Below are 115,343 nucleotides of genomic sequence, written 5' to 3'. Positions count from 1 at the left end.
AACTGATGCACTGACCAATCCGAATAAAGCAATTTCAGCTAAAGCACTATCGATAGACGGATTACAAAAAAGTTTTGTTCCAATATTTACTGATAGTTTTAATAGGCTTTGGTTAAGAAGCGACAAAAATGTGGCAATCGTATCTGAATTTTCGCAAGAAGTGGTCGGTAGAATAACTCATCAAAAAGGCTTGAATTCTCAGGTTTACTCTGTCTATGAAACTAATGAAGCTTTCTGGCTAACCACGCGCTCAGACGGTGTTCTTATGGTTGACAAGAGCTCGTTTGAAATAATAAAACGGCAAAAAAGAGATGACCGGAATGGATTTATTATTTCATCGATAGGACTCGGCCGCGGTATTTGGTACGCAGATGCTGCTGGTGTGCATCAAATCGCTTTACCTTCTTTGAACCAAGACTCATTAATTCCATACTCAGAGCTCAATTATAATAGCCTAGGTGAGTCATCAGTATTCGCTGCTTCAGATAACTCCATCTACTTCGGTGGCAACCGAGGGTATAATAAAATTTCTAAAGCTTTTGCTAGTAAAGACAGTTCCGACGGTAAAACAACGATACCGCAACTTCAAAACTTAAGGGTATTCGGCGCTACACAATCAATCGAAGATCTCACAAAAGCTTCGTCAGGTCAGCCGCAGAATTTTGTTCTAAGTCAAGATGTAAGCCTTAGCGAAACCGTTCTACTCTCACACGATGAAACAAGGTTTAGCCTCTCTTTTGCATTAATCAATCCGGTATACCCTTCACAGGTGAAATACCGTTACAAATTAACAGGCTTAGATTCTGGTTGGATTTATGTTGAAAATGGACGCGTTGCACAGTTCAATAATATTGGCTTCGGTAATTATACTTTTGAAGTACAAGCTAAAGAGCCTGGCAAAAATTGGTCTGAGAGCAGAACGCTAAATATAGAGATAGAACGACCGCCTTGGCTTCATGCAGTTGCGTTAGTCTTTTATGCGTTAATAACGATAGTGATAATTACTTTCCTGGTGCGCCAGCTTCAAATTCGAAAAGCTAATCAGCTGGCGATAAAAGAATCAGAAGAAAGACTAAAGCTTACTTTGTGGAGTTCAGGAGACGAACTATGGGATTGGGACGTGTACCGCGGGCAAGTTTACCGTGCTAACACATGGGGTACGCTGGACTTCCCTCAAGATGATATTCGTACTACCGGTGCCTACGATGCAAACATACACCCCAATGATCTAAACAGGGTAAAAGAAGCTCTTACATCGCACCTTGAAGGAAATACTGAGTATTATGAGTTAGCCTACAGGGCAAAAACTTTCAAAAATCAGTGGATTTGGATCCTAGACAGAGGAAAAGTGGTAGAGCGAGACCATAATGACCAGCCAATTCGCATGACTGGCACACTCAAAAATATTCACCACCTTAAAGAAGCCGAAGAGCAGCTAAACCTATTTAAACGCTCTATCGAAAACATCTCGGAAGGTGTCTTCATATCTAACACTAAGTTTAAATTTATTAGCGTTAACAATGCGTATTGCGGATATACCGGTGAAACCCGCGATCAAGCGCTTGCCAGTTATATGCACTTTCATCTTTACCCCGATGCATTTACGGAAGAAATTAAGAAAACCTTAAGAACAAAGGGCAACTGGAGCGGTGAAGTCGAAAGCGTACGTATGAACGGTGACCGCTTTGAGATAGAGCTCAATATTGATGCTGTACATGATGAGGACGGTAAAATAAGTCATTTTGTGGGCGTTTTCAGCGATATTACTTCACGTAAAAACACAGAAAAGGAACTATTGAAGCTTGCCAATACCGACCCATTAACAGAATTACCTAACAGATCGTTTTTCCAAGCAAGTCATCAGAATTTGGTAAGAAAAGGTGAACAGCATGCCCTGCTGTGCCTTGATATGGATAACTTTAAGAAAATTAATGACTCTCTTGGCCACCAAACTGGCGATATATTGATCAAGCAAATTGCTAAACGCCTGCAGAGAATTACAGGGAAGAACGCCACCTGTTATCGTCTAGGCGGCGATGAATTTAGTATATTAATGGAGAACAATGCTGATATTCATACAGTCACGCATTGTGCACAAAACGTATTAGATACCCTGTCGCGCCCGTTCATAATAAACAAGCAGGAGTTTGTTCTGGGCGCAAGTATTGGCATAGCCTTTTTCCCTGACGACGGTTTGTCGCCGCAAGAAATGTTGAAAAATGCAGATACTGCCATGTACTTTGCGAAAAATAACGGTGGTAATAGCTATCAATTTTTCAGCGGCGAGATGAATCAAAACGCCGTTCGTCAATTGCAAATTGAAAACTTGATAAGACAGGGCATTAAAGATGACTTATTTACGGTTTACTACCAGCCCAAAGTGGATATTACTTCAGGTAAACTAGTAAGTATGGAGGCTTTAGTACGCTTCGAACATCCACAAAAAGGAATTGTGAGCCCAGGACAATTTATTCCTCTTGCAGAGCAAACTGGTCAAATTATCGAAATTGGTGAACAGGTACTAAGAAAAGCCTGCGCCGATACTAAACGATGGGTTAGCCAAGGCCTGTTTACTGGCCGCGTAGCGGTAAACATTTCTGCTAAGCAGTTCGAGTTACCAGATCTTGATGAACGCATTAATCGGATATTGAGCGACGTAGGGTTATCGCCACTGCATTTAGAATGCGAAATTACCGAAGGCACCCTTATGGAAAGCCCCGAAAATGGCTTGCAAATGATGATGCGCTTAAGAGAGCGCGGTATTCACTTGGCATTGGATGACTTTGGCACAGGTTACTCTTCTCTTGCTTACCTTAAGCGTTTTCCTCTTAATACGCTTAAAATTGATAAAGCCTTCATCGATGACATTGCGAAAAGCAATGTAGACAGACATATGGCAGCAGCAATTATCAACATTGCGCACAATTTAGGTCTTAAAGTGGTAGCAGAGGGGGTAGAGGAAGAGGCACAACTGAATATTCTGCGTCGCTATGATTGTGAAATGCTGCAAGGTTTTCTTTATAGCAAACCATTAAACGCAGAACGTTTTGAAAAACTTCTCACTGAAAATCAACAGCTAAACTCCATTCTTGGAAACACCAGTATTCAGTAAATAATTAAGGTTACAACTTTCTTTAGCTACTTTCATAACCATTAAATTTATCTTTCTCTTCTCGGGTAGGCGATTGCCTGCCCCCTTCTATTTTATACCCGGCATCACTTCGCCCATTAGGCAAAAGTTTATTAGACTTTTGGTTAAAAAAACCGTCAAAAAACCATCAAAATCGAGACAAACCACTGATTTATATTCATTTTTTAAAGTTGGCATAACTTTAGCTATAAATGAAAGTGTCGACAATAAAAAATAACATCGACTTTGTTTGTTCATTTAAAAAAATAAAATCAGAGGAAAAAGACATGTTAAAAGAGTACGCAGTTGCACTAGTACTATCTACCGCCACTCCAGTTGCTGCCGACAAGCAAGAAGGCGCTAAACAAGCCCCAGAGTCGCAGAAAGAAGTAGCAACACAAACAAATTACATTCCAAAGCCTCGCACTGGTATGGGCGGCCGTGGTGTGGGTTGGTAAGTAACACTAAAAGAATTTCAAAAAAGAGAGCCTAGCTCTCTTTTTTTATGTCTGTCTTTTACACAACCCTCAAGTATCTAAGCAGACCACTGTTAATCAACGTGGCTACTGACGCAAAGCTGCAATAGATGGCACTTGCTTTCCGATATTGAGTTTGCAATTAGGGGACTGCCGTTGCAGGGGGACAGGGCGTTCAGGCCGCGATGAAGAGATTATTAAACCCTACAGCATTGCGCCAATGCATATGGCGCGAAATTGAGAACATGGGAAGTATTATAGGTCCGAAGATTAACCCAGCTGCTGCCCACCGTTTTGCATTCATTCCCCACTTAAACGCCTCAACATAAAAATAAACACTAAATATTACGCTTAAGAATATAAGTGACAACAAAACACGTCTCCAAGAAACTAAAATTCAGAATACAACATAGGCTGTTTTAATAATTGCTTGTTTGAAAAGCACGACGTCAACATTTTGACTAGCACAAAAACAAGCGTGGCGATTCTACTAAAAACTGACTAATAAACCAGCTAAAACGCACAAATTTGATTGAAAATCGACGAATTCTCAACATTCAACATTTTGATAACGCGGGGGCAACACGTAGTTTAAGTTTAGTAAGCTCCGGTGATGAGTAATGGCGCCCTACCCTGTCTTAGTAAACACATAACGTCAAAAAATGATGTAAAGGTTATAAGTGAGTTTTGCTAAGAAAGGCTTGTTTAAATTCCGTTATATGAAAGTTTTGAACTTGCGGACAGTTACCATGTGCTTTTTATTTGTTTAATTTAGAAAAGCCCGTCAGGAGCAATGTTGGTTGGGGCGGTTTGATTATTTAGGTGCATAGGTTCACTGCAAGTAGCCGCACATTTTCAGGTTTTTTAAAAAAAATGACTTAGGATTTTACGATGCAACTCACTAAAGACCTCCATAAACTGCAACGCTTTGGACGTGTGCTTCTGGCAGTTAATATTTTTTACTGCTGGGGAATGGTATTTTATGCTGCGATAAGTCGTGGTGATTATATATTTACATCAAAATATTTTTTTGCAGCGGCGCTACTGAGTATTCTTTACAACAACCTTTATAACGGCCTTTATAAAAGCCTCGATAAGAACTTTGTGAAGAGTAAGGCTTGACTTAGCCAATAAAAAACCGGGCGAAAGCCCGGTTCTCAAATTAGCTTATGCGAGTATTAGTAGAAAGACTCTCCGCTTTCAGCCATTTTTTCCAATACGTCAGCAGGCTCAAATTTATCGCCTACGGCCGTAGAGTAATGATGTAGTCGTGAAACCACATGTTTAATGCCAAGGGTATCCATGTAGCGGAAAGGCCCGCCTAAGAAAGGTGGGAATCCAATACCGAAAATAGCGCCAATGTCGCCATCACGGGCATTGCGAATAACACCTTCGTCGAGGCATCGGGCAGCTTCGTTAAGCATCATAAGAACACAGCGCTCAGCCACTTCTTTTTCGCTCAACTTACTTGATGGTGAAAGGCTAAGTAACTCATAAATGCTTTCATCCACTTCTTTACCAGGCTTTTTACCTTCGTAGTCGTAGAACCCTTTCTTGTTCTTTTTACCCTTACGGCCGTCTGCTAACACCTTATCAAACGCTGAAGGCGCGGTGAAACGTTCACCAAAAGCTTCCACTAAAAAGGGAATGATTTTAGTGCCAACATCAATGCCCACTTCGTCAAGCAGCTTCACTGGCCCCACCGGAAAACCAAATTTCACGAGTGATTTGTCGATATGCTCAATGGGCTCGCCATCTAATATTAGGTTGGCCGCTTCATTCATGTAAGGCGCTAATATACGATTCACGTAAAATCCCGCACCGTCTTTTACAACAACAGGGGTTTTTCCTTGCTTTTTAGCAAACTCGACCGTAGAAGAAATTACTTCGTCCGACGTTGTTTCATGTGCAATAACTTCAGCAAGCGGCATTTTGTCTACCGGAGAGAAGTAATGTAAACCGATGACATTTTCAGGTCGCTTGGCCTTGGCTGCTATCTGGGTAATAGGAATAGACGAAGTATTAGAAGCAAAGATAGTTGTCTCTTTACAGTTTTCTTCTATATCGGCAACCATCTTTTGCTTGAGATCGAGGTCTTCAAACACGGCCTCAACCACAATGTCGATGTCTTTATAACCACTGTAATCTAGTGTGCCAGTAAGCAACGAAAGCTGCTTTTGCATCTCACTATTGCGAATAAAGCGTTTCTTCACCTTTTTATTCAAGATATCGTAGCTATATTTCATCGCATTCGCGATTCCTTCAGCTCGAACATCTTTAATACGCACTGGCACACCGGCTTTTGTCGACGTAACGAAAGCAATACCGCCCCCCATCAAGCCGCCGCCAAGCACTCCCGCTTTGTTCACTTTTGCAGGTGTAACGCCCTCTACCCCATTTTCTTTTTTCATTTCTGTAGTAGCAAAGAAGATTTGGCGAAGTTGGAAAGACTCTGGGGTCATAACTAGCTTACCAAAAGCCTCAGCTTCTGCTTTTAACCCTGCTTTCATACCTTCAGTCATACCCGTTTCAATGACATCGATAATGAAGCCTGGTGCAGGGTAATTACCTTTGGTTTTGGAAAACGTTGCCTCACGCGCCTTCTTGAACATTATGTTGCGACCTGGACCTGTGGTCTCCAACATTTTGTTCATAAGCCCTTTTTGCGGCGCTTCACGCTCTGGCTTACGCTTTAAAGCAAATTGTTCCGCTACATCGAGCAACACACTTTCAGGCACTACATCATCAACGATGCCATATTTCTTCGCCTGTTTAGCTCTTGCAGGCGAACCTGTTAGCATCATCTTCATGGCTTGTTGAATGCCAATTAAACGAGGAAGTCGTTGAGTACCGCCGCTTCCAGGTAATAACCCCAATTGGACCTCTGGTAAGCCAACTTGAGTTTTTGAAGAATCAGTACAAACACGATAGTGACACGCCAAGGCAAGTTCTAATCCACCGCCTAAAGCAGGACCGTGAATTGCCGCCACAAACGTAGCTTTCATATTCTCGATTCTATCAAAAACCGCTTGCCCACCTGCTGCTATTTTTGTTGCGTCTTCAGCTGTTTTACAGGCAGCGAGCATTGAAATATCTGCACCGGCTACAAAAGAATTACTTTTACCACTGATGACAACAACACCTTTAATACTGTTGTCCTGTTCGATATCGTCGAGCATAGCGCTTATTTCATCACCAAATTCGGCTTTAAGCGTGTTCATGCTCTCACCGGGAACATCCATGCTTAGAATAGCAACACCGTTGTCCTGTTTAGTTAATGAAAAGGCGCCTGTGGTTGGCGTTGCTTCATTTTTTACTTCTGTGCTTTCGCTCATATTTTCCTGGCTCATATTATTCTGTCTCCACAATCATTGCTGCACCTAAACCACCGGCTGCACATGCGGTTAGCAGGCCGCTACCGCCACCACGACGATTTAACTCGTTAAGCATTTGCGTAATCATACGAGTTCCCGTTGCTGCGAATGGATGTCCGTAGGCAATAGAGCTTCCCATCACATTAAATTTGTCCATATCTATCTCGCCAGTCGCTTTGCTTCGTCCTAGCTTCTCTTTGGCAAATTTATCGCTTGCAAACATTTTAACGTTGGCAAGGGTTTGCGCCGCAAATGCCTCGTGCATTTCAATTAAGGTTAAGTCGTTCAATGTCATACCGGCGCGATCTAACGCTAAAGGCGTAGCATAGGATGGACCCATTAACATGTCTTCCCATACATCAATTGCCGAGAAAGCATAACTTTTTATGTAACCTAAAGGCGTGTAGCCAAGCTCTTTGGCACGGCTTTCTGTCATCATGACAACAGCAGATGCGCCGTCGGTAAGCGGAGTGGCATTTGCGGCAGTAACAGAGCCATATTTTTTATCAAAGACAGGACGTAACTTAGCGTAACTTTCTAGCTTGGAGTCAAAGCGCACATTGTTATCGCGCTCTAGAGCCCCCTTGTAAGGTTCAGCGTAGGCTGTCATGACCTCATTTGAAAGTTTACCCTCTTCCCAACTTTTCGCTGCATAGCTGTGCGAACGATGGGCAAGTTTATCTTGTTCTTGGCGAGAGATTTGATGCGACTTCGCCATTTGCTCTGCAGTCTGCCCCATTGACAGGCCTGTTGAATATTCTGCAACAGCAGGCGGCACAGGCGCCAAATCTTTAAGGCCCAAGCGTTTGAAAATATTAAACTTCTGGCCAAGTGTTTTGGTTTTTTGCAAATCTACTAGCGCTCTTGCCAAGTTTTTAGACACACCAATCGGTGACACAGAGGTAGAATCAGCTCCACCAGCAATACCTACTTGTACGTGTCCAGCCATCATACTTTCAGCAATGTTAACCGTTGATTGGAAACTGGTTGCACAAGCTCTTGACACACTGTATGCATCAGTATGGACGTTCATTCCAGTACCTAAGACAATTTCACGAGCAATATTCGGTGCTTCTGGCATTTGAACCACTTGGCCATAAACCACTTGATCGACCCATTCTTTTTGAATGCCATGACGAACAAGAAGCTCGTTAACTACCATCTTTCCTAAATCAACAGCAGGTACGCCGTGAAAATATGTCGCCATTTTAGCAAACGGAGTACGCAACCCCGCGACAATGGCGATGCGATCACCCTCTCGGGTAGTAACTGATTGTTTTGTAGACATAATGCACCTAAATTAATGACCCTGTGCAAGTGTTATCTACACCCTCCACAAGTGGTCTGACCTGTAATAACATTGATTTTTACAAACTCTGAACAAAATAGCAAATAATGAGACCAGAATAAGGTTTATACGCCAAACAACATCGCCAAACGTTGAGAGAAAGCGGCAGCTCACTGTTTGCTCTGTGCACTTTTACTCATATTTTCGTTCAACTCGGATACTTGAAGAAACGGAAAATGAACCTTATATGAGAAACATAGTCTGTTTTGTGTCATTGTGGATGGCAATTTGGAACATATTCCGTTTTTTGTGTAACTCGCATCTTCATTCAATGATGATTGAAAAGGTAGTTTCATCTTCGACATGACACCAACACATCCTAACAACTAGAATTTACGTGGAATCATTGCATTATGGCAGCAGAGCAATTCAAACAATTACATGCTTATCTAGACCAACAAATTATTGGTCAACATGCATTGACGAAAAGCATTTTAATCGCGCTACTTGCCGATGGACATTTATTGGTTGAGGGACCGCCGGGGCTTGCTAAAACTCGGGCAATCAACGCGCTCGCTAATGGAGTTGATGGAGATTTCCACCGTGTTCAGTTTACTCCAGACTTACTGCCTGCCGACTTAACGGGAACTGATATTTACCGCCCTGAGACGGGAGAGTTTGTCTTTCAGAAAGGTCCGCTTTTTCACAATTTAGTACTTGCTGATGAGATAAACCGAGCACCTGCTAAAGTACAATCAGCATTGCTAGAGGCCATGGCAGAGCGACAGATAACCGTGGGTAGTAAAACTTATCCCCTTCCTCCGTTATTTCTCGTTATGGCTACGCAGAACCCTTTAGAACAAGAGGGCACGTATCCCTTACCTGAAGCGCAGCTCGATCGATTCTTAATGCATGTAGACATCGACTACCCAGATGCCGACACCGAGCTTGATATATTGAGACTAACTCGAGGTGAAGCACTGGAGCAGCCTCCGGTGACGCCCCCCACGCTTAGCCAAAATGATATATTTCTTTCTCGTAAAGAAGCGCTCTCTTTATACATGGCACCCGAATTAGAAAACTATTTAGTTCAATTAATTATGGCAACCCGAAAACCTGCGCTTTTTGACAGCGAGCTTGCTCAATGGATAGCAATGGGAACAAGCCCTAGGGCGACCATTGGTCTTGACAGATGTGCTCGTGCTCACGCTTGGCTAAGTGGTCGAGATTTTGTAGGACCAGATGATATTCAGGCGGTTGCGCATAATGTACTCAGACACCGTATCATACTCTCCTATCAAGCTGAGGCTGAAGGTGTAACTGTGAATGATGTATTGGATAAGATTGTTGCTACTGTCGCTGTACCATAATATATGACAGATATTCACTCACAACTTGAAAAGTTGAAAAGCAATGGCGTAGTGCTCACTACGGCGGAGTTATTGCGCTATCAGCAGTTGTCCAAGTTAGTCAATTTGACGCCTAAAAGAACGCCTCAAGCTCGCTTAGCGGGTAGTTACCTTACTAAGCACAAAGGTAGAGGAATGGAATTCGACGAGGCCCGTCATTATCAGGCTGGCGATGATATTCGAGCTATTGATTGGCGCGTTACTGCAAGAACGGGTAAAACCCATACCAAAATATATCGAGAAGAAAGAGAGCGCCCAGTATTTATATTCTGTGACTATCTACCCTCTATGAGTTTCGGTACTCAGCTGCTTACAAAAGCGGTGCAGGCTGCTCATATCTCCTCTTTAATAAGTTGGTCAGCTGCTGCCCGGGGTGACAAAGTAGGAGCATTGGTTTTCAACCAAAATGAACATAAAGAAGTTAAACCGCTTAGCAGGAAAAAAGCGGTGCTGCACGTTTGCCACGAACTGGTAGCGTTAAACAAAAATGCCACAGAAGAAGAACCCAATAGTGCTCGAGATCAACAGTCATTCGCAGATGCCTGTGCTAGAGCACGCAGATTGGCGAAACCCGGGAGCTTGGTTTATCTGGTCTCTGACTTTCAAAATTTAAGTACTGCGGCAGAGCAGCATCTTAGCCACCTTACACGCCACTGTGAAGTGAGATCGATTATTGTAGATGATCCCTTTGAGCACTCCCTACCAGAGACGGGGTCATTGCAGAGCGTTAGTGTTTCAGATGGAGAAGTGAAACAGCGTTGGGTACTTGGTGATAGTAAGGAGACGCAGAGTTATCGTCGGTGGCGTGAGGAACAAAATTCGGTAATAAGCCAAACGCTGAAAAAAATGAATATTTTGCGCTATCACGTATCAAGTGCTTTCCCGCTAGACGAGCAGCTTCAAAGTATGCAAAGAGAGCGAGTATAATGTTGTCATCTTCACAGGCTAATTCGACACAGGATAATTCGACATTAACTGGTACGTCGGCTCAAGAGTTGCCACCGCAGCCAGTACCTAGCATTGAGCCGCCAGCACTTCCTGAACTATCGTCGGTGACGGGTTCGCAGCCGAACGCGATTTCCCAGCAGCCCGCTGCAATTCAACAGGACCCGCTTGCGCAACTAAGAGATATACACACGCCAACCGATGTACACCTGTGGCCGTTAGACTGGGGGTGGTGGGCGTTACTTTTTATTATTACGGGCGTGTTGGTGACGCTATTCGTTGTTATAAAACGACATATCGCTTTTAACCAAGCACGTAAAATAGCTTTAAAAAACGTAGACTTAGTTTCAAACCAGGCGCCCGATTGGGCTATGCAGCTAAACGCACTGCTTAAACGAGCTGCGCTTACATACTTTGAGCATGAGGCCGTAGCCGGTTTGCACGGAACTCAGTGGCATGCATTTTTGTTGGCAAACTGTCCGCGAAAGCAGCAAGAAATTGAGGAGGGCCTGAGTATTCTAAACGCCAATCTCTACTCCAATAAGGAAAACTCTGGCGATTTCACGACCTGCCAAAAAGCGGTAAAGATATGGATTAAACACGCTGCGTTTAACAAAGATAAACAGGCAAAAACGTTTATAGAGGCATCGGAATAATGCTTGATTTTAATTGGTGGTGGGCATTTTTAGCGCTGCCTTTGCCATTGGTAGTGAGATTTCTATTTCCCAAATCTCCCGAGGCTGCAAGCGCCGCGTTACGCGTTCCAAAACTTCGTCCGCAACAGCACAGTGATGAAATTATCGCGAATAAAAGTAAAACAGCATTAGTTGCTGCCACTATTATTTGGCTGGCATTAGTCACCGCTGCCGCACAGCCACAGTGGTTGGGCGAACCGGTTAGCATTCCTAACGAAGGTCGAGAAATGATGCTTGCAGTTGATCTTTCAGGCAGTATGAAAATTGATGATATGCAGCTCAATGGCCGTCAAGTTAACCGCCTCACTATGACGAAGTCGGTAGTTTATGACTTTATTCAACGGCGAGTAGGCGACAGGCTGGGGCTGATATTATTTGCCGACACCGCCTATGTGCAAGCCCCATTAACGTACGACCGTGAAACTGTTTCGACATTGCTTAGTGAGGCAGTAATTGGTCTTGTTGGTGAACAAACCGCCATTGGTGATGCCATTGGGTTGGCGGTAAAACGATTCGACGCTAGAGATGAATCCAACAACGTATTAATTCTTCTTACCGACGGCCAAAACACTGCAGGCAATATTACGCCTGAGCAAGCTAAAGAGTTGGCCATAAGTAAAAATGTTAAAATTTATACTATCGGTGTTGGCGCCGACAAAATGCTCATCCAAAGTTTCTTTGGCAGTAGACAAATAAATCCATCGCAAGAGCTAGATGAAACCATGCTTTCAGATATTGCGAGCTCTACTGGGGGGCAATATTTTCGTGCACGCAATGCTGAAGAGCTCAACGCCATCTACCAGCAGCTGGATGATTTAGAGCCCATACAAGGCGAGACTCGCAAAATGCGTCCGCTTACGGCCTTATTCTATTACCCCCTAGCATTTGCCTTGATAGGTTCAATGCTTTGGATTGTCATTGTTTTCATCAGCACAACTCTTAAACGTATGACTAACAAATCTGTGGAGTCAGCGCATGAATCCTCTCACATGAAACGGGCAGGGAGACGAGCGTGATAAACGGCGATTTGACAACTAATTTTTTCAATAATTTTCACTTTATTCGGCCTGACTGGTTCTTTGCAGCCATCCCCTTACTTGTGCTGTTTATATGGTTGAAAAGACGCTCTACCAAGCATTCAGGATGGCAATCTGTCATACCTCCTCACCTGTATAGCCATATGGTGGTAGGGAAAATAAAGAAAGCTAAGCGACCTCCAATGTGGTTGCTGCCTTTTGTTTGGATATTAACTGTTGTTGCCCTTGCGGGCCCTACCTGGGAGCGGTTACCTCAGCCTGTATACCAGCTTAAAATGGGTCACGTTGTGGTAATTGATATGTCTATGTCAATGCGAGCAACGGACATGACACCAGACCGATTAACACGAGCGAAATATAAAGCAATTGACTTAATAAATACCATTTCTGAGGGTGAGATGGGTTTAGTTGCCTATTCTGGTGATGCGTTTGTCATAAGCCCACTTACAGAAGATGCCGGTAACATAACTACCCTACTTCCCAGCTTATCGCCTGAAATAATGCCTGTACCTGGAAGCGATCCGCTACTAGGTATACAAGCAGCAAACGACCTTTTAACCAACGCAGGCTTCAAAAACGGCGTTATATATTGGATTACCGACGGCATCGAGTTCGGCCAGCAGAAAGAACTTCAAGAATATGTGAGTTCCATGCCATTTACGCTAAATGCGCTTACTGTTGGGACATCTGAGGGAGCACCGATACGACAGTTAAACGGCGAATTACTCAAAGACACATCTGGAAGTATTGTTATACCCAAGCTAAACGAAGGTGCGGTAAGAAGCGTAACTAGAGCAAACGGCGGGCAGAGTAAAAACTTCACATCTAATGACGATGACATCGACGCTTTAACATCGATTTCCTTGCTCGATAGAGATGGAAATAGCGGTAATGACGATGATGAAAATAGCGAAAGTGGCGCGCAAGGTGACCAGTGGAGAGAGGTTGGCCCCTACATCGCTATTCTACTGTTGCCTTTTGCAGCCTATGCTTTTCGTAGAGGCCTGATTTTTGTCATTATTTTTTCTCTGTACGTTTCTATGCCGATAACAGCCCCGAAAGCTCATGCACAGGCAAACAGCAAATTGCAACAGGAGCAACAAACAATAACAGAATTACCGAGCAACGACTCAACGATACCCTGGTGGCAATCACCTTTTCTCAATTCTGATCAAGAGGGGTTGAGCGATTATAAGCAGGAAAAATTTACAAGTGCTGCAGATAAATTTGAGAGCAATAGTTGGAAAGCCTCAGCTTTGTATAAGGCGGGACGTTACGAAGAAGCACTAACCGAGTATGAAAAAGTATCAGGCGCGGACAGCCTGTATAACCAAGGCAATGCCCTTGCAAAACTTGGTAAGTTAGAGGCCTCAATTAAAAAGTACGAAGAAGCGCTACAACAAGAGCCTAAGCATGATGATGCAATGGCGAATAAAGCCTTGGTAGAAGAGCTTTTGAATCAACAGCAAAACCAAAACAACCAGCAGTCGCAACAAAATCAGTCTGGTGATGAGTCCAACCAAAGCGAAAATCAGCAACAAGATAATCAGTCTCAAAGTTCTGACGGTCAGCAGAACCAAGAAAATAGTAACGAATCACAAAACGGTGACGAGCAAGACAGTGAGTCACAAAATTCTGAACAACAGAGCTCTGAACAACAAAACAGTGATAATCAAAGTGAGGGGCGGCAGAACGATCAGCCTCAATCACCAGAGCAAGGAGAGCAGTCATCTCAGCCACCCCAAAGCGATCAGCAAAATGATCAGAGCGAGAAAGGTGATACCGAACAGGCTGAAGGCTCAAATAGTCGAGAAAACGAGTCTGAGCAGTCAGAAGAGGCCCGTGCTATGCAGGCGCAGCAAGAGGAATTGACTGACGCAGAAAAAGAAGAAATGCAGCGTATGGAAAACCTTATGCGAAGAGTGCCCGATGACCCAGCATTTTTGTTGAAAAGAAAAATGCAGCTAGAAGCCCAAAAACGCAAAAGAGAACGCATGCCATCAAACCGGAGAGATTGGTAGATGAAAGTTTTATCTAAATCTACATTGTTAACGATATTGTTTACCGCCTTATCTATTCTGCCTGCTCACGCTGATATCAACTCAGTAGAAGCAACGATAGACAAAAATCCTGTCATGCTTGATGAAGCCATTAGACTGACAGTTACTGCTGATGGAAGTGCTGACAGAGATGCCTTTGATAGCTCACCATTACTAAAAGACTTTGTGGTAGGACGCACTTCGGTAAGCAGTCAAACTTCTATAGTTAACTTCGATGCAAAGCGCTCCACAACATGGACAACGACACTTTTCCCAAGAAAAGAAGGCACATTTACTATTCCGTCTTTACGGGTTGAAAACAAAAGTACTTATCCCATTGAGGTTACCGTTATTCCCGTTCAGGAACAAAGCAACGTAGCCAGAGATTACTTTGTCACGACGGATATTGATTTAACAGAGGCGTTCCTAAATCAACAGCTTCTTTACACAGTTAAGCTGCATCTCTCGAGCAATATCGAACGCGGCAGTTTGCAAGCCCCCGAAATGGAAAACGCCGAAATTCGACAATTAGGAGATGACAAACAATATACCGATATTATAAACGGGAGAAGATATCAGATTATTGAGAGGCAGTTTGCTGTGGTACCTCAAGCGTCTGGAGAATTCACGCTGCGCGGCCCAGTATTTACCGGTGAAGTCATGGCGTCGAACACCAATCAGCGCTTCGGTTTTTTCAACCGCACTCAACAAATCAATCGCGTAGGACCTGATATTGTTGTCAATATTAAACCTATTCCACGTGACATCGATTACCCTTGGCTACCTTCAGAAATGGTAAGGCTTGACGAAGAGTGGCCACAAGGCGATAGTTTCGTAGTCGGCGAGCCAATTACCCGCATTGTCACTCTGACAGCCCTGGGAGTAGTTGAAGAACAATTGCCGGAAATTCCCGAATTTTATCCGCCAACGTTTAAACTGTATCCAGACCAATCAAACACCACTACGGTAGAAAAAAACCAGAGTTTGATCGCCCAGCGACAAACCTCTCTGGCCATTATTCCTACCGAGCCAGGAAAAATGGTTTTACCTGAAATTACTATTCCTTGGTTTAACACGCTGACTGAAAAAACCGAATATGCCACCATTCCATCTCAATCTATAACCGTCGTTGCCGCCTCTGGTGAAGGTAAAAACGCCGCCTCAACGAGCGAAAATCAAAGTTCCGCGAGCTCAACAGCACCAAGTTCTTCACTCGAGGCAGACTCTACACAAGAACCTACGCAAGGCAGACCGGAAAACTCAACTCAGCAAACACCTGCTAAATCGCAACAAGATACTTCCGACACGCCGTGGTCTAATAACACAGTTTGGTTGGTCATTTCCGTTTTGGCATTAGGTTGGCTAGTTACCTTTGTGGTGCTAATGCTCTATATTAGAAGATATCGCACAATCGATTACAAAAACGCTGGGAACAGTCAAAACACTCGACTGACGAATAAAAATTCAGACAGCGGAGAGAATCAGGCGTACAAAGTATTGATGCAAACGGTGAAGTCTAAAAACGTTTCACAAGTAGATACTGCCCTACAGCTTTGGTTGCGCTCTTTAAATGGCAACACAAAAGTGCGCCCTATGCAGGATGACCTTCCTGAGACTCACGCTATAAAAGAGCCTTTGGATAAATTACATAAGTCGCGGTTTTCAAAGACGAGTGAGGCAACAGACTCTGCAAGCGTCGACACTATTATGGCAGAGCTTGCTAGCGCCATAGATGTCGCCCGAAGTTCATACCTTAAACGTCAGAAAGGTAAAGAAGCCGAGCTATCTAATTTATACCCTACGTAGCAGAGTGAAACGCACTGCGGTTAGCTCTACCTATGAAGAACTAAAAATAATAAAAGTTGCGGCATAAACATATGTGCAGCGAACCAAAACTGGGAGATAACATGAAAAAATCACTATTTTCACTTACACCGATTGCCATTGCACTATTATCAATAACAGCGTGCTCTCCGGCTAATGAAACATCACAAACACAACCTACTGCGGTTAAAAGTGAAAAAGACTCGGCGCAAACAGAATCCCAACGCCTTGCAGCGTTTTTTGAGCGTTCATTTGAAGAAGATTTGAAACGTTCACCCCTATTTCAAAGTTACCTAGGAAAAAAATGGGATTACGACAAGTGGGATGATATTAGCGAAGCTGAGGTAGATGAACAAATAGCTATTGCTAAAGAAAGACTTAGCACGCTGGAGTCCTTTGACACTCAAAAGCTTAACGAGCAAGAAAACCTCAGCCTTCGTCTTTACAAACTTGGCATTGAAAGAGACTTAGCCAACGATGAATTTCGCCACCATCGTTATATAGTGCACCAGTTCAGAGCTGCTCATACACAAGTACCTAGGGTCTGTTGATCTTTGCTGTACATATTTCACTCAGCAGTACATGGGTAGCCACATCATTGAAAATGCCAGTGATACCATGCTGGCATAATTCCTTGCTAATTTTTCATACCTCGTTGATATTGAACGATAATGCTTTATTCGAGCAAAGGCGTTTTCAACAAGGTGACGATATTTATAGAGACACCAATCAACGCTGTCTTTATCTATATCCTGACCATAGTTTCGTTTGGGTATGACTGAAGCACCACCTTTAGCTTCAATATATTTCCTCAAAGTATCACTATCGTACCCTTTGTCGCCGACGAAAATGTTAACTTCTCTTAAGTGATCAACTAGACTTTGAGCGCGAGCGATATCATTTCTCTGGCCTTCTGACAGTTCAAAATATATGGGGAGCCCGCCACTATCCACGGCTAGATGAATTTTTGTTGAGTTACCACCTCGGCTCTTTCCAATGCATTCATTATCAGTAGTAGCAGCTCCGGTACTATGCTGATGAGCTTTAATAATTGAACCGTCAGCAAAGACCCAATCGTAATCAGCTAGTTTAGCTAACTCATTGAATAACATATTCAATAAACCTTTCTTTGACCATAAATTGAATCGGCGATAAACGGCGCTCCATCTGCCAAATTCTGCCGGTAAATCACGCCAAGGAATACCGGTTCTCAGCCGGAATAATATCCCTTCAAACGTCATTCTATGTTCTGGTTTGTTGTAAATGCGGCCAGTGCTCTTCATTACTTGAAGTAGCTTTTGCCACCGCTTATCAGTTAGCATTAGTCTTGGCATTGTAGTGAGTTGTTCTTTTACTTTTGGCGAAGCAAATTATAACTCTTTACCATGCTGTTCAAAAACTAATCACGAAAGATCAACACGCCTTAGCTTCCTTATCAATATTCACAGCGTAAAAAGCAAGGAAGATGCGGCAGCTTATGTAAGTCGACTTAACAATGTGAGTACCTACTTCGACCAGGTCATCGACCAGATGAAGCTAAGAGAAAAAGCCGGCGTATTCCCACCTAAATGGGCTTACGACCAAATGATCGATGCATCTCGAAACGTGATCAAGGGTATTCCATTTGACACATCCGAAACAGCTTCGACACTTTGGGAAGATTTCCAAGGCAAAGTGAGCGCTCTATCATTAACTGATGAAGAAAAGGCGGGACTCCTCGAAGATGCCAAAAAGGCGTTAACTAGCTCGGTTGAGCCCGCCTATAAGCGCTTGATAAAAGAATTAGCACACCAAAAAACACTGTCTCCAGAGGGCGATGGGGTTTGGCGACTGCCCGATGGAGAACAGTGGTATCAAAACCGTTTAAATTGGTTTACTACTACCGAGCTAACTGCTTCAGAGGTTCACCAAATTGGCTTGAATAATGTTGAGCGGATCCACAACGCTATGCGCGACATTATGGAAGAAGTTGAATTTGAGGGCACACTTCAAGAATTCTTTGTTTTTATGCGTGAAGATGATCAGTTCTATCTTCCGTCAACGCCCCAAGGAAGACAGCAATATCTTGATGATGCCAAACAAGCAATCGACGATATGAGAGAAGAAATCCCTGATTATTTCGGCATTCTTCCTGAAGCCCCCATGATTGTAAAACGGGTGGAGGCATTTAGAGAGCAATCTGCGGGGAAAGCCTTTTATCAAAGCCCGGCACAAGATGGAAGCAGACCCGGCATTTATTACGCTAACCTATATGACATGAAGGCGATGCCAACGTACCAACTAGAAGCCTTGGCGTACCACGAGGGTATTCCAGGCCACCATATGCAGCGAACTATCGCTCAAGAACTCGATGGTATTCCACAGTTTCAGAAGTTCTTAAGCTTTACTGCGTATACAGAAGGCTGGGGGTTATATACCGAAGAACTTGCTAAAGACATGGGCTTTTACAAAGACCCCTACTCTGATTTTGGTAGATTAGCCATGGAGCTATGGCGTGCGTGTAGACTCGTTGTCGACACCGGTATTCATGCTAAAAAATGGTCTAGAGAAGAGGCGGTACAATACTTAGTTGAAAATACGCCAAACCCTGAGTACGACGCACAAAAAGCCATTGAACGATATATTGCTATGCCCGGGCAAGCTACTGCTTACATGATTGGAAAACTCAAAATAATGGAGTTACGTGAGAAAGCAATGAATGAGCTCGGGGACAATTTCGACTGGAAAGGCTTTCATGATGAAATTTTAAAAAATGGTCCAGTTCCGCTTTCTATATTAGAAGAGAACGTAGACGCTTGGGTTAAAAACCGAAGCGCCATGTGATGCTTTACTGTTAAAGTGATAATGTTAGAGAGCGCCTAGGCAGTTTCGCCGCGGCGCTTTTTTTTGCGGCGCAACACTTGGGTAATCTTTCAAAACACAAAATGGAAAATATTTTATGTTTGCTCGAAATAAAATCGATAACACACAGGTCTTATCGAGTATGAAAGCAAAGCATCAAAGATATGAAGCCCTAGTGAAGGCATTTCACGCCGATATTTTCCGTTACGCTTACTGGCTAGTGAAAGACAGAAGTGTAGCTGAAGATATTGTTCAAGAAACATTCCTTAGGGCGTGGCGTTCCCTCGACGCTCTCAATGACGAGAAAGCAGCAAAAGCTTGGTTGATCACGATTTTGCGCCGTGAAAATGCTCGACGATTTGAGCGCAAACAGTTGGATGTTATTGATATCGATGATGTGTTTATCCACGACGAGACTCAGCAAGCAGATGGCGATATCAACCAACGAGAACTCCACCGGCTACTCGGGGGGTTAAGTATTGAATATCGAGAACCTCTTATTTTGCAGCTATTGTTCGGTTTTAGCGGTGAAGAAATTGCCGCACAGCTAAATCTCAATAAAAACACGGTTATGACACGTTTATTTCGAGCCCGAAATCAGCTGAAAGAGGCCGTCGAAAAACAAGATGAAAACAGAGGTCGAATAAATGGATGATTTAGAGTTTAGACGCAGAATTTATGCGGATCCAGAAACGACTGACAGCGACCTTATTGCCGCAGCAAATGCCGATGAAAAAAAGCGTAGCTTTTGGCATGAGCAAAAACAAATGGACAAAAAGCTTAAGCAGGCGTTAAAAGTTGAAGTACCTGATGATTTAGCGAGCAAGCTTATTTGGCAGCAGTCTGCTGATGAATTCAATCGCTATAAGAAAAGAAGCCGTCGGTATATGGCTGTCGCAGCTTCAGTGGCTTTTACTATTGGTATAAGTATCACTATGTGGAACCAGGACTCGGTCGACCTTTCAGGGCAAGCGCTCGCCCATATGCAGTATGCAGAGGTAGAAGAAGCACACTCTCTTTTGCCTGTTGACCTGAATATGGTAAATGCAAAATTAGCAAGCTTCGGCGCCAGTTTTAGCGACATGATTGAGGGTATTGAGGTAGCTAACTACTGTCACTTAAATACGGTGAGAAGCCTGCATTTGATTATTGATACCCCGCAGGGAAAAATGTCGGTATTCGTTGTACCTAAAGACGAGCATATGGAGCTTCCTAGTTATTTTGAAGACAATCGCTTTCATGGAGAAAGCATAAAAATGAGGCAGGCAAACGTGATTGTTGTCGGCGATAAGCGTGCTGATCTTACAGAGATGAAAGAGGCGGTGGCAAAAAGAATGCAGTTTACCGCCTGATTAAGCTGAATATCTAAAGCTGAATTGATGTAAGTGCTTCCCCCAATTTTTTCGCCGATTACAGACTTTACAATATTACTGATAATTTAACATGCAAACCGCCCTCACACCTTATATACTCTGTGCTCGTTTGCGTCTCATGACCTACTAATGATTTTCTAAAAATAGCCATTGTAGGGTATTGCGGCGATTGAAAAGCATCACGATAAAAAAGATAGAGTAAGCAGGTCGCAAAGTGAGTATCAGTAGTGTAAGTATATTAGTAAAAGCCTCTTTGCTTTTACTAATATATATCCCCTCTTTAGTTTTTGCCTCATCGCTTCAAAATGGCGATGCGGAAAAAATTAACCGCTACGCTAATCTCACTCATGCCGTGCTTTATGAATGGAACTATCCTTCTGAGCTCTCAAACGAAGACATTCTCCAACAACTCAAACAAAGCAAAATCCAATCTGATGAATCGGATATAAGCGTTGTTTTTCGGCATGTGATAGCCCTATCTAACGCTCAACACGTTGATGCGCCAAAAGTCCCCGTTGTTATAAAAGAAGTTCTCTTAGATAGACATTGGCAAGCTTTAAAGAGAGCCGATATTAAAACTTACGCTTTTTTGAAGGCGTACCATATCTATATTAAAGGTTTCAATGATTTTAAAGGCTCAGTGAAGCGTCTTAGCTCTACTGTTCCTGCACTTTACAGCTTAAAGAACGACCTTCTACGCTCAGGTAACAAAGTAGCAATCATAACGGTTAGTATGTGGATTGCGTCGGAGTTGATTGATACAGCACCTATACAAGCGATAAATGAAATAGAGTTTGCGTTGCCTCATTTACCCAGTGAACCATCAGGTAACAAACTCGTAATGGAAATTAACCTGGTTGATGCGCACAATGATTTAGCGGATTTATACCTAAACTTGAATGTACCGAGCAAATCAGCCGAGCATGCCAAAAAGTTCATAACTTTGAAAAGACAGTATCACTCTTTAGAAACAACGGACTTTTTATTTGCAATTAGTACTCTAAACCGACTTGGCAAGTTCGACGAAGCTCTAGAATTAATTGAAGAAGCGAGAGATAGCGCCCCCGTTGACGACCACTTTGAAAGTGTGTTTTTAGATATGTTTGAAATGAGTATTTATGGCTCTCGACTAAGAGAGGGAGACAAGGCAAAACTGACTGAACTTAGCACTCGAGTCTTGAACTCTTCGGTTTTGTTTCCAAACGAGTCTGCTGACATAAAGCCTACTGCCAACGCAATATATAACGCAGTGAATGGAAACGATGAGGAATTTAATTATTCGATTCTTCAGCTTGAGGAAGCATTTGAAAAGAAATACTCTTCCACGCCTCTAAAAAATAAAGCCGTGTTGAATAGGTACCTCATACTGAAACATATTTATAACATTCGAGGTGATATCGAAAATGCATTTTCATACCAAGAAAAGTATCAGCTGGCTTTGTTGAATTCTCATGGGGAGAAATTCCAATCTGCTAGCGGCATCAAGCTAGATTTGCTTTCAAAAGATATTGAACTTGCTGAATATCGCCAAAAAGAATTGCTCTCATTACAGCAAGAAAAAGTGGGATTAACAGGAGACAAAGCGAACTTACGCACTGCAGTATTTGCACTTATCGCAGTTATCTGCCTTATGATCACTTCATGGTTATGGCTAGCCAAAAAACAAAGTGACAAGCAAGCCAATACCGACTCTCTTACAGGCGCTCTTACCAGACGAGCAATGCTACGACAATTAAAAGCACTGCTTAAAAGACACCCATCTTCCTGTCTTGCATTGCTCGACATAGATCACTTTAAACGCATCAATGACAAATATGGTCATGCTGTAGGTGATGAAGTATTAAGTACATTTAGCGATATTATTCGCCAAAGAATTCGAAAGAGTGACTTAGTGTGCCGGTATGGCGGCGAAGAATTTCTTATTTACTTTGAACATTCCACAGAACAAGAAGTGACAGCAATTCTTGACGAGTTAAACAACTCCTTCTCAAGTAAAACAAATTGGTCTACTACCAATAAAGCACTCACCGTGTCATTTTCTAGTGGCGTTGTTGCACTAAACGGAACAACAAACTCTGAATCTGTTATTAAATTGTGCGACGACCTGTTATACAAAGCAAAAAATCGCGGGCGCTCAAGAGTTGAATCGACAACATTGGCGCACAGTTATTAACCCCTAATACTACCTATTACCCTCTATTAATATCCTTATAAACACCCGAATTCGCTGGCTTCAAAAACTTTTTCCCCTCGAGCCCCTCGAACACAGGGGTTATGCTGGTGCTAGCGAAAGTCTTATGCTAGTAAACCCACAGTTGGATAAATATTATCAAAATTAGCATAATCTTTTAAAAACCGTTCAAAAACCAACCAGTGAGCACATACTTACATGGAGACTCCAAATTATTGGTGATAGCATGGAATAAAAATTAAAGGGAACATATATGGCTACTGGCACGATTATTTCGTTGGGTTTGTATTTTGTTGTAATGTTGGGGATAGGTCTTTTTGCTTACCGGCAAACAGACACCAACGTTGAAGGTTATATGTTAGGTGGCCGCCAGTTAGGCCCGGCCGTTACCGCTTTATCCGCAGGCGCGTCTGATATGAGTGGTTGGATGTTAATGGGTCTTCCGGGAGCAATGTACGTCTCGGGCTTATCTGCAGGCTGGATTGCCGTAGGTTTAACGCTAGGCGCACTAGCCAATTATTTACTTGTCGCCCCACGACTGCGTATCTATACAGAAGTTGCCAGCAACTCCATCACCATCCCGGATTATTTCGAAAATCGTTTTGCAGATAACTCACGCATTCTTCGAGTTATCGCTTCTGTCGTTATTGTCGTTTTCTTCACTCTTTATACATCGTCTGGTGTAGTTGCCGGCGGCAAATTATTTGAAACCTCGTTCGGGTTGAGTTACGAAACTGGCTTGTATGTCACTGCAGGCGTTGTTGTTGCCTATACATTGGTCGGCGGGTTCATGGCAGTTAGCATGACCGACTTTGTACAAGGCTGTATCATGTTTGTTTCGCTAATCATGGTACCAGCGGTGGTTATCAGTGAATTGGGCGGTATTAGCGCATCTATCGATGCACTTGATAACATAAACCCTGCTTTGTTCGACGCATTCATGGATGCATCTTCGAATGAAGCCATAACCTTTATTGGTATAGTGTCGCTGATGTCCTGGGGACTGGGTTATTTTGGTCAGCCACACATTATTGTGCGCTTTATGGCGATACGCTCGGTGCAGGATATTCCGAAAGCCCGTAACATTGGTATGAGTTGGATGATCGTATCTATTATTGGTGCACTAATGACTGGCTTATTTGGGCTAGCCTACGTCACCGGAAATGGTAATTCCATCGACCCCGAAACCGTTTTCATCTACCTTTCACAAATTTTATTCCACCCTCTTATTGGTGGCTTCTTATTAGCCGCAATTTTAGCGGCGATTATGAGTACAATTTCATCGCAACTGTTAGTAACGTCTAGTTCACTTACCAGTGATTTTTATCAAGCATTTTTACGTAAAGACGCCTCTGACAAAGAGTTAGTTATTGCCGGTCGACTAAGCGTAATTGCAGTTGCGCTAGTCTCAATATTTTTAGCGTACGACAGAGACAGCACCATATTGACCCTAGTCAGCAATGCTTGGGCAGGGTTCGGCGCCGCATTCGGTCCATTGGTTCTATTTAGCTTATTTAAGCGTGAAATGACTCGAAGAGCAGCTTTAGGCGGAATGGTTGTAGGTGCGGTAACTGTATTACTGTGGATATATCTACCGGTAACTATCAACGGCCAAGCGCTCGGAGACTGGATGTATGAAATAGTACCTGGGTTTATTCTTTCCAGCCTAGCTATTATTATCCTCAGTAAAACAGGCAAGCCGCGCGAGGGTGTCACTGAAACCTTCGATGCATTTCAAAAGCAATTTAACGCGCGTTAATAAGAAATTCATTGTTTTGTAAAGCCTCAAATTGTTTCGCAATTTGAGGCTTTTTACGTTCTAGTCGCCAAAACAAGCGCTTATATCTAAATTATATAGGTTTTTATTTTTTGAGAATAAGAAAGCTATTTTAAATAGCAAAATGGCATACTACTTTTGAAAATAAATATGTTATCTTTCTATGCAGAAAAACAACCCGCATATAACTTTTTTTTATATAACATAAATCGGACTTCAAAATGACTGCAAGTATCCCGTCTATCACGCATTTGAAACAACTCGAAGCCGAGAGTATCCAAATTTTCCGAGAAGTTGCTGCTGAGTTTGACAACCCAGTAATGCTTTACTCGGTAGGAAAAGACTCTTCGGTTCTTCTTCATCTAGCACGTAAAGCGTTTGCACCAGGTAAAATTCCTTTCCCTCTACTTCACGTAGACACCACGTGGAAATTTGGCGAAATGATAAAATTCCGCGATGAGCAGGCGAAAAAGCACGGCTTTGATCTGCTTGTTCACATCAATGAAGAAGGTGTTGAGGCTGGCGTTGGTCCATTTAGCCACGGCTCAGCAAAACACACTGATATCATGAAAACCCAGTCTCTTAAACAAGCACTGAATAAGTATCAATTTGATGCTGCATTCGGTGGCGCCCGTCGTGATGAAGAAAAATCTCGCGCCAAAGAGCGCGTTTATTCATTCCGTGACAGCAACCATCGCTGGGATCCAAAGAATCAACGCCCAGAGTTGTGGAACATTTATAATTCACAGGTAAACAAAGGCGAAAGTATTCGTGTATTTCCAATGTCTAACTGGACTGAGCTAGATATCTGGCAATATATCTACCTTGAAAACATCGATATTCCACAGCTGTATCTGTCAAAGCCTCGCCCAGTAGTAGAGCGTGACGGCGTTTTGATAATGGTAGATGATGACCGCATGCCGTTAGAAGAAGGCGAAGTGCCAGAAATGCGCTCTGTTCGCTTCCGTACTCTAGGTTGCTATCCATTGACCGGTGCTGTTGAGTCAACAGCGGCAACACTTCCCGAAGTTATTCAAGAGATGTTGCTTACCAAGACGTCTGAGCGTCAAGGCCGCGTTATCGACCATGACAGCGCAGGCTCTATGGAGAAGAAGAAAATGGAAGGGTACTTCTAATGGCCACAGACAACGTTGTTTGGCACAAACACGAAGTCAACAAGACCACCCGCTCTGAGAAGTTAGGTCAAACACCTCGCGTGTTTTGGCTTACCGGGTTAAGTGGTTCTGGTAAATCTACGTTAGCCAACTTGCTTGAGAAAAAACTTCACGAGCAAAATAAACATACGTACCTGTTAGATGGCGACAACGTACGTCACGGTTTATGTGGCGACTTAGGATTTAGCGACAAAGATCGGGTTGAAAACATTCGCCGCATTAGCGAAGTCGCCAAACTTTTTGTTGACTCTGGAACCTTGGTACTGACTGCGTTTATCTCTCCTTTTAAAGCTGACCGCGATTATTGCCGCAGCTTAATGGAAGAAGGCGAGTTTGTGGAAGTGTTTGTTGATACACCACTTGAGGTGTGTGAAAAGCGCGACCCCAAAGGCTTGTACAAAAAGGCCCGCAGTGGCGAAATCAAGGACTTTACAGGTATCGATTCAGCCTATGAAGCACCTGAATCACCGGAAGTACACTTAACCTATCAGGATGAACCGGCAGAGCAGACCGCTGAGCGTTTATATGCTTTGCTACAAGAAAAGGGATTGGTGTAATGACACAGCCTTTAAATAATCTCGCACAAAAAGTGCTAACTATTGCCAAAGAAGCTGGCGATAAAATTATGGCGATTTACGAAAAAGATTTCGCTATTTATGAGAAGCAAGATACCAGCCCACTAACCGAAGCTGACCTTGCCGCCCATAACGTTATTGTAAAGGCCCTTGAAGCGGAATCTGACCTGCCTATTCTTTCTGAAGAGTCAGCTGATATTTCGTGGGATGAACGTAAAACATGGTCGTCATACTGGCTGGTTGATCCGCTAGACGGCACCAAAGAGTTTATTAAGAAAAACGGTGAATTTACGGTAAACATTGCACTTATCGAAAACGGTAAACCGACAATGGGTATTGTTTACGCTCCAGCGTTAAACAAAAGCTATGTGGGTACTGTTGGTGAAGGTGCTTGGACCGAAATCGACGGTGTGTTCACGCCTATCACGGCGAAGAAACACAGCGGTAACGACGTGTGGAAAATAGTTGGAAGTCGTTCTCATCAAAGCCCTGAAATTCAGAATTTACTAGCACAACTTGAAGGTGAAACTGAACTGGTAGCTATGGGAAGTTCTTTAAAACTCTGTTTAGTGGCGGAAGGTGAAGCCCACCTTTACCCTCGTTTGGGCCCAACATCTGAATGGGATACAGGCGCTGCACATGCAGTTGCACTGGCTGCTGGGGCAAGTGTAACTGTTCTAGACCCAGAAAATCCACTAGATGACAACGCCGACGCTCTTACCTATAACCAAAAAGAGTCTGTATTAAACCCCTTTTTCCTTGTGAGCGCATAACATGAACAACGAAAACGAATTATTAAGACAGGACGTTCTGTCTTACCTTGAGCAACACGAAAAGAAAGACATGCTACGTTTCCTTACCTGCGGTAGCGTAGACGATGGTAAGAGTACCCTTATTGGTCGCTTACTTCACGATTCAAAAATGATTTACGAAGACCAGCTTGCCGCTATTACAAAAGACAGCAAAAAAGTAGGTACTACGGGAGAGAAAGTTGACCTTGCCCTTCTTGTAGACGGTCTTCAGTCTGAGCGTGAACAAGGTATTACCATTGATGTAGCTTACCGCTACTTCTCTACCGACAAGCGTAAATTTATTATCGCTGATACTCCAGGGCATGAGCAGTACACCCGCAATATGGTAACAGGCGCATCTACTTGCGACCTTGCTATTATTCTTGTTGATGCCCGTGGCGGCGTTAAGGTGCAAACTAAGCGTCATTCATTCCTAGTTTCACTTCTAGGTATTAAGCATGTTATTGTTGCGATCAACAAAATGGACTTAATGGACTATTCGCAAGATGTTTACGAGCAGATTCAAGCTGACTATCTTAAGTTTGCTGAGCAACTTGATATTCCTGATATTCAATTTGTTCCACTGTCTGCGCTCGAAGGCGATAATGTTGTAAGTATTAGCGAAAACACACCCTGGTTTAACGGCACGCCATTAATGGAAATGCTGGAGAACATCGAGATTGGCGAAGACGACAACCATCACGACTTCAGATTTCCAGTACAGTATGTTAACCGTCCTAACTTAGATTTCCGCGGATTCGCAGGCACAGTGGTTTCTGGTCAAGTAGCGCCAGGAGACGAAATTACTGCACTTCCTTCTGGCAAAACATCAAAAGTTAAGCAAGTAGTGACTTTTGAAGGTGACCAAGAGCGCGCTTATGTACCTCAGGCGGTAACGCTTACTCTAGAAGATGAAATCGATATTTCTCGTGGCGACATGATTGTAAAGTCAGATAATTTGCCTTTGCTTTCTACGCAGTTCAAAACTCATCTTGTGTGGATGTCTGAAGAGCCATTGATGCCAAACAAGCAATACTTGTTTAAGTTTGCAACGAAATCAACACCTGGTGTTGTCGCTCATATCGATAATCAAATAGACGTTAACACATTGGAAAAAGCCGATGCTATGCACCTAAATCTCAATGAGATTGGAGTGGTTGATGTGAAATTCACTCAGCCTATTGCATGCGACCCTTATAAACGCAATCGTCCAACGGGTTCATTTATCGTTATCGATCGCCTTACCAACGGTACGGTAGGTGCGGGTATGGTAATTGATGCCATTTCTGGTGATGCACAGCATGCTTCTGCAAACTTTTCTGAGTTTGAATTAGAATTCAACGAGCTTGTGCGTAAGCACTTCCCTCATTGGAACGCTGTGGATATTTCTAAGCTATAAGCAGGACTGGACATATATGGATGTTACCCAGTTCATCGTACTGGCAATTTTTGCCAGTACGATTTTTGCGCTGATTTTTACCAATCAGCGCCCTGCCACTGTATTTTCTGGTGCAGTGTTGGGTTTACTGGTTACGCAGCAATTATCGCTAGATGACATTCTACTAAACTTGACGAACAAGGGCTTAATCACCCTTGTTTTGTTGCTTTTAGTCAGTAGTGCCATTGATAAAACTGCTCTTATCAAACGCCTTGGCAGAAAGTTAGTGACTGCTGACTTTACACGTTCATACTGGCGATTGTTCTCGCTGACATTTATCTCATCAGCGCTTCTCAACAACACTGCTATTGTGGCAAGCCTCATAGGCCCCATTAAGCAAAACCAACATCATCCAGCGTCAAGATTACTTATCCCCTTGTCCTATGCCGCTATTTTAGGTGGTACGGTGACATTAATTGGAACGTCTACAAACCTTATAGTCGATAGTTTTTTGCAAGAGCATGGACATCCTGGCTTCAACTTCTTTGACTTTACCCTATACGGTACTGTTGCTGGGTTGAGCTGCGGTTTATTGATGTTTCTGTTACTGCCACTACTACCGAATATCGGCAATAAGGACAGTAGCTACTTTGCCTATATGGTAGAAGCTGAGGTTGAAGCCGGCTCAGAGCTTATTGGCAAAACTGTTGAACAAAATCATTTGAGAAACCTTCCCGAGCTTTTCTTAGTAGAGATTGTCAGAGATAAGAATTTGATATCCCCTGTTGGCCCTGAGGTTGTTATTCTAGAAAGCGATAAGCTGATGTTTTCGGGTAACGTACAAAAGCTAGACAATTTAAGCCATATAAAAGGCTTAAGTATGTTTGCCGAAACCGATGGCGTTTTGCGGGAAAGCCTAACCGAGGTAGTGGTATCAAATCGTGCACAAATAATTGGGCAAACAATAAAGCAGTTGGGTTTTAGGGCGTTGTTTGATGCCGCTGTTGTTGCCATACGCAGAGACGGGGAACAACTCTCAGGTAAACTTGGGGAAATAAAATTAAAGTCTGGTGATTTTTTGCTTCTCGCAACAGGCCCTGACTTTGCGACTAGACAAAACCTGAGCAAGAACTTCTTCGTACTTTCAGAGCAAAAAATCGCTCGCCCGCTCACCAACAAGCAAGAATGGATCACGTTAGGTGGCTTTTTAACTACCGTTGCACTTGCTGCATCTGACATTATTAATTTAGCCATCGGTTTGCTATTTTTGGCTGCTGTTTTGGTCATCATGAAAGTAACGTCTAATGGTGAAATGAAACGAAACCTTCCCCTCAATTTAATTGTGGTGATTGTGGGCGCGTTGAGTTTAGCTACTGCACTTGAAACTTCAGGGGTAATCGCTGTTACAACTCAAGCGTTAATGCCCATACTGTCTGGCACTGACTGGTTTATTGCATTAATAGCTATATACCTGATTACACTGTTGCTTACTGAATTTGTGACTAATAATGCCGCTGCTGCCTTGATGTTTCCTTTTGCGTATGGCTTAGTGGAGATTATTGGTGCTCCGCTCATGCCCTTTGCTTTAGCCGTTGCCTTTGCTGCAAGTGCTAGCTTTATATCACCTTTTGGGTATCAAACTAATTTACTGGTATACAATGCCGCGAACTACCGGTTTTCCCATTTCATAAAAATAGGTCTACCTATATCGATTGTGTACAGCGCCATTGTGCTTTGCCTTCTTAATGCGACTTATTTTTAGCCCGTGGACGTCAGCTTCGAACATCAGGCTAGGTAAATGAGACAAAGAACGGTGATTAAGTTTTAAGTGAATAAGGAAGCAGTTGCTTCCTTATTTATTCTTATACTCTATATGGTATTAAACTTACCGTGTAAATTTGCTCAACAATTACTTACAAATTAGTATGTTGAAAAATTTGCATTGCGCTGTACTTTGGCGAGCCAACTCCGTACTCTACTAAAAAAAGCCGCTCTTATTCGAATGGCCAAATAACCAAATAAAAACAAAACTATTTTCATGGAGAAAGAAATGCACTCGGTTTCAAACCCATTCCAGGCTTGCAACGATATATTTTTTAAACCTAATGGCGTGTTCAAGGCAGTTGGAGAAAGGAACAACTGGAGTTGGATGCCATTTTTTATGGTGATGGGCATCACATTAGTACTGCAGTACCTGTACGTTAATTTTGTTGATATTGAATGGTTTGCGAATTTGAATATTGCTGCACAGGGCGATATGAGCCCAGCTGAAGAAGATCAAATGCGCGCCTTTTTCACCCGAAGCAGCTTAATGTGGTCTCAGCTTATTGGTGCGTTCTTTGTTCTCATTATCATTAACGCAATCTATGCCGTTTATCTAAACCTAGCCACCCGGGCAGATGACAGTCATGTTTTCGGTTTCACAGACTGGTACGGCTTCTCATGGTGGGTGTCTATGCCGTACGTGATAACAGGTTTATTAGGTCTTGCCATACTGCTCTTTGCCAACGACCATCAGATATCGCCAGCTGCATTAGCACCAACGTCGTTGAGCTATATTCTCAGTGTCCCCATGGATTCTGAGTGGTTTGCATTTTGTCAGGCAATTCGATTAGAGCTGTTTTGGGGTATCTACCTTGCTATGGTCGGTATATCGCAATGGACATCATTTTCTAAGCAAAAAGCTGCAATAATCGCGACGGCGCCTTACCTTATTATTTATTCAATTTGGCTTGTTGCTTTACTCGCATTCTAATTGATATCGCACGTTTTTACTGCTTTGGAACCTTTTTATATTGGCTTCCAAAGCGGTAACTGAGTCGGCATTTTCGCTCCCTCTCTAACCGGCCTAAAATACTCCTTGTTATTATAAAAATCGAGCGTCTGATCGTGGTGCCATCCCGGCACTCCTAATAAGGGAACGGGTTTTAGAATAGGAGCCTGCTGAAAATTATCTAACTGCACTATTCGCTCCACTAAAGCATTATCTATCACACTCCTTTGTTGCCAAGGATCTAATTTGCTAAAACCACTAGGAACAGCGACGGCAAGCCATTTGCCCGTTAAACCAATAAATGGGCTAAGCATCATTTCTAAATTCGCATGTCCGAAGATAAACGGTGTTACGCATTTTCCCCATTTATCTCGCTGCTGAATAAATACTTCATGCCATTCATGCATCGCGAGGCTAGCAAGAAACTGGTTTAGCTCTGCTTTGCTTACGTTTTCTGTTTTACTAAAACTGTCTCCAGCTTCAATAGCTAAGACAACACCGCATTCGTCGAAATGGGTTATTCGACTTCGTCTCGCCGTGCGAGGGTTCGCCCCGAAGTTTGCGATATCCTTAATATGGAGTGCATTAAGCAGTGATTTTGCTTTCGGAAACTGAACCCAAATGAGCGCATTAAATAAATCGTGCCAGTTGTCTTCTCGTGTGGGAACCACATTGTCTTCGCCAATAATGGTTTCATAGTATCGACTTTCAGTAGCTGGAAATGTGCTTTGTCCCTTGAACGTTGGGCCTTGCCATTTTGGTTGAAAACGTTGCACTACCCTGTTGAGCTGCTGCGCACTGGGAAAAGCATTTTCATTTAGCAAGTTTACTTCTGACAAAAGGGCGGTAACACAAGGAGAGGCAGAATCATGAAGATGGCTTTTATCGAAAGGAATATGTGCTGATTGCATAACACCTATTGGTTCAGATTATGGAATTCTCTATACTGATGACTACGGCGTGTCGTTTTTTACCATGTGTTTCTGATATTTTTGCAAAAATCGACACTCCCTATTGTAGAGCAAACAAAAACAATTAATAGAGATTAATAATGAAAAAAATGTTCTTGCCCTTGCTTGTTCCTGCGCTTTTTAGCGTAAGTGCATGTACACCATCTAACGATACAGAACCTCCACAAAACCAAGTGAAAAGCGCCTTGCCAGCAGAGGCGTCAACAAATTTTGATGACGTGTATAACAGCATTTCAGACACAGATATTAGAGAGCCGTTGAAGATCCTTTCATCAGACGAATTTGAGGGTCGTTTACCAACCACTGAGGGTGAAAGGAAGACAATTGATTATCTGGTAAGCCAATTTAAAGAAGCCGGTTTAGAGCCGGGAAATGGCGATAGCTACCTGCAAAAAGTAGCGTTGATGGAAATTACTGCTGACCCCGACATGACAATGTCAATTGGAGACAATAGCTTCACCTATAAAGAAGACATGGTGGCATCATCCAAACGCGAGCAAGCGTCAGTGAGTCTAGAAGACTCCGAGCTTGTATTCGTAGGCTATGGTGTCAATGCGCCTGAATATGATTGGAACGACTACGAAGGGTTAGATGTTACAGGGAAAACCGTGGTGATACTCATCAACGATCCTGGCTTTGAAAACCCTAAAAGCGGTAAATTTCAGGGTACAACAATGACTTATTATGGTCGTTGGAGCTATAAATATGAAGAGGCCAGTCGCCAGGGTGCTGCAGCCGCTATTATTGTGCACGAATCAGCTCCGGCTTCTTACGGTTGGTCGGTAGTGGCAAACAGTTGGAGTGGTCCTCAATACGGTCTTGTAACACCCGACAAAGGCGCGAGCAGAGTTGCAGTTGAAGGCTGGCTGACATTAGATGCAGCTAAAAAAGTGTTCAGTGATGCCGGATTAGATTTTACTAGCGAGAAGGCCAAGGCGATGAAAGGCCCCTATCACAAAGCCATGGATATCAAAGCCTCAGTTACCGTTAACAACACGTTCAAAAAGTCTGAGAGTAATAATGTTATTGCAACTTTACCCGGGTCTGCATTTGCAGATGATCACATCATCTATACAGCTCACTGGGATCATCTTGGTAAAGATGCTAGCAAAGAAGGCGATCAAATTTATAACGGTGCTCATGATAATGCTACCGGCACTGCCGCAATGATAGCGATGGCAAAGGCCTACTCTTCTCTAAGCCCTAGACCAAAACGCTCAGTATCATTTTTGGTCGTGACGGCAGAAGAGCAAGGTCTGTTAGGCAGCAAGTACTATGCGGCTAACCCGGTCATTCCACTTGAGAGAACCGTCGCCAATATTAATATGGATGCCATGAATGTATTGGGTAAAACTAAAAACGTTGCCGTGGTTGGAATGGGAAAATCTGAGCTTGAAACCTATCTTAAAAAGGCTGCAGATAAGCAAGGAAGAGTGCTAACACAAGAGGATAAACCAGAGGCAGGCTACTACTATCGCTCTGATCACTTCAGTTTTGCGAAGCAAGGCGTACCAGCGCTTTATGCTGAAGGAGGCGACGAGCCTGCCGATGAGGAAACAGCTAAATATCGCAAGCGCATGAATGTTATCGTTACAGGCTGCTATCACCAAGTATGTGATGAGTATAGAGACAGCTGGGACTTAAGCGGCATAGTGCAAGATACACAGATGTTATTCGACGTTGGTGTGAATGTAGCGAATGCGCCTATGTGGCCTAAATGGAACGAAGGCAGTGAGTTTCAGCGCCAGTATTAAAAACAAAGCTAAACCGAAAGCTTAAAGATAAGAAAAGCGTGAAGCCCCGTCCCAGCGGGGCTTCTTAATTTACTCTGCACGTTTTTTTGCACTGCATTCGCAATGTGCATCGCTGTACCAACTTCACTATCGATAAAAAATTCAATAGAAACTTGTTAATCGCAACTTGTTAATCGTAAACAGTGCAGAGGTTAGAACGCTAGTTTCTGGGAGCTAAAAGGAAAGGTCGCAGCTAGCTAAGGTATATCACTGACGATTTTTCAGGCAATTTAGAATACTTTTGCATTTTTGTCGTTAACAGGCTTCAAAAGAACTAATAAATTCCATTTTATCATCACAATGTACTTGCAATTTCCTGTCAGACTGGCACATTCAAGACACGCGAACCATACAAATCAAAAATAATAATCTTTCGCTGCTTATAGACAAGCGCCCGACAGAAATAACCCATTTTTTTCAATAAGTGAACAGAGAGAACTCGTTTTATGTGTGGTATTTTCGGTATCCTTGATATCAAAACCGATGTGTCTGAACTCAGAACCCAAGCCCTCGATTTATCTAAACTTTTGCGCCACCGTGGCCCTGACTGGTCGGGTATCTGGAATAATGACAATACCATTCTTTGTCATGAACGATTGGCTATTGTCGATGTAGATACAGGCGCTCAACCGCTTATCAGTCAGAACGACAAGCACATCCTTGCTGTTAACGGTGAAATATATAATCACAAGCAGTTAGCTGCTGATTTGGATGAGCCTTATCCATTTAAAACTCGCTCTGACTGCGAAGTTATACTTCCCCTATATCAACAAAAAGGCGTGGAGTTTATTGACGAACTAGAAGGAATGTTTGCTTTTATTCTTTATGACGAAGAAAAAGATGCATACCTAATCGCACGTGATCACATTGGTATTATCCCCCTTTACACAGGTTACGACGAGCACGGCAACTTCTATGTTTCTTCTGAAATGAAGGCGCTAGCCAGTGTGTGTAAAACCATAAGTGAATTTCCTCCAGGCCACTACATGTGGAGTAAGGAAGGCAAACTAACTAAATATTACAAGCGCGACTGGATGGACTATGAGAATGTAAAAGACAACAGCTCTGACCTAGAAGAGCTTCGAGTTGCATTTGAAAAGGCCGTGAAATCTCACATGATGTCAGACGTTCCTTACGCAGTACTTCTGTCAGGTGGTCTAGATTCCTCATTGGTGTCTGCAGTCGCAGCACAATATGTTGCCAAGCGTGTAGAAGATGAAGACAAAACAGACGCATGGTGGCCTAGACTCCACAGCTTCGCTGTCGGTTTAGAAGGTGCGCCTGACTTGAAAGCCGCCAAGAAAGTGGCTGATATGATTGGCACTGTGCACCACGAAATACATTTCACCATTCAAGAAGGTTTAGACGCGATCCGTGACGTTATTTTCCATCTTGAAACTTATGACACGACAACCATTCGTGCCGCCACACCTATGTATCTAATGACCCGAAAAATTAAGGCTATGGGTATTAAAATGGTGTTGTCGGGTGAAGGAGCTGACGAAATTTTTGGCGGCTACCTATATTTCCACAAAGCGCCAAATGCTAAAGAATTCCACGAAGAAACTGTTCGTAAGCTAGACCGTCTTCATATGTTCGACTGCGCCCGCGCTAACAAAGCGACTTCCGCCTGGGGTGTAGAAGCCCGCGTGCCTTTCCTTGATAAAAACTTCATTGATGTGGCCATGCGCTTGAACCCACAAGACAAGATGTGTCTTGATGGGAAAATGGAAAAATGGATCCTTCGTAAATCGTTCGATAACGGTGACACGCTTCCCGCAGAGGTTTTGTGGCGTCAAAAAGAGCAGTTTGGTGATGGCGTAGGCTATTCTTGGATAGACTCTATTAGAGATTTTGTAGACAACGAAGTGACTGATCAACAGCTTGCCACTGCCGAGTTCCGCTTCCCGCACAATACCCCTGATACGAAAGAAGGTTACTACTACCGCACTATTTTTGAGGGCTACTTCCCACAAGAAAGCGCGGCACGCTGTGTTCCAGGAGGAAAATCTATCGCGTGTAGTACCGTAGAAGCTCTTGAGTGGGATGAAAGCTTTAAGAACAATGCAGACCCGTCGGGTCGCTCAATGAAAGGGGTTCACTCGGGTGAATCTTAATATCAGCAGAGTAATTTGTTAACTAAAAAACGCGACGTAAAGTCGCGTTTTTTATTGCATAGACGTATACCACAGAGACTCATCATCTAATGGCGTATCATCGGGTAGCAAAGGGTTTTCAATCGTAAATATCGTTCTTTCGCTCATATTAATTTTATCGAGAACAGGCAAATAGGTAGACTGAAAAAGTTTATCAAACGACCCATCAGCTTTCGCTCTGCGAAGCCCCGACTCGATTAGATTTGCCAATGTTTTATTATTGTTGCTGACAAAATAATACATGGCAGTGGGATAATATAAGGCATAAGACGGTTCTAGGGATATGTTTGACCCTTTACCAAGCTTTTCAAGCTCAGGTGTGATCTCAATAACCGAGCGGGGAAAGAAATCGCCTCTCCCCTGCTTTAGAAAATCGTAGGCTTCATCGAACTCAGGCACAGTAAACACATTAAAGCCGTTGGCCTGTAAAATTTTGGTATCCGGCCAGTCTTCCCCTTGCACTGGAACAAAGCCACGCATATCTTCAATAGAACTAATGTTTTTGAACTTCGCCCGCTTTTTATCGTTTACTGCAAAAACTCGTAGACCGATTAGTCCTTTGGCAATAGGTATTCGGATAGCATTGAGATCTTTCTCCCTCTGGATATCCGTCATACTCCACACAACGTTTACCTGTCTATTTTCACGCAGCTGGCGCATTGCTTTACCAGATAGCAAAATTCTGTCTGAGGGACGTAGTTCATAGTTAACGCCTGTTTTGTCGAGCGCTAGTTTAAGCAGTGCTATGGGATATTGCGTGCGCTCGTCAGTATCGTCTATTGGACGCGGGTAAGTGATTGTCCACAACGCCCCTTGAACCGAAAAACAGCCAAGCAACAACACAAGAGCAAGTGCTCTACACATCCCTAACATTCCTTTATTTGTCATTAGGTTATTATTCAATACCTATATACTTATGTGTTTGTAAAGATAGCCGCCAGTTTCTCGCAATACAAGTCTTCACGGCTAATTCCGTTGCTCTTGGTTGCTGACTTATTGGCTGGAGACATACCTGCTTTCCTTCCAGTGACGACACATTAGCTAAAAGCGCGTCGAGTTCATCAATATGCTTTTGCATAGCAATGGGATGCTTTATTTCATTTGCGCGCTCTAGCGCACTGGTCAGTACTTCAAAACCGCCTCGCATATTTATCTTCGGAGATACCGTGACATATGTTCTTTCATCACAAAAAATTTCAAACGTGCCGCTTGTTTCAATTTGCGTTGTAAAGCCGTTATCGTGCAGTAATGTAGTCAGTCCCCGCAGGTCATACATACATGGTTCACCGCCGGTAATGACAACGTGCTTGGCTAGATACCGCTCTTTTTCAAATAAGGTGAGAAGCTCTTTATCATCGCTAAGAAAATATGTTTCTGACTCCTCTGCTTGCTCGATGATCTCTTTTGAGGAAACAATTAAGTCTTCCTTTATTTCCCATGTGTGTTTTGTGTCGCACCACGGACACCCCACTGGGCACCCTTGTAAACGAACAAAAATTGAGGGAATTCCTGTATGCGCTCCCTCACCTTGTATGGTTTCAAACATTTCATTGATGTTTAACGTGCTTAATACAGACAAATTGACGTCCTTTACCGATTGTATCTTGGGATTTTACCAAGGATCACATAAAATTCTGACATTATTTCTTAATTCGTCAAAAACTATGTCAGAAAACGTTGTTGTTATTTATTCAGGAGGTATGGATTCCTTCACTGTATTGCATAAAGCGCTTAGGGAAGGGAAAAAGGTGCACGCGCTTAGTTTCAATTATGGTCAACGCCATAAGAAAGAACTTGATTACGCGGCTGAGGTCTGTGAGTCGCTTAATGTGCCACATAAAGTGGTTGATATAAGTGCTATCAATTCTTTAGTGGGTGGTTCTGCGTTAACCTCTGATATTGAGGTTCCAGAAGGTCATTATGAAGAACCCAGTATGAAACAAACGGTTGTACCTAATCGCAATATGATTCTACTGTCACTTGCGGTTGGCTATGCAGTTAGTTTAGAGGCAAACAAAGTCTACTACGGTGCTCACGCTGGTGATCACGCTATTTATCCAGATTGTAGACCCGAATTTGTGCACCGTATGAACGACGTGTGCGGGATAGCAAATTACACCCCCGTTGAAATTGTCACTCCTTACATCGATGACAGCAAAACAGCAATTCTCACCGACGGCCTCAACATGGGGCTAGATTATGGCAAAACGTGGACATGCTATAACGGAAGAGAGAAAGCATGCGGAAAATGCGGGGCCTGTGAAGAGCGTTTAGAGGCATTTAAGGACAATAACGCCACTGACCCCTTAGAATACGAGTAGTTCTTTTTAAGAGTCTAACTTGTGACTAAAGCCCTTTCACAAGGGCTATGTCCACAAAGCGCTTTTAACGGAAAAATGCGTGAGCGCTCGAGGTCACTTCCTCATTGCAATACGCTGAAACGCCACTGAGCCGATATGCACAATGACAACGGATATGAAAGCACACACGCCTAACGCCCCGCCAATTCCATTTAAAAACGGTAGAATAACCGCACTGATTGCGCCAAACACACAAGACGCTATCAAAATTCCGGTATGATTGAGTCGATGAGACGATGTCATGCCCACAAAGCTTCCGCCAAAGAACATAGTGGCATAAACATTAGCCTTATCTGTACCAGCGAGCATCAAAACCAGTAGATAACATACTAATGTACCGGCACTGCTTGCTCTAACACTGTTCATCCAAGGTTGAGAACTAGCTTTGTATGTGACTATGCCTCCTAATAGCGCAAAGAAAAACAATACCATCAGAACATCATCGCTTTAGTTAAGATAACGCTAGCCACGGAAACGAAGGCAATTGCACCAAGCTTTCCGCCAATGCCAATTAATACATCCCTCAAGGCCGTATAAAGCGCGGCACCGATGATACTCATCAACATTAAATCGTAAACAGAGGAAACAATATCGTAGGAGCACATTCCCGCAAAGGCTCCGGCATAGATTGCCGACTGTATGTGGTGTTTGAAACGTAAATGAGAGGGAAAAAAGCTACCTAAAAGACCTATTGAGGCTGAGCTCACAACAACAGGCACGTGTAGTGAGCTGTGCAGAAAAAAGCAGCCGTAAATTCCAAAAAAGAATGAAAGTAACTTGGCTAAATAAAAAATACCGGTTTCTTTCAACGCTCTGCCTTCGCCACACAAAACCCATTTCTGCGCTGTAATTTTAGGTAAGTTTGCTATTATTTTTGGCTCTCAGCGATGAAATAGCTAAGTTCTTTTATGCAGTGGCGTAACACTGGGTTTAACCGAGTATTTTTGCCATTCATTACAAACAATTCGTGGGTGAACTTAAATAGGCTTCCGTTCGCGATAGGAACTAATCCTAACGCTGCTCCCTGCTCTTTTGCTATATAGTCGGGTAACAGACCTACATACTCTCCTGTCATAATAGCTGACATAGCAGCATCAAAGGAGTCGGAGAAGGTTTGAATAGCAAGACGTGACTCGTCTTCAATATAGTTAGCAGAAGACAAACCCGATATACCTATTGCGGGATAATCCTCAATGTTTACATCATCAGGAAGCTCGGTATCTCGGTATTTTGCCAATGCATGAGTAGGTGAGCAGTATAAACGCCCTTCAACATCTAGCCCAACAGGGTGAAAGGTTACCGATTCGGGTTTGACCATGTCATAGGTTGATACAACAAGGTGACATTCACCAGATAGTGCTACGTGCTCTACTTCATTATATAAACGCGTTTGAATATTTACGTGAATATCATCAAACTTTTTCATGGTGCTTTTAACGGCTTTACTTACCGCTAGATGCATTGAAAGCGGCAAGCCGGCCATGAGTACAAGCGTAATGTGCCCAGAATAATCGTCATGAAGCGACTTCAGGTTGAAAACGAAATTATCGAATGCGTTGAAAATACGCTTGGTTTCTTGAAAAACAACCTCGCCTTCCTTGGTCATCTGAAAACCGCCTCGGCCCCTATGACAAAGAACGAGATCTAAGCGCTCTTCCAACTTTTTGATTGCCGCGCTTATGTTGGGTCGCTGCATACGCAACACGGGTTCAGCCGCCGTAAATCCATTACAACTTGCCACTGCGTAAAACACACGCAATAGCTTAATATCCGATTCTTGGAGACGATTTAGCATAGTAGCACCTGTTTTAGGTATAGTTATTGATACTCTTCCACTAACTATATGAAACTAGACAGGCTATTACAACGACAATTTGCGACATTTAATCGCAATTATGGTGTTTTTTCTTTGTCATTTTAATCTCGTGGGTTATTCAGCTTTATACTGAATAACTGTTTTATAAGAGCGTGTTGGTCGTTGCTTTACAATTTTTGAGCAAAGATCATCACGCCCCTGTTGGTTAAAAATTTACGATAAAGCGACAACTTGCTTTCTCAAGGCTTCTACATCATCTCTCAGTGATGCTGCTTTTTCGAATTCGAGCTCTCTCGCATATTCAAACATTTGCTTTTCGAGTTCAGCAATTTGATCCATAAGATCAGTGGCACTGGCCGTCTTCTGCTGTTTTTTCTTCTCTTCTACCTTACGGAGTCTTACTTTACCAGACGCAGGGTGCGCGCTTTCACCTAAGTCCATAATATCGGTGATTGCCTTATTCAAACGCATTGGAGTGATATTATTCGCTTTATTGTGCGCCATTTGTTTTTCACGGCGTCTATCGGTCTCGTCGATAGCTTTTCGCATAGACTTAGTGATGGTGTCGCCATATAAAATAGCTTTGCCGTTTAAGTGACGTGCAGCACGACCGATAGTTTGTATGAGAGAACGCTCAGCTCGTAAAAAGCCCTCTTTATCGGCATCTAATATGGCGACAAGAGAAACTTCAGGCATGTCTAAACCTTCTCGTAATAGGTTTATGCCTACCAACACATCAAATTTCCCTAGGCGTAAATCACGAATTATTTCGATGCGCTCTACCGTATCTATATCTGAATGAAGATAGCGAACTTTGACGCCGTGTTCGTTCAAATATTCACTCAAATCTTCCGCCATGCGCTTGGTAAGCGTGGTTATTAGCACCCGCTCATCTAACGCCACACGCTTGTGAATTTCAGAGAGTACATCGTCCACTTGAGTAGCTACGGGGCGCACCTCAATTATAGGGTCTAATAAACCAGTGGGTCTCACTACTTGTTCAATAATATCGCCTTCGGTTTTTTTCAACTCATAATCGCCGGGCGTTGCAGAAACATAGATTGTTTGAGGGCAAATCTTCTCGAACTCTTCAAACTTCAGAGGTCGATTATCTAGGGCCGATGGCAACCTAAAACCAAACTCAACCAATGTCTCTTTACGGGAGCGGTCGCCGCGATACATAGCACCCACTTGAGATACGGTTACATGAGATTCGTCGATAAACATCAGGCCATCAGCTGGAAAGTAATCTAACAAGGTTGGCGGTGGCTCGCCTGAAGCGCGACCAGAAAGGTAACGCGAGTAATTTTCGATACCAGAGCAATAGCCAAGCTCCATCATCATTTCTATGTCGAATTGCGTTCGCTGTGAAATTCGCTGCTCTTCAATCAGCTTATTTGCTTCTTGCAGCTGCTTTTTACGGTCTCCCAATTCATCCTTTATGTGCTCAATTGCGTTAAGAATTTTTTCTCTCGGCGTTACATAGTGAGTTTTAGGAAACACGGTAGCCCGCACTACTGACTTATCAACGGCACCAGTAAGTGGGTCAAACAAGCTTATTTTATCAATTTCATCATCGAAAAGCTCAACTCGCACAGCTTGCTTTTCCGAATCGGCGGGAAAGATATCTATGACATCGCCGCGAACGCGAAAAGTGCCTCGCTCAAAGGCCAGATCGTTGCGCTTGTACTGCAATTCAGCAAGTCTTCTTAATATATCGCGCTGGTCCATAGTGTCGCCCTGGCGAAGGTGCAACAGCATTTTCATATATGACTCTGGGTCGCCTAAGCCATAAATAGCAGACACACTGGCAATAATAATGACGTCTCTTCGCTCCATCAGCGCTTTGGTCGCAGACAGTCGCATTTGCTCTATATGGTCGTTAATAGAGGCATCTTTCTCAATAAACGTATCTGTAGTTGGCACATAGGCTTCAGGCTGATAATAATCATAGTAAGATACAAAATACTCTACGGCATTATTCGGAAAGAACTCTTTCATTTCCCCATAAAGCTGCGCCGCTAACGTTTTGTTATGAGCTAGGATTAAAGTGGGACGCTGCACTTCTTTTATCACGTTAGCCATAGTAAATGTTTTACCCGAACCGGTAACACCTAACAGTGTTTGTGCGGCTAAACCACTTTCCAAACCGTCCACTAAGGATTCAATTGCCGCGGGTTGATCGCCATCGGGTTTATATTTCGAATGAAGTTCGAAACCTCTACTCATTTCAATACCTTTATTTTGAGCTAACAGAGCTGTGGTCGCACTGCGCTATTGCTTTTTTAAACACGACAAGAGAAACACCCGCCATGGCCACGTTTGCAATAACGTTACCAATAAATAGTCCTTGCAGGCCGTATAAGTAACTGCCCGCAATACTAATGGGTACGAAGAAAACGAATAAGCGGATGATACTAAGAATTAGCGCGGCCATAGGACGATGCATAGCGTTCAACGATGAATTCGTTAACACTATGATCCCCTGCATGCCATAGCCTAGTGGCACAATCATAAGGAACAGTTGAATTAACGCACTCACTTTAGCTTCATTTGCAAATGCCTGTGCAATCCAATCAGACAGCCCCCACATGGCGAGAAACACTACGAATTGCCATACTAAAACAAATTTAAGCGCGAGCGAATAAGCATGCTTAACACGCTCTATTTGTGATGCACCAAAGTTTTGACTTATAAATGGAGGGAGAGTCATTGATAGTGCTAACACCACTATATTAGCAATTGATTCCATTCGATTCCCTACCCCCCAGGCAGCTACAGCCTCAGCTCCGTAGGCGGCAACTATGGCGGTCATCACTCCCCCGGCAATCGGTGTAAGCATGTTCGCCCCCGCGGCGGGCAATCCTATTTTTAGAATATCTCTGCTACTGGTGCGCAATTCAGCAAATGAGAGCAACCTTGGAAGCATTAACTTACGACGTACGGCCAAGATGTAAATAATCCAACCGGCGCCTACTAACCAAGCAATAAAGGTGGCAAGTGCAGCGCCTTTAATTCCCATTGCAGGGATAGGCCCAAAACCAAAAATGCATAACGGGTCAAGCAACGCATTTAAACCGCCGACAGACGCCATAACGATACTGGGAGTTTTCGTATCGCCACATGCTCTTAATACGCTGTTGCCTACCATAGGGAGAGCGAGAAAAACACTCGATATATACCACAAGCCCATATAGTCAGAGATATAAGGCATTAGACGTGCAGAGGCATTGAGCATGGAAAAAACGGGGGTTATTGAGAAGAAACCTATAGTGGCCAACACGCCTACTAGCATTGCAGATAGAGTCAATGAGCCAGTGGCATACAGCTTAGACTTCTCTAGCTCTTTACTTCCCTGCAAGCGTCCAATCGTTGCTGATGTGCCAATTCCAAGACCTATGGTTAAGCTAATGACGGTAAACGTCACAGGAAAAGTAAAACTAATTGCTGCTAAGGGATCGGTGCCAAGGAGGCTTACAAAAAAAGTATCAATTAAGCCAAAGCTCATCATCATGACCATGCCCAAAATCATCGGAATAGTCATACGCTTTAATGTTGGGCCTATGTCGCCTTCCAATAAGTTGGACACTTTACGATCTCGCTGGTCTTTAATCACTTACTCTCCTGTGCGTTTTTTTATTTCTTGTCTTGGCGTCAGACAACGTATGTAGATATCTATACGCCTATATGTAAAATAAGTGCGATACTAACAGCGCTATTATTGCGATTTAAAAACAAAACCTCGATTTAAAATCAAAACACGTTTACTTACTATTTATAAAAAAGGTTTATAGCAAAAAGCTTTTTGCCGCGCGTCTATTGCGCTGCACACTTATTCCCGTGCACCTATTCCCCTCCACTGTGCAGCCCAACGGCGGTAGTTTAAAAGAGTGCTGGTTGTTATGCCACGGCTAAGCGATGAAATAGATATTTAGTGCGCCTTTAAACCTGATTTTGTTTTTGATGAAAATATTCTTTAGAGCAGCTTTTAATGCGAATAGGTTGAAATAAGATTTTGCCTTGGTAGTTTAATGTTTGTTATCAGAAGATAGAGAAATAAAGTCTCTTTCCAACTTTCAACCTCGTTACTACTCACTCGATTCGCCCATTGGAGTGCGGTATAAGCGGCAAATTTAGAAAATCAGTTCCCATTAGCAAAGCGTTAATGATGTTATAAACATGTAACAATTATTGAAAAAACATAAATTTAGCTGTTTGGCTTTTAGACATTCGTTGAATTAACACACAAGCTAAAATTTATCCATGGGATCAAGGTCGATCTGCTTAATAGATCTGCAAATTGACTTTAATTAATTGATTTTTATCAAAAAACAAAAAATAACCCACTCGACATATACTGATCAAAAGCATTATGATCGTTCTGTAAATAAGCATAAAATCAACCTATCAACATAGTTATCCACAGAATTAGTGGATAACTAACGGCAGGCCATAGTTGGCGGGATTTGTTGAACAAAAAGTCTCATAAAAGGTAAGTAATGACTAACCTTTTAATCCTTAGGTTCAGGTTACAGATTTATGAACGCCTGTACATAATACCAGTATGAAAGCTTTTTTTTATTCTTTTTTGTTATAGCATTCGCGCAATAACCGATATGCGAATTTAGACATTCCACAGTCTCTTTCAGCACTAGGAAAATAATATTTAATCGGCAGGATACGGCCCTATGCTCAGTAATTAAGCACAAATTTTACCGTACTGACGACAAATTAAGCACAAAAGGCAAGAAAAGCTATTTTTTGTGCAGTCAGAACAAATATTTTAGATATATTGTTGACAGCAACAATGTACCTCTTTAATATTCGCCTCCGTTGAAGCACAGGTCCCCCTTAGCTCAGTTGGTTAGAGCGACGGACTGTTAATCCGCAGGTCCCCCGTTCGAGTCGGGGAGGGGGAGCCAAGCTTTCAACAACAAATTAAGTGTCAATTCCCCCTTAGCTCAGTTGGTTAGAGCGACGGACTGTTAATCCGCAGGTCCCCCGTTCGAGTCGGGGAGGGGGAGCCACTTAATTGGCTAAAGCTCCACTAGCTTAGGTTACCACTCTAAAATTCCGTTTTTATTTACCCTTTTAGATACAACAATACATTAAATTACCCTAATTCAATCAAGTTGTTAAACCTGCCTTAAAAAGGGATAATAGCGCTACATCGCTTTCTTTTTTATTCGTGGGCAATGACCCTAGCAATTGTTGAAGGAATTGTTTTCCCATGTTGGTTTTTTCATGACTGAATTTCTACTGCTTTTGATTGGCACAGTATTGGTAAACAACTTCGTTTTGGTGAAGTTTTTAGGGCTATGTCCATTTATGGGAGTTTCGAGCAAGCTCGAAACTGCGATGGGTATGTCTATGGCTACTACCTTTGTACTCACGCTAGCATCGGCATCGAGTTATCTCGTGGAAACTTATCTTCTTGCCCCTCTCGGGTTGAGTTATCTGAGAACTTTAGCCTTTATTCTAGTTATTGCAGTGGTAGTGCAGTTTACTGAAATGGTTGTCCATAAAACCAGTCCTACACTCTACAGGCTTCTGGGGATCTTTCTTCCTCTTATTACAACAAACTGCGCTGTGCTTGGTGTTGCCTTGTTAAATTTAACTGAGCAACACAACTTTATGCAAAGCCTTATATATGGTTTCGGCGCTGCGCTCGGCTTCTCATTGGTACTTATATTGTTTGCAGCTATGCGTGAACGACTCGCCGCAGCGGATGTTCCGGTTGCGTTTAAAGGGGCCTCAATCGCAATGATAACCGCTGGGTTAATGTCGCTGGCATTTATGGGTTTCAGTGGGTTGGTGAAAGTATAATGTCTATTTCTTTCGCAGTTATCACAATTGGCATATTGGCCGTTATTTTTGGTTTAATTTTAGGCTACGCGAGTATTCGCTTCCACGTAGAAGGCGACCCTCTTGTTGATCAAATTGATGAAATTTTGCCGCAAACACAGTGCGGTCAGTGTGGTTATCCGGGTTGTAAGCCTTATGCAGAGGCTATTGCTAATGGGGATGATATTAACAAGTGTCCTCCTGGCGGTGAATCCACGATTAAAAAGTTAGCCGACCTGATGGGGGTAGAAGCAAAACCCCTTGATGCTGCACACGGTGAAGAAGACTCAAAAAAAGTCGCGTTTATTCGCGAGGACGAATGCATTGGATGCACAAAGTGTATTCAAGCATGTCCGGTGGACGCAATTTTAGGTGCGGCAAAGCACATGCATACGGTTATTACTGATGAGTGTACTGGTTGCGATCTTTGTGTTGCCCCCTGCCCTGTAGACTGCATCGACATGGTTCCACTGGTGCAAACCACATCCACGTGGAACTGGGACTTTTCTGCCTCACCGAAAGGTGACATTCCTATAAAAATGGTGTCTTAATTGTGTTGTCTCCTAGCTTCGATTCCATTATAGAAAACCTTAACGACGGTAAACTCTACTCCTTCCCAGGTGGCGTGCATCCTGACGATAGAAAATCTCTGTCTAATAACACGTCGATACAAACCCCGTCACTTCCCGAACACCTCATCATTCCTATGCGTCAACATATTGGATCAGATGGTGCGTGCTGCGTAGAGGTAGGTGATAGGGTTTACAAAGGCCAAATATTGTCGCAGAGCGCCACGCCCTTCGCCGTGCCAGTTCACGCTCCAACCTCTGGCGAAATTATCGCAATTGCGCCGCATGTAGTTGCGCACCCAAGCGGCTTAACCGAAATGTGTATTACGCTTAAGCCTGATGGTAATGATACGTGGTGCGACTTGGAGCCCCTACCCAATTATCTTGACGAGAATAAAAACGAGATCATTAAGCATATCTGTCAAGCGGGTATCTCGGGAATGGGGGGCGCTGGCTTCCCTACCCATATTAAGACTTCCACGTCGAAGCCAATCGAATTCTTAGTACTTAATGGCATTGAATGCGAGCCATACATCACGTCAGACGACAGACTGATGCGAGAGCATGCGTGGCAAATTAGTCAGGGCTTAGATATTTTGGCCCACCTTATTAACCCTCAGGCGATAATTATTGCCATTGAAGATAATAAGCCTGAGGCTCTCCAAGCTCTGAACATTGCTTGCCAAGATAAAGAATCTTACCGCGTAGTGAGTGTAGAAACTAAGTACCCGGCAGGCGGCGAAAAACAACTTATACAGGTATTAACCGGCAGAGAAGTTCCTCGCGACGGCTTACCCATAGATATTGGCATTGTAATGTTCAATGTGGGCACGTGCTACGCCGTAGCCGATGCGATTTTGCAAGGCAAACCTTTGATAGAGCGCATTGTTACCGTAACAGGAGAAGCCGTTCAGAAGCCGGGGAATTTCAGAGCGCTCATTGGTACTCCTGTCGCGCATCTTCTTGAACAGGCTGAATACAACCCTAAAAAGCAAAAAGTACCTAAGGTAGTTATGGGCGGCCCTATGATGGGCTTCACCCTATCAGACGCAACAATTCCTATTGTTAAAACCACAAACTGCCTGCTAGTTCCCAGCAAAAAAGAATTGGTAGACGAAGGGGCTGAGCGCCCCTGCATTCGCTGTAGCGCTTGCGCAGATGCTTGCCCTGCCTCGCTGCTGCCTCAGCAAATGTTTTGGCATGCTAAAGCGAAAGAATATGACAAAACAGAAGACTACGACTTATTTGACTGTATAGAGTGCGGCGCATGTGCATACGTATGCCCAAGTGAGATCCCCTTGGTTCACTACTACCGGCAGGCAAAAGCAGATATTCGACTGCAGCGAGACGAAAGAAATAAGGCAGAAAAAGCCAAGCAGCGCTTTGAAGCACGAAACGAAAGGCTTGAGCGAGAGAAGCGTGAAAGAGAGGAAAAGCATCGCAAGGCGAAAGAAGCAAGGCTCGCAGCAAGCAAAGCCAAGCCTTCTGGCGCAGAAGAAGCTGCTTCACCGGTAAACGAAACAAAAGATAAAGTTGCCGCAGCACTTGCTAGGGCCAAGGCTAAAAAAGCCGCTCTTCAAGCAAACTCATCAACAGGGGATGTTTCCTCTAAACCAATTTCCGAGACGAACTCGCAAGTCGCTGACGAAGATAATAAAACTCAAACTGCAGCCAACGACAAAAAGGCGCAAGTCGCAGCAGCAATAGCGAGAGCAAAAGCGAAAAAAGAAGCTCAAGCTAGCTCAGCGAAAAACCCAGATGCACCACTCGCTGAAACGCACAACGCTGATTCCACATCGGCCGATGCTAAAAAGGCTAAAGTAGCTGCGGCTATAGCTCGTGCGAAGGCAAAAAAAGCGGCGCAAGAAACAAAAGATAATGCCCCGTCACACGCCCCGTCAAACGAGGCTCACCAAGTTGAAAGCACTCAATCTACCTCAGACAACGCAAAAGACAGTTCAAAGGAAAGCGGAAATGAGAGCAGAAATGAGAGCGGAGTATCTCCCAAGGAGCCTAACGCTTCCGAAGCCAGCGGTGGAGCAACTTCAGCAGCTGAAGCAAAAAAAGCGCGTATTGCTGCGGCAGTAGCAAAGGCTAAAGCCAAAAAAGCGAGTGCTCAAGGCAGTACGTCGGCCAGCAATGCCGCAAATAGCAATTCTGCAAACAGCTATGCTCACACAGACGATGCGATGACTAGCGATACAAGTAATGATACTTCTGTATCTACCGGTAACACGACGCCAGATGACAAAAAGGCGCGCATAGCGGCGGCAGTGGCAAAAGCGAAGGCTAAAAAAGCGGCGGCTGATAAAGAGAAAGAGTCGAAATGAAACTAAGTTTATCAAGCTCACCACATCAAAGAGTCAGACGTGACACTGGGCAAGTCATGCGTATTGTTATTTATGCAATGATTCCTGGCATGCTAGCTCAGACATTCTTCTTTGGCTGGGGAATGCTAATTCAAGCGATAATTGCGGTGTTTAGCGCTGTTCTTTTTGAAGGTGTTATCTTATATCTAAGAAAGCGACCTATAGAAAGAACACTTACCGATTATAGTGCAGCACTCACCGGACTTTTAATCGCTATAAGTATCCCCCCCACTCTACCTTGGTGGATGACGGTTATTGGCGTGTTTTTTGCCATTGGGGTAGCAAAACAAGTTTACGGCGGTCTAGGTTTCAATATTTTCAACCCTGCTATGATTGCCTACGTGGTTTTACTTATTTCGTTTCCAGCCGCGATGAGCCTCTGGCTTCCTGCTACAACGCAAGCGGGGATTACACCCAGCTTTTTAGACTCTGTATCACTTATTTTTACCGGTTTCACCACCAGCGGCTACGACGTTACTCAGTTGAGAACTATCGCCGACGGCGTGACAATGGCAACGCCGTTGGATACGTTAAAAACCGATCTGACTCAAGGGCTAACCTACTCAGAATCATTATCAAAGGCGACATTTAACGGAAGCTTCTTTGATGCTGCCGGCGCAGGATGGGGATGGGTTAGCCTAGCCTACTTACTTGGCGGTCTTGCACTTGTAAAAACTCGTGTCATTAGTTGGCATATTCCCGGCAGCATGATTGTGAGTGTATTTATCTGCGCAGCCGTTTTGCATTTAGCTAATGGCGATGTTTACGCGTCACCACTCTTTCACTTATTAAATGGCGCTGTTATCGTTGGCGCTTTCTTTATCGCAACAGATCCAGTATCAGCCTCAACTACACCTAGAGGCCGCATTATCTTTGGTGCCGCAATTGGGTTTTGGATTGTAATTATTCGTGTCTTTGGTGGATACCCAGACGCGGTCGCCTTTGCCGTGATTATCATGAATATGGCGGTACCCTTAATCGACTATTACACTCGCCCCCGAGTCTATGGCAAGAATGTGACCAGTAAACGAGGTGCAAAGTAATGTTGAAAGATAGCTTAGTTAAAAATGGCGCTATGCTAGGTGCATTTGCCATTGTTACCACAGCACTTATTGCCGTTACTTTTTTTGGTACCAAGGACACCATCGAAGAACAAAAGAAGCGCAAGTTACTCAGTGTTCTAAACGAAGTAGTTCCTAACAACCTACACACCAATGCGCTGTATGCTGACTGTACTGTCACTGAGTCAAAATCATTAGGACCTGGTCAGCATGCGATTTATAGAGCGCGTTTAGATAATTCACCAAGTGCGCTAGTCGTTCAGGCAACAGCGCCCGATGGATATAGCGGCAACATTGATATGGTGATTGGCGTTAACACCCAATTAGAGGTGCTAGGCGTTCGCGTAGTGGAGCATAAAGAGACACCAGGACTTGGTGATAAAGTAGAGCTTGCGATAAGTGATTGGATAACTTCCTTTGCTGGCAAAGATTTCTCAAGTGATAACCTGGCGCCATGGCAAGTTAAGAAAGACGGTGGTGAGTTTGACCAGTTTACTGGCGCAACAATTACCCCTAGAGCAGTAGTGAGTGCAGTGAAAAACGCTCTTTTGTACGTTGAAACCAATCAGCAGGTATTATTTGATGCGGCAAATGCCTGCGACACAACAGACACGGCAGATGTTCAGGCAGTGAAAAGTCAAGCTGCTGATCACCAAACATCTGAGGAGCAAATATAATGACCGATTTTCGCGACCTATCGCTTCAAGGGCTATGGAAGAACAACCCTGCTCTAGTGCAGCTTCTCGGACTCTGTCCGCTGCTAGCGGTAACCTCAACCTTCATTAATGGCTTAGGCCTTGGCCTCGCCACAATGCTTGTGCTCATTGGCAGTAATGTAACCGTATCTTTAGTGCGTAACATTGTGCGCAATGAAATCCGTATACCTGTGTTCGTTATGATCATTGCCTCGTTTGTGACTATTGTGCAGCTTCTTATGAACGCCTACACCTACGAGCTATATTTAGCACTGGGGATTTTTATTCCTTTAATTGTGACTAACTGCGCCATCATTGGCCGAGCGGAGGCTTTTGCCTCGAAAAATAAGCCGCTGGCGTCAGCGTATGACGGTGCCATGATGGGGCTTGGTTTTACAGCTGTTCTGGTTATTCTCGGCGGTTTGAGAGAGGTGTTAGGTGCAGGCACTCTACTCGCTGGAGCCGATAGACTCTTTGGCGATGCTGCTAAAAACTGGACAGTTGTTCTATTTGAGACCGATAGCCCGTTTTTACTCGCCATTCTTCCTCCTGGCGCTTTTCTCGCAATGGGCTTGTTAATAGCATTAAAAAATATGATAGATGCGAAGCTGGCAGCAAGAGAAACAGCACCAAAAGAGAAAGCAGAAAGGGCTAGAGTAACGGCAGAGGCGTAAAAAGTAGTTTATGTATGCTTAACTCTCATTGCTTAAACCAAAATAAATAAGAACAAATAAGGTATACATTACATGGGTAGTGCAGTGAAAACGTTAACAAAAAAAGAGAAAGTTCAGGCTATTATGGATATTCTCGATGAACTTTACCCAGAAGTTCCAGTGCCTCTAGATCACAAAGATCCTTACACCCTCTTAGTGGCTGTTTTACTTTCAGCACAATGTACCGACGAGCGCGTTAACCAGATAACACCTAAACTCTTTGCCATAGCCGATAATCCCTACGATATGGTTTCAATGAGTATTGAGGAAATTCAAAATATCATAAGGCCATGTGGTCTCTCACCAATGAAATCAAAAGGTATCTGGCATCTATCAGATATGATTATAAAGCAGCATAACGGTGAGGTACCTAAAGACTTTGCCGCGCTTGAAGCCATGCCAGCAGTAGGCCACAAAACCGCCTCAGTAGTAATGTCTCAAGCGTTTGGTGTACCCGCATTTCCCGTAGATACCCACATTCATCGTTTGATGTATCGATGGGGTCTGTCTAATGGTAAAAGCGTCGAGCAAACCGAGAGAGATGCGAAACGCTTATTCCCCAGAGAAAAGTGGAACGACCTTCACCTGCAGATTATATTTTATGGTCGCGAATATTGCCCTGCACGAGGCTTTTCACTCGATAGATGTATTATTACGAGAGAGTTTGGGCGAAAGAGCTTTATTAACGAAGTATTGAAAGAAAAAGAGAAAAAAGACAAAAAACTTGCGCAAACGTCAAAACGTAAAGGTTAGTTTAAAAATAGACTCTAGCCACTGTCTTGCTGGTACTGTAGCGTTACTCTATCTTTAGCATTGCCCTTTCTTCATAGTTGCCAAAGCTCACGCCTAAATATTCAATCTATCTCCTTAAATACTACACTGACAGCACACCGTATCGACATTCTAGTTTCAACAGCTATGATTGGACAAAACCATCGGTCCGCATAAATAACAAAAAGTATAAAATAACTACATAAAATCTTGATAAGCACTTTATAAGAATTTGGAGATGTCATGCTACAACTAAAAGCCGCCACATTCGGTGTATTAATGGGCGTGTTAAGCGCTTCATTATCAGCCGCCCCCTCCCCTATTACAGATACGCAGAAAGACACTGCTGAACAATTAATTGAAACCGCGTTAAATAGCAAATTAGGCTACGATATTGTTACCTCTTTAACCACAGAAGTTGGCCCGCGGTTAGGAGGCTCTGAAGCCGAAAAGCGCGCTCGAGACTGGGGCGCAGACTTAGGCAAAGAGTTGGGGTTCGACAAGGTTACGATAGAAGAATTTAGTATGCCTTTTTGGGACAGAGGGCATCTACACATTGCATTAACCTCTCCTTATCAGCAAGAACTATACGGAACTGCGCTGGGCGGAGCTGCGCCAAGTAAAAGCGAAGTAAACGCAGATGTGGTTTACTTTCGTGATATTCATGCGTTAACTGAAGTAAAAGACGGCGAACTGCAGGGTAAAATTGCCTTTGTAGACGGAGATGCTATGGTCAAAAGCCAGACGGGAGCAGGCTATGGACAGGCTAATCAACGCCGCCGCATTGGTTGGCAGCACGCTCAGCGTGGAGGTGCTAGCGCCCTTGTAGTGCGCTCAGTAGGCTCTGACTCCCATCGTTTTCCTCATACAGGTATGATGAGTAAGAACGGTGATAAATGGGCAGAAATACCGGTAATAGCTATTTCTAACCCCGATGCAGACCATTTACGTCGTTTGTATCGCACAGATAAGCCTCTTGCATTGTCACTTCACAGTGAGTCGAAATGGAAGGGTGAAGTAAACAGCGGCAATGTTGTAATGGATATCGTGGGTAGTGAAAAACCAGAAGAAATTGTGCTAATTGGCGGCCACTTAGATAGCTGGGATCTGGGAACTGGCGCGGTAGATGATGGTGCTGGTATTGCTATTACCACAGCAGCTGCGGCACTTATCGCTAAACTTCCAACTAGGCCAAAACGCACTATTCGCGTTGTTATGTTCGGAGCCGAAGAAGTTGGTTTACTAGGTGCGTTTGCCTATGCGAAACAGCATGAAGCTAATTTGGCTAATCATGTTATAGCCACTGAATCCGATTTTGGCGCACAAACTATTTGGCAGCTCGTCTCAAACGTCAACCCAGAGGCTACAATATTGGTCGATGAGATTGCTAAAATACTGTCACCACTTGGCATCATTAGAGGTGCAGCAGATGTTGTTGGCGGCGGACCAGATATTATTCCGCTTGCAGCAAAGGGCGTCCCTACTATTAGGCTTAATCAAAATGGTCGAGATTACTTCGATTTACATCACACTCCCGATGATACTCTGGATAAGATAAATCCTGATGAGCTTGCGCAAAATATCGCAGCTTATGCGGCCAGTATATATTTACTTGCCGACACAGAGGTTGATTTGAAGAGCACGAAATAACACAAATACCAGTGAACAAGGATGTTATACAAGTCCGCATAGATACTTACCCATTCAGCGAGACTTAAAATGTTCGTAATTGCGGCGTGTTACCGCAGGCATAGTGGTTCTAAATCAAGGTGACACAACAAAGAGTACGGACATTTTAAACTCGCCCTTCGGGGAAGTCTGGCAATAACCTATGCGGATTGGTATCAGCTGCTTGATGGTAAAAAGTGTGGTTTGAAAATCAAATATTGAAGAGGTTTTGGCTAAATCAAACTTAAGAGAAGTTTAAAAGCCATTCAAGATAAGCTCTGGTTTCTTTTTTCGAGGTAAACTCAACATGACGTTTGCCATTCACTTCTGTGTAAGCAATGCTGTTTTTGTGTACTGATATATTTGAAATGGGAGTTTGTATAGGAGAGTTTTTAAATGTTTGTGCTTGCAAATTATTTACTTCTTTTATCATTATTATATTTTTGTTTTTAGTATTCCTCTTGTAGTCAGCAATTTATAGTAAGAAATAGAAATTCAAAAAACTTATTAATTAGGCTCTCAAAAGAGAGCCTAATTGCTTCGTAAACTTAACTAGAGCTAAGCTTATCGAACAACAACGTTAGCTGCTTGTGGGCCTTTTTGACCTTGTTCTACTTCGAAGCTTACCGCTTGGCCTTCAGAAAGAGTTTTGAAACCGTCAGAAGCGATTGAACGGAAGTGTACGAATACATCTTTACCGCCGCCGTCTTGAGTTAGGAAACCAAAACCTTTTTCTTCGTTAAACCATTTTACTGTGCCATTTACTGAATTAGACATAATATATACCTTTTAAAAATTGATGTTTGTGTGGTGAAATCACCGATAAGCGATAGACATAAACGAGCTAGTAAAGCAGATGTATATCTATATAAAACTTCAATTGAAGGAATAAAAGAGTGGTACAGCGCAGTATTAGGTAAAGCGTAAAACATATCTAAAGCCCGCGTAAGATACATGCTATGGCAGAGTATGTCTAACCTTTTCCCCATTATTTCGTATATATATTACTAAAGCAATGATAACTCCTCCTTAACCTCATGTTTACTATCACTTTATTGAATATTTTTATTTTGCTGCTTCGCGTCGCTTCCTTTTAGAGAAATAAGGGCGATCCTCACCAAACATACCAACTCAGTATTGCTTAACAGTTACTCACGGTAATTTAAGAACAGCGTAACCCGCTGCAATTCTCAAACATATCTTTAAGAGTTATTCTTTACCGTCATGCGTTTAATTACACTAATTACGCTTGGTCCCATTGCACTTATTTTGTTTATCTGGGTTGCTTAAATTTTTAGATAGCGAATATCTAGTGCACACAAACTATTATGAGAGAATCACTATGAGAATGCTGCATACAATGCTGCGCGTGGAAAACCTCGATGCATCGTTACACTTTTACACTGAGCTCATGGGCATGCGCTTATTGCGCAAGTCTGAAAACAAAAAGTATGAATACACACTGGCTTTTGTTGGTTACGGCGATGAAGAAAATTCTACTGTGCTGGAGCTGACTTATAACTGGGGAGACAATACCTATGATAAAGGTAATGCCTATGGCCATATTGCTATTGGCGTGGAAGATATCTATGGTTTTTGTAAAAATCTTGAAGCTCACGGTGCTGAAGTATATCGTCAGCCGGGGCCTGTAAAAGGCGGTAGCACCGTCATTGCTTTCGTACGCGACCCTGATGGCTATGCCATTGAACTCATTGAAGGCCGATAGCTTGATATCACAGGCGTGTTTAACCGATTCATCCACCGTGTCCGAGCAACCTTAAACACCTCCACACAGGCATAACATAAGTTTGGATAGAAGCGCTTGGATAGCAATATCGTAACAAAGCGCCTTTAAGATGTGTTCGGAGCCGACTCATTTGGAATATAAGTATGAAAGTTAGCGTTGCCACCAGATACCTTTTTACCGCGCCGCGTTTTATTGCAACCCTTGTTACAGCATGCCTCCTTACGGCGTACCTGCCCTCCTTTGCAATAGCGACTTCCCACGAAGATTCTGCGGCTTCCTCTTCCAGTATGGCTGGTAAGCCTTTTGCCATTATTGCTCATCGGGGTGCGTCAGGCTACTTACCTGAGCATACGCTTGAGGCAGCCACTCTTGCATTTTCATTGAACGCTGACTTTATAGAGCAGGACGTAGTTATCACTAAAGATGATATTCCCGTTGTACTTCATGATATTCACTTAGAAACTGTGACCAATGTAGAGGAAGTATTCGCTGATAGAGCTCGGAAAGATGGAAGGTATTACGCCCGTGACTTTACACTTGCAGAGCTACGCACACTTAGCATTCACGAGCGTGAGGATAAAAAGCAAAACCCCGTTTTTGCAAAGCGCTTTTCCGCATCTGCACCACACTTTTCTATTGCCACTTTATATGAACACTTAGAGTTAATAGGCGAGCTCAATCGGCAGTTCGGTAAATCTGTAGGCGTTTACCCAGAAGTGAAGTCTCCATCGTTCCACTTAGCCGAAGGGGTAGATGCCAGTAAGATTGCTATAGAAGCGCTTCAAACGTACAAACTCGATGGCGCTAGCAATAATAGCTATTTGCAGTGTTTCGACTTTAATGAAATCAAGCGCATACGCAACGAGTTAGGCTACAAAGGCAAGGTTGTTATGCTAATTGGAGAGAACAGTTGGCGCGAGAGTAAGACAGACTACAACTGGATCCGCAGCGCAGAGGGTATGGCTAAGGTAGCTGAGTATGCTGATGGTATAGGTCCTTGGCTCAATCAACTTTTCGACGCACAAACTTATGATGACAAACCTTTAGGTAAGCAGTCTTCGCAAAAAAATCAGAGCACAATCAAAGCTGCAGGGTGGATTTCAGAGGCGCATAAATACGGGTTAACGATACACCCCTACACCTACCGCCAAGATGCACTTCCGCTAGGCCTATCTGGCGAACAGCTACTAAATGCCTTAAAAACGCAAGTAAAGGCAGATGGAATATTTACCGACCATATTCCACCTGTTGCAAAGTGGCGCGCTGATTATCTCAATTCGAACGCTTTGCATTCCGCCCGGTTATGACTTAGATAGACGCACCACAACTCGCCTGTTTTGCGCCCTAGACTCGCGGGTGTCATTCGGAGCAATATGACGCTTTTCTCCATGTCCTGTTAGTTGAATACGATCGTTAGGGACACCCAATGTCGTCAAATAGTCTTTAACTTCGTTCGCTCTTTGAATAGAGAGCTGCTCGTTGGTCCAGCGCCCTCCATAGCTATCGGTGTAACCGTCTAACAACACAAGCTCAAGCTCAGCATCTTCTTTGAGGTATTCACCTATCATTGTTAATCGTTTCTGCGAATACTTTGTGAGTTCTGTACTGTTATTTTTGTATGACAGCACGGTATAAGCAATATCGTCGAAAGTGTAAGGCAGTAAGTTAGCAACACAATTTACAAATTCTCTGTAAACGCTGGTAAAGTTGCTAGCGTTTAACGCAACGCTCACTTTATCGTATTTGTTGTACCAATCTTGATAGTAGATAGTGGGCCAGAATCCTTTTTCTAACTCTGACAGCATTGTCCAGGCCGCGTCTTGTGGGAGGTCACCATTGTACTGCTTGCGTATCGTCATATCAGCTATTGGCTTGGGCGCTACGCCGGGCATCCATTTAGGTGGCACTGAGTATACCGCCGCAACGTCAAATCGATTGGGCAGCAGGTGCATATCAAGTTCGAACTCCATATTGAGTTGCTTCGAGGCCACGCTAGTAAACATGGCATCACCATATCCGGGAAGATCATGGTTGAGCCTGCACTGTAACCTAGAATCCTTCTCAACTTGCCAATTTGAAGTCTCAACGGTAGCGGAATACTGACGCATTGCAGCGTGAGACACCGTTGCAGACGCTGCCATACCAACGAGCATTGCAAATAAAATAGCAGGTTTTATTTTCCACCCGATTTTACATGTAAAAGACATACTGACGCCCAGAAAATGAAAATTTTTAACTTATACGCCCACACTTACTCTTCATTTAGGCACAGAGTAGGTTATAAAAAACCCTGTTCCCAGATTATTCGAATGTGTGTAGTAGAGTCGCGCTTAGTGTTATTATCGCCTGAATTGTAGAAAAGTTTAGTCTTGATTGCCAAATGTCCTTGGCTTACTTCCCTGGTTGCCTCTTTTGTTTTAACGTTCTATTTTTGCGTTCTACCTTTACGTTCTATGTTTGCCCTAGCGCTTGCCTGCCCTGCTCGAACAACTTCACACCGTAAAACAGCTTCTATACAATTCATGCTAGCACTTGCCTTACATACTTGCGATAATCTTTGCAGAAACAACACGTGCCCTATAGTTAAGCCGGTCACATCCAAATTCACCCGTTCTTATAAGAGAGTCTATGTCTTCAACTGCTAAGTCTTCTACAGCCCCGTCTTCAACTGCGATACCTAGCTTATCTGAACGATTTAGAGGGTACTTTCCTGTTGTTATAGATGTTGAAACAGCGGGATTTATTGCAGGCACTGATGCACTATTAGAACTTGCTGCCGTGACGGTGAAAATGGACGAAAATGGTCTGTTACACCCAGACCAAACTTTTCACTATCATATTGAACCCTTTGAAGGCGCAAATCTTGAACCTGCCGCATTAGAGTTTAATGGTATTGATCCTCATTGCGCTCTAAGAGGCGCAATAGAAGAAAGTGAAGCCATGAAGGAGCTGTGTAAAGGCGTGCGCAAGGCGCAAAAAAATGCAGACTGCCAACGCTCTGTGATCGTAGCTCACAATGCCGCCTTCGATCAGGGTTTTGTCAATGCTGCCATTCAACGCTGCAATATCAAACGCACCCCATTCCACCCTTTTGTGTCTTTTGATACTACCAGCCTGGCTGGTTTAGCACTTGGCCAAACGGTATTGGTTAAGGCCTGCCGCGCTGCAGGTATTGAGTTTGACCAAAATGAAGCCCACAGTGCACTGTATGACGCACAAAAAACCACAGAGCTATTCTGCTACATGGTAAACCGCTATAAAGCCCTTGGCGGCTGGCCCCTTGAAAAGGAGTGTTAACTAACACTCGCCCCTCCGAAATTAAAAATTTAGCGTCTATAGACGCTAAACATAAGCCTTTTTTGACCACTAAACAATTTGGGTAATTTTTAATGAAAATAATTCTCATCACGACTTGCCAAACTCATGAATAACAATTATTATCATTTACAGATTCATTTGGAGTGCCCAATAATGTTTGTATGTATGTGCTACGGAGTAACCGACAAAAGTATTCGCGCCGCTGTTGAAACGAACGGTGTTGGAAATATGCGTGAGTTGCGTGAGCATTTAGAACTGGGCTCTCAATGTGGCAAATGTATTGGTATGGCTCAGCAAATAATTGACCAAACAATCATCGATGAGTCCCTGTTTAAAAACGTGGGTTAAAACGTTATTTTCTGTACGCCTTCATATTTCCTATCAAAAGCGTTTAACGTTTACTCAAACGAATACTCTAAACCCGCATAATAGAAGTTGCCGTTGATACCACCTGGCGTGGTCGGCGGATAGAGTGCTCCAACTTCCTCTTTAAAAACATTCGTGTCTGGTAGTGTATTAAAAAGATTCTGTACGCCTAAGGTTAACCGAGTTTCCTTTGAAAACTGCCACGCAAACTGCGCATCCATGGTAAATCTAGCTCCTCCATAAATATCTAGCCCTGCAGACGCATCTAGGTGATCTTCATAAAAAGAACCAAAATAATTCAGTCGCCAAGTAAACTCAAAAGACTGCAGACGTTGTTCTAATGTAATACTCCCCCTGTGTGCCGGCAAATTATCCTCCAGCATGCGGATGCGTGCCTCGGTTAGGTTTGGCGCTAATTGTAATCTTCCATCAATAACCGCGGGGTAAAGTGTAACTCGCTCTACCTGCGTGTCTGTCCAGTTATACGCAAAAAGTAAATTGTTTTGCCACTCATCAAACATAAACTGATAGTTAACAACAACATCAATACCTTGTGTTTTTGTGTCAAAATCGTTGGTGAAATATTTCGCTGCATTATATTTTGCAGCGTCGGGGCGACCGTTTTGAATAAGCGTATTGATATCGCTTTCAGTAAGTGGAATAGCTGAAGTAGTGCTAATTCTATCTCTTAATCTAATATTAAAATAATCGATGGTAGCAAAGAACTGGTCGCTAGCTTGCAACACCGCCCCCACACTAAAATTTACCGACTCTTCCGGCTGCAAAGGCGTTGCACCTAATTGCATAGATATCATATCAGTGGGAGGTAACGTAGCTTGGTCTTCAAGCCCGTTTTCGCCATAAGCAGTAGTTACGTTGATAACATTACTCTGCCCCACTGTCGGCGCTTTGAAGCCCGTATTAACAGAACCTCGAATAGCAAACAGATCGCTTAACTTGTAGCGGGTACTGAGCTTTCCGTCGAAAGTCGTTCCAAAATCACTAAAATGTTCTACCCGCGAAGCCAATCCGAATTGCAATGACTCGGTAACAAACAGCTCTATGTCGCCATACATTGCCCAGTTGTTACGACTCCAGTGTCCCGCAGATTGAGGCTGATAGCCTGGAAAACCGTTTGAGCCAATCGCAAACCCTTCGTTTAAACCAAGTGGTGGCTCTAAGGCAAAAGGTCCGGCTATGTATGAGTTTATATCACCGGCCTTTTGAAAGTATGTCTCTTTGCGCCATTCAAGACCTACACCAATGCTGATAGGATCTTCAAAAACCGATTGAATCAGCTTAGTAAAATCTAAATTTAATGTACGCTCAACTTGAGATACGCCTCCGGGATCAAAGGCCGTGGGCGATTCCGGACCTAACGACGGGTTTACCGTGCCACTGATATTATAGTCAATGTTGCTGTAACCAACCGTTGCGCTTGCATCAAACGCCCAGTCGTAAGGTAATTCTTTTTTCAAGCCCAGGGTAACGGAGCCATCTTCAATCACACCGCCGAAGCTTGGCGTAAAGCCGCCCGGATAAAGTTCGTTAAACGCAAAACAATTAGCGCCCACAGGGGTACTGTTATCCGCTATTTTCAGATAGTTCGGATCTTCAAGCACATTAGCGTCGTTCAATATTATCAACGGACAGGATATACCACTATCTACACCGTCTAAATCGGCAACGATTAAGCGCCGAGCCCCGGTTTCGGAGTCGGTTCTGCTAAACACACCTTCTCGGGTTTGCGGGTTGCGGTAATAAAAACCTCCAGATAATTCTCTTTTAGCCGCAGTAAGAAAACTATAAAGCTGGGTAGACGGTGAAAATTTGAAACCTGTATTAATTGCAAATTTAAGGTCTTTATCCACATCTAAAGCCCCCCATACTTGTGCGGGGTTGTCGATGAATGCATTGCCTTGTTGAGTTAGGGCAATAGCGTCATCGCGCTGAACAGAGCGAGATGTGCCACCTTGCTGTCTATACTCCCCAGTAACATTAATAAAACCGTTGTCGCCAAATGCAAAACCTCGATTTCCCTGAAGTTGGAAAAGTTCACCATCTCCCTCGCCGTATGCGCCAGTTTTCAGAGCAATACTCCCGCCCGCTTTCGCATCTTTGAGCACAAAGTTAATTACGCCAGCAATTGCGTCAGAGCCGTATTGCGCAGAGGCACCATCGCGCAATACTTCAACCTGCTTTAAAGCGTAGGCCGGGATAACAGAAATATCTGGGCCTTGAGCACCATCACTCAGACCACCGCCAAGAAAGGTAATAACCGCAGAGCGGTGGCGGCGTTTACCGTTGAGCAGTAACAACGTGTGATCAGATGACATTCCCCGTAGGTTAGCAGGCCGAACCAAGCTGCTTGCATCGTTTATAGGCTGGTCGTTCACATTAAGAGACGGAACCATAACGCTGAGCATAGACAATACATCTGCGTTGCCCTGAGAACTTAAGGATTTTGCGCCAATGATATCTAAAGGAACAGGAGAATCTGTTGCACTGCGGGGAGTATTTCGCGTTCCCACAATAGCAATGCGTTCTAGTGCGTTGCCGTTGTCGGCTTGCTCTTCTTGCTTATTCTGCGAAGCTTTCTTGGTGGTTAATGACGCTCGTGAGCGTATACTCAACACACCTAGCTCATCAGTAATAACAGCAAGTTCGGTGCCTTCTAGTAATTGCTGAAGAGCTTCGCTAAGCGTAAAGGTTCCAACTAATGAATTGGTTTTAACGCGCTTTGCTAAATCGAAAGGAAAAAGCAATGTTGTGTTAGCCTGCTTCGCCAATTCTGTGAGTGCTTCATCTGCCGATTGAGACTTAACCGAAAATGTATAAGAAGGTGGAGAAGCGATGGGAGGCGCCGGGGCCCCTTTTTCAGTTATTGTATTTTGCAGTGCATAGCTGTTGTTTGAGCATATCGCACTGAGTATAGAAATAACTACGACAAGAAAAAAAGCACTTCGCTTTGCATTCCCGTGCTGCGTATCTACAGCAGATTCACGCCAACATAAAATTTGACGTTTAATAAAGTGCGAGATGTTAGCAAAATGCATGTACTGCAAGATAATTTTTCGATGTGCTATTTGTCGTTATTATATTGTCACATTCAATAGCCTGATGCCACTAAGGGCAGTGACATCCGGCTAACTTTTTAATCAATCATCAAGATGCTACCGATAATTGAATGCTCGTTTCTGTTACTTTCTCATAATTGATATTAAAACTACTTTTAAGCGCCGCTAGCAAACCGTCAATATCACCAACTTTAAAGTAACCCGCCACTCGACGTTTGCGCAAGCGCTCATCAGCAATACTGAAACGAACCGACGTATATCGCCCAATCTCTGCTAGTACTGCTTCAAGAGGCTCGCCCTTAAACACAATCATGCCCTGCTGCCATGCAAGATCATCTTCAATATCGTTCTGCGTCATATTCTCACGCGCTTCTACTTTTCCTTGAACCGTCGCCTTTTCGCCAGCGAACATAAGAAGCCCTTCTTCCGCTACAGACTTCTTACCAAAAAGTGATTCTGCAGAAGACGCATCTTTAAATCTATCTTTCACTAACACCTTGCCATCGGTAACAACCAACTCAAAGGCGTTATCATCGATGTACTGCATATTAAACGCCGTCCCTACCGCAGTGACGGTGTTTTTCCCCGCGGTGACTGAAAACGGACGAGACTTATCATGAGCCACCTCAAAATGCGCCTCGCCTCTAAGTAAAACGATACTGCGAGCTGTTGGGGAAAAATCTACAGTAACAATAGAGTTAGTGTTCAGGTGAAGAATAGAACCATCGGCAAGAGTAATATTTTTTTGCTCTCCCACGCCGGTTTCAACCTTCTCACTTGTGCTCGCAAACTCAGCACTATTGTCTAACCATCCGCGCTGCACGACAGTACCTATGGCTAGCGCCATTACCAAAAATGCTGCTGCAATTCCCCAAGTTTTCGAATAATGACGAGAAGAATGAGAAGGCTGACGTTTGTTTTTACCCGCGTCATTTTTACGCATGGTTGCTTCTGGAAACAAACCACTTAACTCATTCAGTACTGACATGTCGTCCCACAAGCTAGCAGCATCAATGAGAGACTGTCGGTGGGCGCTGCTCTCACCCAGCCAGTAATCAAGCTCTGCGAGTTCATTGTCTTTCAAACCGCGATCTAGGCGACTAACCCACAGGCATGCCTGCTCTTGGATATCTTCTTTACTGGAAAATTGACGAATATTGTTCATATTAACTACGGCTTATGTCCTGAGTCGCACTCACGGGTGCTTGGGGCGATGTCGTGTTTTTAGATAAGTCGGCCAAATACCGAGAACACATTAAAAGACCTTTGGCGACATGCTTTTCTACGGTGCTTTCGCTCAGCCCCACAAGCTCTGCAATCTCTTTTTGTCGCATGCCATATACTTTTTTGAGCAAAAATACGCGTTTTACATCAGCTGACAGTGTGTCTGTCGCTCGGCAAAAATGAATAAAACGTTCTTTGCTCTCTACGTTTTTTTCTAAACTATGCCCAACAAGTTCGTAAGGCAAAAGATCCATGTCGTCTAAATGCTGTTTATTTTTATTCTCAGCTTTTGCAACATGGTTCAGCGCTAAATTACGCGCTGTTTTGAGCATGTATGTCCGCTCGTACTGTATTTCTTGTTTTAATTCTGCTTCATAGCTTTTTATAAAAGCTTCTTGCACGATATCTTCAATGTCGTCGGCGCCAACAATAGAACCTACTGCGCGCATTAACTTAGCGCGGTATTTTAAAAAGGTTTCAGCTACTGTCGACTTTCTCTTCATAATATTAAAAGTGGTGTGTTTCGATTTGCTTACATAGGCATTAATAATGCCTGTTTCTTTATCACTTTTCACGTAAATGATGCTCGAAATGACAAATAAAAGGGGAGCGAAAGCTCCCCTCCACTTCGAAACATTTGTGAAAGTTGTGTTCGCTAGTGTTAGCGATTAAAAAGAATAAACACCTCTTAGATAATAGAAGCCACCGTTGATACCGATGGGTGAGGTCGTTGGATACAACGAACCTGCAATACCGGCATACTGTGTATTCTCATCTGGGTATTCATCAAAGGCGTTTTTCGCGCCTACAGTTACAGTAAACTCTTCAGTGAAGTTGTAAGCCACTTCTAAGTCCACAGTAAATTCTGAGCCTACTTTATCGATTGGAAGCGCAGAATCTAAGTGGTCTTCAAAGATGCTACCGTAATAGTTTAAGCGTGCAAGGAAGCGCCAATCACCATTCGTATGGTTCGCCGTTGCACTGTAGCGCACTGCTGGAAGGTTATCTTCTAACATGCGAATACGCTCAGCTGAAATGTTGTCCGATGCACGGTCAACCTCTGTCGATGTCCAGTTGTAAGCAAGTGAGAACTTAGTCTCGCCGCCCATCATCTCCATCGAGTAGTTGGCGACTACATCAAGACCTTCAGTGGTTGTATCGAAGTCATTGGTAAAGAAGCTGATCTCTTGGAAGCTAGATGCATCGTTAATGCCTTGCGCAAGAAGTGCTGCAATATCGTCTTCAGTCAAGGCAATACCAGACGCAGTACTGATACGGTCAGTCAGCTCAATATTGTAGTAGTCCGCAGTAATGAATAGACCATTTTCGAAGTCTGCTACTATACCAAACGTGATACTTTCTGATTCTTCAGGTGTTAGCTGCTCACCACCTTTAAGCTGAGATACTGGATCAGTTGGCGGTAGCGTTGCGCGGTCGATTAGCTGACCACCCGTACCGAATGCCGTTGTAACGTTACGCACATTACTTTGACCAAGCGTAGGTGCCTTAAAGCCAGTTGAGAATGCACCACGGAACGCGATGTTCTCAAGCGCTTGCCAACGGAATGCAATTTTACCTTTAGTCGTATCGCCGAAGTCAGAGAAATCTTCGTAACGTAGCGCACCGGCTAACATGAAGTTTTCAGTGATATAGGCTTCTGCGTCAACGTAAAGTGCAATATTGTTGCGGGACACACGACCTTGGCTATTGGCCGCCAAGCCAGGGAAACCATTTGAGCCAATGCCAAAGCCTTGTGTCGCCAACGGACCTATTTCATAAGAGGCAGTATCACCTGCAACGCTCTCATAACTCTCATTGCGATATTGGAAACCTGTCGCAACGAATAGCGGCTCATACAAACCAACATCGAAAGGCTTGGTAAAGTCGATATCAAGAGTTTGTTCAGATTGTGTATAACGGCCTGGGCTAAACGACGTTGGTGTGTCTGGGCCTAGAGACGGGTTGATTGTGTTGCTGATCGCAAAATCAACTTCGTTTTGGCCAAGGTTTAAACTAACGTCATAAGTGATGTCGTTATCCAACTCACCTTTGGTACCGAACACAAGAGACATGTCCGTTACCGTACCGCCGAAGCGAGGTGTAAAACCACCTGGAAGAATCTCGTTAAACGCGAAGCAATCTGGGTTATTTAGCACCTGATTGATGTAGGTAGGGTTTTCTAGAACGTTATCGCCTACAACGATATCGGTAGGACAGTTACCTGACATATCGCCGGTCAAATCGCCTACAAGCAACAATTGCTCGCCGTCCGCATTTGTACCACCGTCGTTTACACCACCACGATTGTGTGGATTACGGAAATAGAAACCGCCTTCAACCTCACGTTCAGCGAAGTTACCAAACATGTAAGCTTCTGAAGTAGCAGACAACTCGATGCCAGCGTTAGCAAAAAGCTTTACGTCGTGCTTAATTTCAGGCGAGCCCCAAATTTGTGCAGGATTTGCAACAAAGGTATTTCCTGCAGCGACAAGAGCGGCAGCGTCATCGCGCTGAATGCTGCGTGATGTATCGTCAGCAGTGCGATATTCTGCTGAAAGATTAATGAATCCATTGTCAGACAGTGGAAGACCAACATTTCCTGAGAGCTGGATCATGTCACCATCGCCTTCATAGAAAGAGCCGTAACGTGCTTCAAACGTTCCGCCTTCTGAGGCGTCGTTGAGTACGAAGTTGATAACACCAGCAATGGCATCTGAACCGTATTGCGCAGCGGCGCCGTCACGAAGTACTTCTACTTGCTTCAATGCTGATGCTGGTATAACCGAAATATCTGGACCTTGTGCACCGTCTGATAGACCGCCGCCAAGGAACGTGATAACTGCAGAGCGATGACGACGCTTTCCGTTTACTAGCACAAGCGTGTGGTCTGACGCCATACCGCGAAGGTTAGCTGGACGTACAAGTGTTGATGCATCGTTAATAGGCTGGTCGTTCACGTTGAATGAAGGTACAACTGTTTGCATCATGGATACCATATCGGTGGCACCTTGTTGCTTAAAGTCTTCACTGGAAATAATGTCAATCGGAACTGCTGAATCGCCAATTGAGCGCGGAGCAGCACGTGAACCTACTACTGCAATTTGCTCATAATCTTCTGCTTTTGTTTCATCGCTTTCTTCTTGCGCAAAAACAGGCGCAGTTGCGATAACGGAAAACGCAGCAGATGCAGTAAGAATGCTGCGTACGTTTTTAGTTAGTAAAGACAAGTGTGTATTCATGGTGTTTTCCCGAAGTGCTTTTAGTAGCGTTGACGCTTTATGCGTTCTAAACCAATTCAAAAATGATTGTATTTTTACCTTCAACACTGACGATTAATTCGTCAGCACGGCACGATTTATAGAGCGTAACGCACTAAAAAACAAACCATTTTCGACAAAATAAAAATATATTTTTACACCGTAGAGGATTTTGTTTTCTGACTTGTCTATATAGTTTTAGCGGGGGTAAAGGTGGGAGATTTCTTGCCGTTCCTAACAAAAAAAGCCGACTGAAAGCCGGCTTCTTAATATAGTAAACTGATTTACAGTTTTACTCTTCAGTTTTATGTTTTTCAGCAGTTTCTTTGATAAGTGGCTGTAGCTCGTTTTGCTGGAACATTTCTATAATAATGTCACAACCACCCACAAGTTCACCGTCAACCCACAGTTGCGGGAACGTAGGCCAATTGGCATATTTTGGCAACTCTGCACGAATGTCTGGGTTCTGAAGGATATCAACATAAGCAAATGCCTCACCGCACGACATTAGCGCTTGCGATGCTTGTGAAGAAAAACCACAGCTTGGTAGTTTTGGTGAGCCCTTCATATATAGAAGAATTGGATTTTCTTCTATTTGTTGCTTTATTCGTTCAATCGTCGATTGGCTTTCAGTGTTATCCATTAGATCCTCTCAGCGGAATAGTTAATATTCAAGAAGTGGGAATGCTCATCATATTTATCAAGGGGAGGATAACATAATTTATTTTCTCGTTATCCTTCTTAATGTTTACTTCAAGCAATTAGCGCTTTGACCCGCACTAGCGAAATGAAGTACTGCCAATAGAGGCGTTTTCTACGTTGTAAAGTGATCTGTTCACTCAGTCATGCGCTATCTAAAAGTATTAATTAACATTAACGTTTTTACCATGGCAAAAAATTAATAATTTTGTCATTGAGTTATAAGACTTTATCCCCACTTCTACGTTATGCTTTACAACGTAATGTTATTAGTGAGCTAAATTAGCACGTTGCCTCCTTTCCACAGGCGTTAGGGGGTGAATAACGTTATAAATACAAACTAATCATGGAGACCGACATGGCTTTTGAATTACCAGCATTACCATACGAACAAAATGCACTTGAACCGCATATTTCTGCCGAAACTCTTGAGTACCACTACGGTAAGCACCACGCGACCTATGTAACAAAGCTTAATGGCCTTGTTGAAGGTACGGACATGGAAAGCAAAAGCCTTGAAGAGATCATTAAGGCGTCTGAAGGCGGTGTGTTCAACAACGCGGCACAAGTGTGGAACCACACTTTTTACTGGAACTGCTTAAGCCCAAATGGTGGCGGTGAGCCGACAGGCGCAGTAGCAGATGCAATTAATGCGAAGTGGGGGTCATTTGCAGACTTCCAAGCAGCATTTAACGACAAGGCAGTAAACAACTTTGGTTCAAGCTGGACATGGCTAGTTAAAACAGCAGACGGCAGCTTAGACATTGTTAACACCAGCAATGCGGAAACGCCAATCTCTGGTGATTCATTAACACCTATCCTGACTGTTGACCTTTGGGAACATGCTTATTACATCGATTACCGCAATGCACGTCCTAAATACCTAGAAAACTTCTGGGCACTAGTTAACTGGGAATTTGCAAACAGCAACCTAGCGTAAGCAATGTAAAAATAAAAAAAGATTGTTGTAGTCGTCTACGACGAATTACGAAGTCTTAAGAATTGAAGCCTCGCACCTGCGGGGCTTTTTTGTTTGCCCAGCGAAGCTGGCAAACCCGTCAGGTTGAAAGAAACCTGAATCACCCTGACTGAGGGGAAGATAATCCGAATGGCAAGGGCGCTGTTGGCCAACGATAGGGTCTCCGGGGGCCGGCCCGAAGCAAGCCATAGGAAGTTAGAGGTACACAACGAAAGTGAACCTGATTCGGCAAGGCAGGTGGGTAAGCGTGCAAAATAGCGCGAAGCCCGATACTCAGTCAGACCTGTTTTGTGTTTGAGGGTGGAATTTCTAACAGGGAGCCATAACGTGGTTACCAGAACAGTAACTGGGGAAGCCTGGCATTGGATCCAATCAAATGGTTGGACGTATCGTTCAAGGAGTGATCCAAGAATGTTGCGAGTGTGAGGTGGCAGATGAACCCGTAGTAGTGAGTAAGGCTAGGCCGATGAAAGCCAGTAATGGTGTGGAGGGTAAAACCAAGCCGACTATCAGCATTGTGTTTGATAGGATCTATTTTAGCCAAAAGCTTAAATGGATTGCGAAGGGGGGAAGCAGACTTTAAGACTCTGATGAGTTGTGAGTTTTTTTATCATTGATACACAAGCCGCCTGATCAGCGGGACAAGTCGAATCGGTGCGCTAGGAATAGTGATGTCTGGTGAGACAGGCCGTATATGGGAAGTAATTGTAGTCAAATTTGGTAGATTGCCTCAGTGCTAGAACGCCAAACCCTGCAATGAAAGTTACCACAATGTTAGAAAATGAACGATGTCCATAGGGCGCACGATACTAGATTGCAAATTAGCATTGTGTCACTTAGCAAGTGATATGAAGTATGCAGGAGCCGTATACGAGGCCCGTACGTACGGTTCTGTGAGAGGGATGAGGCGCAAGCCTCACCCTACTCGATATTGGGCCGTGTTTAACGTTACACCATATACGGTATTACTAAAAAGTTAAGTTACAAAACCTCACGTTTTCCCGAATACCTACTACCATGAAAGTAAGGGGTTTAGATTTCTGAGGGGTATTTATGGGTATCTTTGAACATTATCAAAGCCGCTTTGAAGAGCGTAAGCAGGAAGAGTTTACCATTGGTGAATTTCTTGAAATTTGTAAGCAAGAGCCACTTGCCTATGCCAACGCGGCAGAACGATTACTTACGGCTATCGGCGAGCCCGAAAAAGTTGATACGGCTAACGACCCAGCACTTAGCCGCATTTTCTCCAACCGCATTATTTCTCGTTACCCAGCTTTCTCTGAGTTTTATGGCATGGAAGACGCTATCGAGCAAATCGTGTCTTATCTAAAGCACGCTGCTCAAGGACTTGAAGAGCGCAAACAAATCTTATATCTGTTGGGCCCAGTGGGAGGCGGAAAATCATCACTTGCGGAACGTCTTAAAGAGCTCATGCAAAACGTTCCCATATACAGGCTTAAAGGTTCCCCAGTAAACGATCACCCGCTGTGTTTGTTTGATGAAAAAGAAGACGGCGAAATTTTAAACCGTGAATACGGTATTCCAAAGCGATATCTCAAAACGATTATGTCTCCTTGGGCCAGAAAGCGCCTGCATGAGTTTAATGGCGATATTACTCAATTTAAAGTGGTACGGGTTTATCCGTCTATTCTCGACCAAACAGGTATCGCTAAAACCGAGCCCGGAGATGAAAATAATCAAGACATATCCGCTCTAGTGGGGAAAGTAGATATACGTCGTTTAGAGCAATATGCGCAGAACGATCCCGATGCTTATAGCTATTCTGGGTCTTTATGCAAAGCCAATCAGGGGCTGATGGAATTTGTTGAGATGTTTAAAGCACCTATTAAGGTACTGCATCCTTTACTTACCGCAACACAAGAAGGTAATTACAACCCTACTGAAGGTTTTTCGGCTTTACCCTTTGACGGTCTCATTTTGGCTCACTCTAATGAGTCTGAGTGGCAGTCGTTCCGCAACAACAAAAATAACGAAGCCTTTTTAGACCGGGTATATATTGTGAAAGTGCCCTACTGCTTGAGGGTAAGTGAAGAAATTAAAATTTATCGAAAATTAATTGATACTAGCGAATTACATGGAGCACCCTGTGCTCCAGATACCTTAGAATGTTTGGCACAATTTATTGTGTTATCTCGCTTAAAAGAACCAGAAAACTCCAGCTTATTTTCTAAAATGCGCGTTTACGACGGCGAAAGCCTAAAAGATACAGATCCCAAAGCTAAATCTTACCAAGAGTACCGAGATTATGCTGGCGTAGATGAGGGTATGGAAGGGCTCTCCACCCGCTTTGCTTTTAAGATCTTATCACGGGTATTTAATTTCGATAGCCAAGAGGTTGCTGCCAATCCAGTACACCTGTTTTACGTGCTAGAAAAGCAAATAGAACGCGAGCAATTTAATCAAGAACTTGCCGATAGATACCTCGAATTCATTAAAGGTTATCTCACACCGAGATACGTAGAATTTATTGGAAAGGAAATACAAACTGCTTATTTAGAAAGTTATTCAGAATACGGCCAAAACTTATTTGACCGCTATGTGACTTATGCTGACTTTTGGATCCAAGACCAAGAATATCGCGATCCTGAAACCGGACAACTGTTCGACCGCGCCGCACTGAATGCTGAGCTTGAGAAAACTGAAAAACCGGCGGGAATAAGTAATCCCAAAGACTTTCGTAATGAAATCGTTAACTTTGTTCTTCGTGCCAGAGCGAATAACAGCGGAAATAATCCTTCTTGGACAAGCTATGAAAAGTTGCGCACTGTTATTGAAAAGAAAATGTTCTCAAATACAGAAGATCTGCTGCCCGTTATTTCATTCAACACCAAGGGCTCTGCAGAGGAACAGAAAAAACACGATGACTTTGTTAATCGCATGACCGAGAAAGGCTATACACAGAAGCAGGTTCGATTACTTTGCGAATGGTATCTGAGGGTGAGAAAAGCGTCGTAACGACACACTCTTTTTGCGCGATTAAACTCCGTGGTATGAGAAACCTGCACACATGCCACATTATGTAAGTAGGTGTCTATGGCACATTTTATTGACCGAAGGCTCAACAGCAAAGGCAAAAGCACTATAAATCGACAGCGCTTTATAAAACGCTATAAGCAGCAAATAAAGCGAGCGGTTTCAGACGCCGTCGGCAAGCGCTCGGTAACCGATGTTGAATCCGGTGAACAAATTAGCATTCCCAAAAGAGATATCTCTGAACCTATTTTTCATACGGGGAAAGGCGGCAAACGACACATCGTTCATCCTGGCAACGATCAGTTTACTGCGGGCGACAAAATTGAGCGTCCTTTGGGTGGTGAGGGTCAAGGAAGCGGAGCCGGCGAAGCCAGTAATGAAGGTGAAGGCCAAGACGAATTTGTATTTTCAATTTCAAAAGACGAGTACTTAAACATATTGTTTGAAGATCTTGAATTGCCAAATCTTCAAAAAAATCAATTCGCTCAAGTTACTCAATACGAAACCTACCGCGCTGGCTATCAAACCGATGGCATGCCCACCAACTTAGATATTGTTCGCTCTTTAAAAGGTTCCGTTGCTCGGCGAATAGCGTTAACAGCAGCTGATAAGCGAAAGCTGGGAGAGCTAGAGGAAGAGCTTAAACGCCTACGTGAGGACAAACACGAAAACACCTTACATATTCTGGCAATTGAAAAAGATATTGCCGCTTTAAAAGCAAAAATAGCCAAAGTTCCTTTTATTGATACCTTTGATTTACGCTTTAAAAATTACGATACCCGCCCGCTCCCCAGCAGTAAAGCAGTGATGTTCTGCCTTATGGATGTATCAGGTTCAATGGATCAAGAAACCAAAGAAACCGCCAAGCGATTTTATATCTTGTTGTACCTGTTTCTCAGTCGTACCTACGAAAATGTTGAAGTGGTCTATATTCGACATCACACGCAGGCTAAAGAAGTCGACGAACAAGAGTTTTTTTACTCTCAGGAAACCGGTGGAACCATAGTTTCTAGCGCTTTAAAACTAATGAAAGACATTATCAACGAACGATATAGTGACGGTGCGTGGAATATTTATGGGGCGCAAGCCTCAGATGGCGATAACTGGGCGGACGATTCGCCGAAATGCGGAGAATTACTCACCAATCACTTGCTGCCAGCCTGTCGTTATTACACTTACATTGAAATAACGCAGAGGCCTCATCAAAGCTTGTGGAAAATATTTGACGCGGTGAGTACTGCTCACAGCAACTTTATCTGCAAACATATTGAGTCTCAAGCAGATATTTATCCTGCCTTTAGAGAATTATTCAAACGCGCAGATGCCTCTGCACGCTAAGGAGTCTATCATGTCAATTCAGGCAGCTTCATCGCCTCATAAGCTCGACGACGGGCCAGACTGGAACTTTGACCTACTGCTACGATATGAACAGGAGATAGATAGGATCGCCAGAGGCTTTAAATTAGATACCTACCCCAACCAAATTGAAGTAATAACCGCCGAACAAATGATGGATGCTTATGCCAGTATAGGCATGCCGCTGAACTATACCCACTGGTCGTTTGGCAAAAAATTTATTCAAACAGAGCAGCAGTATAAACGTGGTCAGATGGGGCTTGCCTACGAAATAGTCATAAACTCAAGCCCCTGCATTGCTTATTTGATGGAAGAAAATACCGTCACTATGCAGGCGTTGGTTATGGCTCATGCTTGCTATGGCCATAATTCTTTTTTTAAAGGCAATTACCTTTTCAAAACATGGACAGATGCCAGTTCTATTATCGATTATTTGGTTTTCGCCAAAAACTACATTGCCAACTGCGAGCAAAAATACGGCATAAACGAAGTTGAGAATATTCTAGACTCGTGCCACGCGCTAATGAACTTTGGCGTAGACAGGTATAAGCGACCTCAGAAGATATCATTACAGGAAGAAAAGACTCGTCAACAGGAACGCGAAGCGTATCTGCAGTCTCAAGTCAATGAACTGTGGAGAACGCTGCCAGAGGGGGCTCAAAAAAAACAGACTCAACCTGCCCGCTTTCCCGAAGAACCGCAGGAGAACTTGCTCTACTTTATTGAAAAAAACGCCCCTTTACTTGAGCCGTGGCAGCGAGAAATTGTGAGGATAGTGCGTAAAGTGTCACAGTATTTTTATCCCCAAAAACAAACCCAAGTTATGAACGAGGGATGGGCGTGTTTTTGGCACTATCACATACTCAATCAAATGTATGACGAAAAACTAGTGAGCGATAGTTTTATGATAGAGTTTTTACATAGCCATTCTAGCGTGGTTATGCAACCTGAATATAACAGCCCTTATTATTCCGGTATAAACCCTTACGCGCTCGGCTTTTCTATGTTTATGGATATAAAGCGTGTTTGTCAGTCGCCCACCGAAGAGGACTATTATTACCTTCCCAGTATTGCGGGCACAGATTGGTTAGAGACTGTGCATTTTGCTATGCAAAATTTTAAGGACGAAAGCTTTATCAGTCAATTTTTGTCACCCCAAATAATCAGAGACTTTAAATTATTTGCGTTAGAGGATGACACGTCAAAATCGTTTATTAGTGTAAGCGCAATTCATGACGAAAAGGGCTATCACACCATAAAAGAAGCCCTATCAGCTCAGTATAATTTAAGTAATCTAGAGCCTAATATTCAGGTCTACAACGTTGATATATGCGGCGATAGGTCGCTGACGCTGAGATACATCCCTCAAAATGATATCCCACTTGCCAACTCAAGACAGGAAGTCATGAGACATTTGCATCGTTTGTGGAAATTCGACGTCCGTTTAGAGCAAGAGCATCCAGATGGTAAAACCGAAGTTATAGCGCAATGTCCCCACCCAGAATCGCCTTAGTTTGGCCGCGGGGTTCTGGAAGCCTCGCCATCCATTACCTTTTTTGAGCACAAAAACAGTGATAGAGCACCTACACCAGCAAATACAGCTGCAGTTATAAAAGCTTCATATGCATTGGCCCCCTGAGACCACTGCTGTCCCGCGAGATAATTACCCGAAGCGCCGCCTAAGCCAAACGCAATACTGATATACACAGCTTGCCCGCGGCTATGAAACGCGGCAGGTAAATATTGATGAATAAAGTGTACCGACACCGCATGAGTTAAACCAAAGCTTAAAGCGTGAATAATTTGGCTTATTACAATAACGGATATGAATTCAGCAAAGTCTGCTAGCAAGTACCAGCGAAGTGCAGTCAGCACGATACTGGCAAATAATAAATTCCACACGCCAAAACGACTGATGAGGTGTCGTGCAACAAGAAAAATGCCCACCTCGGCCAATACGCCAAGCGCAATGAATACCCCAGTTTGTTGACCCGAGTATCCAAGGTCTCGCATATACAGTGCAAAAAAGCCATAAAACGCGCCAAAGCTAATTTGGAGGCAGGCTGATGCAAAGATAAAAACAGCAAACGGCTTTTGTTTTACGAAGGTCCATATACTGCCTGTTGAACTCTCTGTTTTAGCTTTTTTAGCAGGTGCAGTGATGAACAAGGTGCTGATAAATAGCAGGGACAGCACGGCAACACTGACATAAACTGGCGTTTCAGTTGAGAAAATATCTAGCGCCTTACCAGCACTAACAGTTAAACAAATAAAACCGACACTGCCCCATAACCTTATCTGTCCGTAAGTTGTGGAACTTGTAGACACCGCGTTCATGGTGATCACCTCCAGCTGGGGTAACACCGCGGTCCAAAACATCATCATAAGCCCGAACGCTAAAGTAAGCCCCCAGAAACTGGAAAAGTAAAATACCGAACTAAACGTAAGCACAGTCAAAAAGCACCCAAGTCTCATTACACCAATCGCATTTCCTGTTTTATCGGCAACACCAGCCCAAAGCCCTGGACCTAGAATGCGAGCAAGAGTAATCACCGCAAATAGCTCTCCGATATCTTGCGATGAAAAGCCTCTTCCGTCTAAGAAAATCCCCAGATAAGGGACAAGAACGCCAAGTTGACCAAAATAAAGCCAGTAAGTAAGGGCAAGAATAATGAGCGACTTTTTGCTAGTGCCAGAAGATTGAGGGCTAAGTGTCAACGAACGTCTCCATGAGCTATTGCTTTTTTTGTAGTAACTCTTTAGATAAAAACTCTTTAGTAAAAGCGCTTTGAATATCACTTTCTGTGAAATAAATCGCTTTCAACAGACATTTTCCTCAATGAAATTGCGTAAGCGCGTAAAGAGATTGAGTAAAAAGAACGAGTCAAAGTGTGTACATAAAACAGCGCCACTAACATATTGTTAGTGGCGCTAATTATAACGAGAAACTGAGTCGCTTATCGCGAGCCTGCAATGGGAGCAGTAGTTGATACCACGCCCATGTTCTGAGCTCTATGACGCAGTAGGTGGTCCATTAAAACAAGTGCCATCATTGCCTCAGCAATAGGTACTGCACGAATTCCCACGCAGGGGTCGTGTCGACCTTTAGTCACAATATCAATTTCTTCGTTTTGCTTGTTAATCGTTGTACCCGGCACAGATATACTGGATGTTGGTTTTAACGCCATGTGAACTTCAACGTCTTGACCAGTGGAAATACCCCCAAGTACGCCACCCGCGTGATTAGAGGCAAACCCTTCAGGCGTTAACGTATCACGATGTTCACTGCCTTTTTGATTAACGACTTCAAACCCATCGCCAATCTCCACGCCTTTTACTGCATTAATTCCCATCATGGCATGGGCAATTTCCGCATCTAACCTGTCGAAAACAGGCTCACCAAGCCCAACAGGTACATTTTTAGCAACAACAGATACCTTTGCACCTATGCTGTCGCCAGACTTTTTTAAGTCGCGCATATATTCATCAAGAGCGTCTAACTTACTCGCGTCTGGGCAGAAAAAAGGATTGGTATTGGTAATGGCGTGGTCGACATTTTCAACCGCTATAGGGCCTAGCTGAGATAAATAACCCAGTACTTCTATTCCATGCTCCTCTTTAAGGTACTTTTTGGCAATCCCCCCCGCCGCTACGCGTATTGCTGTCTCGCGGGCAGAAGAGCGACCACCACCGCGATAATCACGACTGCCGTACTTTTGATCGTAGGTATAGTCGGCATGACCGGGACGAAAGCGATCGGCAATATTACCGTAGTCTTGGCTGCGTTGATCTTTATTTTTAATCAACAGACCTATGCTGGTACCTGTTGTCTTACCTTCAAACACACCAGAAAGAATTTGTACTTCGTCATCTTCTCTGCGTGCTGTGGTGTAGCGAGAGGTTCCCGGCTTTCTTCTGTCCAAATCTATTTGCAAATCTTCTTCAGTAATTTCCAGTCCTGGAGGGCAACCGTCAACCACACCACCAATAGCAATACCGTGGCTTTCTCCAAAAGTGGTTACCGTGAAAAGTTTTCCGAAGCTATTACCTGACATAATTAACTATTAATCCTTACTACTAAAATATTGAACCAGCGTGTCTTTATTCACGGCAAAAATACCTTGCCCGCCATTTTCAAACTCAATCCAAATGACTTCTAAACCAGGAAACCTGTTGTTCATATGCACTTCGCTATTACCCACCTCGATGAACAGCCAGCCGCCATCGTTAAGATAGCTCGTTGCTTGGCGCAGCATTGTATCGACTAAATCGAGTCCATCTTCGCCAGCAGCCAGTGCCAATTCAGGTTCGTGATGATACTCATCCGGTAAGTCAGCCATATCCTGTGCATCCACATAGGGCGGATTTGAAATGATGAGGTCGTACTTTTGCCCTTCAAGGTTTGTGAATAGATCTGACTGAATAGGATAAACACGGTGACTTAAGCCATGTTCTTGTATATTGATGTCGGCGACTTCTAATGCATCAGTACTAATATCGACTGCATCTACCTGTGTTTCAGGATAAGCGTGTGCCAAAGCAATAGCGATACAAGCTCCGCCAGTACACATATCAAGAATAGACGCTAGCTCGTTTTCCACAAAAGGAGAAAACTGGTTTTGAATAAGCTCAGCAAAAGGAGAACGAGGAATTAATACGCGCTCATCAACGTAAAAAGGCATACCGCAAAACCATGCTTCGTTGGTAATGTAGGGCAAAGGCATACGTGTTTGAACACGCTTCAGTACCAACTCAGCTATTTTCTCGCGCTCGCTTTTAGTTAAACGAGAGGACAATATACTTTCGCCCACAGTAGCTAAAATGGGATGCGGAAGGTGCAGAGCCTGAAGAACAAGGCTTACGGCCTCATCCCACGCATTATCAGTACCGTGACCGAAATAGAGCTCAGCGTCATTAAAACGGCTTGTCGCCCATCGAGTCATATCTAGCAAAGTGTGCAGATCGTCAATGGCTTCTTCTAGGTAAAACTTATCGGTCATAGCGTTTGGGTACATCAATATTTTGAAAGCTGGTATCATACCCAAACTTAATGCTAATTCACATAATTAACTGCGTGCGCAGAAGCCCTGTAATGCGGGTAAGATTCGAGATGAGAGTATTTAAAAAAGAATTAAAGGCGTTCAAAAAGCAGCAAAATGTAAACAAACCTGCCGAAGACGAGGAAACTTTTTCCTTTGCTGATGCTATGCAGGGCGTTAAGCCTTTGTCACAAGACAAAGTAGAGCCTGACAGGCAAGTAGAGCTGTTTAATAAGAAACAGCAGTCGTCGATTAAAAATATCAAGCACAGCAAACAGCTTGCCGCGTCGTTTAATTTCTCAGATATGTATCAAGCGAGTCTGCCTCAAGAAGGCCCGATGCGTTATTGTCGCAGCGATGTTCCCACGCACGTTTTAAAGCAATTAAGACGGGGAGACTTTTCACCCGAGATTCACCTTGATCTTCATGGCCTAACCCGTGAGATGGCGAAGGAAGAAATTGCCGCTCTTATTTATGCTGCGAGAAAAGATCTCATCGATTGCGCCTGCATTATGCATGGGTTTGGTCAAGGCGTGCTGAAAGCCGCGCTTCCCCACTACTTGGTCCAACACCCCCACGTTAAAGCGTTTCATCAAGCACCGCTGGAATACGGTGGCAAAGCCGCGCTTTTAGTGTTACTCGAAGTGCCTTCAATAAGTGACAAACAGTAATTACGCTTTTCAACGCCAATGCTGATATATCAATACTATTCCTGCGGCTTGATGTCTTAATTAGCCCTGCATAGCGCTGCTGATGCATCTAACGCATCTGCAAGAGGTGCTTTTCGCGCTTACTTGCCCGCCGCACTGTTGTGCATGAACAAATAGGTGTAATACACCATCATGGCTACAATAATACCTATGCCTAAAAGTGAGCCCCAAACTACCGGATCTTTAATCATTGTCCACAACATAATTGTTCTCTCCAAAGTGGTGAATAAATCTGCTATGGATAAAGTGTATGGGAGTGCGGCCCTCGTCGTTATGATCTAGATCAAAGGCCATATTTCGCAGGCCTACTTCACAGGGTTGGTTTGATCTATATCAAAAATACCAACACGCGGAGGAGAGATTAGAAATTATTTCAACAATCGGTATTGCAAATCATTATCATTTGCAATAGATTACATATGCCTGTTCGACGTTGGGTAAAAAACGGTCTTGGCTTGGCGTCGCTGAGGGATAGACTCTCGTCTATCCCTCGTTTTTTTGCTTAACTGAATAACTTCATCAACCAACCTTTTTGAAGCTCTTCTTCGCAGGTTTTTAGTTGGGTCGCGTAACGTAGTGAGCGAGCTTTAACTTTTGACGCAACTTTTTTAAGCCAGGGTTTTCTGTCATAGCTGCGGCGTTTATATCCTCCCCACCCTTCGTGATAATTCAGATATTGGGCGTATGCGTCCCATTTTGATACGCCATTTACTTTTTGTGATTTATAAATAAACCAGCCCATAAAGTCGATAGCGTCCTCAAAGTCGTCTCTGTCGGCACCGCCGTTGTCTGTTTCTCTGATGTAATCTTGCCAGGTAGGGGTTTTTGCTTGTGAGTACCCATACGCACTGCTCACTCTTCCCCATGGCACTAAACCAAAAAACACATAGTCTCTTGGCGGCAATGCATCATGTCTAAATGAGCTTTCTTGATACATCATGGCCATGGGCACGTGAATAGGAACTCCCCATTTATCTCTCGCATCGGCAGCAGCATCATACCAGTCCTCTTTCTCGAAGAAGATTTCACACAAGTTACTGCTATTTTTCGGAGGCGTTGTGGCACACCCCGCGATCAATAGTGGAAAAAGAACGATGAGAGTTGATAAAAAAACAACCCATTTTTTGAACTTTTGGTTCATAGCGTGTCTTAATTAATGTTCTAGTAAAATGTGTGTTTCCCTGGAACCTTTTAATGCCTGACCTATGTCAGGCATTTTTTTTTGCCGGGGGCTCTGCAAAATAGTCTTTTATAAAAGTATCAAAGTCTTTTGTGTCGGCGGCTTCAATCTCTCTTTGCGCTTCGTACGAGCGCTCTCCCTGTTCAACAAAATCTTCACTTTGCGTGTAAGTATAATCGAAGGTCTTCATCTCCTTGTTATACTTAGCCGCCAATTCAAGCCCAAATATACTGTTATCTTTATTTTCAGATAAAAGAGTTTGCAGTATTTTTGCCGATGGCGTTAACTCAGGGTTTTGCGTTTTTGCGTATTCCTGCGCTACTGCCTCGCTGTATTGCTTCGTATCATTTGCTTCATCAAGTATGTTCGCAGCCTGCTCAAAATACGTAAATAGCTTTTTGCTCCACTCAGGCAAGGTCACATCTACACCGTTGTTAGACAACATCAGTTCCGGTTTGCGGCCTTCAAGCACCACACGATCCATATTTTCTTTTGCCTCGTTTAACTGCTGCTCGTCAAACTCTTCACTTGGAATAAGTAAACAAGCCAGTAAAAATACATCAAGAAAATTAAACTGTGTGTCACTGATACCTACAGAAGAAAACGGGTTGACGTCGAGTGCTCTTACCTCGATATAACTAATTCCCCGTCTCACTAGCGCGTCAGTGGGTTTTTCCATCGACTCTGTGGGCTGCTTGGGTCGAATTGGAGAATACAGCTCATTCTCAATTTGAATAATATTGTGGCTCAGCTGTTGGTAATTGCCGCCTTCTCCAGAAGCGAAACGCTCAAATCGAGTGGAAGGTGTACTCATGGCATCGCGTAGAAGACGAACATAATTGTCTAGCTCGTTATAACAAATCTTAAGCGACGACTGCTCAGCACTGGTATAGCCTAAATCGCTCATACGCAACGATGTTGCATATGGCATGTAAAGGGTCCCTTTTCCTACTTTCTTAAACGGCAAGCTGTACTCTTTACCTTTTAAAAATGAGCTACACAGTGCCGGAGATGCACCGTATAAGTAGGGAATCAACCAGCATAGACGACGGTAATTGCGTATAAGCCCAAAGTAGTCCGCAGAAGTTTGCTCTTGCGAATGGGTTGTGCCATTTTGCTTTGCCCACAGCGCCCAAAAACTATCTGGAAATGAAAAGTTAAAATGCACGCCGGCAATAGCCTGCATCATACTACCATAGCGATTTTTTAGCCCTATTCGGTAAACTCGCTTCATTTTGCCCACGTTCGACTCGCCGAAATAAGCAATGGGAATTTCCGTCTCGTCATCAATAAAACAGGGCATACTGAGCGGCCAAATTTGCTCGTCGTTTATGTTGTCAGCAACAAAGCGATGAATATCTTTTAGTTGCGCAACGGTTTTTGCTGAGCTTGCCTCGGGCGGAGTAATAAACTCCAACAGTGACTCGGAAAAGTCTGTGGTAATCGACTCATGGGACAGAGCCGAACCTAACGGCTTTGGATGTGGGGTTTGGGCTAATGTGCCATTTGGATTGATTCGAAGCGCTTCTCGTTCTACACCGCGTTTTATTTCTCTTAGTGAGGCTAAAAATTCGGGCGATTTAAGCGCCTTCACGCGCGCGTCGAAACAGGTAGTATCTGCAGTCAAAATGGTTTTCCGTGATGTCAATATTGCTCCCGTAAATGGGGAGCAATAGTGTAATTTCAAGATACGTTAACGCTTCAGTTTAACGCTGTTCGCTTATTATCATCTACCGTTAATTCAAAGACCGGCAGTTTTAATGAGTTCAGCTGCGGCAATATTTCTTCCTTATCGCCCACTACAATAATTTGCATTTTATCAGCATTCAAATATTGTTTTGCCAACTTGTCTATCGTGTCTTTATCAATGTTATTGATAATCGCAAGCTGCTCTTTGCGATATCCTTTCTCTAACTCGTAGCTTAGCAACTGCCTTAAGAAGCGAGCTTTACTCGCTGGAGTCTCAAATGCTAGCGCGTCACTAAGAGTAAACGCGCTGCGCATGAATTCAATTTCCGATTCGGTAATACCGCTTTCTCTGTACGCCTGTATTTCAGAAAAAATTGCCTCAATGCCTTCTGCGGTATTTTCAGCGGTGAGGTCGGAACTCGCTTCAAACCAACCTAACGTTTTGCCGCCGACAAAACCACTGCTTGCGCCGTAAGTAATACCTTTCTCTTCCCGTAAGTTGAGATTAATCCGACTATTAAAAGCACCGCCTATAGGAAAGTTCATTAACCTTGTTTTAAAATAATCTCCAGTGGCATCAAAAGGCAAGCCTCTATCGACTATAAATACAACTGATTGAACGGCTCCTGGGCTATCTACTAAATAAAGGTTTCTTTTATCGTAAGAAGGAAACGCATTGTAATCGGTAAACTCATAATCCTGCCCTTTCCACTGGGCTATAAAACCTAATGCGTCCACAATTTTATCTTCAGATAGATTTCCTACCACTACCATACTTGCCCTCGCGGGCGAGTAATAACGTTTATAAAATGCTTTCACGTCACTTAACGTAATATTTTCCACCGTCGCCATCGTTCCCTCATCGGGTAAACTCACGCGGTTTTCTTCTCCGAACAAAATTAAGTCTCGGGCTCTACGCGCAAGGCTAGATGGCGTTTTTGCCTGCTGTTGAAGCCCTTGCAGCACGCGCTCTTTCATTCTGACGAAGTCTTCTTCACGAAACGCAGGTTTAAATAACTTTTCCTCTAACAACAATAATGTAGGCGTAAGATTTTTAGTCAGCGTAGAAACGTAAATTTGTGTAGAGCGACCGGATGCACTAATGCGAATGGAGCTTCCCAATTTTGCCAATTCGTTGGCTAAATCTTCATTGGAATAATTCTCTGTCGATTCATTCATTAGCAATGCAGTAAGATACGCCGTCCCTGCTTTGCCTTTAGGGTCTAGTAACATACCGCCATCTATTCCTAAAGTAAGGGTAACAGTAGGTGTTTCATTGCTGGTAACACCAAGCACTTTTATGCCATTGCTTAACTCACGCTCCCAATAATCTGGCACTTTTACAATAGGCGCTGGCCCTGCATCTGGCATAACGCTTCTATCAAAGTTGTCATTCGCAACACGCTTACTTACACCATTCTCAATATCTGAAACTTGTGAAGGCATATTTTCAGTCATTGAGGCCTGTGCGTCAGATTGAGGTAGCGTACGAACCGGACGTTCAAAGTTTGGTTCTGCGGCAGCGAGCTGTGGGCTACCCTCCGGAACCACACTTAAAATTACGCTGTTCGCGTTTTTGATGTAGGTATTGTAAACACGCATAATATCGCTAGCAGTCACCCCGTTATAGCGCGCGATATCTTCCGCGATGAGATCAGGTGTATTATGAAAGGTTTCATTAGCGGCGAGTGCCGACACTTTTCCAGACACACTTTGAAGGCCAAACACAGTGGTTGACTCCAACTGTCCCTTGGTACGTGCAAGATCGTCCACAGTTACACCGCGGTTTTCAAATTCTTTTAGCGTATCATTAAGCGCCTGCTGAAGCGTACCTAAAGAAGTTACCTTTGATGGATTGGCAAGTGCGAGAAGCTGAAATTCGCAGGCCAACTCACGACATGGGTGTGATACTGCCGCTTGAACCGCAATCCCCTGCTTCACTAAATTTTTATAAAACAACGACGTTTTACCACCGCCAAGAATATTTGCCAGCACGTCTAATGGCGCCTCGTCGGGATGGCGAACATACACTGTTGGGAAAGTAATCTGAAGCAATGGCAAATGCACATTGTCTTCTAGAGTAAGATACCGAGTTTCATTAAGGGTTACAGGTTGAGGCTGAGGATCTGACACTTCAGGGCCTTTGGGAATACTCCCAAAATATTGTTTGATCAGCGCTTTGGTTTGCTCGATGTCGATATCGCCACCAATGGTAAGCACTGCGTTATTCGGCCCATACCACCGTTTAAAGAAGGCTTTGAGATCTTCAACGTCCACGCGGTCTAAATCTTCAACATAACCAATAGTTGACCAAGAATAAGGGTGCCCCTCAGGATAGAGAGCTTCACCATTTAATTCGTTGCGCAATCCATAAGGCTGATTATCAACTCGTTGAGAACGTTCGTTTTTTACCGTTTCCCGCTGATTCTCAAATTTTTCTTGGTCAACGGCCTCGAGTAAATAACCCATACGATCAGACTCTAACCACAAAACCTTTTCTAATTGATTAGCAGGTACTGTTTCAAAATAGTTGGTTCTATCTGTATTTGTCGTCCCGTTTAAATTACCACCGACTTCTGTAATTACCTTAAAGTGCTGTTCATCAGCAACGTGCTGAGAGCCCTGAAACATCATATGCTCAAAGAAATGCGCAAAGCCGGATTTTCCAATCTCTTCTCTCGCGGATCCAACGTGATAGGTAACATCAACATGAACCAATGGATCTGAATGATCTTCGTGAAGAATAACGGTTAACCCGTTATCTAAGTTATATTTTTCATAAGGTATCGATATTGAGGCAGAGTTCGTTTCTTGGCTCTGTTCTACCTGAGCACGCTGACAAGCGCTAATAGATAAAACGGTAAGCACCATACCAATGGTGCGAAAGGAGAATTTTCCCGGCATGTTTATTCCTTTTTATAACAACTTCTTGCAAGCCGGTTGGGTAGCGGCATTTTCTTATTGTTCATCAACACGAGGACGATGCAGTGTTAGCGCTTGAGATTACCAGAATTTTGAGCGCTTTACTTGTTCAGACTTTGCTATGGTTCTATTAATTTGTGTATTCTTGAAATACACTACTCACCATATTTTGCACTATCATCTCTATTAACGCAGAGCAGTGCCATGTTGTTTCGCTCAATGGTAGTAAAGCAATGACCAACGACGTTACTCAAACGTCGCCTAAACGTGTTGTAAAAGGATACTTGCATGGATAAGTCAACGACATTAGTCGATATTGAATTTGGACTGTCGCAGTTAAGCGGAAACAAAAAGCTCTTATTCACTTTGCTCGGAAAATTCACCGATGAATATCGAACGTTGGATACAGATTTACAGGGGCTTTTAGAAAGTCAGCAATATGATGATGCCTATTCGTTAATTCATACTCTAAAGGGCGTGACTGGAAACCTAGGCCTGTTTGCTTTGCACAACGCAAGCAAGCCAGTGGAAAGCGCCATTAGAAACGACAAAGAACTTCCCAATGACTATTCAAGTTTTGTGGTTTTACTGAACGAAACGGTTAGCAACATTGATACGCTTACCGCTGAATCTACTTCTGATAACAGCGCCAATGCGAAAGCAAGCAACGCTCCGGTAAATAGCGCCGCTGCAGAACGCGCAAGAAAACAGTTAATCTCTGCACTTAAAGCCAGTGAATTCATTTCGCAATCTACGTTAGAAGAGTGGTTGTCGGCTATGGGTATTGAAAACGAAAAGCGCGAAGCAATTATTGATGCCGTTGACGAACTAGATTACGAAGAAGCGCTGTCAGAACTCGACGCGAAATAGTGCAATCTATCCCTATCCTCTATCGTGACAAGGGTGTTGTTATTGTCAACAAGCCTGTCGGCCTAGCTATGCATGATGAAGCAGCTATGCACGATGAAACAGCCAGAAATAAAGCGCCTGATAGCGTTTTATCTAATAGCCAAGGTATTGTAACGCGATTAAAAGAGCAGCTTAATGTGCCGCATCTACACTTGTGTCATCGCTTAGATACTGGGACTTCAGGCTGTTTATGTTTAGCTGAAAACGAATCAGTGGCCGCTGAGATAGGCAGGTTATTTGAAACTCGCCAAGTTAGTAAGTACTACCTTGCGCTCAGTGATAAGAAACCAAAGAAAAAACAAGGCGCTATTATCGGCGATATGAAAAACCGTCGCGGCGGGCAGCACATTTTGTTGAAGACTACGGTAAACCCAGCGCTTACTCAGTTTTTCAGCTATTCTGCCAAGCCTGGAGTGAGAGGGTTTATATTAAAGCCACACTCCGGCAAAACTCACCAAATCAGAGTAGCGCTAAAAAGCATAGGCGCGCCCATTTTAGGAGACGTTCTTTATGGCGGCAGCAATGCCGACAGGCTGTATTTACATGCTTTTAAATTAACGCTCCCACTAAAAAGCGGCGTGATATCCGCCACAGCACCTCTTTTAGAGGGGGATATATTTAACGAAGCACAGGTTAAAGACTGGATATCGTCGATCGCTACGCCTGAAGTCCTCTTATGGCCGGCCTTACCTTCTCGATTTCAACAAGAATGCGATGAGCGCGGCATGAACATTCAAGGCGGTTAACCAAGATGGCACAACTGCATATTGTAGGCTGTGGTGCCATAGGCAGCTTGTTGGCCGCAGGTGCCGAAAAGCATAACGTGAATTACAGCCGTTACCCTCGCTCTGCAGTCTCTGCAGGTATTCCTGGTAGTGCGGTATGGTTGGACGGAAAAACTTTTTCGCTAAATGGTTCTATCCTCCCTCCTCAGTCATTAAGTGCCAATGATGTGTTAATTATTCCTCTTAAGGTGTATCAGCTAGAAGAGGCGTTAACGCAATGGCTGCCATTTTTAAACCAAAAACCCGTTGTCGTATTACTTCACAACGGTATGGGTGGGCAAGAAATCGCTCAATCGCTACTTGGTGATAACTACCCGCTGCTTCTTGCTACAACCAGTCATGGAGCACTAAAAAAGCGCACTAGTCGTAATGTATCCCAAGTGATCTTTACCGGCAGTGGTTCTATAACAATCGGCAGTAGTCAGCCTGAAAGCATTGATATCGTTACGGGCTTAGATAACCTTGAAAATAGCAAAAACAAACTAATAGCAGCCTGTGACTTGCTAACTCGTGTTTTGCCTCCCGTGACGATTTCAAATGACATTTTGTATGCGCTGTGGAGCAAGTTAGCGGTAAATGCAGTCATCAACCCTTTAACCGCACTTAACGACGTGCCGAATCGCGATATTTGCGATGAATGCTACAGTGAACTTCGACATCAAATATGTCAGGAATTTGTGGATGTAGCAGCGTCGTGCGGGCAGCGTTTTGATCTCCGGGCTATAAAAAACACTGTGCTTGAAGTGGCAACCGCCACGGGGAATAATTTCTCGAGTATGCACCAAGATATTAAGTACAAACGCCAAACAGAAATAGACGCAATTAATGGTTATATTGTGACTATGGCAAATAAAAAAGGCATTAGTGCAAGCACCAATGCCCTTCTTGTTCAACGCGTAAAAGCCCTGAGTGCCAATACTCGTTTAATTACGTCTCAGCGTTAAACGTTATATCGAACAAGCGCGGCTAGATTAACCACCCGCGCTGCATTCAATGCATTTTATTCAGCTTCTTTTGTTGCCTCAGGCTTCATATGAGGGAACAAAATTACGTCTTTAATGGTTGAGCTATCGGTAAACAGCATAGCTAGACGGTCGATACCAATACCTTCACCTGCCGTAGGCGGTAGGCCATACTCAAGCGCACGAATATAGTCATCGTCAAAGTGCATGGCTTCATCATCGCCTGCATCTTTTTCTTCAACCTGCTTCGCAAAACGCTCAGCTTGGTCTTCTGGATCGTTAAGCTCGCTAAAGCCGTTCGCTAATTCACGTCCGCCTACGAAGAACTCGAAACGGTCAGTAATGAACGGGTTGTTGTCGTTACGACGTGCAAGCGGCGATACTTCCCACGGATATTCAGTAATAAACGTAGGCTGTTCAAGCTTCTCTTCAGCTGTTGCTTCAAAGATTTCACACAGGTATTTACCCGCGCCCCAAATACCGTCAACCTCAGGCTCTTTGATGTGAAGCTGCTTCGCCATGGCTTTTAGCGAATCTAGATTTGCCTCTGGATCGCGAATGGCCGCTTCATCGGCTTCAGGCCAGTATTTTAGAATGGCATCGCCCATGCTCAAGCGTTCAAACGGCTTACCAAAATCATACTCTACTTCAGACGTGACATTACCCTCAGCGTCTTTCGTAGTATTCTTGATTATGCTGGTGCCAAGAATATCTTCTGCCAATGTGCGCAGCATATCTTCGGTAAGGTTCATCAGGTCATTGTAGTCTGCATACGCCTGGTAGAACTCAAGCATGGTAAACTCTGGGTTATGACGAGTTGAAAGGCCTTCGTTACGGAAGTTACGGTTAATTTCGAACACGCGCTCAAACCCACCAACGACCAAGCGCTTCAAATAAAGCTCTGGGGCAATACGCAAGTACATATCAATGTCTAGCGCGTTGTGGTGAGTAACAAATGGCTTCGCAGTAGCACCACCTGGAATAACCTGTAGCATTGGCGTTTCTACCTCTAGGTAGTCACGCTTGGTCAGATAATTGCGAATACCGTTTACAATTTTACTGCGGATCATGAAGGTTTTACGGGTTTGCTCGCTGGTGATCAAATCTACATAGCGCTGGCGATATTTAGTTTCCTGATCGCTCAAGCCGTGGAACTTTTCTGGCAGCGGACGAAGCGCTTTGGTAAGCAGTTCGTATTGCTCCATATTCACGTAAAGGTCGCCTTTACCTGATTTGTGCAAATCACCTGCTACGCCAATAATGTCACCAATATCCAACGCACCGTATTTAGCTTTAAGGGCTTTTTGCGTGTCTTTGTCAGCGTAGGCCTGAATGCGCCCAGTCATGTCTTGAAGCAACATAAATGGACCGCGCTTTGCCATTATACGGCCAGCAATACTTACCTTGTTACCCTGCTCTTGCAGAGTTTCTTTATCGAATTCACCGAACTTAGCCTGCAACTCATCAGCGTAATTTTCGCGACGAAAGCTGTTTGGAAAGCCGTTGGCACGGCACTGTTCGCGAATAGCGCTTAACTTTGAACGGCGCTCAGCAATTAATTTATTATCGTCAGTTTGTTGGTCAGTCATAACCTTTCACTTCGTTGTTCGGTCTACAGCCCTGATTTCAGGCTAGCTTCAATGAATTTATCCAGACCGCCGTCTAGCACGGCCTGAGTGTTGCGTGTTTCAACGCCGGTACGCAAATCTTTTATGCGAGAATCGTCTAAAACGTAAGAGCGTATTTGACTCCCCCACCCAATGTCAGACTTACTGTCTTCCATTGCCTGTTTTTCAACATTTTGTTTCTGCAGTTCAAACTCATACAGTTTAGCTTTCAACTGCTTCATAGCCTGATCTTTGTTTTTGTGCTGCGAGCGGTCGTTCTGACATTGCACCACAATACCCGTTGGCTCGTGGGTAATACGCACCGCTGAATCTGTTCTATTAACGTGCTGTCCACCTGCGCCAGAAGCACGGTAAGTATCAATACGCAAATCCGAAGGATTGATATCGATATCGATATCATCATCGACTTCAGGATAAACAAAGGCTGAAGAAAACGATGTGTGTCTTCTGTTGCCCGAATCGAATGGCGATTTACGTACAAGGCGATGAACGCCTGTTTCTGTGCGCAGCCAGCCAAAGGCATACTCGCCTTGTATCCGTAATGTCGCACTTTTTATACCTGCTACTTCGCCGTCTGACACTTCGATGAGCTCGGTTTTGAAACCATGAGCTTCACCCCAACGAAGATACATACGTAGCAGCATATTGGCCCAATCTTGTGCTTCCGTACCGCCAGATCCTGATTGAATGTCAATGTAACAATCATTCTCATCGTTAGGACCAGAAAACATGCGCCGAAACTCTAATTTTTCTAGCGCTTCTAGCAAACTATTGAGTTCGCTCTGCGCCTCTTCAAAAGTTTCCTCGTCTTCGGCTTCAACGGCCAGTTCAACAAGACCTTCCACATCGTCGGTGCCCTGATCTAAATTGTGAATAGTTTCCACAATTTGCTCTAGTGCTACCTTCTCTTTCCCCAGCGCTTGAGCCTTATCTGGCTCATTCCACACGTCTGGGTTTTCAAGTTCTCTACTTACTTCTTCTAAACGCTCCGACTTTGCATCAAAGTCAAAGATACCCCCTAAGCGCGTCGGTGCGCTCGCGGATGTCTTTTATCGCATTAGTAACCGGGTTAACTTCAAACATAGTCCGCTTATCAATTAAAAATTAAGACCGCGGATATTACCGAATTTAGCGCAATTTTGATAGAGCCCCTCTTAAATAAGCGGCAAATAAGACAGAAATTACACTGCATATTTACATCTGTTCACACCGATTAATTTTGACTATTTAATAAACACCCTATTGCTTTTTATTTATTTAAGCTTACACTTGTGCGCCGAATGAGCGTACAAGTGTACGCAAAACTAAAATACAAAGACTATAAATAAAGAGCGCAAAAGCAATAGTGAAAACATTAATAAACAAAGCCACATCAATTTTCTTCCACCATTCAACGTGGGCGGGATATTGGGAAACCGTGGTTCAAGCTATCAAGCCATCGTGGCGAGATGGCTATTATCGAGCTCGGGTAAAATCGGTATCGCCTCTTGATGAGACAACATTGCAGCTTACCCTTGCTCCACAAAAAAAATGGCCAAGTCATTGTGCAGGACAACATATTTCAATAACGCTTGAAATAAACGGGAAACTGGTAAGCCGCGTGTTTACCATTGCAAGTGGTCAAAGCAGCAGAAATACGTCTGGCGATATCCGACTTGTTATTCGCACGAAAAAAGACGGCGCCTTAACACCTTATTTAGGCTCTCTGTCATGTAATGACTGGGTCAATATTTCTGCGCCTATGGGTAACTTCCTTTTCCCGAATGAAAGTAGGCCCAGCGACAATCGATCTGCACTCGCCAACACTCACAATGCTGCGCATTCACAAGAACCCCAAAAACGCGCCTCATCTATTTTGATGATAGCTGGCGGTTCTGGCATTACGCCCTTCATAGCTATGCTCGACGATATGGCGTTAATGACCCACACCAAACCTACTGTGCATTTGTTGTATTTCGCCAAGGAAAATGAACACCTACTTACAGACGAGCTGGAAGTTTATCAGCGTAAAAATGGAAACTTTAGCTACCAGCTTCTTAGTCGACAGCAAGATGGAGATGTAGAAAATCATTTAGCTGAACACGCTCATTCTCACTGGATGGTATGTGGCCCTCAGTCACTTTACGAGGACGTTGCCCGCATGCAGTTAATCACCAAGACGCCATTGGATAGCGAACATTTCGCCGCTTTTCCCACAGTCTCTCTAAATGACGTTTCGCAGAAGAGTGACGAAGCTACCTCTTTCTCACTCACCCACAACGGTAATACGCTATCAGTAAACAATCAGCAAACCTTGCTTGAGCAATTGTTAGAAGCGAATCAGCCCGTGACCTATGGCTGCGGAATGGGAATTTGTCATCAATGTCAATGTGTGAAAAAGCGCGGGGTAGTTCGCGATACTCGTACTGGGGCACTGTCTGATAGTGCAGAACAATTAATTCAGCTTTGTGTGTCACAAGCAGTCACAGATTTGGAGCTTCAAGCATGATAACAACAAGTAATAAAATTGCCATTAACGATACGTTCATTTCACAAGAAAAGGCATCTGCAAGTACCAGCGACGTTGCTCCGACTAAACACATCTCAACACCCAATTATGAAAAATTAGCAGAACAACTGGACGGGGTTAAAATTGAGATAAAAAGCAAACTTGGTGAGGAAGATGCAGTCTATATTCGACGCGTTATTTTAGCCCAGCGAGCGTGTGAATGGACGGGTAGAATCTTCCTCTTTTTAGGGTTTCTTCAGCCTCTTCTATGGGTTTTTGGTGTGCTGAGTTTAGCGACTGCTAAAATTTTGGACAATATGGAAATTGGCCACAATGTTATGCACGGTCAATACGACTGGATGAACGATAAGCATATCAACTCAAAAGCATACGAATGGGATATTGCCTGTGATGGCTCAAGTTGGAATAGAGTTCATAATTACGAACACCACACCTACACAAATATCATAGGCAAAGACAGAGACTTTGGTTACGGCTTACTGCGTTTATCGAATGACTTTCGCTGGCGGATAAAAAACCTGTGGCAGTTTGTTACCTACATTCTGTTAAGTGTGCTGTTTCAATGGGGCGTGTCGTACCATGAAATGGCAGCAGAGCGGGTATTTTTTGGTAAAAAGAAAGATAATCGTAAAAACCAAATATCACATTCAGAACTAAAGCGTCGCTTTTTTAGTAAAGGAGCCCGCCAATTAGTTAAAGATTATGTATTATTTCCTGCATTGGCTGGCCCATTCTTTTTGTATGTTTTCACCGGTAACTTAGCGGCTAATTTACTGAGGAACTTATGGACGTCTACCATTATCTTCTGCGGGCATTTCACCGGTGATGTGCAAACTTTTAATGCCGAAGACTGTGTTGATGAAACCCAAGGACAATGGTATTACCGACAAGCACTGGGGTCTTCAAACATAAAAGGCGGCACACTCTTTCATGTGCTGACCGGCCACTTGAGCTTTCAGATAGAGCATCATCTGTTTCCAGATATTCCCGCACGCCGCTACAAAGAAATGGCCCCCCGGGTGCAAGCCATTTTCAAAGAACACGGCATGCACTACAACACGGGCGGATTTTTCAGTCAGTATGCAAGCGTGCTTAAACGTATCTTGCGCTACTCGTTTCCGTAGCCCAGCTTATTTTCTCAGCGCTGGCTAATTTCGTAGCGCTGCTTAGTTTCGTAGCGCTGCTTTGAACCCTAACCAGCCTGCCATTGCGCTAGCGCTGGTTAGGAATGTGCCCCACGCCCAATCTATAAGCATAATAAACAAAGTAAACCCGTCGATAATGCTATATGCGGTAAGATTATAAGCACCGTAACTCGCAAGACCCAGTAAGGCACCATCAATTCCCGCATATAACAGCGACTTGTCACGGTTTGCTACTACTGCTAGCACAAACACAACAAAGCCATACATTACATAAAATACCAACCACGGCCACGTTATAAACTGTGATCGCAACAGTGGCGCCATTTCAGTTTGATACCAGCTGTCAGCGATAATACCTAACCAGAGAAAATCGAGAACGCCAAAGCATATAAAGATAGCTAACAGCGATACGACAATGTTTTTTGCGTAGTGTAAAATATTACTTAGCATTAGTGATGTTTCTTCTTAATTGAGAAAGGCCTGCGCGAAATTATTATTGCGGTGCTATTCAATCCGTGCATAAGGGAGGCTCAACAATACCTTTTGACACATAAGAGTGACAGCCGAACAAATCAGTTGACTGTAAACAAACGCCTTCCGCGCGAGCTCCATAATGTGATTCTTTATTTTTAGCCACGCAAGCAACCTCGCATTGAGTACTATCTGTACACGCTTTCCCCGCATCGTTTGCAGGAAGAACACAAGACTCATGCTGTTGCATTCCCAGCTTTTTCCACTCACCACCTTCCTCTTCGCATACCTTTTTATGTGGAATAGCGTACGCTCTTTGAACCAGAGGTAAGGTTGTATCGACAACATGCTCTATTTTTTCTATGTCTTTTACCAATAACGCAGGCGGTGGTTTCGATCCACAAGCGGATAGCATTGCAAGTAGCAAGCATGGAAGGGCAGCAATTTGGCAGGTCTCGCGAAAATTACGAATGCTTGAAGACGGCAACTTGGTCTCGTCCTTGTTGTTTTGCTTTATAGAGAGCTTGGTCTGCATGACTAAGAAGCCGATCATAATCGTTGGCAGAGGAGATGCCTGCGACTCCTATACTCACAGTAATCGAAAGGTTATCAGCAATACGATCAAAATCGTGTTCTCTGATATATTTTCGAATACTATCTAGTTCCTCAAATCCATTTTCTGTGGATTTTTGAGGTAACAGTACAGTAAACTCTTCACCGCCCCACCTAGCACATAACGCGTTATTGGGGATCAAGTCTGAAATCAAAGACGCTACTTCCTTAATTACACAATCGCCTATGATGTGAGAATAGCAGTCATTTACCTGTTTAAAGAAATCGATATCGATAATTGCCAAACAGAGGGGTTGATTGTTTGTTTTTGCTGAGCTGAACAAACTCAGCGCGCGCTTATCAAAAGCCCTCCGGTTTGCAACACCTGTCAATTCGTCATGAGTTGCCTGGTACTCGAATTGTTTTGTCTGCAATTCTAGCGACTCAGTTTGTTCAGATACTCGCCTTCTTAATATTGCTTCAGTTCTTTTTAAATGATGAAAACGCAGTCTAAATGCTGACCATATTAAACCAAGTGCAGCCAGTATTATTATGATTTTAAACGTATAAGTTTGAGTAAACCTTGGTTCTATGCGCAAAATAACAGGAGAATCTACCTCCTGCCAATCACCATTAGGATAGCGGGCACGAACTTTAAAAGTGTAGTCTTTTGGCGCTAAATTTGTGTACTCAGCTATCCTTAGTTGTCCACGTTCCGACCAGCTGTCATTATAGCCCTCCAATATCGTCTTATATTCTATCTTATCAGGCATAGCGTATCCTAAACCTGCATATTTAAAAGTTATACGCTCTGTATTAGGCGAGACAGTTATCAACGTTCTCTCTTTTAGGGAAGAGGTAACGTGTCCATCTAGCTGAACTTCTTCAATAATTACTGGAATGGAAAAGCGATTAATGCGTGATAGCCTTTTTGACTTTATATTTGCAAGTCCGTTTGCTGACGCGAGCCACACATTGTCGCTTTTACTTACAATAGCAGAGGGTTGTGAACCTCCATTTATTTGTCTACTTCTAAGGCCATCTTCCTCTTTGAAATGCTCTAACTGCAGCTTATTTTCTGGTCGATTAATGGTCTTTAAGAGTGCCTCGCGAGAGGTTAGAAACACACCCTGATTTGATGTTATCCAAGCGTTTCCCCCCTTTTCAAATACGATGGCAAAAACTTTATCTACTGGCAAACCTTGCGACCTGCCAACGAATGTTACCTCTTCAGTAGAAAAATTGAAAAATGCCACTCCCCGGTCTGTTGCCATCCACATTCCATCCACATCGGAGTAAAAACTGAATGCATATTGCGCATCGGATTTCTCTGGAAAAGTAAGATTGTACACGACACCATTGTCGATATAAGCCACTCCCATTCCGGTAGCTACCCATACTCGACCAAATCTATCCTCGGATAGACCCATCGTAAAGTGAGCGGGTAAACCATTCTTTTCATCATAACGGTAAAGAGTTCCGTCAAGTGACTGACGTACCAACCCATGCGCAGTACCAAACCAGTGAGTGCCGTCTTTAGCCTTTAAAATAGCGCGTATTTCGTTACTCGGTAGGCCATCTGAACGATCTAAATACGGAACTAACTCTCCCTCTTTGTAAAGCAGAATACCGTCCGTGTAGGTGCCAACGAGTACAGATTCACTGTCGCGATTGGCTAGACTCAGTATGGAGATTGGGCGATCTAGAGGTGACGTAACTGGTTGGAATTTTTCATTTGTTAAAATATCGAGCCCGCTACTGCTACCGACGAAAAGTTTGTCATTCTCAGTTTCTAACACCGCACGAATATAATTACCACTTAACCCCTGGTCTTGTGTGAAGGTGGTAAAAGGAGCCCGACGTAGACTGAAAAGGCCTCCGTTTGTTCCAACCCAGATGGTACCTTCTCTATCCTCAAGTAACGAAAAAATGCGGTTATTTGGCAGGCCGGCCTCTGTAGTCAGCTTTTCAAGTCCCAGTTGGCTTAATCGATAAACGCCATGATTAATGGTTCCGACCCATATATTGTTTTGAGAATCGCGCAAAATGCTACTGATAGATTCATTAGCCAAGCCGTTGTGTAGAACCGAAAATTTATTATCGCTGTGCCGCCATACGCCTCGCTCTGTGCCAACCAAGACGTTGCCATTTTGGTCAAGTGCTAGAGTAAAGGTAGGCCCCGTAAGCTCTTCGTGCTTTGGCGAGGCCAACTCGACGTTCCCTTCGTTATAGACGTAGAGGCCAACATTTGTAGCAAGCCATATTCGCTTATCCCTATCTTCAATAATGCGATATGCACTAGTGTGAGTTAAGTATCTAGCTTTACTACCATCGATAAGTCTCACCTCAAAACCAGCATCCTCTAGAGCCAGCCATACTGTGTTGTCACTACTTTTAAAGGCATGGTTGATCATGGAGCTTGCTGATTTTTGTGCATACCAGCGACGGTCCTCTAATACAGAAAGCCCTCCTCGGCTTCCGGCAACCAGCATCTCTTTAGTTTTAGGGTGGGTGAAAAGACTACGAATACCAGAGTCGGGCAGACCGGTTGGTTTCCCACGTGTGAATATGTCAAATTTTGCTCCGTTGTATCTCGCCAATCCTTCCCATGTTCCAGCCCAAATGTAGCCGTCTGAACTTTGAGCTAGCGCATTGATACTATTATGGGGTAATCCATTTTGAGTGTTCCACGTTTGCGGGAAATATCGAGAAAGAGGAACAACATCGGAGGCCCTCGCCACGCTATTGATCAGTGAGGAGGAAAGAATCGTGATAAGCAAAAACAGTGAGAAAGATAAAAACTTCAATGGATTCTCGTTTAACAACGCCAATGTGATCTAGACATGTCTAAAATAACCTATCGATGAAACACTGACCAGCGTAATCTCATCAATTATTATTGCTTGGCCTATCGCAACAGCATGGATACCCACACAATACGGTGATCTGAACTCGCATTTCTGTTCTCTATTAGTCGATAAAGCTCACTGCTTTTTGTGGGCCAGAACACGCCACCACTCTCAACATCAAGCCCTTTGGACGGCAATACATAGTCTACCCTAGCCCCCCAACTTGCTGTAAAGCGGTCGCTGTATTCACTATCGAACGATTCAGCACCTCCCTGGCTTTTAGGCACAAACTCACTAGATACAAGCGGGTGATTAAGTAATTGTTCAATGACACCTACTCGATATTTATCTCCCACGTCAGCTGCATTAAAATCGCCCACTAGCACAAAATTAGCATCTGCTTCTAAGCTTACTTTTTCATTATTATCATCATAAATATATGCTCCCTCATTTGGAGAGAGATAATCTGCCATTAATCGAATTTCATCATGATTGCGTTTGCCATTTCGGTCTTCTGCACCGTCGAATGCTGGAGGTGTTGGATGCATTGCCAAAATGTGAATAGTTTTGCCCTTAACCAACACAGGAACATCCCAATGAGATTTAGAGCTCAAGCGCAACGCGGCCCATTCTTTCTCGTTGTACCACGGTTTAGCTTTGGACGTACCTTCTGAACCATCTGGTATCAGGGTTTCTTGCGGGTGCGGCATATGCTGCCATTTAAAACGCTGGAAAGTGTGTATATTCTCTACGTCGATCGGATACTTTGACAAAATTGCCATGCCATAATGCCCTGGATACATTCCAAAGCCTTGCGCGTCGGCGCCGATCTTTTCGGCCTTGCCGTTGTTATCAAGGTCAAAAGGCGTGGCTATGCCTGTATTTACCGGCGCTATGTAGCTATATGGATAATCTACCGCAGGTTGTCCACTTTGGGAGATATTTAGATAATTATCGATGAAGGCATCAACGCCCTTGGCTTTATCTTCGATATAGTCGAACTCGTTCAACAGCAATATATCTGGATTCACTCGTTGAATTATTTCAGCAATATTTTTAACTTGGGGGTGCTCGCCTGAGCTCAAAATATGCTCTAGAACCTCTGTTCCAGACATAGGCTTTTGCGGTAATGTGGTCAGTTCAGTGACTGTCTTTTTTTCATGGGCTGTCTTTTGTTCATTAGAAAGCCATGCTGCGTAGTTACCAGACTCCATACTGACATTGAAAGTGGCTACTTTTAATGTGTGCTGTGATAAACACAGCGGCGACACTAATGCTAGTTGTGTAAATAACAGCAGTGTTGCATATGCCTGAATCCGTCTCACCAATCACTCCTTTACAGAAAATGCGAAATACAATCTTCAGCTCAAATAACAATACCACGCTTTTTTTATCGCTCCTAAATAATAGCCAAAACACCAAAAGCATAAGATTGCATTAAAATAATAAAAAATAGATTTATAACGCAAAGATAAAACCAAAAGTAGATAAATACGCACTAAAACACTCATAAACCAGTGCTAATATCTCTTCCATCGTTAAATCATAAAGATATCGTTATGTCGAATTGGGTTACTCAAGCGGTAAAAAAAATAAATGCAGATTATCAGCGTTCGGCCGACACGCACCTTATCAAGCTAGAAGCTCTCAAGCTTGATGGTATAGACATTTACCTTAAAGATGAAAGTACACACCCCACAGGCAGTTTAAAACATCGCCTCGCCCGCTCACTATTTTTATATGCATTGTGTAACGGCAAAATTAATCAACACACCACTGTTGTTGAGGCGTCGTCAGGCAGTACAGCAGTATCTGAAGCCTACTTTGCTCGAATGATCGGCGTTCCATTCATTGCAGTAATGCCCCGCTCTACTGCACAGAAAAAAATTGCGCTTATTGAACAATTTGGCGGCAGGTGCCACTTTGTCGATTGCCCAACCCAAATGCATGATGAGGCTATTCGAGTTGCTAAATTACACAATGGTTACTTTATGGACCAGTTCATGTTTGCTGAACGAGCCACAGATTGGCGGGGTAATAACAATATCGCTGAAAGCATTTTTCACCAAATGCAGGCAGAGCCCTACCCTGTTCCTCACAGTATTGTAATGAGTGCCGGAACCGGCGGCACTTCCGCAACGATTGGTAGATACATTCGCTTTAAAGGTAAAACCTCGAAGTTAATAGTTGTAGACCCTGAGTACTCTGTGTTTTTTGATAGCTACAAACAGGGCAACGGTAAACTTACTGCAAATAGAGGCAGCAGAATTGAAGGAATTGGAAGACCCAAAGTGGAAGCTTCATTTCAGGGCGATGTAATCGACGATATGATTCAAGTGCCTGATGCAGCCAGCGTTGCCACAATGCACTGGTTAAACGATACGCTGGGTATTAATGCAGGGCCATCAACGGGAACAAATTTATGGGGTGCACTGAAAGTTGCCCAGTCAATGTTAGAAAACGGTGAGCAGGGCTCTATTGTGACGCTTATGTGTGATAGCGGAGAACGCTATCTAGATACCTATTACAATGGCAAGTGGATTGACAGAGAAATAGGTTGTACTGGTGAATATGAAGAGATATTAAACGCCCTAGAAGTGGGTTAATCTCTTACACGTTATTTCCACATTTACTTGCAAGGAAACATTATGCGAAAGGTCGATAACGCCATTCTATTCACTTTTACCGCCATCTCATTTTTTATCAGTGTCAGTGGTAGTAGTGTTAGTGCCAGTGCCTACACAAATAGCGCTGTTAGTGCAGCTAATGCTCAGAGTAAAGGTGTTAACAAAAAGGACAGCGGCTACGAGAAGGTATTTTCAAACCTCGCACTGCAATGTATCCATCAAGAATATCCTAATATTATTAAGCACACGATGAGCAGCGATGCCGATGCAAAGACGCCAAAAGCACTTTATCCTGCATTTTACGGCTGTCTCGACTGGCATTCTTCCGTGCATGGTCACTGGCTATTGGTTCGCATGTTGAATACAGGCGGCGATAACATTGCAACCGACTCAATTATTGCCAGCTTGCACAAAAGCTTTAGCCAGCAAAATATCGAAGGTGAAATAGCGACGATACAACGGCCTAATAACAAGGCGTTCGAACGTCCTTACGGTCTTGCATGGTTTTTACAATTAACCGCTGAGTTGCGTCAGTCGCCGTTACCTGAAGCAACCACATGGCTTTCGCGACTTAAGCCTTTAGAAAACATTATTGTTGAGCGTATAGAAAGCTGGCTACCTAAGCTCGCTTACCCCATACGCACAGGAGAACACAGCCAAACTGCTTTTGCCTTTGGCTTAATGCTAGATTGGAGTCGTATTGCAAAAAGTGAATCCTTTGAAGCCCTACTCACATCAAGAATAAAAGATTATTATGAGAGTGATACCCGCTGTCCAATAAGCTACGAACCATCAGGGCAAGACTTTCTGTCGCCTTGTTTAGCACAGGCAGACCTAATGCGTCGCGTGATGTCTAAAGAAGAATACGGCGAATGGCTTACTGACTTTTTCCCAACGCTAACTAGCACAAGCAATAACTGGTTGCAGCCTGCTGCGGTAACCGATAAATCTGATGGTAAGTTGGCACATTTAGACGGTTTAAATATAAGTAGAGCGTGGATGATTGAGGGCATCATAAACGCTTTAGATGCTAACGATCCGCGCATTGGCGCACTGCAAAATGTAATGCAAGCACATCGCGATGCCGGATTAAACGCCGTGCTAGAGGATATGCACTATATGGGAAGCCATTGGCTTGGCAGTTTTGCCAGTTATCTAGAAACATCGAGAGGTATTGAGTAAACACCTGCCCTGACGCTGCTGTAGGAAAATACACCTGATAGCCAAAGTAAACACTCATTTGCTGATTGAATCTAAACAACTCATGAGTGTTTGCAACAAGATAGACATTGCCAGCCAATGGGCTAGCCTCACTAGTTGATACTGCTAATTGGCCTTGCTAATTGAATTCGCTAAAGCGCGGTAAGGTTAGTAATGGATAGACTAAATACTGTTCTTTTGAATTTTAAATCTAACATTTTCAGAGGCATTGGCAGCCATTTCAATTTTAATGAGTACCAAGAGCGCAAATAGAAACCAAAGGTTCTGATCGAACCAGCCCCAGCATGAGGAAAGAGCGACAAAGGTGCTGTTAAACAAAAACGTTTTCATAGTGTTCCTTTAAACTCAAATTTTTAAAAAAAGCTGGGATACACTACTGCATCCCGCAAATTTTTGGTTTTACTGGGAGCACACATAAGCACCAAAACCAGCACCAGCCATTGCACCAGCAACTCCAAAAATACCTAAACTGGCTCCTACAACACTTGCAATTATGCAATTAAACCGAGAGTTGTCGCGTATCCCGCCAGTCCGGCTTTCTCTCATTCGTTGAATTTCCAGTCGACTCGCGCTATTTCCACCACACACAGCATCTATCTCTGAACTTATCAATTCCTTCATTATTTATTCCTTTGTAAATAGTTTCCATTTTCAAAAAAGCACAATAATTAAACTTTCAGCTACAGTATGCCTAAGTTTCTCCCGCTTTCTACTGTACCTAAGCCAATAAAATAAATGGAATAACAAAAGCAAAAACCTGACTCACCTGCGCTCAGGGGCTGGAGATTTGCGTCTAGGGTGGTTCAAGGAAAAAAGCTGAGATAAGCACAGAAAAACGAAAAAGCGCAGCTCTAAATCTGCGCCTATGTCTTAAAATAAAGGCTATGTTCTGCTAAATTGTTGCTATACTGTATATGAATACAGTTATTGAGGGTTGATCATGATCCCAGCACAATTTACAAAGCTTATAGCCGAGTTAGAACACTTAACAGATAGTCAAACCCGTTATGTTGAGAAGCTGCTGAAAGGCACTGATAGCGTCTCACAGTTGATAACAGAGCTTGAGGAGCGGATGGTTGAAAACCCTGAATGTCCGCACTGCCATAGCTCACTGATCAATCGGCACGGCAAGGTAAACAAGATGCAGCGTTATCGCTGCAAGAACTGCGGCAAAACCTTTGTAGCGACAACGGCGACACCGCTAGCTCGACTGAGGTACAAAGAGCTTTGGTTAGAATATATTCGCTGTATGCTGGACAGTAAGCCATTGCGTAAATGTGCCGAAGAATGTGGCCTCCACCTTGAAACATCGTTCAGGTGGCGGCACCGATTCTTGGCGCTACCATCAGCACTGAAAGCGAGCAAATTAGAAGGCATTATCGAGGCAGACGAAACACTTTTTCCCTACTCAGAGAAAGGCTCAAAACGGATGACTCGTCAGCCCCGTAAAAGAGGGGTGAAAGCGAAAAAACGAGGGCGTTCAAAGGATGATTGGGTGCCAGTTTTAACGGTCAGAGACCGAGCTAAGAGTACGTATGAAGCCGTTGTGCCAAGTGTTACATCGGAAGCTTTGCATCAGGAGCTAGCAGGAAAATTAGAGAAAGACAGTGTGTTGTGTAGTGATGGCTATAAGCCCTACATAGCTCTTTCTGAGAAAAATGATTTAATACACAAGCGCTTAGATGTGGCAGGAGGAATTAAGGTGATAGATAAAGTCTTTCACATTCAAAATGTTAACGCCTATCACAGCCGTCTGAAAGCGTGGATAAAACGGTTTAACGGAGTAGCCACAAAATACTTGGAACACTACCTGGGTTGGTTCAGGTTTATGGATAATCCAGAAAACCTTAACGAAAACAGGCTCTTTTCGATTCAACAACAGTTAATCCGAACATAGCCAAAATAAATCTAAAACTAGAAATGCGATTGGCTAGGGCATTGAACTATTTGTCAGCAAGCTTGCGCGCAAGTTCAGCCGTTTCTTTGCCTAGGTTTTTAAGCTGCTTAATTGTTTTTTCGTCGCTAACATTGCCAGAATCATCAAGCAATGTATTGACCTTCGCAATGGCTTTTTGATTTGGATTAACTACCATACCGATATTTTCTAGCAGCATTCTAAGCACTACCAGCACTCTCAATCCGCCTAAACCACCAGCAGATGCAGCCATAATACCGGCAACTTTTCCTTTAAATGCTTGAAGCGGCTTTTCACCTTCACTCATTCTAGAAGCCCAGTCGATAGCATTCTTAAGCAAAGCAGGATAGCTAGAGTTATATTCAGGCGAAGCAATAAGAAAACCATCATGCTCCATTAATAATGCTTTAAACGCTAATGCGTTCTCTGGAATACCAAACTCGGCTTCTTCGTCTTCATTAAATATTGGCATTTCATAATCAGCCAAGCTGATAAGCGTGACCTCAGCGCCCGCCTCTTTTGCTCCTTGTGCCGCTACTTTTACAATCGCGTTATTAAATGATCCGTCTCGAGTGCTGCCTGCGAATGCGAGTATTTTCGTCATTGGTCTTCCTATTGTTGTTCTGTCGTTTTTTTAACTGGTATCAATATCAGCTCTCACCAATAAAGACGCTTTTCAAAATTAGCTTTACTAAGACGCACCGTTCTTTGCTGTAAATTTTTGCAGCAAAGTTCAACACAACCTAGCATAGCGATGTCTTTAAAAAGAAAAGGCTGACACTACTGCCAGCCTAATATCTTTGATTCACATTACTTTTGTACTGCGTAATGTATGGTGTAGATTACATTTTTTCCAGTGTTTCAATACCGAGAAGAGTCAAACCTTTTTCTAGTGTATTGGCAACTAAAGCTGACAATGCTAATCGGCTATCACGAACAGAGGGCTCTATACCGTCTTTAAGCATTGGGCACGCCTCATAGAACGTCATAAAGGCCGAGGCCACATCGTACAAGTATGTGCAAAGAATATGCGGCGTTGCCTCGCGAGAAACCATGCTAATAACTTCTTCAAATTGCAAAAGAAGAACCGCTAGCGCGTGCTCTTGCTTTTCAACCAATGAAATATCAACCGGCATCGATGCCATATCTACATTCGCTTTTCTAAACAAACTCTTCACGCGAGTATAAGCATACTGCAGATAAGGCGCTGTATTCCCCTCGAAACTCAACATAGAGTCCCAGTTAAACATATAATCAGTGGTGCGGTTTTTAGATAAATCGGCATACTTAACCGCACCGATGCCGACCTTATAAGCAACTTCATTCAATTCGGCTTCGCTTAAGTCATTGTCACGTTCAGCAATGAGTTTACCCGCGCGTTCAATAGCTTCGTCGAGCAACTCTACCAACTTAACGGTTCCACCCGTACGCGTTTTGAAGGGCTTGCCATCGCTACCTAACATCATGCCAAACGGGCAGTGCTCATAGGTTTGGGTTTCAAGCATAAAGCCCGCTTTACGACCTACAATTTCTGTTTGTTTAAAGTGCAGAGCTTGACGAGCATCAGTAAGAATCAGCGTGCGGTCGGCATTAAGCGTGCCGCTGCGATAGCGCATCGCTGCAAGGTCGGTAGTAGCATAAAGGTATCCACCGCCAGATTTCTGAACGATATAAACCGCAGGGTTACCCTCTTTATCGGCAAGTTCAGGAATAAAAACTACTTGTGCGCCCTGGTCTTCAACGGCAATACCTTTGGCTTTAAGATCGGCGATAACATTGGCCAAGTCATCATTGTACGCAGACTCGCCCATAATATCGTCGCGGGTTAGACTGACATTGAGTTTTTTATACACTTCTTCCGAATGGGTAATCGATACATCGATAAATTTCTCCCAAAGTGCCAAACACTGCTCGTCTCCGCCTTGAAGCTTCACAACGTATTCTCTAGCGCGGTCAGCAAAGCCGTCTTCTTCATCAAAACGAACCTTTGCTTCACGATAAAAGTCTTCTAAGTCTGACAGTGCCGTTTCTGCAACTTCCTCTTGAAGCTTGTCTGAAAGGTGGGCCAATAACATACCAAACTGCGTGCCCCAGTCACCCATGTGATTTTGGCGAATGACCTTATGACCTAAAAACTCGAGCACCTTCACTACCGCGTCACCGATAATAGTGGTTCGCAAATGCCCCACGTGCATTTCTTTAGCTAAGTTTGGTGAAGAATAATCTACAACAATATTCTGTTTAGACGCCTCTGCAACGCCTAGGCGTTTATCAGCCAATGCGCTCTCACATTGGCCAGCAAGCCACTCGTCACTCAAATGAATATTAATAAAACCTGGGCCGGCCACTTCCAGCTTGTTAGAAACGTCATTAAGTTCAACAATTTCAACAATTTTCTCTGCAATGTCCCTAGGCTTTTGACGAAGTTGCTTAGCCAGCGCCATGGCACCGTTAAATTGATATTCACCAAACTCAGGACGAGCACTGCGCGAAACAGGAACGGGGGCATCTTCCACACCCATCTTTTGAAGTGCTTCACTGAATCTGTTAACTAATAGAGCATGTATATTCATAGTGTATTCTTAATTTTCGCGCGTGTTCGTAAACTGGATATCGGGATAGCGCTCTTGCGCTAATTGTAAGTTCACCATGGTAGGTGCTATGTAGGTAAGGTTATCGCCACCATCTAGGGCAAGGTTTTGTTCGCCTTTGCGTCGGAATTCGTCTAACTTCTTCTCGTTATCGGAATAAACCCAACGTGCTGTACTCACATTGATATGTTCGTACAAGGCTTCAACATTGTATTCAGCCTTCAGACGAGCAACCACCACATCAAACTGAAGCACCCCAACGGCACCAACAATAAGGTCGTTGTTGGCTAGCGGGCGAAACACCTGAACGGCACCTTCTTCTGAAAGTTGTATAAGGCCTTTCAACAATTGTTTTTGCTTAAGTGGGTCTTTCAAGCGAATACGCTTAAACAATTCCGGAGCAAAGTTGGGGATGCCGCTAAAACGGTAATTATCGCCCGATGTAAAAGTGTCACCAATGCGTATAGTACCGTGATTATGCAGACCAATAATATCGCCAGCATAGGCTTCTTCTAGCAGCGAGCGGTCGCCGGCTAAAAACGTTAACGCATCAGATATGCGAACATCTTTGCCAAGGCGACTGTTGCGCATCTTCATGCCTTTTTCGTATTTGCCTGAGACAATTCTACAAAACGCAATGCGGTCGCGATGTTTTGGATCCATATTGGCCTGAATTTTAAACACGAAACCACTAAATTTTTCGTCTTTACTGTCGACGGTCCCAGATTCGGTTTCTCTACCCAATGGTTCTGGTGCCCACTCAACAAGTCCATCAAGCATGTGGTCTACACCAAAGTTACCCAATGCAGTTCCGAAAAAGACAGGTGTTAGCTGTCCTTCTAAAAATAGCTCTTTATCGAAGTCATTAGACGCCCCGCGTACTAATTCAAGCTCATCGCGCAAGGTATCAGCCAGCTCACTACCTACCGCTTCATCAAGTTCACTATTATTTAAACCTTTGATGGTGCGAACTTCTTGAATAGTGTGACCCTGACCGCTCTGGTATAAAACCGTTTCGTCGCGATACAAGTGATAAACACCTTTGAATCTCTTACCGCTGCCAATAGGCCAGGTGATAGGTGCGCAAAGAATATCTAGTTCTGTCTCAACTTCGTCGAGTAACTCCAGAGGGTCGCGAATGTCACGGTCTAGCTTGTTCATAAAGGTGATGATGGGTGTGTCGCGAAGACGGGTGACTTCCATTAGTTTACGCGTTCTATCCTCTACCCCTTTTGCAGCATCAATTACCATCAGGCAGGAGTCCACAGCCGTGAGCGTGCGATAGGTATCTTCCGAGAAGTCTTCGTGACCAGGAGTATCGAGTAAGTTCACTAAATGATCGTTGTAAGGAAATTGCATAACCGAGGTTGTTACGGAAATACCACGCTCCTTTTCCATCTCCATCCAGTCTGATTTTGCGTGCTGCCCAGACTTTTTTCCTTTTACGGTGCCGGCGGTTTGCAAGGCGCGGCCGAATAACAATACTTTTTCGGTAATCGTTGTTTTACCCGCATCTGGGTGCGAGATGATAGCGAAAGTTCTTCGCTTACTGATTTCATTGAGAAAATCTTGGTTTGCCATGTATGCATTCTTTTGGTTTGACACAGATTTGAAAAGCACATCAAAAGCCGATAATTCACGCTTTGCGCAATAAATCTGTCTAATTACTCATTAATGCGCGCTATTTTCTCTTATCTTGTCTCGTTAAACAATGAATGGATGCTTTTACCTTCTGTTTTGCACGTTGAACGAGTAATTAGTACCTTTTTTTGAAGATAAGGCCGTTGGTTTTAACACCAACTTTTTTACATAAGGTCGAATGAATATTGTGTCTTGAGGGTCAGGGCTTAGCACTAATGTCTAATTTTATGGTGCACAAAGACATCGCTGCCGATACGTTAACTTCCGTTTTTGAAGACGAAATCATTACGCCAAATCGAAGAGAAGCGGTTCAAGCTGTTTATTATAAAAACAGCACTGTCTCCTCAAGAATTTCTGCGTTTCTAAATTTTATTCAACCGAGGCTTAGCTTGTAGTACTGAGGATTAAATTAGAATAGCAGATGACACTGCTATCAAACGAAATAAAATTAGGAACGATTATGTCGAGCAATTTTCTTTAGAATTTTAGCAGGGAGGCCATTTACTACCAGTGCCGCTATCATTAAAACGGCACCAGCTACAACCAAAGGCAGCAAAACTTCATCTAGTATTAGCACTGAACTGACGTAGCCAACTATTGGCGTTAAGGTAGAAATTAGCACAATTTTTTCAGGTGCTAGCTTTGGTCCGGCTGCGACCATTAAACCAAATCCGAGTCCAGTAGCAACAGGCCCTATATAGGTTAGTAACAGCCAATTTAACGCATTATATTGCGCAAAGTCGGGAAAGGGCTCGAAAGCAATAGCGAAGCACAGCATAGCAGTACCAGCAATTACAAACTGCCAGAATACTGCTTCAATAACACTTCCGTGCCAGCGGTGAAAAGACACTCTTCGGATGGCGATGGCCCAGAGCGCCGAGGCAACTAACATCCCTAGTAGCGGTATTCTTGCTCCGGGCTCACCTGAGGCGAACAATATCATTGCACAACCAACAGTAGAGACAGCAGTAAGTATCAATCGCTTTGACGTTGCCTGCTGACGATACCAAAGCGTATCGATAAGCAGCATCCATAGCGGGGTGGTGTAAATTAATATACTTGCCGTTCCTGCCGGAATGAATTGAAGACACAACGTAATTAGCCCCATCGACAATATAAACTGAAAAAGCGCGACAACAGCAATAACAGCACGATCTTTGCGGTGTAAAATTGGAACCCGCTTCTTCGTTAACATAACGAAAAGTGCCAAAACGGGTATGCTGAGCAAAAATCGAAGACTTACCATCCAAAGCGGCGTAACTATCTCTAAACCCACCTTCATTGCCGGCCAATTAAATCCCAGACAAAGCACAGCAACTAATAGCATTTTAATGCCTTTCGACTGTGCGTCATTTGATATGTAACGGGTAGACATAGATTTGTAATCCAAAGAAACAAAGTTACGCATTATTTAATAATATACGCTTGATAAACGAGTGGCGCTTAGTAAATGAGCACAGCTAGATCAAACCAACTAAGGTACTCGCAGCGCACTACATTGAAGTGCCGCGACTATAGATTAAAAAGAAGTTGAATAAAATGGGGGAATGACAATACGCAACCAAAAAACTGACTATACGGTCAATTTTTAATTACACCTCTTGGTAAACCTTTATCTCCCACTGCACTCCACTTCATGACGAGAGCATCCTCTTTACCATCTCTTGTAGGATAATAGTTCTTGCGTGTGTCGATATAATGAAAACCGAGCTTTTCGTATAACGATATAGCGACTTGATTACTCTCTCGTACGTCAAGCCACATCTCTTCCATACCATTATGATGAGAACGCTGTAAAACAAAGCTTAAAAGTGCTTTTCCAACGCCTTTACCTCTTACACTTTCATCAACAGCAATATCCATTAGCGTAGCTTCACTGAGCACCTCAAGCACAATAGCGAAACCAACCACCTTGTTTGCCTCAAAGGCAAGAACACCGTAATAAGGCGGGGTAAAGCAATCTTCAAAGGTCGCATAAGACCAGGGTTCTATCTGTACAGATTGATGGATGTGATGAGCTTGAACTAAATTATCACTCTCAGTTTGCGTACTCACTAAATGCAACGTTGACATGTAGCCTTACCTTTTTACTTGGCTTACTTTAACGAGCTCATGCCAAAGCGTGCGTTTTTGTGCTCCAGAGAGTCGTTCAGGCGGTACTGGCAAAACAATCACATCCTCGTGAATATTTAGCGATTTACCAAGCAAAATTGTCATTTGATTGGAAGCAAGTCCCAACTGTACACATGCTAAAGTAATATCGGACAACCACTCTGCACTGATGGCTTTTTGTTGCGCACTAAGCGGTATTCCCAAAGGTTGAGACTGAGCAGTTGAGATCTCTTGCGGCGTAACTGTAGACTTAGCCTTGGGTTTAGATTTAGGTACACCTCCAACATTTGCACGCAATTGCTCCAAACGAGACTGCTTTGCTTCCTGAGATATGGGCTGAGAGACGGCGAATTGATCATTGCCTCCAATTTTTTGAGAGGCAATCGCGTCTCTGCTCGAGCCGCTCTCGTTTTCGTTCCTATTAGTTTCACTTTTCAAAGACGATATATACGCTTCTTTGGACATCCAAACAGGGATCCCCATCTCTTGTAAAATTGCGTGTTGGTATAACGATAAATGCATAACATTCTCCAGAGAAAGAGAGAGCAATAAAGAGAATCAGAAAAGAGAGTCGTAAAAAACCGACCGCTTTATACAAACGTCAAACTGAAAAAATACGCAAGTAAAGAAAAGAATTAACTCTAAAAGCAACTCACGTAGTATCCATTAGTTTACTTTACTCAATAAGAATATTGAACGACTAATCGGTTCCATCAAAACTATAATGAAATAATCGAGGCAAAATACATTGAATATGAAACGAATAGCAATTGGAAAGAAAGAGGAAGAGTGGCAGGGGTGGAGGGACTCGAACCCCCAACCATCGGTTTTGGAGACCGCTGTTCTACCAATTCGAACTACACCCCTAGCGCGAAGTGAATTATACGTATGACTTTGAAAAGGTAAAGCCTTTTTATTGACTCTCCTGCACTCATGCTTAAATTACGCTCAAAACGTTTAATTTTCCATCTAGGCGACGTTTCAAACCGTTTTATCACTTGATGTTTTCACCAGTGCAGCGCTCCAAAGAGCATTGGTTACGCTTACTATTTTTTCAAAAAGTGAATATTGCTTAAGCGCTGCTTTATGACTTATCCCCACAATATCAGCGTAAGCAGATATCAATTCTAGGCTTTCATTGTGCGTATATGAATTTATCAAACAGCATGACGCAATGTCGAAATAACGGTTACCCACTGCACCGTATTCCCAATCTACAACCATAGGAGGCGAACTGGAATATTCCAATACGTGGGCTTCAAGTAAGTCGTTATGGCAAAGCACCACATCCTGTTTATCGTTCTCACTGCGTATGACTGCATCTTCGAGGTCACATGCTTTGCAAAATAAATCACTGCGCTTATCGAGGTTTGCAATGGTGATATAGTGGTGCCATCTTTCATGCAAATGCAACTTAGGGCCATCAACAACTGGCAAAGCGTGCAATTGCGCAAGCACCTTGGCCATTTTTGCTGGGGTAAGAGACGCGTCACTCTGAGTGCCCTTTTCTTTATCTGCCTCTCCGGTTTTGACTTGACCTTCCGATTGATGTACCCATTGTTCAGCCCAGATAGTTGCATCTTCGCTTAACCAAAAAGGCACAGGAGCAGCACCTAAGTCAGACAAAGATTTCTGAAGTTGAAACTGTTGTTGCCTGTTAACCCCGCTAAAGTCGTCGTCACCCAGCCATTTAACTGCTGCGTGAAGGTTAACATCACACAATTGGTAAACATGATTTACGGCGCCTGAAGGACACTTGTGCAGTGTCGCTTCAGGGCTCAAATTAAGCGCTTCGTGTAACTGACTGAGAATGTATTCTATTTTCACTCTGAGCTTTCCATTGCGTAAACCACTGATAGTAACCAAATATTGAGAAGCCAACATAGCCCAAGAAAAGGCAAGCTGAAAGCGCGTAGCCAACCTGTAAATAGAGATAGGCCGAAGCGAGATTGATAAAGAACCAATAGACCCAATTTTGAAGAATTTTATGCGCAACCATAAATGTCGTTATCACACTCAGTAAATTTATACTGGCATCAAGTAGTAAGTACTCACTGTTAAATTGAGAGCTTGCTACCGAAGATAGACCATACGCAAGTAGCAACATCACAGGCACTATTAGGCTATGGATCCAAAGCGCCCAAGAATGAACCTTCTTGACGCCTCCGTCTGCCGTGCTTCCCTTCGACCATTGATAATATCCGTAACCCGCCATTACCATATAAAACAGATTTAGCGCTGCTTGAAAAGGCAAGGTAACTTGCCAAAACAACCAAGTATAAATAGCGGTGCTGACAAATGCGCAAAGCCAACACCAACTATTTTGCTTTGCCGCGAGTGCGACATGAGCCAATGCCAATACGACTGCTATCCACTCTAATGGCGAGGTCGCGGTTATTTGAGTATAAAAGCTTGAAAGAAAGTCCTGCACTATGAGGACTTTCTTGCTTGCATTGCATCAAAATTAAGAAATTTAGCAACGAAAATGGCCTGCCCTACTTCTTCGTGTATGCGCTGCATTTCTTCGCCTAAAATCGTCATTACCTCTGTGTAATCGCCAGTAACCTGCGTGCTTGTTGAGCATGTTGTTACATTGAGCGCCTCGTAGCTATTTAGTCTGTCAATAAATTGCTGAATAGGCGGAATGTATTCATTCACCAGTGGATACAGTGACAATTCAACCATAACTTGCATAAACCTACCCCTTTAAAATTCGTATTTAGCAGTAACACCAAACTGTCGACCATTTCCCAACTGATAGTAAGGCTCTTCAAAGGCATATTCATCCCTGGGATCGTTACTAAAACCACCAAAGCCCCGCGTGTAGTATTCTCTGTCAAACGCATTTTGCACCCAAACCGAGGTTTGCCAATTGCCGTTAACAAAAACAATCTCTGAGTTTACTAACGTCGTGGAAGGCGCAGTCACATCATGCCCATCAGAAAAGCGGTATTCATCTTTATAATCTATATCCACTCGCCATGTAATAGCATCTGTAAGCGCATATTCACTGTATAAGTTGCCTGTCCATTTAGGAGCTTGTGCCTGACGTTGCTCATCAACCACAGTACCGTCTGCTAGTGTATAACCTTCAAACGTGGCCGATAGGTAACCGGCACTCGCGCTAATTTGCCACACATCAGAAGCAAGCCACGATAGCTCAAGTTCAGCCCCTTTATTTGTGCCTAAATCAGCGTTATCGATTATATCTACAAATCCAGCAGTACCATCTTCGCGAGTTATAACATCAAAGTCGCTCACTTGTGTGTCGGTTCTGTCCATATAAAAAATAGCAGCACGGGCTGTTAAGTTAGAAACAAGAAGCGGACCTTTAACACCGACTTCATAGTTCCAATTGTATTCTTCGTCGAAGAAACGTTGGTCTTCATTAACTCTGTTGTCTGGATTGAACCCCGGGCCTTTAAAGCCTCTTGAGATACTTCCATAATAAAAATGATCTCCACGGGTGTATTGAAGAGCGATTTTGCCCCCCACCATATTGGTATCATTACTTCGAGTTAAACCACGATTATCAGCAAATTCAAAATCGTAATTTTCTGCACGAACGCCTGCAATTAAGGTTAAATCATCTTGTAAACGAGTTTCTGTGCGCAAATAAAGTGCTGTAGTGGTAGGCGCAAACTCGCTAGCATAATCGCCGCTTAGATAGGTATATTGGCGCAACAGCTTCTCTTCGGTGCCTTTGTAAAAGGCCCCCACGGTCCAGTTTGTTTTGCCATTAAATAGCGCAGCATCATCTGAAGATACAAAGCGCACTTCCCCAGTTTGAGTATCTACATCGCGAAAGTAGGCGTCGAAAGAGGTGTATCCAAACGGATGGAAGCCCGTGAATGTCCAGTCTTCATCATAACCATAGGCTATGTTGTGAGAAGCATGAGTGGCTATCACAATAAGGTCACCAGCGCGTGTTGCTGTTGTTGAGCGAGCGCTAACAGCATGGGTTTGGTGTTCATCAAAACCTGGCTCGTCAGAAAGCGTTCTATTGTCATTGTCTAAAGAAAACGCATCATAGCCGTTGTCGATGTCATACCAGCGATATGCAAGTGCCAGAGTGGTGTTTTTATCTACATTACCCTCAACTGCCACACGCATTGCGGTTTCATCTATGTTATTGGTGTCGTCTCTATTTAAGAAGGTATTTTCAACAAAGCCATCACTTCTGTTATGCACTAAGGCAACTCGATATCCCCAATTCGCATTGATGTCGTCGCCGGTAGCCGCTTCAACACGATAGCTATCTTTGTTACCAACTCGGGCTTCTACATAATCTGGTGCGCTGCTGCCCACATCGTTGCTCGATAATTTTACCGCACCCGCTAAAGCTCCTGTTCCATAAAGCGTCGCCTGCGGTCCTCGATATACTTCTAACTGCTTAGTATCGAAAATAATGCCCGCTGCGGCTAAACCTGAAAAATCGAATTCATCGGTGATAAAGCTTACTGATGGATTAATCGGCTCTGCGAACTGACTTCTTTCACCAATACCGCGAATTTGAATAAACCTTCCGCGAGACGCACCCGCAGCAAAGTTTACATTGGGAATGCTGTTTAACACGCTATCGATATGTGAAGGCTGTCTACTGCGCAAGCGCTCTTGGCCCAAAATAGTCGCGCTGGTGCTAAGCTGGTCTAGTGTGGTTTGACGAAAGTCGCCCGTGACGACTATCTTTTCTATTTCTTGTGCTGCTACAGCGTCATTTTGAACATTTTCGGTAACGCTCGCTTGTGCAAATGCAGAGCTTGCTTGCCCAAGAATAGAGGATGCAACTAAGGATAGAGTGAAAAATTGTTTGTACATAGGATCTCTTGTTCTCTTAATAAGAAAAAAGACCCGGGATTAACGGCAGGTGTTCAGGCTATATTGTAAACCATTCCTACGCCGGTATTATCCGGATCAGGTTTAAGGGTTCCCACTGTTGTGGATCTCAGACCGTAAAACGGACACCCCTTGGTATAATTCGTTTAAAAATCAATGAAAAATAACGAACGCGACGGAGTGTACCACCTCCCTCTGTTCGGTCAAGCACAGCAAGCGTTAAGCTAAGTTCATATTTCTTCTAACTTATTAAAAATTCAAAACGTTGTGAAAATTTACATGCGCTTGCATTCGGCCTTCAGCTTTTATCTATATTCAGATTTAATCTGCGAACTTCATCATCGGTTTGCGCTATTAGCCCCTCTAATGTTTTTCCGTGGGCAGTAGGCTGTCTTGACTCAGGGTCAACTTTTACAAAAACAATATCGTCGGCAAAACAAATTGTTTTTTTCGTCGCTTTATTACGCACAAGGCAACTTACGGTAATAGAGGTTCTCCCCACCGCTTTGGTCTCTAAACCAAACTCAACAATATCGCCCTGCATTGCTGGCGATTCGAAACTAATTTCACCAATGTGCTTGGTGACCAAACAATTGGTTTCAAGCTGACATATCGCCCATATGGCAGCTTCTTCGTCAATCCACTCTAGTGCTCTACCGCCAAACAATGAGTTGGCATAATTGAGATCGTTGGGCATAACTAAACGCCGAGAGAGAAAGCGCATTCGAATTCCTTAATATAAATCGCTACTATATGACTTTAATTATACCGAAAAAAACTTTACATGGCGCTACAACAATTACGCGAATGGCTTCTTACCCTTGATAGCTATGAGTCGAAGCTCGATATGGGCAACCCAGCATTAAGAAGCAAACCTAATGATTATCACAGGCGCATACTTGTTATATCTGGAGATGAAGCCTTCTGTCGTAGCAGCCTTAGTTTTTTAATGAACAATATTCCTGAGAATATTCAGGTAGATTCCTTTACCGGCTCAGAACTAAAAGGTAAAAACAGAAAAATGCTTTTAGGTTCTGAACGAGATATCGGTATTTTACATTGCCATGAATCATTCAGCCCGGGCAACGTTATGGCCCTAGCTGGAACTGTAAAAAAGTCTGGCTGTTTAATTCTAGTAACTCCAGCACTTAAGACATGGCCGTATAAACACGACTTCCCATTTATTTCTCATGGTTATTCAATTAACCTCAGTGCTTATATAACAAGGGCTGTACAACACTTGAACGCTGACAAGCGAGTAGCCCTTCACAGCCAAGAAAGTACTTATATACCAAACGCACAGTCTATGACTGTCTCATCACGTAGTGATAACTTTAAGATTGAACAGAGCAGCACGAGTTTGGTAGAAAATGATTTTGAAAATGGGAGTGTTCATTTTCTGTCATCCCAACAGAAGCAGGCATTTAACGCACTTTGTGAGCAATATAGCAACGGCAATCTAAACACAATTGTTTCTGCGCCAAGAGGCCGCGGAAAATCTACATTATTAGGTATATTTGCTTGGTACCTGTTGTGTAAAGGCAAACGGGTGTTGTTAACGAGTACCCTTATAGACAATGTACATGTTGTTTTTAACCAATTAGAGAAGATATCGGAAAGTACTCAGCTTCTAAAGATGCGTAAAATTTCTGATAAAAAATACATAATGGGCGATGGTGTTATCGAGTGGATGGCTCCCGATAATACACTGCTCAAGCAAGGTAATAATGACGTTATCCTTATCGACGAAGCCGCCTCCTTTCCTCTGCCTATGCTTTTTGAAATTGTTGAAAAAAACTGTAGCTGGGTATTAAGCACCACTATTCAAGGTTATGAGGGGAGCGGAAGTGGCTTCCTGCATAAACTTATGCCGCGTTTAACCAACTTCCTAAAACGCACAAAAAGCACCGACCTTAATCAGATAGAACTTACAACGCCACTGCGCTGGTTGGAAAATGATCCTATCGAGGACTTTTTAAGAGGTGTGTTCTTGTTTGAAGACGTTAACGCTTCATCAACTATTGAGTTATCGGCTAGTTCGGTTAACAGCACTGACGAGTTGAGACAGAAGCAACTTAACGACAAAGTAGATAATCAAGAGACCAGTATTGAAAATCATTTAAAAAACGATGAGCTCAATATACATCCCCAAATAC

The 115,343-nt window shown here is 43.5% G+C and carries 95 protein-coding genes, 3 tRNA genes and 1 riboswitch (2 of these 99 only partly in view); of the genes, 53 read left to right on the top strand and 45 right to left on the bottom strand.

All coding sequences use genetic code 11. From position 1 onward, the window contains the following. On the top strand, positions 1 to 3,112 hold the 3' portion of the coding sequence (locus CW735_RS05965) for an EAL domain-containing protein (protein ID WP_100971270.1). It extends 1,442 nt beyond the left edge of the window; the window shows 3,112 of its 4,554 coding nt (coding positions 1,443-4,554); its start codon lies off the left edge, out of view; the stop codon is at positions 3,110 to 3,112. A gap of 305 nt (positions 3,113 to 3,417) precedes the next feature. Continuing rightward, positions 3,418 to 3,588, top strand: coding sequence for a hypothetical protein (locus CW735_RS19720; protein ID WP_198520994.1), 171 nt, complete (start codon positions 3,418 to 3,420; stop codon positions 3,586 to 3,588). A gap of 1,196 nt (positions 3,589 to 4,784) precedes the next feature. On the opposite strand, the gene fadJ is transcribed toward CW735_RS19720, so the two are convergent. Both fadJ and fadI read right to left on the bottom strand, forming a co-directional pair. Then, positions 4,785 to 6,956, bottom strand: a complete 2,172-nt coding sequence (gene fadJ / locus CW735_RS05945) for a fatty acid oxidation complex subunit alpha FadJ (RefSeq protein WP_442857497.1) — start codon at positions 6,954 to 6,956, stop codon at positions 4,785 to 4,787. A 1-nt stretch (position 6,957) separates the two neighbouring features. Then, entirely contained in the window at positions 6,958 to 8,268 is a 1,311-nt protein-coding gene (gene fadI, locus CW735_RS05940) for an acetyl-CoA C-acyltransferase FadI (RefSeq protein ID WP_071979518.1), read from the bottom strand. A 413-nt stretch (positions 8,269 to 8,681) separates the two neighbouring features. On the opposite strand from fadI, the gene CW735_RS05935 reads away from it, so the two are divergent. The 7 genes from CW735_RS05935 (at position 8,682) to CW735_RS05905 (ending at position 16,768) form a co-directional block, all read left to right on the top strand. Further along, complete coding sequence (locus CW735_RS05935) at positions 8,682 to 9,638, top strand: AAA family ATPase (RefSeq protein ID WP_071979519.1); 957 nt, start codon at positions 8,682 to 8,684, stop codon at positions 9,636 to 9,638. A gap of 3 nt (positions 9,639 to 9,641) precedes the next feature. Continuing rightward, positions 9,642 to 10,604 (top strand): DUF58 domain-containing protein, encoded by a 963-nt coding sequence (locus tag CW735_RS05930; protein ID WP_071979520.1) that lies wholly within the window; start codon positions 9,642 to 9,644, stop codon positions 10,602 to 10,604. Then, positions 10,604 to 11,278: a DUF4381 domain-containing protein gene (locus CW735_RS05925; protein ID WP_071979521.1), complete on the top strand. Its 675-nt coding sequence runs from the start codon at positions 10,604 to 10,606 to the stop codon at positions 11,276 to 11,278. The genes CW735_RS05930 and CW735_RS05925 overlap by 1 nt, the downstream gene beginning before the upstream one ends. Continuing rightward, positions 11,278 to 12,333, top strand: coding sequence for a vWA domain-containing protein (locus tag CW735_RS05920; protein ID WP_071979522.1), 1,056 nt, complete (start codon positions 11,278 to 11,280; stop codon positions 12,331 to 12,333). The genes CW735_RS05925 and CW735_RS05920 overlap by 1 nt, the downstream gene beginning before the upstream one ends. Further along, positions 12,330 to 14,375 (top strand): vWA domain-containing protein, encoded by a 2,046-nt coding sequence (locus tag CW735_RS05915; RefSeq protein WP_332310097.1) that lies wholly within the window; start codon positions 12,330 to 12,332, stop codon positions 14,373 to 14,375. Before CW735_RS05920 ends, CW735_RS05915 begins: the two co-directional genes overlap by 4 nt. Then, on the top strand, positions 14,376 to 16,199 hold the full coding sequence (locus tag CW735_RS05910) for a BatD family protein (RefSeq protein WP_071979523.1): 1,824 nt from the start codon (positions 14,376 to 14,378) through the stop codon (positions 16,197 to 16,199). 101 nt (positions 16,200 to 16,300) lie between these two features. Next, a complete protein-coding gene (locus CW735_RS05905) occupies positions 16,301 to 16,768 on the top strand; it encodes a DUF885 family protein (protein WP_157812652.1) in 468 nt (155 codons plus the stop codon). Between the two features lie 21 nt (positions 16,769 to 16,789). Here CW735_RS05905 and CW735_RS05900 read toward each other — a convergent pair whose 3' ends face one another. Continuing rightward, positions 16,790 to 17,551, bottom strand: coding sequence for an IS5 family transposase (locus CW735_RS05900; RefSeq protein WP_100970740.1), 762 nt, complete (start codon positions 17,549 to 17,551; stop codon positions 16,790 to 16,792). Positions 17,552 to 17,555: 4 nt separating this feature from the next. Here CW735_RS05900 and CW735_RS05895 point away from each other — a divergent pair, with 4 nt between their 5' ends. The 11 genes from CW735_RS05895 (at position 17,556) to CW735_RS05845 (ending at position 31,073) form a co-directional block, all read left to right on the top strand. Next, complete coding sequence (locus CW735_RS05895) at positions 17,556 to 19,040, top strand: DUF885 domain-containing protein (RefSeq protein ID WP_232368371.1); 1,485 nt, start codon at positions 17,556 to 17,558, stop codon at positions 19,038 to 19,040. Between the two features lie 115 nt (positions 19,041 to 19,155). Next, entirely contained in the window at positions 19,156 to 19,713 is a 558-nt protein-coding gene (locus CW735_RS05890) for a sigma-70 family RNA polymerase sigma factor (RefSeq protein ID WP_071979525.1), read from the top strand. Next, complete coding sequence (locus CW735_RS05885; protein ID WP_071979526.1) at positions 19,706 to 20,410, top strand: DUF3379 family protein; 705 nt, start codon at positions 19,706 to 19,708, stop codon at positions 20,408 to 20,410. Before CW735_RS05890 ends, CW735_RS05885 begins: the two co-directional genes overlap by 8 nt. Before the next feature lie 235 nt (positions 20,411 to 20,645). Beyond that, a complete protein-coding gene (locus CW735_RS05880) occupies positions 20,646 to 22,604 on the top strand; it encodes a GGDEF domain-containing protein (RefSeq protein ID WP_083595241.1) in 1,959 nt (652 codons plus the stop codon). A gap of 271 nt (positions 22,605 to 22,875) precedes the next feature. Further along, a complete protein-coding gene (gene putP, locus CW735_RS05875; protein WP_071979527.1) occupies positions 22,876 to 24,381 on the top strand; it encodes a sodium/proline symporter PutP in 1,506 nt (501 codons plus the stop codon). Positions 24,382 to 24,620: 239 nt separating this feature from the next. Next, the gene (cysD, locus tag CW735_RS05870; RefSeq protein WP_071979528.1) at positions 24,621 to 25,535 is read left to right on the top strand and encodes a sulfate adenylyltransferase subunit CysD; all 915 of its coding nucleotides are present in this window, start codon (positions 24,621 to 24,623) and stop codon (positions 25,533 to 25,535) included. Further along, positions 25,535 to 26,131: an adenylyl-sulfate kinase gene (gene cysC / locus CW735_RS05865; protein ID WP_071979529.1), complete on the top strand. Its 597-nt coding sequence runs from the start codon at positions 25,535 to 25,537 to the stop codon at positions 26,129 to 26,131. The genes cysD and cysC overlap by 1 nt, the downstream gene beginning before the upstream one ends. Then, a complete protein-coding gene (gene cysQ / locus CW735_RS05860; protein ID WP_071979530.1) occupies positions 26,131 to 26,922 on the top strand; it encodes a 3'(2'),5'-bisphosphate nucleotidase CysQ in 792 nt (263 codons plus the stop codon). The genes cysC and cysQ overlap by 1 nt, the downstream gene beginning before the upstream one ends. Position 26,923: 1 nt before the next feature. Continuing rightward, on the top strand, positions 26,924 to 28,339 hold the full coding sequence (cysN, locus tag CW735_RS05855) for a sulfate adenylyltransferase subunit CysN (RefSeq protein ID WP_071979531.1): 1,416 nt from the start codon (positions 26,924 to 26,926) through the stop codon (positions 28,337 to 28,339). 16 nt (positions 28,340 to 28,355) lie between these two features. Continuing rightward, a complete protein-coding gene (locus tag CW735_RS05850) occupies positions 28,356 to 30,080 on the top strand; it encodes an SLC13 family permease (RefSeq protein ID WP_071979532.1) in 1,725 nt (574 codons plus the stop codon). 288 nt (positions 30,081 to 30,368) lie between these two features. Beyond that, complete coding sequence (locus CW735_RS05845; protein WP_071979533.1) at positions 30,369 to 31,073, top strand: YIP1 family protein; 705 nt, start codon at positions 30,369 to 30,371, stop codon at positions 31,071 to 31,073. Positions 31,074 to 31,108: 35 nt separating this feature from the next. Here CW735_RS05845 and CW735_RS05840 read toward each other — a convergent pair whose 3' ends face one another. Beyond that, on the bottom strand, positions 31,109 to 32,002 hold the full coding sequence (locus CW735_RS05840; RefSeq protein ID WP_071979534.1) for a DUF3025 domain-containing protein: 894 nt from the start codon (positions 32,000 to 32,002) through the stop codon (positions 31,109 to 31,111). Positions 32,003 to 32,142: 140 nt separating this feature from the next. On the opposite strand from CW735_RS05840, the gene CW735_RS05835 reads away from it, so the two are divergent. Continuing rightward, positions 32,143 to 33,816, top strand: a complete 1,674-nt coding sequence (locus tag CW735_RS05835; RefSeq protein WP_071979535.1) for a M28 family metallopeptidase — start codon at positions 32,143 to 32,145, stop codon at positions 33,814 to 33,816. Positions 33,817 to 34,301: 485 nt separating this feature from the next. Further along, entirely contained in the window at positions 34,302 to 35,972 is a 1,671-nt protein-coding gene (asnB, locus tag CW735_RS05830) for an asparagine synthase B (RefSeq protein ID WP_071979536.1), read from the top strand. 51 nt (positions 35,973 to 36,023) lie between these two features. On the opposite strand, the gene CW735_RS05825 is transcribed toward asnB, so the two are convergent. Then, positions 36,024 to 36,875, bottom strand: coding sequence for a substrate-binding periplasmic protein (locus CW735_RS05825; RefSeq protein ID WP_232230614.1), 852 nt, complete (start codon positions 36,873 to 36,875; stop codon positions 36,024 to 36,026). Positions 36,876 to 36,906: 31 nt separating this feature from the next. After that, the gene (queE, locus tag CW735_RS05820; RefSeq protein WP_100971262.1) at positions 36,907 to 37,557 is read right to left on the bottom strand and encodes a 7-carboxy-7-deazaguanine synthase QueE; all 651 of its coding nucleotides are present in this window, start codon (positions 37,555 to 37,557) and stop codon (positions 36,907 to 36,909) included. Between the two features lie 118 nt (positions 37,558 to 37,675). Between queE and queC the strand changes: the two genes are divergently transcribed. Beyond that, on the top strand, positions 37,676 to 38,332 hold the full coding sequence (queC, locus tag CW735_RS05815; protein WP_100973183.1) for a 7-cyano-7-deazaguanine synthase QueC: 657 nt from the start codon (positions 37,676 to 37,678) through the stop codon (positions 38,330 to 38,332). Between the two features lie 93 nt (positions 38,333 to 38,425). Here the strand turns inward: queC and CW735_RS05810 are convergent, their stop codons facing one another. The 5 genes from CW735_RS05810 to CW735_RS05790 form a co-directional block, all read right to left on the bottom strand. Then, a complete protein-coding gene (locus CW735_RS05810; RefSeq protein ID WP_100971260.1) occupies positions 38,426 to 38,803 on the bottom strand; it encodes a hypothetical protein in 378 nt (125 codons plus the stop codon). Beyond that, positions 38,803 to 39,078: a hypothetical protein gene (locus CW735_RS05805; RefSeq protein WP_232368370.1), complete on the bottom strand. Its 276-nt coding sequence runs from the start codon at positions 39,076 to 39,078 to the stop codon at positions 38,803 to 38,805. The genes CW735_RS05810 and CW735_RS05805 overlap by 1 nt, the downstream gene beginning before the upstream one ends. A gap of 161 nt (positions 39,079 to 39,239) precedes the next feature. Continuing rightward, complete coding sequence (locus tag CW735_RS05800; RefSeq protein WP_100971258.1) at positions 39,240 to 40,166, bottom strand: LysR family transcriptional regulator; 927 nt, start codon at positions 40,164 to 40,166, stop codon at positions 39,240 to 39,242. A 234-nt stretch (positions 40,167 to 40,400) separates the two neighbouring features. Next, entirely contained in the window at positions 40,401 to 42,416 is a 2,016-nt protein-coding gene (uvrB, locus tag CW735_RS05795; protein WP_100971256.1) for an excinuclease ABC subunit UvrB, read from the bottom strand. A gap of 10 nt (positions 42,417 to 42,426) precedes the next feature. Further along, positions 42,427 to 43,719 carry an MATE family efflux transporter gene (locus CW735_RS05790; RefSeq protein ID WP_442857504.1) on the bottom strand — a complete coding sequence of 431 codons (1,293 nt, stop codon included), beginning with the start codon at positions 43,717 to 43,719 and terminating at the stop codon, positions 42,427 to 42,429. Between the two features lie 1,313 nt (positions 43,720 to 45,032). Between CW735_RS05790 and CW735_RS05785 the strand changes: the two genes are divergently transcribed. The 10 genes from CW735_RS05785 to CW735_RS05740 all read left to right on the top strand — a co-directional run bounded on the left by CW735_RS05785 (position 45,033) and on the right by CW735_RS05740 (position 53,859). Then, positions 45,033 to 45,109, top strand: a tRNA-Asn gene (locus CW735_RS05785). 28 nt (positions 45,110 to 45,137) lie between these two features. Further along, positions 45,138 to 45,214, top strand: a tRNA-Asn gene (locus CW735_RS05780). Between the two features lie 217 nt (positions 45,215 to 45,431). Next, complete coding sequence (gene rsxA, locus CW735_RS05775; protein WP_071979542.1) at positions 45,432 to 46,013, top strand: electron transport complex subunit RsxA; 582 nt, start codon at positions 45,432 to 45,434, stop codon at positions 46,011 to 46,013. Then, positions 46,013 to 46,582, top strand: a complete 570-nt coding sequence (gene rsxB, locus CW735_RS05770; RefSeq protein WP_100971254.1) for an electron transport complex subunit RsxB — start codon at positions 46,013 to 46,015, stop codon at positions 46,580 to 46,582. The genes rsxA and rsxB overlap by 1 nt, the downstream gene beginning before the upstream one ends. Before the next feature lie 5 nt (positions 46,583 to 46,587). Continuing rightward, positions 46,588 to 48,930 carry an electron transport complex subunit RsxC gene (gene rsxC / locus CW735_RS05765; protein ID WP_100973180.1) on the top strand — a complete coding sequence of 781 codons (2,343 nt, stop codon included), beginning with the start codon at positions 46,588 to 46,590 and terminating at the stop codon, positions 48,928 to 48,930. After that, positions 48,927 to 50,012: an electron transport complex subunit RsxD gene (gene rsxD / locus CW735_RS05760; protein ID WP_100971252.1), complete on the top strand. Its 1,086-nt coding sequence runs from the start codon at positions 48,927 to 48,929 to the stop codon at positions 50,010 to 50,012. The genes rsxC and rsxD overlap by 4 nt, the downstream gene beginning before the upstream one ends. Further along, complete coding sequence (rsxG, locus tag CW735_RS05755; RefSeq protein WP_100971250.1) at positions 50,012 to 50,707, top strand: electron transport complex subunit RsxG; 696 nt, start codon at positions 50,012 to 50,014, stop codon at positions 50,705 to 50,707. Before rsxD ends, rsxG begins: the two co-directional genes overlap by 1 nt. Continuing rightward, complete coding sequence (locus CW735_RS05750) at positions 50,707 to 51,399, top strand: electron transport complex subunit E (protein ID WP_071979547.1); 693 nt, start codon at positions 50,707 to 50,709, stop codon at positions 51,397 to 51,399. Before rsxG ends, CW735_RS05750 begins: the two co-directional genes overlap by 1 nt. Positions 51,400 to 51,471: 72 nt before the next feature. Then, positions 51,472 to 52,191, top strand: a complete 720-nt coding sequence (nth, locus tag CW735_RS05745; protein ID WP_100971248.1) for an endonuclease III — start codon at positions 51,472 to 51,474, stop codon at positions 52,189 to 52,191. 297 nt (positions 52,192 to 52,488) lie between these two features. Next, positions 52,489 to 53,859 (top strand): M20/M25/M40 family metallo-hydrolase, encoded by a 1,371-nt coding sequence (locus CW735_RS05740; protein ID WP_332249013.1) that lies wholly within the window; start codon positions 52,489 to 52,491, stop codon positions 53,857 to 53,859. A gap of 262 nt (positions 53,860 to 54,121) precedes the next feature. Here CW735_RS05740 and CW735_RS05735 read toward each other — a convergent pair whose 3' ends face one another. Both CW735_RS05735 and cspE read right to left on the bottom strand, forming a co-directional pair. Further along, complete coding sequence (locus CW735_RS05735; protein ID WP_071979550.1) at positions 54,122 to 54,310, bottom strand: hypothetical protein; 189 nt, start codon at positions 54,308 to 54,310, stop codon at positions 54,122 to 54,124. Positions 54,311 to 54,441: 131 nt separating this feature from the next. Beyond that, on the bottom strand, positions 54,442 to 54,654 hold the full coding sequence (cspE, locus tag CW735_RS05730; RefSeq protein WP_032094499.1) for a transcription antiterminator/RNA stability regulator CspE: 213 nt from the start codon (positions 54,652 to 54,654) through the stop codon (positions 54,442 to 54,444). Between the two features lie 565 nt (positions 54,655 to 55,219). Between cspE and gloA the strand changes: the two genes are divergently transcribed. Both gloA and glpQ read left to right on the top strand, forming a co-directional pair. Beyond that, complete coding sequence (gene gloA, locus CW735_RS05725) at positions 55,220 to 55,603, top strand: lactoylglutathione lyase (RefSeq protein ID WP_071979551.1); 384 nt, start codon at positions 55,220 to 55,222, stop codon at positions 55,601 to 55,603. 164 nt (positions 55,604 to 55,767) lie between these two features. Then, the gene (glpQ, locus tag CW735_RS05720; RefSeq protein WP_083595242.1) at positions 55,768 to 56,931 is read left to right on the top strand and encodes a glycerophosphodiester phosphodiesterase; all 1,164 of its coding nucleotides are present in this window, start codon (positions 55,768 to 55,770) and stop codon (positions 56,929 to 56,931) included. Here glpQ and CW735_RS05715 read toward each other — a convergent pair. Beyond that, positions 56,926 to 57,831, bottom strand: a complete 906-nt coding sequence (locus CW735_RS05715) for a flagellar protein MotY (protein ID WP_071979552.1) — start codon at positions 57,829 to 57,831, stop codon at positions 56,926 to 56,928. The two genes, glpQ and CW735_RS05715, sit on opposite strands and share 6 nt — an antisense overlap. Before the next feature lie 421 nt (positions 57,832 to 58,252). Between CW735_RS05715 and rnt the strand changes: the two genes are divergently transcribed. Next, positions 58,253 to 58,921 carry a ribonuclease T gene (rnt, locus tag CW735_RS05710; RefSeq protein WP_071979553.1) on the top strand — a complete coding sequence of 223 codons (669 nt, stop codon included), beginning with the start codon at positions 58,253 to 58,255 and terminating at the stop codon, positions 58,919 to 58,921. Positions 58,922 to 59,095: 174 nt separating this feature from the next. Beyond that, positions 59,096 to 59,290: a bacterioferritin-associated ferredoxin gene (locus tag CW735_RS05705; protein ID WP_032094496.1), complete on the top strand. Its 195-nt coding sequence runs from the start codon at positions 59,096 to 59,098 to the stop codon at positions 59,288 to 59,290. 50 nt (positions 59,291 to 59,340) lie between these two features. On the opposite strand, the gene CW735_RS05700 is transcribed toward CW735_RS05705, so the two are convergent. The 5 genes from CW735_RS05700 to CW735_RS05680 all read right to left on the bottom strand — a co-directional run bounded on the left by CW735_RS05700 (position 59,341) and on the right by CW735_RS05680 (position 67,509). Next, positions 59,341 to 62,364 carry a TonB-dependent receptor plug domain-containing protein gene (locus tag CW735_RS05700; RefSeq protein WP_083595243.1) on the bottom strand — a complete coding sequence of 1,008 codons (3,024 nt, stop codon included), beginning with the start codon at positions 62,362 to 62,364 and terminating at the stop codon, positions 59,341 to 59,343. Positions 62,365 to 62,473: 109 nt separating this feature from the next. Next, the gene (locus CW735_RS05695) at positions 62,474 to 63,550 is read right to left on the bottom strand and encodes a FecR family protein (protein ID WP_071979554.1); all 1,077 of its coding nucleotides are present in this window, start codon (positions 63,548 to 63,550) and stop codon (positions 62,474 to 62,476) included. 1 nt (position 63,551) lies between these two features. Next, positions 63,552 to 64,112: an RNA polymerase sigma factor gene (locus CW735_RS05690; protein WP_442855910.1), complete on the bottom strand. Its 561-nt coding sequence runs from the start codon at positions 64,110 to 64,112 to the stop codon at positions 63,552 to 63,554. 165 nt (positions 64,113 to 64,277) lie between these two features. Beyond that, entirely contained in the window at positions 64,278 to 66,848 is a 2,571-nt protein-coding gene (locus CW735_RS05685; protein ID WP_071979556.1) for a TonB-dependent receptor plug domain-containing protein, read from the bottom strand. Between the two features lie 310 nt (positions 66,849 to 67,158). Then, positions 67,159 to 67,509, bottom strand: coding sequence for a Grx4 family monothiol glutaredoxin (locus tag CW735_RS05680; protein ID WP_071979557.1), 351 nt, complete (start codon positions 67,507 to 67,509; stop codon positions 67,159 to 67,161). Between the two features lie 414 nt (positions 67,510 to 67,923). Between CW735_RS05680 and sodB the strand changes: the two genes are divergently transcribed. The 5 genes from sodB (at position 67,924) to CW735_RS05655 (ending at position 74,407) form a co-directional block, all read left to right on the top strand. Further along, entirely contained in the window at positions 67,924 to 68,505 is a 582-nt protein-coding gene (gene sodB / locus CW735_RS05675) for a superoxide dismutase [Fe] (protein WP_071979558.1), read from the top strand. A 415-nt stretch (positions 68,506 to 68,920) separates the two neighbouring features. Continuing rightward, positions 68,921 to 69,127, top strand: a complete 207-nt coding sequence (locus tag CW735_RS05670; RefSeq protein ID WP_015068459.1) for a hypothetical protein — start codon at positions 68,921 to 68,923, stop codon at positions 69,125 to 69,127. A 470-nt stretch (positions 69,128 to 69,597) separates the two neighbouring features. After that, on the top strand, positions 69,598 to 71,520 hold the full coding sequence (locus CW735_RS05665; RefSeq protein ID WP_071979563.1) for a PrkA family serine protein kinase: 1,923 nt from the start codon (positions 69,598 to 69,600) through the stop codon (positions 71,518 to 71,520). 78 nt (positions 71,521 to 71,598) lie between these two features. Next, on the top strand, positions 71,599 to 72,876 hold the full coding sequence (locus CW735_RS05660) for a YeaH/YhbH family protein (RefSeq protein ID WP_100971246.1): 1,278 nt from the start codon (positions 71,599 to 71,601) through the stop codon (positions 72,874 to 72,876). A 10-nt stretch (positions 72,877 to 72,886) separates the two neighbouring features. Then, positions 72,887 to 74,407, top strand: a complete 1,521-nt coding sequence (locus CW735_RS05655) for a SpoVR family protein (RefSeq protein WP_083595244.1) — start codon at positions 72,887 to 72,889, stop codon at positions 74,405 to 74,407. On the opposite strand, the gene CW735_RS05650 is transcribed toward CW735_RS05655, so the two are convergent. The 3 genes from CW735_RS05650 to prmB form a co-directional block, all read right to left on the bottom strand. Beyond that, positions 74,404 to 75,612 carry an MFS transporter gene (locus tag CW735_RS05650; RefSeq protein WP_071979560.1) on the bottom strand — a complete coding sequence of 403 codons (1,209 nt, stop codon included), beginning with the start codon at positions 75,610 to 75,612 and terminating at the stop codon, positions 74,404 to 74,406. The two genes, CW735_RS05655 and CW735_RS05650, sit on opposite strands and share 4 nt — an antisense overlap. Positions 75,613 to 75,851: 239 nt before the next feature. Continuing rightward, the gene (gene aroC, locus CW735_RS05645; protein WP_071979565.1) at positions 75,852 to 76,949 is read right to left on the bottom strand and encodes a chorismate synthase; all 1,098 of its coding nucleotides are present in this window, start codon (positions 76,947 to 76,949) and stop codon (positions 75,852 to 75,854) included. 9 nt (positions 76,950 to 76,958) lie between these two features. Further along, the gene (prmB, locus tag CW735_RS05640; protein ID WP_157812731.1) at positions 76,959 to 77,894 is read right to left on the bottom strand and encodes a 50S ribosomal protein L3 N(5)-glutamine methyltransferase; all 936 of its coding nucleotides are present in this window, start codon (positions 77,892 to 77,894) and stop codon (positions 76,959 to 76,961) included. 110 nt (positions 77,895 to 78,004) lie between these two features. Here prmB and smrB point away from each other — a divergent pair, with 110 nt between their 5' ends. Then, positions 78,005 to 78,604, top strand: coding sequence for an endonuclease SmrB (gene smrB / locus CW735_RS05635; protein WP_100971242.1), 600 nt, complete (start codon positions 78,005 to 78,007; stop codon positions 78,602 to 78,604). 119 nt (positions 78,605 to 78,723) lie between these two features. Here smrB and CW735_RS20000 read toward each other — a convergent pair whose 3' ends face one another. The 4 genes from CW735_RS20000 to CW735_RS05620 form a co-directional block, all read right to left on the bottom strand. After that, complete coding sequence (locus CW735_RS20000; RefSeq protein WP_269529771.1) at positions 78,724 to 78,846, bottom strand: hypothetical protein; 123 nt, start codon at positions 78,844 to 78,846, stop codon at positions 78,724 to 78,726. Between the two features lie 299 nt (positions 78,847 to 79,145). Continuing rightward, positions 79,146 to 79,784, bottom strand: coding sequence for a transglycosylase SLT domain-containing protein (locus CW735_RS05630; RefSeq protein WP_071979567.1), 639 nt, complete (start codon positions 79,782 to 79,784; stop codon positions 79,146 to 79,148). Positions 79,785 to 79,851: 67 nt separating this feature from the next. After that, positions 79,852 to 81,450 (bottom strand): glutamate--cysteine ligase, encoded by a 1,599-nt coding sequence (gene gshA, locus CW735_RS05625; protein WP_071979568.1) that lies wholly within the window; start codon positions 81,448 to 81,450, stop codon positions 79,852 to 79,854. Between the two features lie 74 nt (positions 81,451 to 81,524). Beyond that, positions 81,525 to 84,416: a M16 family metallopeptidase gene (locus CW735_RS05620; protein WP_100971240.1), complete on the bottom strand. Its 2,892-nt coding sequence runs from the start codon at positions 84,414 to 84,416 to the stop codon at positions 81,525 to 81,527. A 306-nt stretch (positions 84,417 to 84,722) separates the two neighbouring features. Here CW735_RS05620 and CW735_RS05615 point away from each other — a divergent pair, with 306 nt between their 5' ends. The 3 genes from CW735_RS05615 to CW735_RS05605 are packed head-to-tail and all read left to right on the top strand — an operon-like array spanning position 84,723 to position 87,072. Further along, positions 84,723 to 85,304, top strand: coding sequence for an Hpt domain-containing protein (locus CW735_RS05615; RefSeq protein ID WP_071979570.1), 582 nt, complete (start codon positions 84,723 to 84,725; stop codon positions 85,302 to 85,304). Next, positions 85,304 to 86,089 (top strand): pseudouridine synthase, encoded by a 786-nt coding sequence (locus tag CW735_RS05610; protein WP_071979571.1) that lies wholly within the window; start codon positions 85,304 to 85,306, stop codon positions 86,087 to 86,089. Before CW735_RS05615 ends, CW735_RS05610 begins: the two co-directional genes overlap by 1 nt. A gap of 5 nt (positions 86,090 to 86,094) precedes the next feature. Next, entirely contained in the window at positions 86,095 to 87,072 is a 978-nt protein-coding gene (locus tag CW735_RS05605) for a ketopantoate reductase family protein (protein ID WP_071979572.1), read from the top strand. Positions 87,073 to 87,128: 56 nt separating this feature from the next. Here the strand turns inward: CW735_RS05605 and lysS are convergent, their stop codons facing one another. Both lysS and prfB read right to left on the bottom strand, forming a co-directional pair. Further along, on the bottom strand, positions 87,129 to 88,679 hold the full coding sequence (gene lysS / locus CW735_RS05600; RefSeq protein ID WP_071979573.1) for a lysine--tRNA ligase: 1,551 nt from the start codon (positions 88,677 to 88,679) through the stop codon (positions 87,129 to 87,131). A gap of 23 nt (positions 88,680 to 88,702) precedes the next feature. Further along, positions 88,703 to 89,801, bottom strand: a protein-coding gene (gene prfB / locus CW735_RS05595) for a peptide chain release factor 2 (RefSeq protein ID WP_100971238.1) whose coding sequence is annotated in 2 segments (ribosomal slippage) — positions 88,703 to 89,725 and positions 89,727 to 89,801 — 1,098 coding nt in all. Because the reading frame shifts where the segments join, the coding sequence is not laid out codon by codon here. Positions 89,802 to 90,063: 262 nt separating this feature from the next. On the opposite strand from prfB, the gene CW735_RS05590 reads away from it, so the two are divergent. Both CW735_RS05590 and CW735_RS05585 read left to right on the top strand, forming a co-directional pair. Further along, positions 90,064 to 91,206, top strand: a complete 1,143-nt coding sequence (locus CW735_RS05590) for a flavin reductase family protein (RefSeq protein WP_232230618.1) — start codon at positions 90,064 to 90,066, stop codon at positions 91,204 to 91,206. A 92-nt stretch (positions 91,207 to 91,298) separates the two neighbouring features. Further along, the gene (locus CW735_RS05585) at positions 91,299 to 92,351 is read left to right on the top strand and encodes a fatty acid desaturase family protein (protein ID WP_071981243.1); all 1,053 of its coding nucleotides are present in this window, start codon (positions 91,299 to 91,301) and stop codon (positions 92,349 to 92,351) included. A gap of 42 nt (positions 92,352 to 92,393) precedes the next feature. On the opposite strand, the gene CW735_RS05580 is transcribed toward CW735_RS05585, so the two are convergent. The 4 genes from CW735_RS05580 to CW735_RS05565 form a co-directional block, all read right to left on the bottom strand. Continuing rightward, entirely contained in the window at positions 92,394 to 92,822 is a 429-nt protein-coding gene (locus tag CW735_RS05580) for a DUF2177 family protein (protein WP_071979576.1), read from the bottom strand. Positions 92,823 to 92,880: 58 nt separating this feature from the next. After that, positions 92,881 to 93,330: a hypothetical protein gene (locus CW735_RS05575; protein WP_232368368.1), complete on the bottom strand. Its 450-nt coding sequence runs from the start codon at positions 93,328 to 93,330 to the stop codon at positions 92,881 to 92,883. Continuing rightward, entirely contained in the window at positions 93,308 to 96,202 is a 2,895-nt protein-coding gene (locus tag CW735_RS05570) for a ligand-binding sensor domain-containing protein (RefSeq protein WP_083595247.1), read from the bottom strand. Before CW735_RS05570 ends, CW735_RS05575 begins: the two co-directional genes overlap by 23 nt. A gap of 101 nt (positions 96,203 to 96,303) precedes the next feature. Further along, a complete protein-coding gene (locus CW735_RS05565; RefSeq protein ID WP_442857496.1) occupies positions 96,304 to 97,569 on the bottom strand; it encodes an endonuclease/exonuclease/phosphatase family protein in 1,266 nt (421 codons plus the stop codon). A 234-nt stretch (positions 97,570 to 97,803) separates the two neighbouring features. Here CW735_RS05565 and CW735_RS05560 point away from each other — a divergent pair, with 234 nt between their 5' ends. Continuing rightward, positions 97,804 to 98,850: a PLP-dependent cysteine synthase family protein gene (locus CW735_RS05560; RefSeq protein WP_071979577.1), complete on the top strand. Its 1,047-nt coding sequence runs from the start codon at positions 97,804 to 97,806 to the stop codon at positions 98,848 to 98,850. Positions 98,851 to 98,892: 42 nt separating this feature from the next. After that, positions 98,893 to 100,053 carry a DUF2891 domain-containing protein gene (locus tag CW735_RS05555; protein WP_083595248.1) on the top strand — a complete coding sequence of 387 codons (1,161 nt, stop codon included), beginning with the start codon at positions 98,893 to 98,895 and terminating at the stop codon, positions 100,051 to 100,053. Between the two features lie 438 nt (positions 100,054 to 100,491). Here CW735_RS05555 and CW735_RS05550 read toward each other — a convergent pair whose 3' ends face one another. Further along, a complete protein-coding gene (locus CW735_RS05550; RefSeq protein WP_071979578.1) occupies positions 100,492 to 100,713 on the bottom strand; it encodes a hypothetical protein in 222 nt (73 codons plus the stop codon). Between the two features lie 319 nt (positions 100,714 to 101,032). Here CW735_RS05550 and CW735_RS05545 point away from each other — a divergent pair, with 319 nt between their 5' ends. Further along, positions 101,033 to 101,989 (top strand): IS1595 family transposase, encoded by a 957-nt coding sequence (locus CW735_RS05545; protein ID WP_157812624.1) that lies wholly within the window; start codon positions 101,033 to 101,035, stop codon positions 101,987 to 101,989. A gap of 46 nt (positions 101,990 to 102,035) precedes the next feature. Here the strand turns inward: CW735_RS05545 and CW735_RS05540 are convergent, their stop codons facing one another. The 3 genes from CW735_RS05540 to prfC all read right to left on the bottom strand — a co-directional run bounded on the left by CW735_RS05540 (position 102,036) and on the right by prfC (position 106,179). Continuing rightward, on the bottom strand, positions 102,036 to 102,611 hold the full coding sequence (locus CW735_RS05540) for an NADPH-dependent FMN reductase (RefSeq protein WP_071979595.1): 576 nt from the start codon (positions 102,609 to 102,611) through the stop codon (positions 102,036 to 102,038). A 238-nt stretch (positions 102,612 to 102,849) separates the two neighbouring features. Further along, positions 102,850 to 104,580, bottom strand: coding sequence for an arginine--tRNA ligase (gene argS / locus CW735_RS05535; RefSeq protein WP_100971236.1), 1,731 nt, complete (start codon positions 104,578 to 104,580; stop codon positions 102,850 to 102,852). Positions 104,581 to 104,589: 9 nt separating this feature from the next. Next, the gene (prfC, locus tag CW735_RS05530; protein ID WP_100971234.1) at positions 104,590 to 106,179 is read right to left on the bottom strand and encodes a peptide chain release factor 3; all 1,590 of its coding nucleotides are present in this window, start codon (positions 106,177 to 106,179) and stop codon (positions 104,590 to 104,592) included. Positions 106,180 to 106,454: 275 nt separating this feature from the next. On the opposite strand from prfC, the gene CW735_RS05525 reads away from it, so the two are divergent. Beyond that, positions 106,455 to 106,634, top strand: coding sequence for a hypothetical protein (locus tag CW735_RS05525; RefSeq protein ID WP_156844047.1), 180 nt, complete (start codon positions 106,455 to 106,457; stop codon positions 106,632 to 106,634). A gap of 53 nt (positions 106,635 to 106,687) precedes the next feature. Here the strand turns inward: CW735_RS05525 and CW735_RS05520 are convergent, their stop codons facing one another. The 9 genes from CW735_RS05520 to CW735_RS05480 form a co-directional block, all read right to left on the bottom strand. Continuing rightward, positions 106,688 to 107,614, bottom strand: a complete 927-nt coding sequence (locus tag CW735_RS05520) for a DMT family transporter (protein WP_100973177.1) — start codon at positions 107,612 to 107,614, stop codon at positions 106,688 to 106,690. Between the two features lie 206 nt (positions 107,615 to 107,820). Next, positions 107,821 to 108,312: a ribosomal protein S18-alanine N-acetyltransferase gene (gene rimI / locus CW735_RS05515; protein ID WP_071979597.1), complete on the bottom strand. Its 492-nt coding sequence runs from the start codon at positions 108,310 to 108,312 to the stop codon at positions 107,821 to 107,823. A 6-nt stretch (positions 108,313 to 108,318) separates the two neighbouring features. After that, positions 108,319 to 108,873: a hypothetical protein gene (locus CW735_RS05510; RefSeq protein WP_071979598.1), complete on the bottom strand. Its 555-nt coding sequence runs from the start codon at positions 108,871 to 108,873 to the stop codon at positions 108,319 to 108,321. A gap of 268 nt (positions 108,874 to 109,141) precedes the next feature. Beyond that, positions 109,142 to 109,218, bottom strand: a tRNA-Trp gene (locus CW735_RS05505). A gap of 114 nt (positions 109,219 to 109,332) precedes the next feature. Then, entirely contained in the window at positions 109,333 to 110,178 is an 846-nt protein-coding gene (locus tag CW735_RS05500) for a phosphotransferase (RefSeq protein ID WP_232368367.1), read from the bottom strand. Beyond that, positions 110,135 to 110,782 carry a nicotinamide riboside transporter PnuC gene (gene pnuC, locus CW735_RS05495; RefSeq protein WP_071979599.1) on the bottom strand — a complete coding sequence of 216 codons (648 nt, stop codon included), beginning with the start codon at positions 110,780 to 110,782 and terminating at the stop codon, positions 110,135 to 110,137. Before pnuC ends, CW735_RS05500 begins: the two co-directional genes overlap by 44 nt. Then, positions 110,782 to 111,045, bottom strand: coding sequence for a YkoF family thiamine/hydroxymethylpyrimidine-binding protein (locus tag CW735_RS05490; RefSeq protein WP_071979600.1), 264 nt, complete (start codon positions 111,043 to 111,045; stop codon positions 110,782 to 110,784). Before CW735_RS05490 ends, pnuC begins: the two co-directional genes overlap by 1 nt. Before the next feature lie 12 nt (positions 111,046 to 111,057). Further along, positions 111,058 to 113,169 carry a TonB-dependent receptor gene (locus tag CW735_RS05485; RefSeq protein WP_071979601.1) on the bottom strand — a complete coding sequence of 704 codons (2,112 nt, stop codon included), beginning with the start codon at positions 113,167 to 113,169 and terminating at the stop codon, positions 111,058 to 111,060. 56 nt (positions 113,170 to 113,225) lie between these two features. Continuing rightward, positions 113,226 to 113,330: riboswitch (TPP riboswitch) on the bottom strand. A 155-nt stretch (positions 113,331 to 113,485) separates the two neighbouring features. Continuing rightward, positions 113,486 to 113,911, bottom strand: a complete 426-nt coding sequence (locus CW735_RS05480; RefSeq protein WP_071979602.1) for an acyl-CoA thioesterase — start codon at positions 113,909 to 113,911, stop codon at positions 113,486 to 113,488. 60 nt (positions 113,912 to 113,971) lie between these two features. Here CW735_RS05480 and CW735_RS05475 point away from each other — a divergent pair, with 60 nt between their 5' ends. After that, on the top strand, positions 113,972 to 115,343 hold the 5' portion of the coding sequence (locus CW735_RS05475) for a GNAT family N-acetyltransferase (protein WP_100971232.1). The gene runs 1,019 nt beyond the window's last position; 1,372 of the gene's 2,391 nt are visible here — the first part of the coding sequence; its start codon is at positions 113,972 to 113,974; its stop codon lies beyond the right edge, outside the window.

It is taken from the genome of Alteromonas sp. MB-3u-76 (assembly GCF_002831605.1).
In the GTDB taxonomy this organism is placed as follows: Bacteria; Pseudomonadota; Gammaproteobacteria; order Enterobacterales; family Alteromonadaceae; genus Alteromonas; species Alteromonas hispanica.
The sequence above is the reverse complement of the archived record's forward strand: the minus strand, read 5'-3'. Positions and strand labels throughout refer to the sequence as shown.

Excerpts from the sequence above, each read along its gene's own strand:
- CW735_RS19720 (WP_198520994.1), top strand. The coding sequence starts at position 3,418 with ATGTTAAAAGAGTACGCAGTTGCACTAGTACTATCTACCGCCACTCCA.
- fadJ (WP_442857497.1), bottom strand. The coding sequence starts at position 6,956 with ATGAGCCAGGAAAATATGAGCGAAAGCACAGAAGTAAAAAATGAAGCA.
- fadI (WP_071979518.1), bottom strand. The coding sequence starts at position 8,268 with ATGTCTACAAAACAATCAGTTACTACCCGAGAGGGTGATCGCATCGCC.
- CW735_RS05935 (WP_071979519.1), top strand. The coding sequence starts at position 8,682 with ATGGCAGCAGAGCAATTCAAACAATTACATGCTTATCTAGACCAACAA.
- CW735_RS05930 (WP_071979520.1), top strand. The coding sequence starts at position 9,642 with ATGACAGATATTCACTCACAACTTGAAAAGTTGAAAAGCAATGGCGTA.
- CW735_RS05925 (WP_071979521.1), top strand. The coding sequence starts at position 10,604 with ATGTTGTCATCTTCACAGGCTAATTCGACACAGGATAATTCGACATTA.
- CW735_RS05920 (WP_071979522.1), top strand. The coding sequence starts at position 11,278 with ATGCTTGATTTTAATTGGTGGTGGGCATTTTTAGCGCTGCCTTTGCCA.
- CW735_RS05910 (WP_071979523.1), top strand. The coding sequence starts at position 14,376 with ATGAAAGTTTTATCTAAATCTACATTGTTAACGATATTGTTTACCGCC.
- CW735_RS05905 (WP_157812652.1), top strand. The coding sequence starts at position 16,301 with ATGAAAAAATCACTATTTTCACTTACACCGATTGCCATTGCACTATTA.
- CW735_RS05900 (WP_100970740.1), bottom strand. The coding sequence starts at position 17,551 with ATGCCAAGACTAATGCTAACTGATAAGCGGTGGCAAAAGCTACTTCAA.
- CW735_RS05890 (WP_071979525.1), top strand. The coding sequence starts at position 19,156 with ATGTTTGCTCGAAATAAAATCGATAACACACAGGTCTTATCGAGTATG.
- CW735_RS05885 (WP_071979526.1), top strand. The coding sequence starts at position 19,706 with ATGGATGATTTAGAGTTTAGACGCAGAATTTATGCGGATCCAGAAACG.
- putP (WP_071979527.1), top strand. The coding sequence starts at position 22,876 with ATGGCTACTGGCACGATTATTTCGTTGGGTTTGTATTTTGTTGTAATG.
- cysD (WP_071979528.1), top strand. The coding sequence starts at position 24,621 with ATGACTGCAAGTATCCCGTCTATCACGCATTTGAAACAACTCGAAGCC.
- cysC (WP_071979529.1), top strand. The coding sequence starts at position 25,535 with ATGGCCACAGACAACGTTGTTTGGCACAAACACGAAGTCAACAAGACC.
- cysQ (WP_071979530.1), top strand. The coding sequence starts at position 26,131 with ATGACACAGCCTTTAAATAATCTCGCACAAAAAGTGCTAACTATTGCC.
- cysN (WP_071979531.1), top strand. The coding sequence starts at position 26,924 with ATGAACAACGAAAACGAATTATTAAGACAGGACGTTCTGTCTTACCTT.
- CW735_RS05850 (WP_071979532.1), top strand. The coding sequence starts at position 28,356 with ATGGATGTTACCCAGTTCATCGTACTGGCAATTTTTGCCAGTACGATT.
- CW735_RS05845 (WP_071979533.1), top strand. The coding sequence starts at position 30,369 with ATGCACTCGGTTTCAAACCCATTCCAGGCTTGCAACGATATATTTTTT.
- CW735_RS05840 (WP_071979534.1), bottom strand. The coding sequence starts at position 32,002 with ATGCAATCAGCACATATTCCTTTCGATAAAAGCCATCTTCATGATTCT.
- CW735_RS05835 (WP_071979535.1), top strand. The coding sequence starts at position 32,143 with ATGAAAAAAATGTTCTTGCCCTTGCTTGTTCCTGCGCTTTTTAGCGTA.
- asnB (WP_071979536.1), top strand. The coding sequence starts at position 34,302 with ATGTGTGGTATTTTCGGTATCCTTGATATCAAAACCGATGTGTCTGAA.
- CW735_RS05825 (WP_232230614.1), bottom strand. The coding sequence starts at position 36,875 with ATGTGTAGAGCACTTGCTCTTGTGTTGTTGCTTGGCTGTTTTTCGGTT.
- queE (WP_100971262.1), bottom strand. The coding sequence starts at position 37,557 with ATGTTTGAAACCATACAAGGTGAGGGAGCGCATACAGGAATTCCCTCA.
- queC (WP_100973183.1), top strand. The coding sequence starts at position 37,676 with ATGTCAGAAAACGTTGTTGTTATTTATTCAGGAGGTATGGATTCCTTC.
- CW735_RS05810 (WP_100971260.1), bottom strand. The coding sequence starts at position 38,803 with ATGGTATTGTTTTTCTTTGCGCTATTAGGAGGCATAGTCACATACAAA.
- CW735_RS05800 (WP_100971258.1), bottom strand. The coding sequence starts at position 40,166 with ATGCTAAATCGTCTCCAAGAATCGGATATTAAGCTATTGCGTGTGTTT.
- uvrB (WP_100971256.1), bottom strand. The coding sequence starts at position 42,416 with ATGAGTAGAGGTTTCGAACTTCATTCGAAATATAAACCCGATGGCGAT.
- CW735_RS05790 (WP_442857504.1), bottom strand. The coding sequence starts at position 43,719 with ATGATTTTGGGCATGGTCATGATGATGAGCTTTGGCTTAATTGATACT.
- rsxA (WP_071979542.1), top strand. The coding sequence starts at position 45,432 with ATGACTGAATTTCTACTGCTTTTGATTGGCACAGTATTGGTAAACAAC.
- rsxB (WP_100971254.1), top strand. The coding sequence starts at position 46,013 with ATGTCTATTTCTTTCGCAGTTATCACAATTGGCATATTGGCCGTTATT.
- rsxD (WP_100971252.1), top strand. The coding sequence starts at position 48,927 with ATGAAACTAAGTTTATCAAGCTCACCACATCAAAGAGTCAGACGTGAC.
- rsxG (WP_100971250.1), top strand. The coding sequence starts at position 50,012 with ATGTTGAAAGATAGCTTAGTTAAAAATGGCGCTATGCTAGGTGCATTT.
- CW735_RS05750 (WP_071979547.1), top strand. The coding sequence starts at position 50,707 with ATGACCGATTTTCGCGACCTATCGCTTCAAGGGCTATGGAAGAACAAC.
- nth (WP_100971248.1), top strand. The coding sequence starts at position 51,472 with ATGGGTAGTGCAGTGAAAACGTTAACAAAAAAAGAGAAAGTTCAGGCT.
- CW735_RS05740 (WP_332249013.1), top strand. The coding sequence starts at position 52,489 with ATGGGCGTGTTAAGCGCTTCATTATCAGCCGCCCCCTCCCCTATTACA.
- CW735_RS05735 (WP_071979550.1), bottom strand. The coding sequence starts at position 54,310 with ATGATAAAAGAAGTAAATAATTTGCAAGCACAAACATTTAAAAACTCT.
- cspE (WP_032094499.1), bottom strand. The coding sequence starts at position 54,654 with ATGTCTAATTCAGTAAATGGCACAGTAAAATGGTTTAACGAAGAAAAA.
- gloA (WP_071979551.1), top strand. The coding sequence starts at position 55,220 with ATGAGAATGCTGCATACAATGCTGCGCGTGGAAAACCTCGATGCATCG.
- glpQ (WP_083595242.1), top strand. The coding sequence starts at position 55,768 with ATGAAAGTTAGCGTTGCCACCAGATACCTTTTTACCGCGCCGCGTTTT.
- CW735_RS05715 (WP_071979552.1), bottom strand. The coding sequence starts at position 57,831 with ATGTCTTTTACATGTAAAATCGGGTGGAAAATAAAACCTGCTATTTTA.
- rnt (WP_071979553.1), top strand. The coding sequence starts at position 58,253 with ATGTCTTCAACTGCTAAGTCTTCTACAGCCCCGTCTTCAACTGCGATA.
- CW735_RS05705 (WP_032094496.1), top strand. The coding sequence starts at position 59,096 with ATGTTTGTATGTATGTGCTACGGAGTAACCGACAAAAGTATTCGCGCC.
- CW735_RS05700 (WP_083595243.1), bottom strand. The coding sequence starts at position 62,364 with ATGCATTTTGCTAACATCTCGCACTTTATTAAACGTCAAATTTTATGT.
- CW735_RS05695 (WP_071979554.1), bottom strand. The coding sequence starts at position 63,550 with ATGAACAATATTCGTCAATTTTCCAGTAAAGAAGATATCCAAGAGCAG.
- CW735_RS05690 (WP_442855910.1), bottom strand. The coding sequence starts at position 64,112 with ATGAAGAGAAAGTCGACAGTAGCTGAAACCTTTTTAAAATACCGCGCT.
- CW735_RS05685 (WP_071979556.1), bottom strand. The coding sequence starts at position 66,848 with ATGAATACACACTTGTCTTTACTAACTAAAAACGTACGCAGCATTCTT.
- CW735_RS05680 (WP_071979557.1), bottom strand. The coding sequence starts at position 67,509 with ATGGATAACACTGAAAGCCAATCGACGATTGAACGAATAAAGCAACAA.
- sodB (WP_071979558.1), top strand. The coding sequence starts at position 67,924 with ATGGCTTTTGAATTACCAGCATTACCATACGAACAAAATGCACTTGAA.
- CW735_RS05670 (WP_015068459.1), top strand. The coding sequence starts at position 68,921 with ATGGTTGGACGTATCGTTCAAGGAGTGATCCAAGAATGTTGCGAGTGT.
- CW735_RS05665 (WP_071979563.1), top strand. The coding sequence starts at position 69,598 with ATGGGTATCTTTGAACATTATCAAAGCCGCTTTGAAGAGCGTAAGCAG.
- CW735_RS05660 (WP_100971246.1), top strand. The coding sequence starts at position 71,599 with ATGGCACATTTTATTGACCGAAGGCTCAACAGCAAAGGCAAAAGCACT.
- CW735_RS05655 (WP_083595244.1), top strand. The coding sequence starts at position 72,887 with ATGTCAATTCAGGCAGCTTCATCGCCTCATAAGCTCGACGACGGGCCA.
- aroC (WP_071979565.1), bottom strand. The coding sequence starts at position 76,949 with ATGTCAGGTAATAGCTTCGGAAAACTTTTCACGGTAACCACTTTTGGA.
- prmB (WP_157812731.1), bottom strand. The coding sequence starts at position 77,894 with ATGACCGATAAGTTTTACCTAGAAGAAGCCATTGACGATCTGCACACT.
- smrB (WP_100971242.1), top strand. The coding sequence starts at position 78,005 with ATGAGAGTATTTAAAAAAGAATTAAAGGCGTTCAAAAAGCAGCAAAAT.
- CW735_RS20000 (WP_269529771.1), bottom strand. The coding sequence starts at position 78,846 with ATGTTGTGGACAATGATTAAAGATCCGGTAGTTTGGGGCTCACTTTTA.
- CW735_RS05630 (WP_071979567.1), bottom strand. The coding sequence starts at position 79,784 with ATGAACCAAAAGTTCAAAAAATGGGTTGTTTTTTTATCAACTCTCATC.
- CW735_RS05620 (WP_100971240.1), bottom strand. The coding sequence starts at position 84,416 with ATGCCGGGAAAATTCTCCTTTCGCACCATTGGTATGGTGCTTACCGTT.
- CW735_RS05615 (WP_071979570.1), top strand. The coding sequence starts at position 84,723 with ATGGATAAGTCAACGACATTAGTCGATATTGAATTTGGACTGTCGCAG.
- CW735_RS05605 (WP_071979572.1), top strand. The coding sequence starts at position 86,095 with ATGGCACAACTGCATATTGTAGGCTGTGGTGCCATAGGCAGCTTGTTG.
- lysS (WP_071979573.1), bottom strand. The coding sequence starts at position 88,679 with ATGACTGACCAACAAACTGACGATAATAAATTAATTGCTGAGCGCCGT.
- CW735_RS05580 (WP_071979576.1), bottom strand. The coding sequence starts at position 92,822 with ATGCTAAGTAATATTTTACACTACGCAAAAAACATTGTCGTATCGCTG.
- CW735_RS05560 (WP_071979577.1), top strand. The coding sequence starts at position 97,804 with ATGTCGAATTGGGTTACTCAAGCGGTAAAAAAAATAAATGCAGATTAT.
- CW735_RS05555 (WP_083595248.1), top strand. The coding sequence starts at position 98,893 with ATGCGAAAGGTCGATAACGCCATTCTATTCACTTTTACCGCCATCTCA.
- CW735_RS05550 (WP_071979578.1), bottom strand. The coding sequence starts at position 100,713 with ATGAAGGAATTGATAAGTTCAGAGATAGATGCTGTGTGTGGTGGAAAT.
- CW735_RS05545 (WP_157812624.1), top strand. The coding sequence starts at position 101,033 with ATGATCCCAGCACAATTTACAAAGCTTATAGCCGAGTTAGAACACTTA.
- CW735_RS05540 (WP_071979595.1), bottom strand. The coding sequence starts at position 102,611 with ATGACGAAAATACTCGCATTCGCAGGCAGCACTCGAGACGGATCATTT.
- argS (WP_100971236.1), bottom strand. The coding sequence starts at position 104,580 with ATGAATATACATGCTCTATTAGTTAACAGATTCAGTGAAGCACTTCAA.
- prfC (WP_100971234.1), bottom strand. The coding sequence starts at position 106,179 with ATGGCAAACCAAGATTTTCTCAATGAAATCAGTAAGCGAAGAACTTTC.
- CW735_RS05525 (WP_156844047.1), top strand. The coding sequence starts at position 106,455 with ATGTCTAATTTTATGGTGCACAAAGACATCGCTGCCGATACGTTAACT.
- CW735_RS05520 (WP_100973177.1), bottom strand. The coding sequence starts at position 107,614 with ATGTCTACCCGTTACATATCAAATGACGCACAGTCGAAAGGCATTAAA.
- rimI (WP_071979597.1), bottom strand. The coding sequence starts at position 108,312 with ATGTCAACGTTGCATTTAGTGAGTACGCAAACTGAGAGTGATAATTTA.
- CW735_RS05510 (WP_071979598.1), bottom strand. The coding sequence starts at position 108,873 with ATGCATTTATCGTTATACCAACACGCAATTTTACAAGAGATGGGGATC.
- CW735_RS05490 (WP_071979600.1), bottom strand. The coding sequence starts at position 111,045 with ATGCAAGTTATGGTTGAATTGTCACTGTATCCACTGGTGAATGAATAC.
- CW735_RS05485 (WP_071979601.1), bottom strand. The coding sequence starts at position 113,169 with ATGTACAAACAATTTTTCACTCTATCCTTAGTTGCATCCTCTATTCTT.
- CW735_RS05480 (WP_071979602.1), bottom strand. The coding sequence starts at position 113,911 with ATGCGCTTTCTCTCTCGGCGTTTAGTTATGCCCAACGATCTCAATTAT.